At 39.9% G+C, this 115,343-nt stretch carries 101 protein-coding genes (2 of these 101 cut by a window edge); 58 read left to right on the top strand and 43 right to left on the bottom strand.

Annotated features, from left to right (window positions below; all coding sequences use genetic code 11):
• From MED121_RS06940 to MED121_RS06920, 5 genes are all read left to right on the top strand, one after another.
• On the top strand, positions 1 to 27 hold the 3' portion of the coding sequence (locus MED121_RS06940) for an ABC transporter permease subunit (RefSeq protein WP_009832937.1). 795 nt of this gene lie to the left of the window's left edge; the window shows 27 of its 822 coding nt (coding positions 796-822); the start codon falls outside the window, past its left edge; its stop codon occupies positions 25 to 27.
• A 65-nt stretch (positions 28 to 92) separates the two neighbouring features.
• Positions 93 to 827, top strand: coding sequence for a glutamine amidotransferase (locus MED121_RS06935; RefSeq protein WP_009832936.1), 735 nt, complete (start codon positions 93 to 95; stop codon positions 825 to 827).
• A 152-nt stretch (positions 828 to 979) separates the two neighbouring features.
• Positions 980 to 2,956 (top strand): methyl-accepting chemotaxis protein, encoded by a 1,977-nt coding sequence (locus tag MED121_RS06930; RefSeq protein ID WP_009832935.1) that lies wholly within the window; start codon positions 980 to 982, stop codon positions 2,954 to 2,956.
• A gap of 314 nt (positions 2,957 to 3,270) precedes the next feature.
• The gene (locus MED121_RS06925) at positions 3,271 to 4,311 is read left to right on the top strand and encodes an AraC family transcriptional regulator (protein ID WP_036178899.1); all 1,041 of its coding nucleotides are present in this window, start codon (positions 3,271 to 3,273) and stop codon (positions 4,309 to 4,311) included.
• Positions 4,312 to 4,615: 304 nt separating this feature from the next.
• Positions 4,616 to 6,418 (top strand): long-chain-acyl-CoA synthetase, encoded by a 1,803-nt coding sequence (locus MED121_RS06920; RefSeq protein ID WP_036178896.1) that lies wholly within the window; start codon positions 4,616 to 4,618, stop codon positions 6,416 to 6,418.
• A gap of 107 nt (positions 6,419 to 6,525) precedes the next feature.
• On the opposite strand, the gene MED121_RS06915 is transcribed toward MED121_RS06920, so the two are convergent.
• Positions 6,526 to 7,287, bottom strand: coding sequence for a sulfite exporter TauE/SafE family protein (locus MED121_RS06915; protein ID WP_009832932.1), 762 nt, complete (start codon positions 7,285 to 7,287; stop codon positions 6,526 to 6,528).
• A gap of 136 nt (positions 7,288 to 7,423) precedes the next feature.
• Entirely contained in the window at positions 7,424 to 8,014 is a 591-nt protein-coding gene (locus tag MED121_RS06910) for a DUF2796 domain-containing protein (RefSeq protein WP_009832931.1), read from the bottom strand.
• A gap of 528 nt (positions 8,015 to 8,542) precedes the next feature.
• On the opposite strand from MED121_RS06910, the gene MED121_RS06900 reads away from it, so the two are divergent.
• The 4 genes from MED121_RS06900 to MED121_RS06885 all read left to right on the top strand — a co-directional run bounded on the left by MED121_RS06900 (position 8,543) and on the right by MED121_RS06885 (position 12,154).
• Positions 8,543 to 9,280, top strand: a complete 738-nt coding sequence (locus MED121_RS06900; protein WP_009832929.1) for a transporter substrate-binding domain-containing protein — start codon at positions 8,543 to 8,545, stop codon at positions 9,278 to 9,280.
• A gap of 108 nt (positions 9,281 to 9,388) precedes the next feature.
• Positions 9,389 to 9,886 (top strand): GNAT family N-acetyltransferase, encoded by a 498-nt coding sequence (locus tag MED121_RS06895; RefSeq protein ID WP_009832928.1) that lies wholly within the window; start codon positions 9,389 to 9,391, stop codon positions 9,884 to 9,886.
• Positions 9,887 to 10,236: 350 nt separating this feature from the next.
• Entirely contained in the window at positions 10,237 to 10,809 is a 573-nt protein-coding gene (locus MED121_RS06890) for a phosphoribosyltransferase family protein (protein ID WP_009832926.1), read from the top strand.
• A 112-nt stretch (positions 10,810 to 10,921) separates the two neighbouring features.
• The gene (locus MED121_RS06885; RefSeq protein WP_009832925.1) at positions 10,922 to 12,154 is read left to right on the top strand and encodes an MFS transporter; all 1,233 of its coding nucleotides are present in this window, start codon (positions 10,922 to 10,924) and stop codon (positions 12,152 to 12,154) included.
• Positions 12,155 to 12,261: 107 nt separating this feature from the next.
• Here the strand turns inward: MED121_RS06885 and MED121_RS06880 are convergent, their stop codons facing one another.
• From MED121_RS06880 to MED121_RS06870, 4 genes are all read right to left on the bottom strand, one after another.
• Positions 12,262 to 13,896: a methyl-accepting chemotaxis protein gene (locus tag MED121_RS06880; protein ID WP_009832924.1), complete on the bottom strand. Its 1,635-nt coding sequence runs from the start codon at positions 13,894 to 13,896 to the stop codon at positions 12,262 to 12,264.
• Positions 13,897 to 14,046: 150 nt separating this feature from the next.
• Positions 14,047 to 14,265, bottom strand: a complete 219-nt coding sequence (locus MED121_RS24330) for a hypothetical protein (RefSeq protein ID WP_131470978.1) — start codon at positions 14,263 to 14,265, stop codon at positions 14,047 to 14,049.
• Between the two features lie 251 nt (positions 14,266 to 14,516).
• Positions 14,517 to 15,635: a polyamine ABC transporter substrate-binding protein gene (locus tag MED121_RS06875; protein WP_009832923.1), complete on the bottom strand. Its 1,119-nt coding sequence runs from the start codon at positions 15,633 to 15,635 to the stop codon at positions 14,517 to 14,519.
• Positions 15,636 to 15,718: 83 nt separating this feature from the next.
• Positions 15,719 to 17,062 (bottom strand): glutamine synthetase family protein, encoded by a 1,344-nt coding sequence (locus MED121_RS06870; RefSeq protein WP_009832922.1) that lies wholly within the window; start codon positions 17,060 to 17,062, stop codon positions 15,719 to 15,721.
• Positions 17,063 to 17,353: 291 nt separating this feature from the next.
• Here MED121_RS06870 and MED121_RS06865 point away from each other — a divergent pair, with 291 nt between their 5' ends.
• Both MED121_RS06865 and MED121_RS06860 read left to right on the top strand, forming a co-directional pair.
• The gene (locus MED121_RS06865; protein ID WP_009832921.1) at positions 17,354 to 18,637 is read left to right on the top strand and encodes an FAD-binding oxidoreductase; all 1,284 of its coding nucleotides are present in this window, start codon (positions 17,354 to 17,356) and stop codon (positions 18,635 to 18,637) included.
• 97 nt (positions 18,638 to 18,734) lie between these two features.
• Positions 18,735 to 19,394 carry a TetR/AcrR family transcriptional regulator gene (locus MED121_RS06860; RefSeq protein WP_009832920.1) on the top strand — a complete coding sequence of 220 codons (660 nt, stop codon included), beginning with the start codon at positions 18,735 to 18,737 and terminating at the stop codon, positions 19,392 to 19,394.
• Here MED121_RS06860 and MED121_RS06855 read toward each other — a convergent pair.
• Together MED121_RS06855 and MED121_RS06850 are read right to left on the bottom strand one after the other, a co-directional pair.
• A complete protein-coding gene (locus MED121_RS06855; protein ID WP_009832919.1) occupies positions 19,387 to 20,334 on the bottom strand; it encodes a DMT family transporter in 948 nt (315 codons plus the stop codon). The genes MED121_RS06860 and MED121_RS06855 overlap by 8 nt on opposite strands.
• A gap of 69 nt (positions 20,335 to 20,403) precedes the next feature.
• Positions 20,404 to 21,687, bottom strand: coding sequence for an FAD-binding oxidoreductase (locus tag MED121_RS06850; protein WP_009832918.1), 1,284 nt, complete (start codon positions 21,685 to 21,687; stop codon positions 20,404 to 20,406).
• A gap of 289 nt (positions 21,688 to 21,976) precedes the next feature.
• On the opposite strand from MED121_RS06850, the gene MED121_RS06845 reads away from it, so the two are divergent.
• Positions 21,977 to 22,291, top strand: coding sequence for a hypothetical protein (locus tag MED121_RS06845; protein ID WP_009832917.1), 315 nt, complete (start codon positions 21,977 to 21,979; stop codon positions 22,289 to 22,291).
• A gap of 283 nt (positions 22,292 to 22,574) precedes the next feature.
• Here MED121_RS06845 and MED121_RS06840 read toward each other — a convergent pair whose 3' ends face one another.
• Together MED121_RS06840 and MED121_RS06835 are read right to left on the bottom strand one after the other, a co-directional pair.
• A complete protein-coding gene (locus MED121_RS06840; protein ID WP_009832916.1) occupies positions 22,575 to 23,495 on the bottom strand; it encodes an alpha/beta fold hydrolase in 921 nt (306 codons plus the stop codon).
• Positions 23,496 to 23,661: 166 nt separating this feature from the next.
• On the bottom strand, positions 23,662 to 24,630 hold the full coding sequence (locus MED121_RS06835) for a dienelactone hydrolase (RefSeq protein WP_009832915.1): 969 nt from the start codon (positions 24,628 to 24,630) through the stop codon (positions 23,662 to 23,664).
• A gap of 238 nt (positions 24,631 to 24,868) precedes the next feature.
• Here MED121_RS06835 and MED121_RS06830 point away from each other — a divergent pair, with 238 nt between their 5' ends.
• Positions 24,869 to 25,765, top strand: a complete 897-nt coding sequence (locus tag MED121_RS06830; RefSeq protein WP_009832914.1) for a LysR family transcriptional regulator — start codon at positions 24,869 to 24,871, stop codon at positions 25,763 to 25,765.
• Between the two features lie 102 nt (positions 25,766 to 25,867).
• Here the strand turns inward: MED121_RS06830 and MED121_RS06825 are convergent, their stop codons facing one another.
• Positions 25,868 to 27,661 carry an ABC-F family ATP-binding cassette domain-containing protein gene (locus MED121_RS06825; RefSeq protein ID WP_009832913.1) on the bottom strand — a complete coding sequence of 598 codons (1,794 nt, stop codon included), beginning with the start codon at positions 27,659 to 27,661 and terminating at the stop codon, positions 25,868 to 25,870.
• 522 nt (positions 27,662 to 28,183) lie between these two features.
• Here MED121_RS06825 and MED121_RS06820 point away from each other — a divergent pair.
• Positions 28,184 to 29,053 carry a magnesium chelatase domain-containing protein gene (locus MED121_RS06820; RefSeq protein WP_009832912.1) on the top strand — a complete coding sequence of 290 codons (870 nt, stop codon included), beginning with the start codon at positions 28,184 to 28,186 and terminating at the stop codon, positions 29,051 to 29,053.
• Positions 29,054 to 29,211: 158 nt separating this feature from the next.
• Here MED121_RS06820 and MED121_RS06815 read toward each other — a convergent pair whose 3' ends face one another.
• Positions 29,212 to 29,610 carry a hypothetical protein gene (locus MED121_RS06815; protein ID WP_009832911.1) on the bottom strand — a complete coding sequence of 133 codons (399 nt, stop codon included), beginning with the start codon at positions 29,608 to 29,610 and terminating at the stop codon, positions 29,212 to 29,214.
• 354 nt (positions 29,611 to 29,964) lie between these two features.
• Between MED121_RS06815 and MED121_RS06810 the strand changes: the two genes are divergently transcribed.
• Entirely contained in the window at positions 29,965 to 30,273 is a 309-nt protein-coding gene (locus tag MED121_RS06810; protein ID WP_009832910.1) for an XRE family transcriptional regulator, read from the top strand.
• A gap of 115 nt (positions 30,274 to 30,388) precedes the next feature.
• Here the strand turns inward: MED121_RS06810 and MED121_RS06805 are convergent, their stop codons facing one another.
• The gene (locus MED121_RS06805) at positions 30,389 to 30,643 is read right to left on the bottom strand and encodes a plasmid stabilization protein (RefSeq protein WP_009832909.1); all 255 of its coding nucleotides are present in this window, start codon (positions 30,641 to 30,643) and stop codon (positions 30,389 to 30,391) included.
• Positions 30,644 to 31,031: 388 nt separating this feature from the next.
• Here MED121_RS06805 and tssI point away from each other — a divergent pair, with 388 nt between their 5' ends.
• From tssI to MED121_RS06790, 3 genes are read left to right on the top strand one after another with little or no spacing between them, the layout of a single operon-like run.
• Entirely contained in the window at positions 31,032 to 33,143 is a 2,112-nt protein-coding gene (tssI, locus tag MED121_RS06800; RefSeq protein ID WP_009832908.1) for a type VI secretion system tip protein VgrG, read from the top strand.
• Positions 33,122 to 33,739, top strand: a complete 618-nt coding sequence (locus MED121_RS06795) for a DUF4123 domain-containing protein (protein ID WP_036178889.1) — start codon at positions 33,122 to 33,124, stop codon at positions 33,737 to 33,739. Before tssI ends, MED121_RS06795 begins: the two co-directional genes overlap by 22 nt.
• Before the next feature lie 9 nt (positions 33,740 to 33,748).
• Positions 33,749 to 36,238: a LysM domain-containing protein gene (locus MED121_RS06790; protein WP_009832906.1), complete on the top strand. Its 2,490-nt coding sequence runs from the start codon at positions 33,749 to 33,751 to the stop codon at positions 36,236 to 36,238.
• Positions 36,239 to 36,308: 70 nt separating this feature from the next.
• On the opposite strand, the gene MED121_RS06785 is transcribed toward MED121_RS06790, so the two are convergent.
• From MED121_RS06785 to MED121_RS06775, 3 genes are all read right to left on the bottom strand, one after another.
• Positions 36,309 to 37,325, bottom strand: a complete 1,017-nt coding sequence (locus tag MED121_RS06785) for an SUMF1/EgtB/PvdO family nonheme iron enzyme (RefSeq protein WP_009832905.1) — start codon at positions 37,323 to 37,325, stop codon at positions 36,309 to 36,311.
• Between the two features lie 223 nt (positions 37,326 to 37,548).
• Positions 37,549 to 38,568, bottom strand: a complete 1,020-nt coding sequence (locus tag MED121_RS06780; protein ID WP_009832904.1) for an SUMF1/EgtB/PvdO family nonheme iron enzyme — start codon at positions 38,566 to 38,568, stop codon at positions 37,549 to 37,551.
• Between the two features lie 223 nt (positions 38,569 to 38,791).
• On the bottom strand, positions 38,792 to 39,808 hold the full coding sequence (locus MED121_RS06775; RefSeq protein WP_009832903.1) for an SUMF1/EgtB/PvdO family nonheme iron enzyme: 1,017 nt from the start codon (positions 39,806 to 39,808) through the stop codon (positions 38,792 to 38,794).
• Positions 39,809 to 40,142: 334 nt separating this feature from the next.
• Here MED121_RS06775 and MED121_RS24040 point away from each other — a divergent pair, with 334 nt between their 5' ends.
• Together MED121_RS24040 and MED121_RS06765 are read left to right on the top strand one after the other, a co-directional pair.
• Complete coding sequence (locus tag MED121_RS24040; protein WP_083789373.1) at positions 40,143 to 40,286, top strand: hypothetical protein; 144 nt, start codon at positions 40,143 to 40,145, stop codon at positions 40,284 to 40,286.
• A 229-nt stretch (positions 40,287 to 40,515) separates the two neighbouring features.
• On the top strand, positions 40,516 to 42,798 hold the full coding sequence (locus MED121_RS06765) for an ankyrin repeat domain-containing protein (protein ID WP_009832900.1): 2,283 nt from the start codon (positions 40,516 to 40,518) through the stop codon (positions 42,796 to 42,798).
• A 108-nt stretch (positions 42,799 to 42,906) separates the two neighbouring features.
• Here the strand turns inward: MED121_RS06765 and MED121_RS24390 are convergent, their stop codons facing one another.
• Both MED121_RS24390 and MED121_RS06760 read right to left on the bottom strand, forming a co-directional pair.
• On the bottom strand, positions 42,907 to 43,050 hold the full coding sequence (locus MED121_RS24390) for a hypothetical protein (protein WP_009832899.1): 144 nt from the start codon (positions 43,048 to 43,050) through the stop codon (positions 42,907 to 42,909).
• Positions 43,051 to 43,456: 406 nt separating this feature from the next.
• Positions 43,457 to 43,780: a helix-turn-helix transcriptional regulator gene (locus MED121_RS06760; protein WP_009832898.1), complete on the bottom strand. Its 324-nt coding sequence runs from the start codon at positions 43,778 to 43,780 to the stop codon at positions 43,457 to 43,459.
• Between the two features lie 135 nt (positions 43,781 to 43,915).
• On the opposite strand from MED121_RS06760, the gene MED121_RS06755 reads away from it, so the two are divergent.
• Together MED121_RS06755 and MED121_RS06750 are read left to right on the top strand one after the other, a co-directional pair.
• Complete coding sequence (locus MED121_RS06755; RefSeq protein ID WP_009832897.1) at positions 43,916 to 44,899, top strand: ATP-binding protein; 984 nt, start codon at positions 43,916 to 43,918, stop codon at positions 44,897 to 44,899.
• Positions 44,900 to 44,931: 32 nt separating this feature from the next.
• A complete protein-coding gene (locus tag MED121_RS06750) occupies positions 44,932 to 47,538 on the top strand; it encodes a S8 family peptidase (RefSeq protein WP_009832896.1) in 2,607 nt (868 codons plus the stop codon).
• 364 nt (positions 47,539 to 47,902) lie between these two features.
• Here MED121_RS06750 and MED121_RS06745 read toward each other — a convergent pair whose 3' ends face one another.
• The 4 genes from MED121_RS06745 to MED121_RS06730 are packed head-to-tail and all read right to left on the bottom strand — an operon-like array spanning position 47,903 to position 54,599.
• The gene (locus MED121_RS06745) at positions 47,903 to 49,111 is read right to left on the bottom strand and encodes a Wadjet anti-phage system protein JetD domain-containing protein (RefSeq protein ID WP_009832895.1); all 1,209 of its coding nucleotides are present in this window, start codon (positions 49,109 to 49,111) and stop codon (positions 47,903 to 47,905) included.
• Positions 49,108 to 52,491: an SbcC/MukB-like Walker B domain-containing protein gene (locus MED121_RS06740; RefSeq protein ID WP_009832894.1), complete on the bottom strand. Its 3,384-nt coding sequence runs from the start codon at positions 52,489 to 52,491 to the stop codon at positions 49,108 to 49,110. The genes MED121_RS06745 and MED121_RS06740 overlap by 4 nt, the downstream gene beginning before the upstream one ends.
• The gene (locus MED121_RS06735) at positions 52,488 to 53,147 is read right to left on the bottom strand and encodes a DUF4194 domain-containing protein (protein WP_009832893.1); all 660 of its coding nucleotides are present in this window, start codon (positions 53,145 to 53,147) and stop codon (positions 52,488 to 52,490) included. Before MED121_RS06735 ends, MED121_RS06740 begins: the two co-directional genes overlap by 4 nt.
• Before the next feature lie 3 nt (positions 53,148 to 53,150).
• Positions 53,151 to 54,599 carry a Wadjet anti-phage system protein JetA family protein gene (locus MED121_RS06730; protein ID WP_036178883.1) on the bottom strand — a complete coding sequence of 483 codons (1,449 nt, stop codon included), beginning with the start codon at positions 54,597 to 54,599 and terminating at the stop codon, positions 53,151 to 53,153.
• 195 nt (positions 54,600 to 54,794) lie between these two features.
• On the opposite strand from MED121_RS06730, the gene MED121_RS06725 reads away from it, so the two are divergent.
• The gene (locus tag MED121_RS06725; RefSeq protein ID WP_009832891.1) at positions 54,795 to 55,559 is read left to right on the top strand and encodes a WYL domain-containing protein; all 765 of its coding nucleotides are present in this window, start codon (positions 54,795 to 54,797) and stop codon (positions 55,557 to 55,559) included.
• Positions 55,560 to 55,858: 299 nt separating this feature from the next.
• On the opposite strand, the gene MED121_RS06720 is transcribed toward MED121_RS06725, so the two are convergent.
• The 5 genes from MED121_RS06720 to MED121_RS06700 form a co-directional block, all read right to left on the bottom strand.
• On the bottom strand, positions 55,859 to 57,679 hold the full coding sequence (locus tag MED121_RS06720) for a hypothetical protein (RefSeq protein WP_036178880.1): 1,821 nt from the start codon (positions 57,677 to 57,679) through the stop codon (positions 55,859 to 55,861).
• A 116-nt stretch (positions 57,680 to 57,795) separates the two neighbouring features.
• Positions 57,796 to 58,944 carry a TniQ family protein gene (locus MED121_RS06715; RefSeq protein ID WP_009832888.1) on the bottom strand — a complete coding sequence of 383 codons (1,149 nt, stop codon included), beginning with the start codon at positions 58,942 to 58,944 and terminating at the stop codon, positions 57,796 to 57,798.
• Positions 58,945 to 58,946: 2 nt separating this feature from the next.
• Complete coding sequence (locus MED121_RS06710; protein ID WP_009832887.1) at positions 58,947 to 59,840, bottom strand: TniB family NTP-binding protein; 894 nt, start codon at positions 59,838 to 59,840, stop codon at positions 58,947 to 58,949.
• 12 nt (positions 59,841 to 59,852) lie between these two features.
• Positions 59,853 to 61,739: a Mu transposase C-terminal domain-containing protein gene (locus MED121_RS06705; RefSeq protein ID WP_116371564.1), complete on the bottom strand. Its 1,887-nt coding sequence runs from the start codon at positions 61,737 to 61,739 to the stop codon at positions 59,853 to 59,855.
• Positions 61,739 to 62,395 (bottom strand): heteromeric transposase endonuclease subunit TnsA, encoded by a 657-nt coding sequence (locus MED121_RS06700; RefSeq protein WP_009832885.1) that lies wholly within the window; start codon positions 62,393 to 62,395, stop codon positions 61,739 to 61,741. The genes MED121_RS06705 and MED121_RS06700 overlap by 1 nt, the downstream gene beginning before the upstream one ends.
• 42 nt (positions 62,396 to 62,437) lie before the next feature.
• On the opposite strand from MED121_RS06700, the gene MED121_RS06695 reads away from it, so the two are divergent.
• On the top strand, positions 62,438 to 63,121 hold the full coding sequence (locus MED121_RS06695; protein ID WP_009832884.1) for an ATP-binding protein: 684 nt from the start codon (positions 62,438 to 62,440) through the stop codon (positions 63,119 to 63,121).
• Positions 63,122 to 63,193: 72 nt separating this feature from the next.
• On the opposite strand, the gene MED121_RS06690 is transcribed toward MED121_RS06695, so the two are convergent.
• The 3 genes from MED121_RS06690 to MED121_RS06680 all read right to left on the bottom strand — a co-directional run bounded on the left by MED121_RS06690 (position 63,194) and on the right by MED121_RS06680 (position 66,123).
• On the bottom strand, positions 63,194 to 64,159 hold the full coding sequence (locus MED121_RS06690; protein WP_009832883.1) for an ornithine cyclodeaminase: 966 nt from the start codon (positions 64,157 to 64,159) through the stop codon (positions 63,194 to 63,196).
• Positions 64,160 to 64,269: 110 nt separating this feature from the next.
• Complete coding sequence (locus tag MED121_RS06685) at positions 64,270 to 65,445, bottom strand: aminotransferase class I/II-fold pyridoxal phosphate-dependent enzyme (RefSeq protein ID WP_036178877.1); 1,176 nt, start codon at positions 65,443 to 65,445, stop codon at positions 64,270 to 64,272.
• A 60-nt stretch (positions 65,446 to 65,505) separates the two neighbouring features.
• The gene (locus MED121_RS06680; RefSeq protein WP_009832881.1) at positions 65,506 to 66,123 is read right to left on the bottom strand and encodes a PAS domain-containing protein; all 618 of its coding nucleotides are present in this window, start codon (positions 66,121 to 66,123) and stop codon (positions 65,506 to 65,508) included.
• Between the two features lie 281 nt (positions 66,124 to 66,404).
• On the opposite strand from MED121_RS06680, the gene MED121_RS06675 reads away from it, so the two are divergent.
• On the top strand, positions 66,405 to 66,827 hold the full coding sequence (locus tag MED121_RS06675; protein ID WP_009832880.1) for a MarR family winged helix-turn-helix transcriptional regulator: 423 nt from the start codon (positions 66,405 to 66,407) through the stop codon (positions 66,825 to 66,827).
• Positions 66,828 to 66,913: 86 nt separating this feature from the next.
• A complete protein-coding gene (locus MED121_RS06670; RefSeq protein WP_009832879.1) occupies positions 66,914 to 67,582 on the top strand; it encodes a glutathione S-transferase family protein in 669 nt (222 codons plus the stop codon).
• A gap of 74 nt (positions 67,583 to 67,656) precedes the next feature.
• On the opposite strand, the gene MED121_RS06665 is transcribed toward MED121_RS06670, so the two are convergent.
• Positions 67,657 to 68,433, bottom strand: a complete 777-nt coding sequence (locus MED121_RS06665) for an IclR family transcriptional regulator (protein WP_009832878.1) — start codon at positions 68,431 to 68,433, stop codon at positions 67,657 to 67,659.
• Positions 68,434 to 68,800: 367 nt separating this feature from the next.
• Here MED121_RS06665 and aldA point away from each other — a divergent pair, with 367 nt between their 5' ends.
• From aldA to MED121_RS06645, 4 genes are all read left to right on the top strand, one after another.
• The gene (aldA, locus tag MED121_RS06660) at positions 68,801 to 70,225 is read left to right on the top strand and encodes an aldehyde dehydrogenase (RefSeq protein WP_009832877.1); all 1,425 of its coding nucleotides are present in this window, start codon (positions 68,801 to 68,803) and stop codon (positions 70,223 to 70,225) included.
• A 62-nt stretch (positions 70,226 to 70,287) separates the two neighbouring features.
• Positions 70,288 to 70,449, top strand: coding sequence for a hypothetical protein (locus tag MED121_RS24385; protein WP_165474612.1), 162 nt, complete (start codon positions 70,288 to 70,290; stop codon positions 70,447 to 70,449).
• A gap of 15 nt (positions 70,450 to 70,464) precedes the next feature.
• The gene (locus MED121_RS06650) at positions 70,465 to 71,700 is read left to right on the top strand and encodes a mandelate racemase/muconate lactonizing enzyme family protein (RefSeq protein ID WP_009832875.1); all 1,236 of its coding nucleotides are present in this window, start codon (positions 70,465 to 70,467) and stop codon (positions 71,698 to 71,700) included.
• Complete coding sequence (locus MED121_RS06645; protein WP_207382777.1) at positions 71,676 to 73,352, top strand: GMC family oxidoreductase N-terminal domain-containing protein; 1,677 nt, start codon at positions 71,676 to 71,678, stop codon at positions 73,350 to 73,352. Before MED121_RS06650 ends, MED121_RS06645 begins: the two co-directional genes overlap by 25 nt.
• Before the next feature lie 159 nt (positions 73,353 to 73,511).
• Here MED121_RS06645 and MED121_RS06640 read toward each other — a convergent pair whose 3' ends face one another.
• Entirely contained in the window at positions 73,512 to 75,242 is a 1,731-nt protein-coding gene (locus tag MED121_RS06640; protein WP_036178874.1) for an EAL domain-containing protein, read from the bottom strand.
• 485 nt (positions 75,243 to 75,727) lie between these two features.
• Between MED121_RS06640 and rep the strand changes: the two genes are divergently transcribed.
• The gene (gene rep / locus MED121_RS06635) at positions 75,728 to 77,776 is read left to right on the top strand and encodes a DNA helicase Rep (RefSeq protein ID WP_009832870.1); all 2,049 of its coding nucleotides are present in this window, start codon (positions 75,728 to 75,730) and stop codon (positions 77,774 to 77,776) included.
• Positions 77,777 to 77,852: 76 nt separating this feature from the next.
• Here the strand turns inward: rep and MED121_RS06630 are convergent, their stop codons facing one another.
• A complete protein-coding gene (locus MED121_RS06630) occupies positions 77,853 to 78,464 on the bottom strand; it encodes an AAA family ATPase (RefSeq protein ID WP_009832869.1) in 612 nt (203 codons plus the stop codon).
• Between the two features lie 146 nt (positions 78,465 to 78,610).
• Here MED121_RS06630 and MED121_RS06625 point away from each other — a divergent pair, with 146 nt between their 5' ends.
• From MED121_RS06625 to gcvA, 5 genes are all read left to right on the top strand, one after another.
• Positions 78,611 to 79,189, top strand: coding sequence for a uridine kinase (locus tag MED121_RS06625; protein WP_131470977.1), 579 nt, complete (start codon positions 78,611 to 78,613; stop codon positions 79,187 to 79,189).
• 86 nt (positions 79,190 to 79,275) lie between these two features.
• Complete coding sequence (locus tag MED121_RS06620; RefSeq protein WP_009832866.1) at positions 79,276 to 79,608, top strand: DUF3392 domain-containing protein; 333 nt, start codon at positions 79,276 to 79,278, stop codon at positions 79,606 to 79,608.
• A 272-nt stretch (positions 79,609 to 79,880) separates the two neighbouring features.
• Entirely contained in the window at positions 79,881 to 81,254 is a 1,374-nt protein-coding gene (locus tag MED121_RS06615; protein WP_009832865.1) for a glyceraldehyde-3-phosphate dehydrogenase, read from the top strand.
• A gap of 216 nt (positions 81,255 to 81,470) precedes the next feature.
• On the top strand, positions 81,471 to 82,481 hold the full coding sequence (gene sbmA, locus MED121_RS06610) for a peptide antibiotic transporter SbmA (protein ID WP_009832864.1): 1,011 nt from the start codon (positions 81,471 to 81,473) through the stop codon (positions 82,479 to 82,481).
• Between the two features lie 458 nt (positions 82,482 to 82,939).
• Complete coding sequence (gcvA, locus tag MED121_RS06605; protein WP_009832863.1) at positions 82,940 to 83,884, top strand: transcriptional regulator GcvA; 945 nt, start codon at positions 82,940 to 82,942, stop codon at positions 83,882 to 83,884.
• Here the strand turns inward: gcvA and MED121_RS06600 are convergent.
• The 3 genes from MED121_RS06600 to MED121_RS06590 form a co-directional block, all read right to left on the bottom strand.
• The gene (locus MED121_RS06600; RefSeq protein ID WP_009832862.1) at positions 83,881 to 84,657 is read right to left on the bottom strand and encodes a TSUP family transporter; all 777 of its coding nucleotides are present in this window, start codon (positions 84,655 to 84,657) and stop codon (positions 83,881 to 83,883) included. The genes gcvA and MED121_RS06600 overlap by 4 nt on opposite strands.
• A gap of 161 nt (positions 84,658 to 84,818) precedes the next feature.
• A complete protein-coding gene (glpD, locus tag MED121_RS06595; RefSeq protein WP_009832861.1) occupies positions 84,819 to 86,318 on the bottom strand; it encodes a glycerol-3-phosphate dehydrogenase in 1,500 nt (499 codons plus the stop codon).
• A gap of 150 nt (positions 86,319 to 86,468) precedes the next feature.
• Positions 86,469 to 87,248, bottom strand: coding sequence for a DeoR/GlpR family transcriptional regulator (locus MED121_RS06590; protein ID WP_009832860.1), 780 nt, complete (start codon positions 87,246 to 87,248; stop codon positions 86,469 to 86,471).
• A gap of 147 nt (positions 87,249 to 87,395) precedes the next feature.
• Between MED121_RS06590 and glpK the strand changes: the two genes are divergently transcribed.
• Positions 87,396 to 88,880, top strand: a complete 1,485-nt coding sequence (glpK, locus tag MED121_RS06585; protein ID WP_009832859.1) for a glycerol kinase GlpK — start codon at positions 87,396 to 87,398, stop codon at positions 88,878 to 88,880.
• Positions 88,881 to 88,999: 119 nt separating this feature from the next.
• A complete protein-coding gene (locus tag MED121_RS06580) occupies positions 89,000 to 89,287 on the top strand; it encodes a hypothetical protein (protein ID WP_009832858.1) in 288 nt (95 codons plus the stop codon).
• 64 nt (positions 89,288 to 89,351) lie between these two features.
• Here the strand turns inward: MED121_RS06580 and MED121_RS06575 are convergent, their stop codons facing one another.
• The 3 genes from MED121_RS06575 to MED121_RS06565 form a co-directional block, all read right to left on the bottom strand.
• Entirely contained in the window at positions 89,352 to 89,867 is a 516-nt protein-coding gene (locus MED121_RS06575) for a DUF501 domain-containing protein (protein ID WP_009832857.1), read from the bottom strand.
• Between the two features lie 10 nt (positions 89,868 to 89,877).
• Positions 89,878 to 90,288 carry an energy transducer TonB gene (locus MED121_RS06570; protein WP_009832856.1) on the bottom strand — a complete coding sequence of 137 codons (411 nt, stop codon included), beginning with the start codon at positions 90,286 to 90,288 and terminating at the stop codon, positions 89,878 to 89,880.
• Positions 90,289 to 90,599: 311 nt separating this feature from the next.
• On the bottom strand, positions 90,600 to 92,012 hold the full coding sequence (locus MED121_RS06565; RefSeq protein ID WP_009832855.1) for a PLP-dependent aminotransferase family protein: 1,413 nt from the start codon (positions 92,010 to 92,012) through the stop codon (positions 90,600 to 90,602).
• A gap of 317 nt (positions 92,013 to 92,329) precedes the next feature.
• Between MED121_RS06565 and MED121_RS06560 the strand changes: the two genes are divergently transcribed.
• Complete coding sequence (locus MED121_RS06560) at positions 92,330 to 94,306, top strand: methyl-accepting chemotaxis protein (protein WP_009832854.1); 1,977 nt, start codon at positions 92,330 to 92,332, stop codon at positions 94,304 to 94,306.
• A 63-nt stretch (positions 94,307 to 94,369) separates the two neighbouring features.
• On the top strand, positions 94,370 to 94,849 hold the full coding sequence (locus tag MED121_RS06555) for a peroxiredoxin (RefSeq protein ID WP_009832853.1): 480 nt from the start codon (positions 94,370 to 94,372) through the stop codon (positions 94,847 to 94,849).
• Positions 94,850 to 94,943: 94 nt separating this feature from the next.
• On the opposite strand, the gene glnK is transcribed toward MED121_RS06555, so the two are convergent.
• The 4 genes from glnK to MED121_RS06535 form a co-directional block, all read right to left on the bottom strand.
• Positions 94,944 to 95,282, bottom strand: coding sequence for a P-II family nitrogen regulator (gene glnK, locus MED121_RS06550; RefSeq protein WP_009832852.1), 339 nt, complete (start codon positions 95,280 to 95,282; stop codon positions 94,944 to 94,946).
• A gap of 223 nt (positions 95,283 to 95,505) precedes the next feature.
• On the bottom strand, positions 95,506 to 96,609 hold the full coding sequence (gene hemE / locus MED121_RS06545; RefSeq protein WP_009832851.1) for a uroporphyrinogen decarboxylase: 1,104 nt from the start codon (positions 96,607 to 96,609) through the stop codon (positions 95,506 to 95,508).
• 240 nt (positions 96,610 to 96,849) lie between these two features.
• Positions 96,850 to 97,638, bottom strand: coding sequence for a DUF2927 domain-containing protein (locus MED121_RS06540; protein WP_009832850.1), 789 nt, complete (start codon positions 97,636 to 97,638; stop codon positions 96,850 to 96,852).
• Entirely contained in the window at positions 97,595 to 98,125 is a 531-nt protein-coding gene (locus MED121_RS06535; protein WP_036179553.1) for an NUDIX hydrolase, read from the bottom strand. The genes MED121_RS06540 and MED121_RS06535 overlap by 44 nt, the downstream gene beginning before the upstream one ends.
• Before the next feature lie 252 nt (positions 98,126 to 98,377).
• Between MED121_RS06535 and astE the strand changes: the two genes are divergently transcribed.
• The 18 genes from astE to gspL all read left to right on the top strand — a co-directional run.
• Positions 98,378 to 99,385, top strand: coding sequence for a succinylglutamate desuccinylase (gene astE, locus MED121_RS06530; RefSeq protein WP_036179550.1), 1,008 nt, complete (start codon positions 98,378 to 98,380; stop codon positions 99,383 to 99,385).
• Between the two features lie 101 nt (positions 99,386 to 99,486).
• Positions 99,487 to 100,401 carry a zinc ABC transporter substrate-binding protein ZnuA gene (znuA, locus tag MED121_RS06525; protein WP_009832847.1) on the top strand — a complete coding sequence of 305 codons (915 nt, stop codon included), beginning with the start codon at positions 99,487 to 99,489 and terminating at the stop codon, positions 100,399 to 100,401.
• Positions 100,402 to 100,655: 254 nt separating this feature from the next.
• The gene (locus MED121_RS06520; RefSeq protein ID WP_009832846.1) at positions 100,656 to 101,654 is read left to right on the top strand and encodes a KpsF/GutQ family sugar-phosphate isomerase; all 999 of its coding nucleotides are present in this window, start codon (positions 100,656 to 100,658) and stop codon (positions 101,652 to 101,654) included.
• A gap of 24 nt (positions 101,655 to 101,678) precedes the next feature.
• Entirely contained in the window at positions 101,679 to 102,539 is an 861-nt protein-coding gene (kdsA, locus tag MED121_RS06515) for a 3-deoxy-8-phosphooctulonate synthase (protein ID WP_036178873.1), read from the top strand.
• Positions 102,536 to 103,117: an HAD-IIIA family hydrolase gene (locus MED121_RS06510; protein WP_242603182.1), complete on the top strand. Its 582-nt coding sequence runs from the start codon at positions 102,536 to 102,538 to the stop codon at positions 103,115 to 103,117. Before kdsA ends, MED121_RS06510 begins: the two co-directional genes overlap by 4 nt.
• A gap of 32 nt (positions 103,118 to 103,149) precedes the next feature.
• Positions 103,150 to 103,944, top strand: a complete 795-nt coding sequence (kdsB, locus tag MED121_RS06505; protein WP_009832843.1) for a 3-deoxy-manno-octulosonate cytidylyltransferase — start codon at positions 103,150 to 103,152, stop codon at positions 103,942 to 103,944.
• Positions 103,945 to 103,971: 27 nt separating this feature from the next.
• Positions 103,972 to 104,703 carry a hypothetical protein gene (locus tag MED121_RS06500; protein WP_009832842.1) on the top strand — a complete coding sequence of 244 codons (732 nt, stop codon included), beginning with the start codon at positions 103,972 to 103,974 and terminating at the stop codon, positions 104,701 to 104,703.
• Positions 104,704 to 104,848: 145 nt separating this feature from the next.
• Positions 104,849 to 105,688 (top strand): type II secretion system protein N, encoded by an 840-nt coding sequence (locus MED121_RS06495; protein WP_009832841.1) that lies wholly within the window; start codon positions 104,849 to 104,851, stop codon positions 105,686 to 105,688.
• 18 nt (positions 105,689 to 105,706) lie between these two features.
• Complete coding sequence (gspD, locus tag MED121_RS06490; protein WP_009832840.1) at positions 105,707 to 107,557, top strand: type II secretion system secretin GspD; 1,851 nt, start codon at positions 105,707 to 105,709, stop codon at positions 107,555 to 107,557.
• Positions 107,558 to 107,636: 79 nt separating this feature from the next.
• The gene (gene traF, locus MED121_RS06485) at positions 107,637 to 108,938 is read left to right on the top strand and encodes a conjugal transfer protein TraF (protein WP_036178869.1); all 1,302 of its coding nucleotides are present in this window, start codon (positions 107,637 to 107,639) and stop codon (positions 108,936 to 108,938) included.
• Positions 108,939 to 109,120: 182 nt separating this feature from the next.
• Complete coding sequence (gene gspE / locus MED121_RS06480) at positions 109,121 to 110,575, top strand: type II secretion system ATPase GspE (protein ID WP_036178865.1); 1,455 nt, start codon at positions 109,121 to 109,123, stop codon at positions 110,573 to 110,575.
• 31 nt (positions 110,576 to 110,606) lie between these two features.
• Positions 110,607 to 111,809, top strand: coding sequence for a type II secretion system inner membrane protein GspF (gspF, locus tag MED121_RS06475; protein ID WP_009832837.1), 1,203 nt, complete (start codon positions 110,607 to 110,609; stop codon positions 111,807 to 111,809).
• Between the two features lie 78 nt (positions 111,810 to 111,887).
• Entirely contained in the window at positions 111,888 to 112,349 is a 462-nt protein-coding gene (gene gspG / locus MED121_RS06470; protein WP_009832836.1) for a type II secretion system major pseudopilin GspG, read from the top strand.
• Between the two features lie 37 nt (positions 112,350 to 112,386).
• Positions 112,387 to 112,926: a type II secretion system minor pseudopilin GspH gene (gene gspH / locus MED121_RS06465; protein ID WP_009832835.1), complete on the top strand. Its 540-nt coding sequence runs from the start codon at positions 112,387 to 112,389 to the stop codon at positions 112,924 to 112,926.
• Positions 112,901 to 113,299 (top strand): type II secretion system minor pseudopilin GspI, encoded by a 399-nt coding sequence (gspI, locus tag MED121_RS06460; RefSeq protein WP_009832834.1) that lies wholly within the window; start codon positions 112,901 to 112,903, stop codon positions 113,297 to 113,299. Before gspH ends, gspI begins: the two co-directional genes overlap by 26 nt.
• A gap of 29 nt (positions 113,300 to 113,328) precedes the next feature.
• Positions 113,329 to 113,988, top strand: a complete 660-nt coding sequence (gene gspJ, locus MED121_RS06455; protein ID WP_009832833.1) for a type II secretion system minor pseudopilin GspJ — start codon at positions 113,329 to 113,331, stop codon at positions 113,986 to 113,988.
• Positions 113,978 to 114,982 carry a type II secretion system minor pseudopilin GspK gene (gspK, locus tag MED121_RS06450; protein ID WP_009832832.1) on the top strand — a complete coding sequence of 335 codons (1,005 nt, stop codon included), beginning with the start codon at positions 113,978 to 113,980 and terminating at the stop codon, positions 114,980 to 114,982. Before gspJ ends, gspK begins: the two co-directional genes overlap by 11 nt.
• Before the next feature lie 52 nt (positions 114,983 to 115,034).
• Positions 115,035 to 115,343: the start of a type II secretion system protein GspL gene (gene gspL / locus MED121_RS06445; protein WP_009832831.1), read on the top strand. The gene runs 987 nt beyond the window's last position; 309 of the gene's 1,296 nt are visible here — the first part of the coding sequence; its start codon is at positions 115,035 to 115,037; its stop codon lies beyond the right edge, outside the window.

The raw sequence follows: 115,343 nt of genomic DNA, 5'->3' as shown, positions 1-115,343 counted from the left end.
TTAACCGTCAAACTAGATGATAAATAACATAGGGCTGCATAAAGCCCTATGTGAAAAGAAATGAAAATAGGTTTAAAACAGGTACTTCCCAAATGGTTAAGCAATTGAAAATCGGTATTTTGGCAACAGGCATCACACCGGATGAATTATTAGAAAAGCATGGCTCTTATGCCGACATGTTTGTGGCGTTATTTGATCAAGTGACAACAGACTTTGAGTATCAGGTATTTGATGTTCGTGAAGATCTCTTTCCGGATGATGCCATGCAATGTGATGCTTGGGTGATTACAGGCTCCAAGTTTAATGTTTATCAAAACACCCCATGGATGCTGCGCCTTAAGAGCTTGATTCTGGAGATCTCAGTAACGGGTCGCCCCATGGTAGGTATCTGTTTTGGTCATCAAATTATTGCTGATGCGTTTGGTGGTGTGGTTGATAAACACCCAGATGGTTGGGGTGTTGGTTTACATGCTTATCAACTGACTGCTGGGGCTGATTTTATTCAGGGTGCACCTGAATCTTTTGCCATTAGCGCTATGCATCAGGATCAAGTTTTAGCGTTGCCGAAAAATGCCAAGGTCTTTGCAGAATCTGAATTTTGCCCCTATGCGGGCTTAATCTATGATGATCAAATTTTAACCTTTCAAGCTCACCCTGAGTTTAACCTTGAGTATGAAGATGAGCTGATCGACTTAAGAAAAGGGGATGTCATTCCGCTAGATGTGTGTGAAGTAGGCTTAACTCAAGTGCGTGAAAAAGGGGCCGCAACGGACTCTGTGATGATAGCCCATTGGATGGCTGATTTTTTACGACTGCGAGTGGGTTGATCGTCTATATCTGGAGGCTAGATAGGAAATTGACCTATTTAGCCTGATTCTAAAAAAACGTCATAAATATTCTACTTAATTATTAATTAGGGCCTTTATCTCCTAGTTAGGGATACGGCTGCTTAAAATGTCTTCAAAAGCCGGAGTCACAGATGAAAATGAGTGTCAGTCAACGCATTATTATCACGATGGGAAGTATCCTATTCTTATTTCTCGTGACCTCGATTGTGTCATTTAAAAGTTTTAATCAAGTCAGTGAAACAATTGATGCTGTGGTGCATGACAGTTCCCCACGTATGTATATGAGCGCCAATTTAGAAACTAATTTGGCCCAAACTAAATACCTGTTATTAGCCTTCTTGCATCAAGATACAGCAATAGATGACACACTTAATGTGGGCCAGCAATTGCAAGAGCTAAACGATAAATTTACCTCTGATTTTGATAGCTTAGCCAGGCTAACGGATGGGGAACAAATCGATGAAATTAAAGCGCTAACCCATACTATGTTCCAACATGCTCAGAGCATGATCAATGAGCGTCAAAAATTTAATCAGGCTAAAGCCATTATGGCGGAACAGGATGAAGAGTTTCGCTACCTTGTAGATGAGCTACCTTTCACCATAGAGGACCTTCTGCATGAAGAATACCGCCTTAATTATTTACAGCTGCTAAAGCCGATACATAATGATATGGCATTTTTGATCAATAAAGTGATGGCAGTACTTGAGTCAGAACAGACCAATCACGAACTTATGGCTGAAGTGAAAAAATATGCCGAGCGCATTAATGCCAAAGTCCAAGAATTAAAAGTGTTAGATGCTGACGCTTATGAGTCCGTGATAGAGATTTGGCAACCGTTTGAAGCACAACTTTTTGAACCTAGTTTAACCCTAATATCGCAACTGAAAGCCCAGCAAGCCTTGGCAGAATCTAACCTTTTATTGGTTCAAATAGAGGGTTTGGTTGAGCAAAACAGTTTGAAAATAGCGGGTTTTTCTAATGCAGCGGCTAAGCATGCAGATACCTTAGCAAATGAGACAGAAGCCAGTGTTAGCCAAGGTAAACTGTTACTTATGCTTGGAGCCTTGTTGGCGGCGTTCTTATCCTTATTGCTAGGTTTTAGACTCGTTCGATATATACAAACTTCGCTTAAACGGGTTGTTTTGGGAATGTCTCATATGCGCGAAGGGGACCTAGTCAGCCAGGTTGAAGAAAAAGGCCATGATGAACTGACTCAACTGACTCAAAGTAGTAATGCCTTGTCCCGTGAATGGCGCAGTCTCGTTAAGCAGATTCTAGATACGGTTACCGCGGTTCATACCAGTGCCAATACCAGCCGTGATATTAGCCACACAAGTCTTAGTGGAGTAGAGCAACAAAGCATGCAAAGTGCGCGATTAGCCGCCACAGCAACACAAATGGAAGCCAGTGCATTGGATGTGGCCCAACATGCTCAAACCACCTTAGAAGAAGCGGAAAAGGCTCAATCGATTTTACAGACTAGCCATCAAAGTTTGCTGGAGAATAGTGAACAAATTCAGACGCTTGCCCATCAGGTGGACATGGCTATGGCAGAAGTTAACAGTCTAAAACACAATAGTGACGCTATTAGTAATATTATTCATGTGATTAAAGAAATAGCCGAGCAAACTAACTTGTTAGCCTTGAATGCCGCCATAGAAGCGGCACGAGCAGGGGAAAGTGGACGAGGTTTTTCTGTGGTTGCTGATGAGGTAAGGAGTCTCGCTAACCGTACACAGGGTTCGATTAGTGATATTGAAACTCGGGTGGCAAGTTTGCAAATAGGGGCAGAAAAAACGGCAAAAAGCATGGTGTTTTGTACTGAACAATCGCAATCTTGCAGTCAAAACCTTTCTCAGAATACACAACAGCTGGTGCAAGTTTTAGACTCGGTTAGTCAGATGCGAGACATGAATGCTCAGGTGGCCAATGCTACCGATGAGCAAAAACTCACGGTAGCAGACATTAGCCAAAGCCTTAGCCAGATTAATCACATCATGTTAGAAAGCAAAGAAGGCGCAGAACAAGCCAGCGCCCAAGGCGATGGCCTGTTAAGTTTGTCTGATGAATTATTAGCCTTGGTGAAACGTTTTAAGGTTGCTTAGTGTGGCTAAAAGCTTGAGTGTTAGTTGGGTTGATTGATTGTAGATAGGAGAGTATTTAAAACGCCTCAATCCTGAACTTATATTGAGTGGATATCGAGAATATAAGTGCTTGTTTTCTAATTGCAATCTTGGCGTTTTAACACCTGCTATAGTGTCAGTTAGGGTGTCGGTTTGCTTCTTCTCATATGTTTTGCAGTCATGACACTTTTTCTAGCCGTTAACATTCCTTGGTTTGTCAGGTATTTTTAATCCTCATATAACGGCATTGCTGGACAAGCTTCATAATGAATGCAAGTTTTGTCAGGGAGGATTTAGTGCAAGCGACCACATCATCTGCGGCTTTATTGGACCTTTATGAGGTGCTGAATAAAGAAGGTATTGTCTCATCTGATATTGAATCACTTTTGGGCTATAGCCGAGAGCAACTCAATGACGTTTCTTTGCGTGTGCCTGTGCAATTACAAGAAAGATTATGGGATTTGGCCATGACGGATGGGGTGAAGCCCAATATTGGCTTGATAGTTGGCTCTCAAATTAATACTAAGCTGGTGGGTGTCTTGTCCCAGCTATTAATACATTCTGCCAACTTAAGAGAGGCCCTGCACAACTTTGTTGATAACATCGCCCTGATGAATCAGTGTGAAAAGGTACAATTACAAACCTATAAATGGGGTTGTCGCCTTGTGTATAAAAACACTTACCCTAAAGGTATTAGGATTAGTGAAATAGAGCGTAGTTTGAGCGCTGCTATTACTTGGGCAAGCCGTTTGTCTGATACAAGAGTCTTGCCTGTAAGAGTGGGGTTTCCCTATGCAAAGCCTGATTATGTGATGCAATATCATGAGATTTTTGGTTCTCAAGTTAACTTTGATCAAGAGTTTGCCTTTATTGATATTGCCAATGACATGCTAGAGCGACCGATTAAAACCGCCAATGAATTTATTAAAGATGCTCTGCTTGGTTATATTGATAGGAACATGGATGAAGTGAATCAAACGGAATCCAGTTTACATAGCCAAGTAAAACACCTTATCGCTGAAGGTATTAAGACGGGCCGTTTTAACTCTCATGAGGTGGCTGTTAAGCTCAATATGAGCCGTCAAACCTTACATAGAAAACTGGCACAAGAAGACACAAATTTCAGCGCGATTTTAGCCGAGGTGAGAAAGGAAAAAGTGGTGCACTTTTTAATTTCGGACCAACATGTGTTCGATGAAATTAGTGAAGCTTTGGGTTTTAAGGAACCCAGTGCTTTTTATCGAGCCTTTAAATCTTGGTTTAATATGACCCCCAATAAGTACCGCCAATTGATGAAACAGCGTTCGCTAATTTCTTCTCTTTCTTTACGGGGTTAACTTTGCTGTTTTCCTCGTATTAGGTTTCCCCCTTAGTTCTACTTTCTCTTCTTTTTAAATTTAGTGCTTTCTTCAAGTTCATTATCCTGACGCTACTTGTTTTAGCGTTATTGTCGCTTTTTGTCTTTTTTATAAAGTGAGTGAGACAAATTGCCAGTATTTTGCAACATAATGACATAAGTCATATGGGGCAGTTTTTATACTCTAAGTAGCAGTAATTCCTGTTAAAGCGGACCTAATACTTGTCTGGGTTTAGCTAGAAAATAACAATAAAAAGTGCAAAAAAAACGCTTAGGAGTCAGTAATGAGTACACAAACACTGATCAGTAAAAGGAAGATGATAAGCAAAGTCCCAAGTATTCTGGCAGGCTTCCCTAGCTTGGTGAAAGGGTTAAAAATTGCCAACACTTCGGATAAGACTAAAAATGTGGGGTTAGGGCTTTGTATTGAAAAATGCGTTAATGAAAACCCAGAAGGCTTAGCCATTTTATATGAAGATAGGCAACTGACTTATTTTGAGTTTAATCGTTGGATTAATCAAATTGCTCATTTTTTTCTCGCTCAAGGAATTCAAAAGGGTGATTGTATTGCTGTGATGGTGGAAAACCGTCCTGAATTACTCGCGGTTGTAGGGGCTTGCGCTAAAATTGGCGCCATTGCCGCCATGGTAAATACGGCTCAAAAGGGCAAGGTACTGGCCTATAGTATTAACTTGGTTGAGCCAAAATTAACCGTAGTGGGAGAGGAATGTGTTGAGGCTTATCAAGCGATTAGAAAAGAGACTCAAATACCTGATAACCAACATTATTACCTAGCCGATAAAGATACTTTAAAGCAGCCTAGCGCTGCTCCTATTGGGTGGCAAAATCTTGCTGAAATGATCCTTGGGCAAAGTGCAGAAAGCCCTGTGAGTTGCCAATCTATTTACCCTGATGATCCTTGTTTTTATATCTATACCTCAGGTACGACAGGTATGCCTAAAGCGGTTGTTTTTAATCATGGGCGTTACATGAAAGCCTATGGCTCCTTTGGTTATGCTTCTGTGCGTCTTAAGGCTGAAGATCGCATGTATGTTCCTTTACCTTTTTACCATGCCACCGCCATGGCGATTTGTTGGGGGTCCGTTTTGGCAGGAAACGCTTGTCTTATCATGACTAAAAAATTCAGTGCCAGTGGCTTTTGGTCGGATGTGAAGGATTATAAAGCGACAGCTTTTGGCTATGTGGGTGAGTTATGCCGTTATTTAGTGGAGCAAGCCCCGCAAGCTGATGAAGCTGAAAATAGCATACGTATCATAGTGGGTAATGGCATGCGAGTTTCCATTTGGGATGAGTTTAAGCAGCGCTTTGATATCCCGAAAATCATGGAGTTCTATGCTTCAAGTGAAGGCAATATCGGCTTTACCAATGTGCTTAACTTTGATCGTACCGTTGGCTTTTCCCCCTATCCTTACGCCATTGTTGAATACGACAAAGAAACGGACACCGCCTTAACGGATGAAAATGGCAAGCTGCGTAAAGTGAAGCGAGGTGAAGTGGGTTTATTGATCGGAGAAATAACGGCCAAAAGCCCATTTCATGGTTACACAGATGCTGAGAAAAGCGAAAAATGCATTATGCGCAATGTCTTCAAGGAAGGCGATGCCTGGTTTAATACGGGTGACTTAATGCGTGATATTGGCTTTCGTCATGCGCAATTTGTGGACCGTACTGGGGATACTTTTCGCTGGAAAGGGGAAAATGTTTCAACTACCGAAGTAGAAATGCTCATTGATGGGGTCGACAACGTCAGTGAAACCGTTGTGTATGGGGTAGAGATACCGAATACCAATGGTCGTGCTGGTATGGCATCTATTCGCCTTGATTGTCAGTTAGAAGAGTTCGACTTTAATAAGATGTTGAATGAACTGAAAAAAGACATGCCAAATTATGCTATTCCTCTGTTCCTTCGCATTAGTAAAGGGGTGGAAATGACAGGCACCTTTAAACACAAAAAAGTCCCTCTTAAAGAGGATGGATTTTGTCTTAAAAGGGTTGAAGAGCCCCTATATGTTCGTTTACCTCAGGCGGATGAATATGTGCCTTTGACCCAAGAAATACAGACTTAAATAGAGCAAGGTGCCCATAGGTTCTAATCTCTTGGAAGTGGGTTAATCAAGGTGAGTTTTGCCATGATTAACCCCGCTTTAACCTGCCTATGGGCTTTCTTTGTATTTTATAGAGGTTGTAAAAAATAATATAAAGAGAAGCTTAGCCCTAGCATAATGATGAAATAACTCAGCAATTTCTGAGGGACTTTATGGGCATATTTCACCATTTGATAACCGCCAATGACTGAACCTAGCATTATGATTAACGCTTCTGGCCAGGCAATTAAGTCGCCGACTATGAAGATAGCCACACTGATCAAGGACATGAGTGTAATCATCAAGTTCTTAATGGCATTGGCTTGGTGGAAATCGCTATATCCCATAATGCGTAATAACGAAAACATGATAATGCCCATGCCAGCACCAAAAAAGCCGCCATAAATGGAAAATACATAGACCAGAAATTGCCCTGACTTGCCATTTTTTAATGCCAGATCCTGTCCGTTTTTCACAATAAACTGATGGATTTTATTGCCAAAGGCGTACAACAAAGTAGCGCTTAGCATTAGATAAGGAGTGAGCCGAACGAAAAAATCAGATGCACTGACTAATAAGAGTAACGAGCCTGTTATCGCACCCAATATACCGGCTAATAGAATGCTAAAAAGTGCAGACTTTATCTGTTTAAACTCTTTTCTATAAAAAGGGATTGCTGTCGCATAACCTGGCATAGTGGCGAGAAAGTTGCTGGCGTTCGCTATGTTTGCGGGTAAGCCTGTGCTAATTAATACAGGAAAGCTTAATAAGCTAGAGCCCCCTGAAATCGCATTAATGGCGCCACACACAAGGCCTGTAGTGAATAGATAGATTAAGGTTTCAAATGACACGTTATTGCTCTGAGGCAGAAAAATAATTTAGATTAGAGTGCCAAATTTAACGCTATTCTGAAAGGGAGTATTTCCATAGTCCGCCTATAGAAAATCTATAAAGAGGCAGGCAGACAACCTGCCTCTCAAGATGCTTCTATTTAATAAACAAGTGCGGGAGCATGACTTCACCACTGCTATCCAAGCTTTTTTCTAACTTAAAAACTTGCCTATTAAATGCCCTGACTTTAATTTTTTCTGTGTCAGGAAAAATATCAAACCAAGTCACCATGATTTTATCTAAGCGTCTTAACGCCTCACAATTATATGTATAAGTAATGATAAACTCAGAGTGTTCTTTATCTTGGCTTTTATTTTCTTTTGATACACGGCTGTAGGTTTGATGTGAAACCTCTTCTTGGTCGGAAGGTGTTGCGTTAACCAGTCTTTGGTTTTTTAAACTGCATTGGGCGGCATCGGGAAGTTTAAACAAGGTCTGTGATTGCCTAAATTTGTTTAAAGCATCCGATAAAGCCTGAATTTGTTTAATCGTGGTGGGGTTGCCTTCATATCCGACCACATTTTCACCTGGTGCTTTAATGCTGATATAAAGCTGACTGCGTTGCGTTTTAAGGCTGAAATCGACCACTCCGTGTTGGTGAAATGTCTGGTTTGTGTCTTGGGCATTGATTGATGTCATCGTAAAGGCAGTTACCGCCATGACTAAAGCCCGTTTTAATGTATTCATATAAAGCTTTCCTCAAAATTAAATGTGTAAATGATTTAGCTTGAGATGAGCGGAGGGGAGCGAGCCAGATATTCAGGTTTGATTCTAAACTTAATGTTATAAAGGAATGGGCCTATAAAAAATAAACCTATATTGACCAGGTTTAGCTCACCCTCTTGTGCAACAAAATCATCCTGTAGCTCGCTGAGCCATTCGTAGGTGTAAGTTTTAGAATGTGTTGCATTCTGGGTGTCAAAGTTATTGAAAACTAATGCGCAACTAGTACAGACGAACAGCAATATAATAAAGTGGTATAACCACTTAAAGTTTCGATAATTGCTGATCATAAATTCACCAGATTTGTTTGTTTGAGTTAGTTATAACAAAGTTCAGTTTTGCTGTGTACGACCAATTTGGGGAGTTTATGTGGAGATTAACGCGCTTTTAAAATCTATCCTAAGTCTGCGAAAACTGACATTCGGTTTATACTGTTAGATGCAAGTTTGCTAAATAATCTCTTTGCTTTTGGTACCCAGTTTGAAGATAAAAATGAAAAGAAGAGTCTTTATTTTAAAGGTGATAAGCGCTCTAACCATTGCTAGCCTGATGCACTTCAGTCATGCGGCTGATAATTTGCATGTGATTACCGAAAATTGGGTACCTTATAACTATGAGGTAGAGGGGGAAATTGTCGGTGACGCGACAGTTCATATTAAAAAGGTCTTAAAGCGATCAGGTGTTAACTATGATATGACGCTTTACCCTTGGTCACGAGCTTATAAAATAGCCTTAAACAAAAAGAATGTGCTTATTTATAGTTTGGTAAGAATGCCAGTTAGGGAAAAGCTCTTTGTCTGGTCACGACGCATTTTAGACACAGAATTTAGCTCTCTTTATCGACTCAGTGCACGTAATGACATTCAGGTTAATGAGTTGAGAGACATACAGAAGTATAAAATTGGTGTTATTCAGGACAGTATGAATTATCACTATTTAATGGGGTTAGAATTTAATACAGAGCTTCTACCTGTTAGTACTGATCAGAAATTAAATATTAATAACTTACTGCAAGGCCATATTGATATGTTTGCTGCCAGTGATAAAAGCTTTTCACAACTTAGAAAGCAAATGGGTCTATCAGATGCGGTATTTAAGCAAGTCATACCTATTTTTAAAATCGACCCTTATATGGCGTTTAGTAAGGGAACGTCTGCTGAGTTAATCCAAAAAATTAACCAAGCCTATGATGATTTGGTGGCAGAAGGTGAAATCCCTGAATTTCATTAAAGTCTCTTCTTTATTCTTCACCTAATTAAGCTGTTTATTACTTGCCCTGCTGTACTTTAAACCTCGCTCTCGTTAGTCTTTCTAGTAAAAATTGATAAGGATATTAATATGATACGTAATGCTAAGGTGGCAGATGCTAAGGCTATACTTTTGCTTACTAAGCAATTAGCTAAGGAGAGTCGTTTTATGCTCCATGAGCCTGGTGAGCAGGATTTATCCATGCAGCAGCAAGAAGCCATATTAGCTGACTTTACTGGGAGTAAATCTAAGGTTTTTTTGTTGCTTGAACTTGATCAAAAGATAGTGGGCTTTTGTGTTGGCATTGGCAGCAGTGCTAGAAGAAACCAGCATAACCTATATTGTGTCATGGGAATTCAAACAGCCTTCACAGGCAAAGGTCTTGGACGAGAGCTGCTAAACTCACTTGAGTTATGGGCTTCACAATATGGATTTACTCGATTAGAGCTGACAGTCATGGCCCATAATCATAAGGCAATAAAACTCTACCTTTCCCATGGTTTTGAACAAGAAGGCATCAAGCGTCAATCCCTTAAAATAGATGGCGAGTATGTGGATGAAATTTATATGAGTAAACTTTTAGTTTAATAACACATTGTTTAATAAAAGCAGCACCTATGCTTAATTGCTTTTTATCTCATATACTGACTGAGTTTTTACTCGGTGAAATTTTTTATCGCTTGATCCTAAATAGTCAGGTTTTAAGGCAAATAAACACTAAAAAATTCGCATTTACATTGGTTTTAGACGCTAATTCCTTTATCTTTGCGCCTTTAAAATTTTTAGCCTAGATAGCTTGTTTTTTGCACACTTAAAATAAAGTGTACGAAGCAGATCTTAAGCATTTTGCAATATTGAGTGCGAGTCGCTAAACCACTAAACTAGAAGTTGTTCTTCTCTCATCCAGAAGGCAGCGTATTTTATGAAAGGGTAATATCATGGATAAAGTATTTATCAGTGCTCAAAAATTATTAGAAGACTCGTTTGAGCTGGCTCTAAAAATTTACGACAGTGGCTTTCGTCCTGATTATATTGTTGGTGTTTGGCGTGGTGGTGCTCCTGTAGGTATCGCGGTGCAAGAGTTATTGCACGTGTTAGGAGTGGAGTCTGACCACATTGCGATTCGTACCTCTTCTTACGATGCGATTGGAGAGCGAAATAAGAATGTAAAAGTACATGGTCTCACTTACCTAATTAAGCGTTTAGAAGCAGAAGATAGTCTGCTAATTGTTGATGATGTACATGACAGCGGTTTAAGTATTCAACAAACCATTGTTGATATTCAAAAAGCCTGTAAAAAGAATACACCAGAGATTCGTATCGCCACCCCTTATTACAAGCCTAAGAACAACAAGTCTGGTCGTACCCCTGACTTTTATGTTTACGAAACGGATGAGTGGTTGGTTTTCCCCCATGAATTCGATGGTTTAAGCACGGATGAAATTCGTCAGCACAGACCTGAGTTAACGAAAATTGCTAATCGTATTGATGAAATTAAAGGCCAAGCTTAATCCCTAAGGCTTTTATTTTTGTACTAAAAAGCCCTGCTCGGTAGCAACGAGTGGGGCTTTTTTTGATACTATCGAATCGGATAATTTAAAATTTTCAAATGAAGGGATAAAAGTGAACGCTAAGGACTGCCTATTTTTTTCATCTTTATTCTTCTCTCGCCTCGCAGATCAGATCATTCTCTTCTTAGTGCCTTTAGTGATTTTTCAGATTACTGGAAGTGGTGCGCTTTCTGGTTTAGCTTTTTTTATCGAAACCTTACCGCGCTTCTTAGCTTTTCCTATTGCTGGCGTTCTCTGCGATATTCTTTTTCCTTATTCGATCATCTCTGTGAGCCAAAAAATTCGCAGTTTTGTGCTTCCTCTGGGTCTATTAGGTTTTTATTGGATAGAAAGCGTGTATTGGTTGATGGGGGTTGCGGCATTAGTTGGCGGTGCGACTAGCTTTGCCATGATGGCAAGGGAAATGGTTCTGGTACAAAATTTCAATCACATGCATTTTAATAAGGCCCTGTCTTATTCCAGTTTGGCAGATCAGCTAGGTATGGTGCTAGGGCCATTAGTGGCTAGTGTTTTACTCTTATATTTGAATTGGCAGCAAAGCCTCACGCTTTGTATTTTCTTATTCTTGTTATCCGATGTGAGTCTAGGCTATTGGTGGCGTGTCGGACAAAGCAATCAAAGTGTGAAGCCTCAGCCTTTGCCAGAAGCGCTGAAAACTTATTCTTTGTTAACTTGGTTTCAATTTTTTATTAGGCAAATTAATCAGGGAATAAAGCAAATTTTAGACTTGCCGCAATTGCTTCCTGTTATTCTCATCGCCTTTTGTATTAACCTGATTTTAGGGATGACTTTAGCAAGTATGGCGCCTATTTATACGGGGGTATTTGCCCAATCAGAGTCATCCTATGCGTTATTACAAACGTTAGCCGTGTTGTTAAGTATCTTAATTTTACTCCTGATCGCCCGTTTTTCATTTGACCTTTATTGGATGGGTTTTATCGCCTTTATTGCGATGATAATGGGGGCCTTTATTACGTCATTGAGCCAGCACCATTTGCTTTACCTGGTCGGTTTTTTAATGATTATTGGTTTTGATAAGATGTTTAGCGTTTTTTTACGTAGTTTGCGTAAGAAGCTGATCCCAATAAGCAATCTGGGTAAGAGTACGGGGTTGTTAGTGTTATTAAATAATATTGCCCAGCCTATTGCTGGCTTAATCGTCGCCTTGTTAGCAGGAGCCTATTTACTACAAGACTTACTCCTATACACTGCCGTTTCTGTCAGTATTTTAGGTGCTGTTTTAGGTATTTATTTAACCGTTAAGATACGAAATAAGCGTTATTGAGAAAGGTTGCTGGCAAATCATTTAAGGTGGAATAGGAGCTTCACGTTGGATCAAATTAAAGCCCTAACCTTTATTCATTTGTTAGGACTCTCCTAAGTATTTAAGATTTAGGTCTTAAACTTATTCACTTGCTCATTAAGTTCAGATGCTAACCCCATCAACTGATCACTGGCGCTTGATATCTTTTTCGCTCCTTCGGCTGAGTCTTGAGCTGAGCCACTGATCCTAAGGAGTGAAGCATTAATTTCTTCAGACACTGAGCACTGTTGTTCACTGGCAAACGCGATATGAGTATTCATATCAGTGCTTTTGCTAACTGAGTTAGTTATTCCTGTGAAGCTTTCGCTTGCCTCAGCGGCCTTAGTACCAACTAACTCAGCTTCTTGGCGACTACTTTCTGCTGCATCTACAGCAATGCGTGTACCATGTTGGAGTTTTTCAATGGTACTGCGAATTTCTGTGGTAGAGGTTTGAGTTCTTTGGGCTAAGGTTCTGACTTCGTCAGCAACAACAGCAAAGCCTCGACCTTGTTCACCTGCTCTAGCGGCTTCAATGGCGGCGTTAAGGGCTAATAAGTTAGTTTGCTCGGCAATGTCGTTGATCACATCGACAACCGAATCAATACTGACGCTATTTTCATCCACCGTTTTAATCTGATTAGACACATTAACCATGTTTTCTAATAAGGTATTGGTGGCTTGCACCGTATTCTTCATGACGCTATTTCCCTCAACTGCCTGCTCTTGCATACTCTTGGCATTTTGGTTTGCATCCTCTGCATGACTTGCAACATCTTGAGAAGTTGAGACCATTTCATTCATGGCGCTTGCTACTTGTTCGATTTCAACTCTTTGATTATTGATGTTTTTACTGGCGAGTTCACTGATGGCTGTCATTTGAGTCGCGGCACTAGAAACTTGCTGTATGGCTTGGCTAATCCCTAAAATCAATTTACGTTGTTGTTCTTGCATGCTGTTAAAGTTTTGCCCCATTTTAGCTAACTCATCTTTGCCAGAACTTTCGAGCTTGAGAGTCAGATCAGATTGGGTCGCTACTTTATACATAGCTTTATTAAGGGCTGTTAAAGGGACAAAAATAGATTTGAAGGTAGAAAAGCTGGTGAGTATTAAAATGCCTAATATTAGGGCAGAGAGAGACCACATGAGTAGTTTTTGATTTTGATAAACGGATTTGATCTCTTCTCTTTCTTGGCTGGCTACCCTAAGTTGTAGTGCCACCAACTCAGTTATTTTTTCACTAATTGGATCAATCGTGTCGTACAAGGGACCGTTGAATTGACCTAATTGATCTGTCACATTACTTTGCGTACTTGCTTTTAGCGTTTGCTCTAATTGATCTAAAGAGCGGTTCGCATCGATAAATAGCCGCTCTGCTTCTTGAGCCAGCTTAGCTTCTGTTTGAGTCAGATTGGTCGCGATATATTTTTGCCATTTATCCTTAATTTCTTGGCGTGCTTGCTGCACACCTTTGAGTGCTTCTTGGCTTGTCATAATGCCAACATTAGCTTTATTGACCGCATCAATGACAAAGACGGCATAATTATCCGCAATACTTTTTAAATCTTCTAAAGGCACGACTCTATCTTCATAGATTCTGCCAACCCCTTCGTCTGCTTGTTTTAAACCTGTTAAAGAAAAAAATATGAGAATGACGATGGCAACAAGAGGCAAAATTGAGCTGAGTATTAATTTAGCGCGAATGCTAAGCTGGTTGAGTAACATTAACTTCTCCGACAGTTTTTGTTATTTTATATCTTATTTTTAATTTATAACTAATTGTTTTATATGTACTTTTAGAAAAAATTAAATTAACTGAAATTTATTAGTTGTTGATCCTAATTGCTCGGTTACTGATAAGCTTGGTTAAATATATTAAATTAAACGTATATTCAGTTTTGCGCAGGGCGAATCATGTTTCTTTCGATGACGCAATTTACGCTGTCGTAAATCAAGGCGAATTTCTGCTTTGCTCCTGTTGGATAAAGGAAGAAAGTAACGACTTAGATGCAGTAAGACTTGCGGGTAAATGACGTAATAAATGGAGATCAAGGCTGCATGGTCAAAATAAGAGGGGGATGAATAGCGTTTCATATTACACCTTTAAGCCATACTCTTAAGCTCCTTTGGAAGAGTACTGGTGATTTTATTAGCACTTTTTTCCTTGTGTATTATGCCATTGTAGTCAGTTTGGACTCATTCAAGCCAGACTTATTAGACATTTTTGATATATCATATATTACTAAATTAGATATTACTTGTGGGTTTGACAAAAAAAGGCCTCCGAAGAGGCCCAATTAACATGCTTATTTATGTCTGGTTTTTAAACATTGAGCGCGAAAGAGTTAACGCCCTGTTTTCAAATCAGACCATAGACGGTTGCGTACCTTCGCAAGTTTAGAGGGGAGTTGAGAGCTCATATAGAGTTTTGCTCGGGTTGCATCATTTGGGTAAATGGCTGGGTCTTCCATGATCTCAGTATCTATCATATTGTTTGAGTCTGGATTCGGATTGGCGTACCAAACATAGTTAGTGATATTAGCAATGACCTCAGGGCGAAGAATATAGTTAATAAATTTATGGGCATTGTCTGGGTTTTTCGCATCTGCTGGAATCGCTAGCATATCGAACCAGATTTCACTGCCTTCTTTTGGAATGCTATAGACAACTTCAACCCCGTTATCAGCTTCTTCTGCACGAGCCGCTGCTTGAAATACGTCGCCAGAAAATCCAACCGCGACACAAGTATCGCCATTGGCTAAATCATTGACATATTGAGAGGAGTGGAATTGCTTGATGTAAGGCCTAGCGCCTTTAAGTGCCTTACCTGCTGGACTAGTGGGTTTGAAATCAGAGCGTTTACTCTTACCTATGTCTTGGCCTGTGTAATGAAGGGCAATGGTGACCATTTCGTCGGGAGAGTCCAAATAAGTGACCCCACAGTTCGCCAGCTTTTCCATATATTCAGGTTTGAAAATAAGGTCCCAGCTATCCACTGGTGCATCTTCACCGAGTGCTTTAGCAACCATTTCTGGATTATAGCCTATGCCCGTTGTGCCCCATAAATATGGTACGCCATACTTATTATCCGGGTCTTTTTTTTCTAAGGAGGACATTAGAAATGGGTCCAGATGATGCCAGTTTGTTAACTTGCTTCTATCTAAGGGTAGAAACACGCCTGCTTTAATTTGCAATTCCATAAAGTAAGAACTGGGTACAACAAGGTCATAACCCGAATTGCCCGCTAGTAGCTTTGCTTCTAATGTCTCATTGCTGTCATAGACATCGTAAGTCACCTTGATGCCGGTTTCTTTTTCAAAGTTGGCAATGGTGTCCTCGGCGATATAGTCAGACCAGTTATAAAGCTTGAGCTCCTCTTGGGCCTGTACTTGTGTTGCTAAGGTGCAAGCTAGGGTTAAGCTAGATAAACCTAGGGTAAAGCGGGATGTTAACTTGGTTTTCATCTGAATAGCCTCTTTTATCTGTGTTAGGGCCTGCTATCCCATAACATTGGTTGTTTTTGCTTTAAAGTTGAAAAATTAAAATCTTATACGTTGAGTAATAAAAACTCCCTTTCCCAAGAGCTGATAACCTTATGAAAAGTTTCAAACTCCGCACGTTTAACGCCGATATAGGCTTCAACAAATTGAGATCCCATAATATCGGTTAATTCAGGGCATTCCTCTAGGAGTCGTAAGCCTTCTTCTAATGAACGGGCAAGCTCAACCGTATCGCCTTCTTCAGCGGCGGCATCTGACGTGGGCTTGGTGGGTTTTAGCTGTCCTTTTAGTCCTAAATAACCACACGCTAAACTGGCTGCTATCGCTAAATAAGGGTTGCTATCAGCCCCAGGGAAGCGGTTTTCAATACGAGTGGCGGCTTTTGGTGCTGCCGGTGCTCTAAGACCCGTGGTGCGATTATCTATGCCCCATTTCATATTGATTGGGGCTGAGATTTCTGGGGCAAAGCGGCGATAGGAATTCACGTTTGGTGCAAAAAAGCTGATGGCGTGAGGCGTGAATTTTTGCAAACCACCAAGGTAGTGATAAAAGTGTTCGCTAAATTGCTCGGTGTCACTGGCAAAGATGTTTTCACCGGTTTTTACATCAATCAAACTTTGATGAATATGCATTGAACTGCCGGGTTCTTTTTGCATAGGCTTAGCCATAAATGTCGCGTAGATACCATGTTGCATGGCAGTTTCACGCAAGGTACGTTTGAATACAAATACCTGATCCGCAAGGTCCAGTGGATTGCCATGTAGGAAGTTAATTTCCATTTGCGCAGCACCGGTTTCATGGATGAGAGTATCCACATCAAGTCCTTGAGCTTCACAGTATTGGTAGAGGGTATCTATTACAGGATCAAATTCATTCACCGCGTCTATGCTATAGGACTGGCGTGCGGTTTCACGACGGCCTGAACGACCTATGGCTGGTTTTAATTCAGAGTCAGGGTCATTGTTTTTCTGAATAAGGTAGAACTCAACTTCAGGGGCAATAACGGGCTTTAGGCCTTCTTTTTCATAAAGTGCGAGCACTTTCTTAAGCACAGAGCGGCTGGCAAGCGGGTGCAGTTCACCTTCTACTGTATAGCAGTCATTGATGACTTGTGCCGTGGGTTCGTTCGCCCAAGGAACAAAACGTAGCGTATTCGCATCCGGTGTTAACACCATGTCTCTGTCACTGGGGTCGACAATATCATAGTGATTGTCTGCCCAATCCCCTGTGACGGTTTGAACCAGCAGGGTTTCGGGAATACGGCCACCTTTTTCATCTAGAAATTTTTTAGTGGGGTAAAACTTGCCGCGGGCGTTGCCTGTCATATCTGGCAGGGTGGACTCTACTTCTGTTATTGCATTGTCTGTGAGAAACCGCTTTATGGCTTCCATAAATCACCTTTTTGTATGGACTATGGTTCATAGTTTGGCAGACGAATATCGCTATGCCTAATATCAAATTGTAATCTTGAAGATGATGATAGAAAAATATTAAACCGAATCATCATTCGCTTTTAGATTATTTTAAAGAAATTATTAAAGCAATAGGAAATGAAGAATAAATACTAAAAAATGGTGCTTGTAAGTCTAATTAATCCGAATTAATATTCGGTTTGTTGTTTTTTTATATATTAACGCCATAAGCCAATAGTGAGTTATTTGTTTTATGCTTTGGAGTACTAAATGAGATTGACGGGTTACGACACTTCTTATTATCTGGACTCTGCGAATGCGAAAAAAGAGTTCGCGAGCCTTGAAGGTGATCATGTCTTTGATGTGTGTGTAATAGGCGGTGGCTTTACTGGCTTATCTGCCGCCCTGCATTTAGCGGAAAAAGGCTATAAGGTTGCCTTGTTAGAAGCAGAAAAAGTGGCTTGGGGAGCTTCAGGTCGAAATGGTGGTCAAGTTTGTCAGGGGCATAATATGTCTCATCAAGACATGATCGCCAAGGTTGGCAAGGAAAACGCCGACCTATTGTGGCAAATGTCATTGGATTCGGTGGATCTGGTAAAAGACCTGATTGAAAAGCATAAAATCCAATGCGATCTTAAACAAGGTGTCTTGCATGTGGCGAATAAAGCCAAACATTGCGATGAGCTAAAGCAGAGCGTGGATTACAAACAGAACAAGCTTAATTATCAAGATATTGAGTATCTAGATAAAGCGCAAGTATCCTCCATGTTAGGGTCCGATAAATATCATGGAGGGGAATATTGGAAACAAGGTGCGCACCTTCATCCGCTTAATTATGCTTTAGGCTTGGCACAAGCAGCAGATAAAGCGGGTGTCAGTATTTTTGAAGACAGTCGAGTGACAGATTATCAGACGGGATCGGAAGTCCAAGTGAACACAGAAAAAGGCTGTGTGAAAGCCAAGTTTATGCTGCTGGCCTGTAATGGTTACTTGGGGAATTTAGAACCAAGAATCGCGGGTAAAATTATGCCGATTAATAATTTTATCTTAGCCACAGAGCCCTTAACTGATGAGATGTGCGCCCGTATTAATCCGCAAGATGTGGCGGTAGCGGATTCAAAATTTGTGATCAATTACTTTAAGTTGTCTGCGGATAATAGGCTTTTATGGGGTGGTGGTGAGAACTACACGGCTAAATTTCCTTCAGATATAGGCCAGTTTGTGCGTAAGTATATGCTGGAATTTTATCCTGAACTGAGTCAAACCAAAATAGATTATGGTTGGGGAGGCACCTTAGCTATCACGTTAAATAGAATGCCATTTTTCCAACGTATTGAGTCGAATGTCTTGGTAGCACAAGGTTATTCAGGTCATGGTGTTGCCATGGCAACCCTAGGCGGCAAACTCATGGCCGAAGCGATTGATGGTCAAAGCCGTGGTTTTGATGTCTTCGCGCAAATGCCATCTCCAAGTTTTCCCGGAGGCACCTTATTACGTTGGCCTGGGCTTGTCGCAGGTATGCTCTATTACTCATTGAGAGATAGATTATTCTAGAAAAGCTAGGAGAGAGTTTAATCTCTCCTAGCCTGTTTGCTTTATAATGGCTTAGAATTGCACTAATCCAATATAAAGCGAAACCGGAACCTCTTTAATGCCGCAAGCGTCATCTAATCAAGCCTCAACTGAGAAAGTGAAAAAGCAAGATCTCACCCGCCGTTCTGCCCCTGTGCAGGGACGTTCGAAAGAACGTTCTAAAAAGATTATGGATGTGACGAGCGAGCTACTTGAGAGGGTAGGTTTGGATGACCTCACTACAGTATTGATTGCCAAAGAAGTCGGTATTTCGGTGGGTTCTTTATACCACTATTTTCCGAATAAGCATGCCATCTTGTATGCCATGGCCAGTGAGTGGCTAGAGGAAATAGAAAAGGTATTAACCAAGATCAGTGCTTGGGATATAGAAACCATCCTCCTTGATGATTTGCTTGAGCAAATATTAGCTCTCAACCTGAAAGCCTATAAAAAACAAAAAGCCATTTTAACCTTGGTACAGGCGATGTTTTCTGTCCCTGAGCTGCGTAGCTTAGATACAGAGCATGATGAGCTTGTCATCTCCCATATGGCAGCCTTATTTAAACGTATGGGCATCCACTCTCATATTAAAGAGAGAGAAAGGCTAGGACGCTTGTACCTTGAGACTAGCCATAGTGCATTCTTGGTGGTGGTTAACCAAAACCCAGAGCGCGCAAAACGTACTCTGGCGGATCTTAAACTTATGCTATTGGCCTTGTTGAAGCAGCACCTTAGTTAGGTTTCTGACCTCGAATACTTTTAAATAAGCTTTTATCTGTCAGATTGTGTCCTAATTCGGATACAAGTATCGCTACGAGAATAAGCAGGGCACCTAGGCTGCCTTTAACGCCTAAAACTTCCCCTAAAAAGACCCAAGCAGAGAGAAACGCAAAGACAGGTTCAGTGGCAAAAATTAAGGCGACTTTGGCAGGTTCCAAATGGCGCTGACAGGCTGACTGTGCCCAGTAAGCGTAAGCACTGCCAAGTAGGCCTGTGATTAGAATGCCACTGAGTACGATAGGGTCGAGCAAGATACTGATATCAAAGGAACTGCTCATGGCTTTTTGGCTGATTAGCTCGGGCGCTAGCGCTAAGGCAATCAGACTATAAATAGCGACCGCCGCCATTTGTATGATGCTTAAGCTGATAATGGGCAAGTTCACCACAAATTTGTCGGTGAGTAGAATATGAAAAGCAAAGGCACAAATGAGAACCAGACTGTCTCCTTGATTAAAACTGAGTTTATCCCCGATTGTCAGTAAATAAAGGCCGAATGTGGCGAAAATGACCCCAAGCCAAACATGCCAGCTGGCACTTTGCCTGAACACAAGAAAAGCCAGTACAGGGACAAGTGGCACGCTAAGGCCAGTAATAAAGCCCGCATTCGCCACACTGGTAAAACGCATTCCTTCTGTTTGCGCATAAAACCCAATAAAGAGCAGAAAGCCTAGACTAAAGCCTGCTAAGAAAAGACGCCCTAAAGCGTCTTTATCAATCATTTCTTTTTTAATGAAATAAAGTGGTAGTAGGGCAAGGCTTGCTAGGGCAAATCTCAAGGCATTGAATAGGTTGGTTGAGACCTTAGCCACGGCTAAATCCACTAGCACAAATTCGGCTCCCCAGATGAAGGCCACTGAAAAAAGAATAAAAAAGGCTGTGCGAGCGGATAACCCTGTCATAGAAAGGCCCTAATAAAAGGTTAGAGAAGGGTGAATCTGATGTTCACCCTATATAGATCACGCTTTAAATTAGACGCCGAGTTTATCTCTTAAGTTATAGTACCAAGCCCCCATGGCGGTATAAGGAATACGCAGTGCTTGCCCACCTGGGAAGGGATATTGTGGCAGACCTGCAAACACATCAAAGCGTTTAGCGTCGCCTTGGATCGCATCACAAATGACTTTACCAGCTAAGTGCGAGCAAGTGACGCCATGGCCACTATAGCCCTGAGCATAATAAATATTGCTGCCAATTCGGCCTAGCTGAGGCAGGCGCATTAGCGTTAGCAAGAAGTTACCTGTCCAAGCAAAGTCGACTCTGACGCCTTCAAGTTCTGGGAAGGTTTTGAGCATTTTAGGGGTAATAAGTGCTTCTATTTTATCGGGTTCACGGGCGCCATAAGTTACACCACCGCCATAAATAAGACGGCCATCACCCGAAAGACGGTAATAATCGAGTAGGTAGTTACAATCTTCTACACATTGGCCGTTTGGTAGTAGAGCATCTTGTTGGGCTTGGCTTAGTGGTTCTGTGGTGATGACTTGGGTACCACAAGGCATAGCTTTGGCTTGAAGTTTAGGTACTAGACCTTCTAAATAAGCATTACCTGCGACAATCACATAGTTTGCTGTGACACTGCCTTTTTCGGTACGTACGACCGCTCTTTCGCCTTCTTCTATGCCTATTACCTTTGAGTCTTCATAAATAATTCCCCCTAGGCCTTCAAAGGCTGCGGCTTCACCTAGTACCAAGTTTAGCGGGTGGAAGTGACCGCCTGACTTATCTAATAAAGCACCTGCGTATCTATCACTACCAATATAGTTTTGCACATCGGTTGCAGATAAAAGCTCAAGATCTTGATGACCATGGGATTCCCACAGTTTCTTTTTACCTTCAAGCTCACGCATCTGTTTTGGGTTACAAGCGGCAAAGATACCACCGTCTTTTAAGTCACAATTAATTTGGTAGTCTTTGACGAAACGGCGAATGACCTTGGCACCTTCAAAGGCCATCTTACCCATTTCTTGACCTGTATTTTGGCCATAATGTTTTTCGATAAAATCGACATCACGGCTATAACTATGAACTATTTGGCCACCGTTACGGCCCGACGCACCAAAACCAATGCGTGTTCCTTCTAGAACTGTGACACTAAAACCTTGTTCAGCTAAATGAAGGGCACTGGACATGCCTGTAAAACCTGCACCGATGACGCAGATATCGCTGCAGATGTCTGCTTCGAGGCTCGGGCGCTGTACTTTATCGTTCGCAGATGCGGCGTAATAAGATGTGGTATGTGAAGACTGTGACATAATCTTTCTCTTATTCTGTTACCCAATATAGGTCTGGATAAACATTATTGATCTCGACACTACCGAACTCTATGGGTATGTCTCTTTTTTAATAAGATACGTCTTGCACCTGTTCGTGGGATATACCCAGAAAGGTATATTTTAAGCAATAACATCATTTTAACCTGCCATCCAAGTAATTTATGGGTCGCGACAATTTGTCTCTGTTAGAGGACAAAAACAGCTTGTATCATGACTTTCTGCTATTAGTCGGCACACTAAAATTGGCCAAGGGTCGGAGGGTAAAAAAATGGAGCTCACAAGAAAAAAACCAAGGGACTTTGTTTATATTGATGAGCTAAGAGAAGCGGATGCAGATTGGCCAAATTACTTTTTGGGTAATAAGGTCTGGGTATTTTTTGACTCTTACGATGCTAAATTAGCCGGTGATGAACCTTATTCTCGGATTGTTGTTTGTTGTGATAATGAGACGGGCTGGACCTTGCATAAGGGCTGTACTGAATTGGATCAGGTTAGAGATGTTGCCAACAAGATTACGACACCTATTTCGCAGCAGCAGTTGATTGAGCTTGGCTTCACCAAATGGCATGGTTGGTACGAATAAGGGTGTGATATCTATGCACTAGTACTCTTCTATTACATGCTTTGTGCCTCAATATTTAATTCAGTGAGTCTGTTATCTGATTAAAACGTCCCTTGGCTAAAAGGCTTTTATACATGCGTTGGGTATATAAAAGCCTTTTAGCCTTGGATCAGTGGTTTAGATTAAAGCTTGGATTGAATGTTTGCTATCTCTGCACGCCATAGCTCTTGTCGCTTTAAGTCTTCTTCTAGTAGCGTTTCAAGCTCAATTAAGCACTATTGATATACACAATGATTTTCACAATTTATTTTTGATTAATTGTGCCGACACTTGGCGAGCCTTGATTAAATGCTTCCACGGCCTGATCCCATGCAGGTTGATTAATATTGAGAGCTGAATGCAAGTAAGCTGTTGTGAGCCTTTGCACTGCTAAGACTCTATCCGGGTCTTCATCTGTTGTATCTGTTACCCCATATCCTGTGATTCCTCCAAGGAGGTGCTCACCGCCATGTAAGGTTAGAAGGGCATTTGCCCCTGGGCTTAGTGTGTAAGGTTCGATAAACCAATCTGGACCACGACTACTAAGTGGAGAATCATCTTGATCACCAGCAACCACCATTGTGGGTGTTTTTAGCTCAGTAAAGCTAGGGCTCATAAAAGAAAAATGCTCTGCTGCAAAAGGTGAAAGAAACTCGCCACCTAACCCTGTTGCAGATAATAAAACACCAGCGCGAATACGTGAGTCTGATTTATCTAACCCTAAGTGACCGTCAGTCCCAATAACGCGAGCGCCGAGTAGCATTCCAACTGTCTGGGCACCGTATGAATGGCCAACTGCTGCAATCTTAGAATAATCTAAGCGACCTTTAAGAAATGGTACGCTGTTTTCAATTACTGATAAATTGTCGAGGATATTCGTCATATCAGCTAAGCGATGCTGCCATATATTTGGTGTTCTAGGATCTGTTGGTGAAAGTCCCAAGGTCTTAGAGTCTAAGAAAGTAGGCTGAATCACCACGAAGCCATTCTCTGTCCAATAATCAACAAGTGGTGTGTAGTCGCGCATGGACTTAGCAAATCCGTGTGCCAATAAAATAATTGGAAGATGATTACCTTGTGCAGGTGCGGAAATTTTTATTTGTAAATCTAACTGACGATAGTCTGCTGACAAAGTAATTGGACTATAACTAAAAGCGGCTTTAATTTCGGATGACTGAATTATCATTTTCTTTTCCTCGATAGCGTTGTTTGTGTTGATTCGCAAAAAGTTAGTGGTGGTTTGCCGTTGTCGATGAGCTCCTGTGTTTTATCTGATACATGGCCCCTTGAACTTGCTGAATAAGAGGGCTAGCTTGTCATTTTTTGTGTTTTACTAACCTTTTAAAATAAGTTCATTTGTCTGTTATATGACCGAGAGAACGTGCGGGCCCAGCCAACTGGTTACGTGCTTTTTCCCAAGTGAAATCATTCGAATCGAAGGCAGATTTTAAATATGCCCAAGTAAGTCTTTGAGTTGCGGCTAAGGTATCAGGTGACTCATCACTTGTTTCCTTTGCATCGTAACCAGCAATACCACCTAGGCCATGCTTAGCGCCGTGCAAAGTAAGAAGCAGATCAATGCCTGGCGCTTCTTTGAATGGGTCTGTATACCATTCAGGGCCTTTAATCGACATGAAGGTGTTATTGTCGGCATCTCCTACGACAGATAAGGCTTGCGTTTTTAGATACCTAAAATCTGGGTTTAACTCAGTAAAATTTGTTCGGGCAAACTCACTTAAACTGTCTCCACCTTTGCCAGGTGCAGCAAGTAATACTCCTACCTTAATGCGGGGTTCAAATGTGCTGACATCCCTATCCTTTATTCGTCGGCTGTCTGTTAGATGAGCACCTAATAACATGCCGACTGTTTGACCGCCCATAGAGTGGCCGACAGCAGCAATGTTCTGATGATTTATTCGACCTTTAAGTGCTGGTATTCCTGATTCAATATTTTCTAACTCATCTAAAATGAGTTTCATTTCATTTACGCGTTCTCGCCAAAATAATGGCGCATCACTTTTATTAGAATCAAATCCAGCCACTTTCGAATTGGCATGTGTCGGTTGGATGACGACAAAGCCATGTTCAGCATAGAAATTTACTAAGGGCCCGTAACCGTCTTTCGAAGGCAGATAGAGTGAGGGGCCGTCTCCATGTGAAAATAATACGACAGGTAGATTCTCTCCTTTTACCGGTGCAGTAATGCGCAGCTCAAGCGGGTGAGGTCTGCGACTAGATTCAATTAAAACTGGCGAAATTGAGATGGTTTGCTCTGCTTTTGAAACAGGTAAGTGCTGTGCAATATCAATTAAATTATTCATAGATGCTCTCCTCTATATCTCTGAAAATATGATAGAGGTGGGGTATTGATGGATAAATATGAAATTCATTAATGGCTTGTTCGTTATTTTGGAACAATCAGATTCGTCATGAATAAGAGATTGAAAAGAAAGGGATAATCGACTTAGTATGCTAATCTTTAATGATAAATTAAGGTGTTTTGTCTTTCGATGTTTGTTTAGTGCCGCATTAAAATCTTACTTTTAGGAGCCTAATATTATGGACAAAATGCAAACCTACCTAGTGTTTGCAACAGTGGCTGAGCAGCTTAGTTTTACTAAGGCTGCAGATATCTTAAATCTCCCACGAGCGACTGTATCTACTAGTATTCAAAGTCTTGAAGCAAGGTTAAGGGTACAACTTTTAAATCGGACTACTCGAAGGGTTTCATTAACGCTAGAAGGCCAAGTTTTTTTAGAGCGTTGTCAAACTGTGTTAACGGAAATCGATGATTTAGAAAAATCATTTCAACAATCGACAGGTAAATTAGATGGACGTATTAAAATAGACATGCCTGTCAATTTTGCTCGTGAAATAGTGCTCCCTCGTCTGTTTGAGTTTAATAATAAATTTCCCGAGATAGAGATAGACCTGAGTTCGCATGATACTTTTATCGATGTTGTAGGAGAGAGTGTCGATTTAGTTATTCGAAGAGGTGACTATTCGGATAGCAATTTTGTCGTACGCAAACTTATGAATGTTAGTATCGGCAATTATGCTAGCCCTGCTTATCTTAAAGAGAGAGGGGTGCCTAAAAATCTAGATGATTTGAAACATCACTCTTTAGTCACTTATTCACCTTCTTTAGGCAACAAAACAGGTAACTTTAATTATCTATATGATAGAGAAGTTAAAAAAGTATCAATGCGAACTAGTATTAATGTTAATAGCACAGTTTCTTATACTGATGCTTGTCTTGGAGGCCTTGGTATTGCGCAACTTCCTAAGGAAGCCGTCGGAAGTTATGTGCTTCAAGGTAAGCTGATTGAAGTGTTGCCGAACTATGCAATGCCTAAATCTCAGATTGATTTAATTCATTTGAAAAATAAAAAAGTTTCTCGTCGGGTGCTGGTGTTTATAGATTGGCTTCTTGCAATTACTTCAACGTTTAGATAATACATTTTTATTATTTGAGTGATTAAAACGCCCCTTGGCTAAAGGCTTTTATACATGCGTTGGGTATATAAAAGCCTTTTAGCCTTGGATCAGTGGTTTAGACTAAAGCTTGGATTGAATGTTTGCTATCTCTTCACGCCATAGCTCTTGTCGCTTAGGTTTTTGCCGCTTCTCTTTTCGCTTTAAATCCTCTTCTAGTAGCGTTTCAAGTTCAATTAAGCGTTCTAACATCTGTTCTTCATTTAACGCTCTATCTGAGTGTTCGTTTTGCGTTATAGCAAATTGCTCATGAGTCTCACTGAATTCCTGTGAGCTTGAGCTTATCATTCCTTGTTTTGCTATAGACTGATAGGCCTCTTCAGCGCTTATGTGCTCGATTAATACGCCATCTTGAATCAACCAAAAGCGATTGCAGGCCTGCTCAATCAAGCTGCGATCATGACTAACAAGAAGACTGGCACCGGTAAACTCATTCAGGGTGTTAATAAGCTCTTCTTTACCTTCCATATCTAGGTGGTTTGTTGGTTCATCTAGGAAAAGTAAGTGATACTTAGCCAGCGTTAACCCAATAAAGAGTAAGCGAGCTCGCTCACCACCACTTAATGAAGATACTTTTTGAGTGTGACGTGCATATTCAAAACCAGCACTAATGAGTGCGCGTTTACCCTGTTCATGACTAATGGAACCGAAATGGCTTAAGGCATCAATGAGTGAACTCTCGTCATCAAGCTGATTTTGGGATTGATCGTAATACCCTAAACGGCATCTATCATGGAAGGTGACGGCTGTTACTTCTTTTTCATCCCTTTTTCCTACTTTTTCTGTTGGTTCTGCTTTAGTGAGGGTGTGTGTCTGTGTCTTTTGCAGATAAAGTCGATGCAATAGGTTTAACAAGCTAGATTTGCCACAGCCATTACTGCCAAGTACCGCAATACGATCTCCGCTCTTGATTCTCACTTCTATCATTTGAAAGAGTACTAGCGCACTGTTTGGTGGGCAGAGTTTAAAGGGAGTGGTTTCGAATAAACGCTTGGCCGGTAAGTCTTCACCTTGTAGTTTTAAACACCAAGGTGTGCCGTCACTGAGTTCGGTTTGCTCTTCTTGAAGACGCTCTTTTCTGGCGTACATGGTTTTAGCTTTACGGGCGAGGTCTTCATTGTCATAAACTTTGCCCCAAGTGGCTAAGCGTTTAGCGCTTTTTTCAATACGATCGATTTCTTTTTGCTCACCTTGATGGCGTAACTTATCTTGTGCGTCTTTTTCCTCTAGTGCTGTTCTAGCTTGAGAGCAAGATAAAGCAAAATGATGCAGGGCTTGGTCACGCATAATCCAGGTAGTATTTGTAATCGCATCCAGTAAAACTTGATCATGGGAGACTAAAACAAAGGCGCCTTTCCAATTCTTTAAAAAGCTTTCGAGCCAAATTAAAGACGGCAGATCTAGATGGTTACTGGGTTCATCCAGTAAGAGTAAATCTGGCTCATTAATAATGGCACGGGCTAAAAGAAGTCGCATTTGCTGACCCCCGCTACAATGACTAACTAGCATTTGATATTCATGCTCAGCAAAGCCTAACTCGGATAGTATTAACTCTGCTCGCCAATACTCAGTCTCATCAAGAGTCTCGGCTAACGCATTAATTAGGCTGCTAGAGTCTAAGCTTGACGGAATATGTTGTTCTACATAACTCATCAAACAGTGATTTGCCTTAGCAATATTACCTTCACTGGCGTCATATTCGCCATTGAGTAATTTTAGTAGGGAGCTTTTACCGCAACCGTTATGGCCGATAAGACCAATTTTGTCGCCACTTTGAATTGTGAAATTTAGTGCTTTAAATAAAGGGGTGCTTGAATGTGCCAGTGTTAGGGATTGTGCTGTTAAAAAAGTGCTCATAATATTCTCAAGAATTTTTGGCGCAATAAGGCCGTTGTCAAAGCTGACAATAATTCTTCGAACAAGAGTGAAGGTGTTCGGGTGAGACTAAGGCCTGTTTTAGACAGTCTGTCGCTCAGTGGTAAAAATTTCGCTCAAGTCGAGATTATCGCAGCGCGATATCAAAAACGCTTGAGCGGATACGAATACCGAAAAGGCGTGGGTTGGTAACACACCACAAAGACATAGAATCCTCCTTAAATTAGTTATGTATTCAGCATTAGTTTTAATTCCATCGAGTATCCACTTTATCAGCATTGATTTTAATGTACAGAGACAAACGTCATAAAATAGCTTGATTAAAGGCTTCTAATTTGCCCATTACATAGGTTTTTAGTTGTAAATAATTCAGTGGAATCTAGTAGTTAGCTGCTATGCTTAAAGAAAGGCTTAATTCACAGGGAGTGGTTAAGTCTTTTTTGTAGGAGGCATCAAACCTCCTTTTTCCGTATTTTCTTCAGACTTTTTGATCAAGGAGTGATCATGAGTTTAGCGAGAGTTTATAGCCGCGCCCGTGTGGGTGTTGATGCCCCTCTAGTCATGGTAGAAACCCATATTTCAAATGGTCTTCCCGCTCTTAATATCGTTGGTCTTCCAGAAGCCGCTGTTAGAGAAGCCAAAGACAGAGTACGAAGTGCGATTATGATGAGCCAATTTGAGTTTCCTACACGGCGCATTACGATTAATTTAGCCCCAGCGGATTTACCCAAAGAAGGCGGTCGCTACGACCTCGCAATCGCGGTAAGCATTCTCTCTGCCTCAGGCCAATTGGGGGAGCTTGAGTTAGATGCTTTAGAGTTTGTTGGTGAGCTAGCCTTATCAGGAGACATTCGTGGTGTGCCAGGCTTATTGCCTTCTGCAATAGCGGCCAGTGAATCAGGTCGGCAATTGATTTTGCCTAAAGATAATCAAATGGAAGCTGCCTTGGTGGAATCTAATCACCTAGCGGCGGTGCACCTTACTCAAGTTACCAGCTTTTTAATGAAGCAGTCTTTTTTGAACCCTTGTATTGCTGAATCAATACAAAAAAGGGAAAAACAATATAAGGATATGGCCGATGTAAAGGGGCAATTTCAAGCAAGGCGTGCCTTAGAAGTCGCTGCTGCTGGTGGCCATAATCTTTTATTTATTGGTCCACCTGGTACAGGTAAAACCATGTTGGCGTCACGTTTACCAGGCATTATGCCGAGTATGACAGAGGCCGAATCCCTAGCGGTTGCCAGTGTGCAATCTGTGTCAGGGCGAAAAATGGGGGCTGACTGGTTCTGGCAAGAAAGACCTTTTCGCTCACCTCATCATTCAAGTTCTGCCGCCGCTTTAGTGGGCGGTGGTGTAAGGAACATTGTTGAATGATAATTCACATCGATAATTGATAATATAAGTTGATATTTGATATTAGAAAAAGTCTTGTTGAACTAGGATTTTATAATTATAAGTAGAACAATTCTTCTACTTCGTGTTGGGTTGATGAGCAAAAAAACTGGTAGGAGGTTCTGCCTATTGGAACATGTTTATATAGCTCTACTCTCTAAGTACTTGCGCACTGAATCAAACGTTAATATTGAAGGGCTTGTTATTAGTTTCTCTTTAATACTTTGGCCTTGAAAAATAGGATGGTTAACAGGTCTATTCCAAAAATCATGTTCGTGGCCTTTAGGGGATGATAAGGCAATGGCTTTGTGGATTCCTAATAATAAAGATAATCGATCAACTATATCAACCTTTAGTTCCACGCCACGCTCTTCAGAAGCTTTCTTTAGCCATGATTTATATGTGTTAGGTGAAACGCCCCCTAATAATGTGCTTATTTGGTGAAGTGATAAATCCCAGTGTTTTGGGTCCCTTTTCTCTTCAATCCACGTTAAAGCGACAGCATTAATGTGATCGACTGAATTGTGAGTTCTTCTCATAGCAACTTCCTATCAAGGTTAAACTAGATATAGTATAGCTGTTTAGATCGTTTTCTTAGAGGTTTTCATTGGGGTGATTGATGCTACCTTCTCTTTAGGTGGCTAAAACTTAGCCCCTTCAGTTGATAATTTAAGTTGATGTTTGATATTAGGAAAAGCATAAATGAACTAGAATTGTATTTATATAAATAGAAAGAATTTTTTAAGTTACGTGTGACATTATTGATTGGAGCGTTTAAGTCGATTTGTTTTTTCGCAAAAAAACTTTTTGACTTGGGTTCTTATGCAAGAAGTATCATCAGCCTTTCTGATTGGTTATTACCTAAGAGTTGTAAGGATTAGGAGTGAACTATCGTGCCGTCTTTTAAACTTGATAGCATTTTTAATGTCGTTACAAGCCATCCAGAAGAGTCGAATGAACTGCAACTTCGTGCTGATTTTATTATTGTAATCAGAGATATCATAATTGATAAAGGCTGGAAGCATGAAGATGTGGCCAAGAAGCTTTTGATTACTGAAATGAGAGCGAATGATTTACTTAATGGTCGAATCGAAACGATTTCTACCAGCTTGCTAATAACTTACTTATATCGGCTCGGTTTTCGTTTTAATCCCGTTTACGAAAATCATAAGCTATCCGTTTCTGTGCAAACTGTAACGTAAAAATATCACGATTAAACGTGTATATTGCGGAATGATTTCAGAGGCTTTTAAAGTTATGAATACCACCTCATTCTGCATACAAACTATAGGCTTCTATAGTCTAAGGTTTACTAAACTAAAGATCATTGATACTGATATCTATTTCTGCTGACTCTTTTCGTTTTTTGACTAATTGGGCTAACTCTAAATCATCTAATTTATCGACTAACATTTCGTAGTACTCTGCTGGAATACAGTAAAAAACAGGCTCATTTTTGTTAATAATAGCCAAAGGGAGCCCTCCTGCTACAGAAATGGCCAACATCGGATTTTGTTTGAACTCGCTGATATTTACTGAATAATCAGCGAGTATTGGACGAACAGTTTTCATAGTCTTCTCACTAACAATCTACTTAGTTTTTTAGCAGGCTAACCATGAGCCTATATGGAGCTAAAAAATCTGAATTCTGAGGTTATTCTAGGCGCTTTCAGTCGTTGTTGCACCTTACGATCGCATTGTCACTATTAAGACACCTTAGTTTATATTTTCATTTAATACTGATGTATTCCACTTCATATTGAGATTATCAATGCATGGGCTTAAACGCATCACTGCTTGCTTTTATGACGAACTTAGGCAAGTTATTACTCAGTGTTTAGCAATAACTTGCCTAAAAGAGAGCGTTAAGAAGTTAGAAGTTGAGTCATATGGGAAGTGTGATGTATTGGTTTAAATTTTGCTTGTGCTGGGTTGCTTTTAACAATATGGATATTACTAAATGGCACTTAATAGCGGACTGCAATTTACCCTCTCAGTAGAGGGTTTACCTGAGACAGTGTTTGTCGTCACACAATTTAAAGGACAAGAGTCCCTCTCACGCTTATTTCAGTTTGATGTGTCGCTGGCGAGTCGTGATGAAAAGATCACAGTAGACCAGGTGTTAGATAAAAATGTCAGTTTGAGTGTCTGGCAAGATGGCTTTATTACACAAAAATGGCAGGGTATTGCTCAAGCGTTTGAGCGTGGGGATACAGGGCTGCACCACAGTTTTTACCGCTTAGAAATGGTACCCGCGTTTAAACGCTCGACCTTAAGGCACAATAGCCGTATTTTTCAGCTTCAATCCGCGCCAGAAATTATTGCCCTCTTATTGGAAGAAATGGGGATTACAGAGTATGCCTTTTCAACGGCAAGGGTATGTGAACAAAGAGAATACTGTGTTCAATATCGTGAAACCGATTATGATTTTATCACTCGCCTTGCAGCTGAAGAAGGCCTGCTATTCTACTTTAGCCACCTGGATGATAAGCATACTTTAGTTTTCAGTGATGACAGTCAAAACCTGCCAATTTTACCTCTGCCTGCAAGTTATAATGCGTTAGGTGGAAGTAAAGCGAGCCAACCCTATGTGCGTACTTTTAAGCGTTATACCGAATCGGATGTATCCTCTGTGCAACTGAAGGACTATAGCTTTAAACGCCCTGAATACAGTTTTTTGCACGAAGCTATCGGTACTGAACTAGATGCTCAACACGCTACTTATGAATACTATGATTATCCTGGCCGTTATAAATCCGATGACAGTGGTAAAGCTTTTTCGCAGTACCGACTTGATGCCCTAAGAAAAGAGGCAATCACAGCCAAAGGTGAAAGTAACCTTGCTAGTTTAATGTCTGGCCATAAAGTTAGCTTACTTGAGCATCCGCAAGAAGAGTGTAATCAAGACTGGTTAATCGTCAGTATCGAGCACGCAGGTACTCAGCCCCAAGCCTTAGAAGAAATGGGCGGCGAAGGGGCAACCACCTATAACAACCAGTTTGATGTGATTCCAGGTGCTCGCCAATGGCGTCCAAATGTGAATAGCAAACCCTGTGTCGATGGCCCACAAATCGCAACGGTTGTTGGCCCTGCGGGCGAAGAAATTTATTGTGATGAGTTTGGCCGTATCAAGGTGCAATTTAGCTGGGATAGGCTCGGTTTAGCGGATGAGTTTTCTAGCTGTTGGATGCGGGTCTCTCAAGGTTGGGCAGGTGGCCAATATGGTATGCAAGCACTGCCTAGAGTCGGGCATGAAGTGATTGTTAGCTTTTTAGAAGGAGACCCTGATCAGCCCATAGTGACAGGGCGCACTTACAATGCTAATAACCAGCCCCCTTATGCCTTGCCAGAACATAAAAGTAAGACGGTGATTCGTACTCAATCTCACCAAGGGGAAGGCTTTAACGAGCTGAGCTTTGAGGACCAAGCAGAACAAGAAGAAATCTATCTTCATGCGCAAAAGGATTTAAACCTTAAAGTACAAAACGATAGAAGCGAAACCATTCAACATGATCTGACTCAAACCGTCGGCAATGACAGGTTCGAGCAAGTTGGCTTGAATGACAACCTCACAGTAGAAGGGAACCAAACTGAGACCATCACAGGGGATCATAGTCAGCAGACCGATGCCTCTTTACACATTAAAGTCACAGATAAACACCTTATCGAAACGGGGACAGACGTTACCTTAAAAGCGGGTACCAAGGTCGTCATCGAAGCGGGCGCAGAGATGTTATTAAGCGCGGGCGGCAGTACCGTCAAAATCGACGCCGCTGGGGTGAGCATGTCAGGTTCGGCCATTAACCTAAACTCAGGCGGCGGCGCTGGTAGTGGTGCTGCCTACGCTGGACAATTAGCCGAAATACCTAAGTTCTTAGAGCTAGCCGAAGTTATCGACCCAAGTATGATAGCCCTTGAAAAAGGCACGGCTGTAGCAGGGGAAGCCAATGTACAAGACGTGGCACTTGAAGCGGTAGAGGTTGAGTATCCTGAGCTAGTGCAAAGTGGCGCGTTAGTGACTGAACTCTGTAATTGTGGTGAGGGTGGTACATGTCCAATTCACACATCTTAGCGTCAATGCCATGGCAAAAAACAGAGTCAGTCAGTTTTAATAATGAGTTAAACCATTATGTCATTATCGATTCTTTATTGGTGCCAACAATAAAAGAATGGGCTTACCAAGATCAAACCTTACATGATGTTGAAATACAGCCTTTGTTTAAGGATACCTTGTTTAATAGCAATGCAGATCAAGGGCCGTTTTTTATGAATTTACACTCAGAAGGTACCCTCATTGGGCAATTAAATGATGTGCTAATGTCAACGCCAGCAGGTTGTATTATTTCTTCACGTGCTGGCTTTGAGGATCTATATCAGCATTGTCAAAATAAACTCATTGTCTCTTCGGGTGAGGAAGCTAATCAGGCACTTTTACGTTTTTATGACCCAAGAAACTTGGCCGTCTTTTTAGGTGCTTTAAGTGAGAGTGATCGAGCTTTATGGATGGGACATTTAGAGGAAATGCAATGGTTCGATCATGGATGGCATGGTTTGAAACAAGCGCCTTCAGATGACGTGGTTGATTATCACCTGACTTTGACACCAAGATTAAAAGAAACAATGCGAAATATACAAATAGCGTTACAAGACGCTCGTTTTCAAGGATGAAGCAGATACATGAGTCAATCGAATTATACCCGTGAATATGTTGTACAACCCGATGACCAGTTGATGGCGATTGCCTATCATCAAGATGTTGATTATTTTGAGCTATTAGCACTTAACCCTCAATACCATCTTAACCCTGATTTAATTCGCCCTGGTGAAATTGTTTTATTACCTGCCATACCAGAAGAAACAGAAGATGAGGAAGCAGAATCTTCAGTACCTAATGTGCGAAAAATGCCAGTGAGTCAAGAAGGCTGCATAGAGGGCGAACCCGCTTGTACAGTAAAGCCAATTCATGATGTGCTCTTTTTTACCCAAGAGAATGATAAGGATACTTACTACACTTTAGGTGAACTTGCTTGTGAAGAGCTCGAAACAGAAATTAGTTATGTTGAAGAGTTGATGCAAGACTATCGTGAGATAGTTGAATCCGTTCCAGATGAAGCCACGGCAGTTAAGCAAGATCTCATTGAGCACGTTAAAAAGAAAGAGATGTGGGTAAAAAAAGCCGACCAAGCGGGCTTAATTAAAGCGAATTCAAAACCTAAGACTAAAGAAGATAATTTACCGAGTCAGGACTTTATTAAAGCAAGTATTAAAGAGTTAGGTAGGCAAAGAGAGCTGATTTTTGAATATCACCCCTTTTTTTCGCAAGTATCTGAAGATGTACTAAAACGTAAAAAGTTAGAGCAAATAGACAGTGAACTTGCATTACTGAATAAACAGTTGCAAAAAGAACCTGCTTATCAAAAAAGTGATTATAAACCGGTCGATCAATCAAAAATGGGGCAAATTAAACAGAGGGAAGTGGCCCAACATGGACTTATAGAAATCCTTTCAATTAGCCGAAATCAATTGGTCTATATTAGACAAGAGTTTTTTGAGTTACATAGAGAAACCTATTTTGATCAAAGTAATATGGGTGAGGAGTTAAGAGAAGCGTTAGCCACTCGTGATACCACTGCAATTTTTAACGCGCTGAAAAATGAAATTACGCAAGGTATTTCTGAAGAGAAACAGCAATCAGCGGTAGGTAAAATTGAACTTAAATTAAAGGAATGGAAATTAGCCGACTCTTCTTTTTTTGAAAAGTGGAGTGCGTCTAAATCATTGAAAAATGCTGAAGGTGAGACAAAGTTTGCTATAAGCTCAGAAGCCCAACTACTCCGCTTTTCAGCTCAGGCTGCACTAAAATCTGATGTTGATTTATCTAAAGGTAAAATCGATTTAAATATTGGTGTTCAAGCTGATTTGGCATTAGCAGAGGGTAAGATAGAAGCGAAAGCTTATTTACCCTATGAAAAAGGCTATCCGATAGGCATTAGTTACCTTGATGCAAACCTAAATGTGGCGAAAGTGCCGTTGGGCTGCTTTAGATTGAATGCTGGTGTTAGTTTGCGTTGTTTTGTAGGTGCAAGTGCATCAGCAAGTGCAGGTGCCAGTATTTTATTGTCTCCCAGTATAGCGTTAGAAGTTGATGAAGACATTGGCTCAGTTGGCTTAAAAGGAGAAGCGTTTGCTGGCGCGCAAGCAGGTGGTGAGTTAACGGGGGCACTTGAATGGCAGTCTCCGCAAAATTTAGGTAAACCTGATTTTGAACAGCTATTAAAGTTTGCAACTGGTGGGGCAGTTTCCTTTGGTCTAGGTGCAGGTATTGATTTTAGAATTGAATTGTATGGAGTAACATTTTATTTTACCTGCTCTGCTCGATTAGTGTTTGGACCGGGTGCTTCTGGTAGCTTCGGAACGGAAGTAGATGGTGAAAAGTTGTGGGAATTAGCCAAAGTCATTTTTTGTGCTTTAGAGGTAGCAAATAATCGTAAGCTTAATAATGTTGATAGTAATGCTTTTACCTATTTTTATCGTGCGACGTATTTAGGGTTTTCTTTACCTGGTTTAGTCATTCAGTCAGCAATTATTGAGGGTAAAGCTTCAATCGAGAAGGAGTGGATAAAAAGAATTACTGCATTAGAGAAGAAGGAATATAAGATAGCTGAGGCTTATCAGGTTAGTAAATCTGTTCTTACTGAACAAACTATCTCCGGTATTCCTATGAGTCGATTACCTGTTGAGACTATCGCTATGATGTTAGATATTTTGGTTACTACATTTATATTTAGCTTTGACCTAGATGATTATAAGCAAGAAGAACAGCAACAAAAAGCAATTATGTTACTCCTTACTATAGGTGTGAAGACTTGGCGTAAGTTTGAAGAAGTACTTATTAGAATGAACTCCGAAGCAAAAAAAGGGGGAGATAAAGATTTATTTGATAATATGGCCAGGATTAATGCCATTTTAGATTGGGAGGAGCAGAAAGACTTTAATATTTGGGTACACAATCTTGCAGATGGTATCCCTAGCCAATCTAAACCTGTTCAAAAGGCTTTTAAGATAAAATCTTTAAATAATAAGCAAAAAATACAAAAGCGTAAGCTAATAAAAGAACAAGTTATTAAACTGAAGAATTATAAGCAGACTGATGAGTTATATGTGTAGATAAATAAGCTTTTATAGTGACTTAAGCCCAAATACAAAATTTGGGCTTAATTTTTGGTTCCCATCGTTTTTAAATGGGATCGATTAACTGGATAGCACATCGAAAGCCATATAAAGGGTAGTATTCCGGCTGATCCTCAAAGACTCCTCGATTAGTAACAAACCTTCTACTCCCTCCCACATCTCTATATATCTTTTTTGTACCCTCATCAGGTCCTTTTGGATTAAGCTCTGGAGATTGTTTATAGTATTCTTTTGAGAACCAGTCATTGACTAATTCAGAGGCATTCCCCGTCATATCATAAAGCCCTAATGGATTAGGTGGAAGCAAACCAACTTCTCTCACATCATTATCAAAATTTATTTCTTCTGCTTTATAATCAATATGATATCCATACTCATTTTCTAAACTTCCACCTTGATAGCGAATAAAGCCATCATTTGTTGCATAATAGATTTTCTGTCCGCGGTTGCGGGCCGCAAACTCCCATTGCGCTTCTGTAGGTAAATCAAAAGGTAAGTCAGTTAATTTAGCTACCCATAAACAATAGTTTTTAGCTTCTTGCCATTTTTGAATTGGAGTGGGACGATTGTCATAAGAATGATAAGAACTTGGATATTTGACGACTCTCATTTCGTAGTCTAATACGTTTAGATTATTAATGAGTCTAAATGCGTCAAATTCATAATAGGTCGTTTCATATCTGGATAGAGAGTAGCTTGACAGGGTTACTTTATGTAAATTGAGTGCGCCGGTTTTTCTAGCGTTAGCGCCTGACCAGCATTTAGCATCTGGGGTCCAGGTTAAATTGTCCAAACTTTTATAGATGCAGGGGGTTCTAAAATCACCCATCATAAAGCTGCCACCTTCGATAAAAACCATATCATCAATAGATTTCACAGCTACTTCTAGAATGTGTTGCTTAAGCTCTTTATCTGCATCAGGGTAGAAGCTTTCAATATTGGCTATTATCTCAGCAATTTTCTCATCGGAGACATGCTCGCTTTTAACTTGCAAGGCGTTGCCACCACAGGCTGTTAGTAATGGAAATACAATGGATAACGTCGCTAACTTTGTTTTTAACACTTTTTCCTCCTTGAATCATTTGTCTGTTTCGGGAGTGCTTAACTCTAGCTATGAGGCAAGTATAAAGGCGATTTTAGGGATGAAGAAGTATTAAAGATGTTTTGTTAGAAAATTTACATAAAAGGTTTAAATAGCTGTTTTCTGGGCAATTTATTGCCTAACTATACAGAGAAAGTGTTTCAAATTAACTAACTTAGTTTTCAACTTTATAGCAGTGTGGGCACTACCACGCTGCTGATGTTTGTTGGAGAACACAACGAAAGCCATATGACGGGTGGTGCTCTGGCTGATCTTCAAAGTCTCCTCGAGTAGTAACAAATCGCTTCCCCCCCTGTATATCTCTAAAAACTTTTTTTATGCCTATATCAGGTCCTTGTGGGTTGAACTCTGGAGATTGCTTATAGTAATCTTTTGAGAACCAATCGTTGACTAACTCCGAGGCATTGCCTGTCATATCATAAAGCCCTAATGGGCTAGGTGGAAGCAAACCTACTTTTCTCACATCATTATCATAATTTATTTCTTCTGCTTTATAGTCAATAGGATAACCATTTTCGTTTTCTAGACTTCCATCCTGATAGCGAATGAAGCCATCATTTGTAGCATAATAGATATTCTGTCCACGGTTGCGGGCAGCGTATTCCCATTGTGCTTCAGTTGGGAGATCAAAAGGTAAATCAGTTAACTCAGCTACCCATAAACAATAGTTTTTAGCTTCTTGCCATTTTTGAATTGGAGTGGGGTCATTGTCATAAGAATGATAAGAACTTGGATATTTGACGACTCTTCTTTCGTAGTCTAAAACGTTTAGATTATTAATGAGCCTAAATGCGTCAAATTCAAAATAGGTTGTTTCATACATGGACAGGGAGTAGCTTGAAAGAGTTACTTTATGTAGGTTAAGCGCTCCTGTTTTTCTATAAGAATAGCTTGAAGGGCATTTAGCATCAGGTGTCCAAATTATTTTATCTAAGTCTCTGGTATTACAGGGTGCTCTAAAATCCCCCATCATAAAGCTGCCACCTTCAATAAAAACCATATCATCAATAGATTTCACAGCTACTTCTAGAATGTGTTGCTTAAGCTCTTTATCTGCATCAGGGTAGAAGCTTTCAATATTGGCTATTATCTCAGCAATTTTCTCATCGGAGACATGCTCGCTTTTAACTTGCAAGGCGTTGCCACCACAAGCTGTGAGTAATGGGAATATTACGAATAATGTCGCTAACTTTGTCTTTAACACTTTTTCTTCCTTGAATCATTTGTCTGTTTCGAGAGTGCTTCACTCTAGTTATGAGGCAAGTATAAAGGCGATTTTATGGGTGAAGAAGTATTAAAAATGTTTTGTTAGAAAATTTACATAAAAGGTTTAAATAGCTGTTTTCTGGGCAATTTATTGCCTAACTATATAGAGAAGGCGTTACAAATAAACTAACTTAGTTTTAAATTTTATATCTATGTGGGCACTACCAAGCTGCTACTGTTTGTTGAAGGCCACAACGAAAACCATAAATCGAGTAATATTCTGCATTATCTTCAAAAACGCCTCGACTTGTAACAAATCTTCTATCACCTGTCACATCTCTATATACCTTTTTAATGCCTTTATCAGGCCCTTTTGGATTAAGCTCTGGAGATTGCTTATAGTAATCTTTTGAGAACCAATCATTGACTAATTCAGAGGCATTGCCTGTCATATCATAAAGCCCTAAAGGGTTAGGTGGAAGCAAACCAACTTCTCTCACATCATTATCAAAATTTATTTCTTCTGCTTTATAATCAATATAATACCCATACTCATTTTCTAAACCTCCACCCTGATAGCGAATAAAGCCATCATTTGTTGCATAATAGATTTTCTGTCCGCGGTTGCGGGCAGCGAACTCCCATTGGGCTTCTGTAGGTAAATCAAAAGGTAAATCAGTTAATTTTGCTACCCATAAACAATAGTTTTTAGCTTCTTGCCATTTTTGAATTGGAGTGGGTTTATTCATAATCGCTTCAACTATGACTGGATATTCAATTCTTTCTTCTGCTCTTAGTACAGGTAGCTTATTCGCTAGCCTAAAAGCATCAAACTGATAGTAGGTTGTTTCATACTTGGACAAGGAGTAACTTGAAAGAGTGACTTTATGGAGGTTAAGTGCACCTGTTTTTCTAGCGTTACCGCCTGACCAGCATTTAGCATCTGGGGTCCAGGTTAAATTGTCCAAACTTTTATAGATGCAGGGGGTTCTAAAATCACCCATCATAAAGCTGCCACCTTCGATAAAAACCATATCATCAATAGATTTCACAGCTACTTCTAGAATGTGTTGCTTAAGCTCTTTATCTGCCTCGGGATAGAGACTTTCAATATGGGCTATTATCTCAGCAATTTTCTCATCGGAGACATGCTCGCTTTTAACTTGCAAGGCGTTGCCACCACAAGCTGTGAGTAATGGGAATATTACGAATAATGTCGCTAACTTTGTCTTTAACACTTTTTCTTCCTTGAATCATTTGTCTGTTTCGGGAGTGCTTCACTCTAGTTATGAGGCAAGTATAAAGGCGATTTTATGGGTGAAGAAGTATTAAAGGCGTTTTGTTAGAAAATTTACATAAAAGGTTTAAACAGTTATTTTATGGGCAATTTATTGCCTGATTTCAACAGTTTATTTCGTTGTTGTTTAAGTGTTTTATCATGCTATTTATCTCAAAAAATAGTACTAAATAGTGTTGCTGCTAGCTTTATAAAAAAGTCTCCACTTACCCTTGTGAGTTCCTTCCAGCCAATTGCTACCTTAATGATGTTCAATTAACTAAGGAGCAATCAATATGTCTAATACTAAATCGAAATCTATGACGAAATCTGATGCATCTCGCATTCAAAGTGCAGAAGCCAAAGCAAATAATGGAGAGGTTGCAAAAGGTAGTTTTGCTGCAAGAGCGCAATCTGCTGCTGCAAAATTAAATAAATAGGCTTAGGGAAAGGTGGGCGTTAGCCCACCTACTGCAGCATGAAAAAATACAGTAGCAATAAAGACATTCATAAATTAGTGTGTTGTCTTATTAGAGATAAGTGGCGCTTTAAACGTCTTAAAAAGCATGGTTCTGTTTGCTCACCTAAAGGTAAACAACTTACTGTTCCTGGTAGCCCAAGTGACCGACGTGCATACATGAATTTTTATAAGGATATTCAAAGATTATCATGACTAAAGAAACGATCATTACTCCATACTATTCTTTTCAACACATACTTAGAGAGTTTGCAAAAGGACTGGGGACCAAAAAGTTAGCAGGAAAAAAAATAGATGACGCCTGCAAAAAAACTGAAATTAGCCCTTTCCATTTAGACACTTTAAAAAAAGAGCTGATTCATGAGCCTTTGACTAAATATGTCAATATTCACTTTGCTGATCATATCTTAAAGCAATTCGAATTTATCTGTGAATGTTATCTGAATCTCTACAAAGCAATACCATTAGATGGCGCTAATGCAGATGAATCTAAAAAGATTCTTGATAAATACTTTTTTACATTTGCAGTCGTTGAGCTATGTACAGAATCGATAGATGGGATGGGGCTATCAGCAAGAGAAATTGCTAACTCAGATAAAACCTTAATGACTTTAGTACTAGAGCAGTTTGAGAAAAGTAGTGAGTGGCAAGAGTTCTATCAAAAAAGTTCTGATAGTCAAAAAGAGCGAATACGAGCTTGGACTTCACAATCTGCTGCAGAGTTACCCGAGATATCTAGTATTGCCGCTTTCGGTGAAAAATCGGAACTGGGAAATAGTTGGGGAACATATAAAGCTCGTCTTATCACAGCTAGGCTTTGGGATTACTTTTTTGATCGTAGTGGTTATACGGACTTAAATTTAGTTAAACAACTTTTGGCTAACGAATGCTTAGAGGAGCTTGCTAAATGCCTTATTGAGAGCCTTACTAAAGGTGCGGTAAGGTTCGAACCAACGGCTGAACTAGCTTTACGTGCATCAAATTTACTCGCGCTACGTAAAGTTAAGTCTAAGCACGCTAAGCAACAAAGCTTAGGGTTGCTAAACGAGTTAAAAGATAAATTATCCACCATAGATACACGAAAGGAAACAACCTATTACTATCATTGGATGATGGCTCGTTACCAGCTACATTCTGGTAATTTAGAAGATGCTATAGATGAATATACTTTAGCGTTTGAACAGGTGATTTATCGCCAAGGTGAGAATGCTGAACGCATCATTAGAGAGGCGCTTATAGCAGCGTGTCGATCCCCTAAACCTAAGAAAAGCTTTATCAATCGGCTTAGAAGAATGGCTGTTTTAATGAAGATTGATTTTATGCCTTCTGGAGTTGATAAAAATGAGTTTAAAGCAAAGCCTGAAGAAATAGAAAGCTGGGAGATTGCTGCGTATAGCGCATACTTTGATTCTTTTTTTTCTAAGGACTCTTTTTTCCCTGATGCTACTTATCCTAGTGAGCCTCATAAAAGTTCTGGTCCGTGGATTGTTGTTGAAGATAGCTATCGTTTAGACCTAGTGAAGCCAGATAAAATGTTCTCAGTAGGGTTAATTGATGGTATGTCTAAGAAAATGCCTCAACTAACATATTTTTCGATGATGGATGAAGATGATGCGGTTGCTCAATTATTAGACGCCGGCGCAAATGTTAATAAATTATCTTCAAGTAATGAGTCTGCTATTTTACTGGCTGTGCAGTCATTGCAAGTTAACCTTCTACCTCTTAATTCGATGAAAGATCAGAGTTTTAAACTGATAAGCGAAAAAACACATAATAAAAGTGTTCTGGATACAGTAACAAATAAGAGGAAACTTTCGCCTCTAGGTTGTGCTGTTCAAACTGGACGAATAGATATTGTTGAAAAACTGATCGATATGGGGGCTACTGTAGATAGAAGGCATGATGTTGGCAATGAAACACCTCTTTTTACGGTTATTGCCCTTATATCACAACATTTAAAAAGACCTCAAAATCAGGCGTTTAATGAATGGATGAAATACTCCGAGATCGGTTTGCAAACTGCTAGGGCATACTCTGCAGGTCTGCTACCCCATGACCTCAAACAACTAGGCGAAAATATTTCAAACCAACAACAAGATGAAATGCTTAAACAAATGCAAGCCCACTGTACTAGCTTAATAAAGGGTAATGTTTGTAAATATTCAACCGCTGATAATTTAAGAGAAATTGCTAAGCTGTTAATCAGTCGTGGCGCATCTCCAATAGCAAAGCATAATACCGGAATGCTTGGTTATACGCCTCTGATGTTAGCTATTGAGCTTAATGAGGCGGAGCTTGTAAAGTTTATGCTTGATTCTAAAAAGAGCGAGATTGATTTAAGGGACACTTGTGTTGATTCTAGAAATCAGCAGAGGATAGGCATGTTAAGGTTGATGCACTTTTGGCAATCGAGGGACGTTTATAATGTTTTTACCAAGCGATTTGGTAAAGATTTTTTTAACATTATGCCCTGAAATATTGATCAAAAATCAAATATTCTGAATTTTAGTACAAAGAATGCGACTTCTTAAAGAAAGTCGCATTCTTTGGTGTTTGCTGCTAGCTACTAACACCTATTCAAGTTACTCCTGAAAAGCTTTGATAAGCTCTTCTTGAAGCAGTTCAATCCTTAATGCAATATCATGCTGCTGATAATCGGGAAGACTCGATAAGTCCTCCAAGGTAATTGCTTTTAGGTTGACTAATAAAAAGTAAATCTGATCCATCTAAACACTCCTTGTTGATGGTGGGCTACCTATTCCTTAGGTATTTAAAACTTAGCTCCTTATATTGATAATCTAAAGAAAAATGTAGAGGTATTTACAAAATTATAATGTATCTGTCAAATATAAAGGCAATTGTAGGTGTGAAGAAGCATTAAGGAGGTTTTGTTAAAAAATTTAAATGGCTGTCTTTTGGTCAATTTATTGCCTGATTTCATAGAGTAGGTGTTACAAATTAACTAACTTAGTTTGCAATTTTATATAGGTAAGCGTTACCAAGTTTGAATTGATCATGATATAGGGCTTCATAAGCAATGACATTGGTTTCGTTTCTTGGCTTGGTGCATGAGAAGGTCTCGCTTTCGGCTTTATTTTTAGTTGAGGTAGTGTGTATAAAACTCCTTATACTTTATAAAACGTCATTATCTAAATCCTTATTTGAACTGTAAGCTTTTATTAAGTCTATTAGTGCCTTCCGTATTTCCTTATGTTTTTCTCCTTTCAATCGAGATGTTTCTTTAAGAAGTAATATTAGACTATCATCGTCATTTTCAAGCTGAGATAGAATATTCATACAATGAATATATGTTTTTGCACTCAAATTACTTTCACCGGAAATGTATTTAGATATTTGTGCTTGGCTTTTTCCTAATTTTTTGGAAAAATCCTTTTGACTTAAAGTGGATTTTTTAAGTGCAAGCTTTACTACATCTGATTCGCTTAGTAAATTCATAAATATTTCTATAAACTTGAAAAATGGAAATTATTCACCAAATGAATTAAAATGGCTAGTGTTTATGAAACTTAAATTCTTCCTTAATATTCGTGCAGTTTGCTATACTGCGAATATTGTTATTCGAGGTGTATTGTGGCTAGAGCAGATTTGGTTGTAAGTTTGGTTGAAACAGGCATAAACGGTGATTTGTCGCGTTTCAAGAAGACTGCGGAAGCAATTGCTGCAGAGGCAACTGCTCGGCATCATCATCATCTTGCCGATAAATTAAAGAGCATCCTTGTAAATAGCAGTTCAACAACAACTGATAATCAAGCAAGACGCTTTACGAATAATCCCGATCTTCAAAATGCTTTTTATGAAACAAAAGCTCAAAAAACTTTATCTGATTTGACATTATCAGATAGTGTTCTTTCTGTTTTTTATGAGGTTATAGAAGAGCATTCTCGAAAAGATTTGCTTCGATCATACAATTTAGAACCTCGACACAAAATTCTAATGAGTGGGCCTCCTGGGAATGGCAAAACAACAATAGCTGAAGCGTTAGCAAATCATTTAATGGTGCCTTTTTTTACTGTTAAGTACGAAGGTATTATCAATCGTTTTTTGGGTGAAACCGCTCAGCAAATGGATAAACTATTTGAGCATGTAAGTACTCAACGATGTGTTTTATTTTTTGATGAGTTTGATGCAATAGGTAAAGAGCGTGAAGATGCAAATGATAATGGTGAAATAAAACGTGTTGTTAGTTCGTTACTCAAGCAAATAGATCTTTTACCAAATCACGTTGTCGTCGTTGGTGCAACAAATCATGAATCTATGTTAGATAAAGCCATTTGGCGTCGATTTCAAGTGCAAGTGAATATTCCATCGCCTACTCAAAAGATGGCATCAAAATGGTTTGAAGAGTTTGAGGAAAGAGTCGGACATTCTTTAGGCTTATCACCAATGACGCTAGCTAAAAAATTAGTGGGCCTTAGTTTTGCTGAATTAGAACAGTTTGCTTTGGATGTACAAAGAAAATATGTACTAGGACTCCCCGATAGTGAATCAAATATTAAGAAAATCACTTCACAATGCCTTAGTCAGTGGTCAAACCGATATAGGGTAGAAGAATAAGAGAGTAACTCACTTAAAAGGATTTTGTTTAAATGGAAAGAAAACCAATTCTCACCTTCAGAAAGCCAAATACAGATAGAAAAAGAGATAAGCTGTCCCCACCCAGAGTGCAAAAATGTGCTCCTTCTGAAGATAAACAAAAAGCAAGAATTTTTTCAAAAATTGAAACACTAGAAATAAAATTTGCTGAAAATATTAAGTTATCAGATTCTCCAGAAGGCATGCTTCCTGAAAAGGTTTTAGTGTTGGAAGTAGCTGGAGATATTCAAAATCTGGCATTGGCTCTTGCTAAAGTCGAAGGGTTTGAATTTATTGCAAGCGAACTTCTTGATAGTAGCTATCAAGATGAGAATTTTTACCTTAAACAAGGCGAGTCATTAAAGCCTACCAGCAAAAATGCCTACCTGACCATGAGTAGTCAAGCAGGGCTACTTCATTTAAAAGCAATATGGAATCAGTACCTTAAAACTGGAGATATTAAAAAAGGGCTCACGCCACTGAGGGAGGCTTTTCTTCATTTAATTGATATCCGTATTTGGGGAACAAAAGATCGACTTGAAAGTACGCATTTGTTGGAAGATTGGGCGTATAAATTAGAAGATGTTGAGCATGGTTATGATGATCTAATTCCATTTGAAATTGAGCTTTGGTATCGCGAAAATAGCCAGCTTAGAATTAATGCGGAACACCGAATAAAAAAGCTAATACAATTGAATGGCGGTGAAGTATCTAGCTGCTTTGCTCATGCTGGAATTGGTTATCACGCAATACTTGGAAAGTTGCCTGTTAGTGGCGTTCAGGAGATTATCAAATCAAGCGGTAAATCAGTTGAGCTCATGCGATGCGACGATGTTATGTTCTTTAGACCTTTAGGGCAATGCTTAGTTCCTAAGGTAATCGACTCTGATAGTCAGATGAACTTTGAGTCAAATACGAGTAATGACGACGTCTCTGAGCATTTGCAGCCGATAGTTGCATTATTTGACGGCTTACCTTTGTCAAATCATGAAGCTCTTAAAAATCGTTTAATAATTGATGATCCAGATGATTTTGAAGCGTTATATTCGTCTCCAATGGAACAGGTACATGGTACCTCAATGGCGTCACTTATTATTCATGGTGACTTAAATAAAAAAGATGAACCTTCTTTAGATAGACCATTATATGTACGTCCTATTTTAGCACCTGGTTCTCCTCATTTTGATGGGATGAAAAGTGAGAAAGTCCCTGATAACTATTTGCCAATAGATCTAATGCATCGTGCCGTTATTAGAATGAAAGTTGGTGATGAAGGTGCTCAACCAACAGCCCCTGATGTATTGGTTATTAATTTATCCGTAGGGGATCCATATAGGCGTTTTGATATACAAATGAGCCCATGGGCACGAATGCTTGATTGGCTTTCTTACAAATATGATGTGTTGTTTGTCGTTAGTGCTGGAAATATGGCTCAAAGTATTTGTTTAGAAGGTATTAAGGAGAGGGACTTTCAATCATTGCAATTATTTAATATGGAAGAGCATTTTATTAAAGCAATTGCTAAACAGAAATACGAACGTCGTATGATGTCTCCAGCTGAGTCTATCAATGCATTGACCATAAAAGCAGAACATAGTGATGACTTTGTTGGCAAGCTCCCTCCTAATCAGATTGATATATTGGAAACAAAGAAAATATTTAGCCCTATTAACCCTATATCATTAGGTAAGAAAAACTCAATTAAGCCTGAATTGATGATGCCTGGAGGCAGGCTTACTTATCGTAATAAGAGCTATTTAGCTGAACAGGATATTGTGCTCGAACCTGTTGTAAGTACGCGCTTTGGGCCAGGGCAAAAAACAGCGCTACCTTCTTCAGTTTTGGGCTCTGTTAACTCATACGGATATACTGCCGGAACAAGTAATGCAGCTGCATTGGCAACACGTCGTATTGCTTTTTTATATGAGACACTTAAAGGGATAAAAGATTTAGGCGATTCTGAAGCTTTATCTCATGCTCCAGATGCATTAATACTGAAAGCACTTCTCGCTCATGGTGCTGAATACTCTAGGTCACTTACAGATGTTATTTCTAAATATCTGAAAGACAAATCTAATAGTAATATATTTAAATCTGAACTGAATCAATTTATTGGTTTTGGTAATGTTAATGAACAAAGAATTCATGCCTGCCAGAATAATCAAGCAACACTGATCTATACAGGAGTAATTAAGAATGATGCTGGGCATGAATATAAGATGCCTTTGCCCAAAAGTTTAGCGTCTCAAACGTCTGAGCGACGTCTCATTGTGACTATTGCATGGTTCTCTCCTGTGAATCATGGTCATCAAGATTACAGGGGGGCTCAATTATGGGCTACATCATCAAAAGAAGATATCAATGCTCAGAGTAGTGATTATTACCATCATTACTTAAAGAATGGCACACTTTATCATGATGTTCGTAAAGGTGATAAAGCGTCAGTTTTTACTGAAGGAGATCAACTTACTATTCAAGTTCACTGTATGGGGAGAGCAGGGATTTCAAATATAGAAATCCCTTATGCTTTGGTTGTCACTCTTGATACACCTGGTGAAAATATACCAATCTACGAAGAAGTTAAGCAAGGGCTTTCTATTGCTGCAGAGCAAACAGCTTAATTTTCTATAAAAATGGAGCTTTTTAAAACAAACAGTATTCTTTAGTGTTTATTACCCGTAATTAATCCATTATTAAAGCTCTCAAGAGGAGTTGTAGTAAGCTTTTCTTGAAGTTTTGATTTCCCTAATGAAGCATTATGTTGTTGGTGATTAGGAAGGTTTGATAAGTCCTCCAAAGTAATTGCTTTTAGGTTTACTAATAAAGTAAGTTTGATCCATCATACCAATTGTAGTGAAATTAGCTAACTACCAATACAGCATTTTAAACATCTGAATGTGATTTTTTTGGAATCCGAAAATATTAGGTAAGATGAAATTGATTTATTACATTATTCTAATGCTTTATTAGCATAAAAAATCACTTTTACTGTTTTCCTTTCCACATCTCTTGCTCATATTTTTTTCCGACAGAAGTTATTCTTTGAATTAATTTCGCTATGCTAGGATTGGAAAGTGTTTCAAGCTGTGTTTTTTCAGACTCGTTTAAATCTTTTAAGTGCTGAGAGCTTGGATAATCATCTGGTGACATCCGGTGCGGTTTAACCTCTCTTTCTATCGATTTATTTAGTATGTTCCAGATCCTAAAGCCACCAAGATCGATATCTCCCCAGTGAAGGAAGTTAGTTTCAGATTCTAACGTATTAGAAACCTTTTGGAAAAGTTCAATAAATTTAGGGGTCGGAATGCCAGAAGTATAAAGTACTATTTCTGTTGGTTGTTTTTCCTCTTTAACGTAGCGCATAAAGGAAGCCTGATTTTCTATGGTTATAACACTAGTTATAGCTATTTGAGTTGATACTAGCAGCTCTTCAGTTGGGAACAATCCTACTGCCGGAGGAAAACTGGCATCGAGAATACTTCCATGTTGCGTAAAGTTAAGACTTCCTGAAAGAAGGATAGGTTGCTCTATGGGAGTAATTCCAAAGAATCGAAAGACTTCATCAATACCAAAACCTTCGAGTTCTGAATATTGTGATTTGAGAAGGTTAGCAATAAGGGCTTTATAAGAACTGAGCTTCTTGGAATCTTTAAACGCCTTAATGGAGAAATGACGGTAGTCGATGGCCTCTTTTTTCTGATACAGCGACAATGCTATATGTGCGCCCTGAAAACCCTTAGCTAGAGTCTCATATTGATCAACCGTGCATTTATGAAAAGATTTATGTTCCAACCAATTCGCCCTAATAGCATCTCTCAACATGGAATAAAGCGGAATATCTAGCACCTTGTAGTCCAAATATTGTAAGGCGATACTCAGTTTTTTCAGTATAGGGGTGTGCTTAATTAACTCACAAAGCCTTTCGTAATCTTGCAAATAGATACGCTTCAAAGATATATTTTCAGTATGCCAAGAGGCTTTTAGAATACCTTCTTTTTCATACTTTTGGATCAGAATGTTTATGTACTTCACAATGCCTAGTGGCTGACTTTTAGCATAAGGCTTGAACACTGATTCACGCGTACCTATGTCTGCCTGCTTATTTGAACCAGATCCCAGTAATTGCTCTTGCTTGAGTAACAGTTTAGTCAAGATTTCGATTAAAATCTGTTCGCTTTTTGCAGGGTCATTCATACAAGAACCTCGCTTGGTATTGCTTGTACTGGATTGAAGATTTCCCAACCTCTTTCCGTTAAAATCTCAATATCTAGACTGGCGGTGGCCTTATCTTTAGACAAGATGTGCTTGGACACATAGATCACACTGTTGACTGCTGGTTTGAATACGTATTCTTGCTGTGCTGGGGTTGCCACAATAACCTGTAACCCAGTATCGCCCATAAAATCCATCGCGTTCTTGAGGTTTTCTTCATCCAACTTGTCAAATGCTTCATCCAATAAAGCAAGTCCAGCACTTCTACCTGGATTGCTCAATGTTCCCCATGCGGTCGCTAATGATGAGGCAATGGCAACATAGAAGGGCGACTGCTTTTCACCACCAGAACCTGTTCCCATTTGGTCGCTGACGTAATAACGCTCTTGAGTCACATCCGATGTTACTTCAACGTCATACACAAAATATTTTCTGTAATCCCGAATATTCAATGTATCGTCCTTATCACTGGAAATAAGTAATTCAATTTGCGCTTCTACTTCCGGTGGCATGGAATCAAACAAATCATCAGTATTTGTGGTCAAGTCAGTCTTCTCAATATAATTAATCAGGTCCCTAAATTCTGATTTTGGTTTTTTTATGAACTTATAACGTTCTGAATGAAAAAGTCTTTGTGAGAGTGCCTTATTTAAATCTCTGAACTGACGATTCTGCATTTTAAAGACTTCCCTTAATCGGTTAGTCACATCGGTTCTAAAGGATTCATTCAGTTCTTTACTGGCTCTTTCAGCTGCTTCTTTATATTTGACGATATTCATCTCGACAATCTTGGTGATGCACTCATGAACGTATTGAGTCACAGGCTCCAAGGTCTCATTATTTAGTGGGAAGTACGCCTCAGGGTTAAAACTTTCATTCGTTTCAGCAATATCTTTCATTGTGAACTCATTTCGGTTCAATGCATTGTAAAACTGCTTACTGAGACTTTCATGCTTGCCCTTGACTATATCTGCATCTTCATCCTCAGACTTGATCTGAAGTTCGTCATTATATTGAACATCAAAATAGACAGAGGCTTCAATTTTGCCCTGTTCTTCATATTTTACTTCAACTTTTTTATTAAGAGCCAAAAGGTACGTTTTTGTATCTTTAATCTGGGCTCTCATGCCCCCTTTTTCATCCAGAAGCTTTTCTAGCTCTTTTGTTCGCAGAGGCAGAAGCTTCTTTTCAATTTTATCGCGCTCCTGAATCAGGCTGTCAATATGAGTTAAATCAATCCCTTTCAGGATTTCTTCATTCTTTTCTTTCAGCTTTTCTTGTTGTGTGATCGCTAAGTTTCGTGCTTGGAATGATTGACGCTCAGTATCTCTCTGGACCATTTTTAAATGCGCGAGTGAATCAGAAACGTCTTTGAGTTTTGACCTAGTTGGCGTAATCTGGTCGTCTTTTTCAGTCGATAAATCACGACGCTTATTGCGCCACGTCTCAAGGTTATGACTCTGATCTTTCATCATTTTTAGATGAGAGATCAATTTAAGACGAGAAATTCCGACTGAATTTGTAACCATTCCATCTTTAGATAAGGCGAATCTCGAGCGTCTAAGTTCTGAGTCTGAATCTACCAACTCAAGTCTGCCTAGCAATTTGTACAAAAAGCCCAAAGCATATTGGTTGTTTGACTCTAAAAGAGTGGCTGCAGAGTTTGGAGCCAAAGCGATTGAATCGTACCAATTCACGCAAAGGGAGGCTTTAACAATGACGCGCTTATAAATCTGGTGGGTGTTCTTCAATCTTCGATACAAGCGAATCGCTTCAACTTCTTGGTCTTCCGGTACAATCAAGGCTTCCACGTTATTCGCCAAAAATGCCTCGATTGCAGGTTGCCAAGTGGCATCTGAGATTTCTACAACATTACATACAGGGGTTGCCTGAATACCATGTTCTACTAAGTATTGAATCAAGAATTCCGTCTCAGGGGTTAAAAGACGCTTACCGGAGGAAACGCGATTAATGTTTTCAGTTAGCGTTGTAACCTGTTCTTCAATTTGGACTTCCCGTGCTATCAAAGGCTTTTGTTTGAGATCAATCAAATCCTCAATCGCATCAATCTGTCCAATCAAGGCTTCAGAAAGATCGTCGAACGATTCAAAATCAAAAGACATGTTAGCTGTCTGTTCAAGCATAGGACGCATTTTTGACGTCAAAAGATTTATTGACTCTTCATGCAAAACCGAAACATCTTGCTTACAGAACTGTCGGTAATGTGCAATGTCACTAAGCATGTCCCTTTGAATTGAATTAATTTTATCCACAATTTTTTCGATTTCTTTAGTAAGATTGTCTCTGCGTCGCTGCTCATCATCATTACTAATCTGGATTGACAGTTCGCTCTGCTTATTACGTAACGTTGCAATAGTCTTTTTCAGTTGACGTTCGGCTTTACGGTTGTCCCATCGTTTCTGAATATATTGTGCTAAACCTTGTTTTCGAACATATTGATCTTCTTGAATGCCTTCGAGCTGTTTCTCCAAAGCAATCCACGAAAGTGAGTGCATTTTTTTTCGTTGTGTAATAGCACGGTTCAAAGTGGCATTCAGTTCATCCAATATCTCCTTTTGTTGACTTAATTCATTGATTTTAGTAGTAAGGTTTTGATAGTGATTCTTGGTTCGAATTAAATCATCAACTTTGATATCGCGGGGTTCCAGAACGAAGCTCTCGACAAACTGCGATACTTCGGTGATCTCTTTTTTCAATGAGATAGATTTGGAAAGTGAGCCACGCAAGATCTCGGGATCTATCCAGTCATGGTGTGCAGTTGGACCAATGAGCTTAACCATTGCCTCCATAAAGTCTTTTGACTTGTCTGCATAGTAGGGAGTAATCCCTTGTAGCGATAGAGATTTTTTTAAATTTATCGCTGTTAGAGATTCAAAAGATCCATCATCATGTATAGTAATAAAGTCCTTGGCCTCTAAGGCACGATTACCTTGATATATCCCTCTAATTTTAAAGTTTGGCGCAGGATCATCTTCATAAGCCTCAATCCCCACAAAAAGTGAAACATGACTGCCATTATTTGGGTGCTCAAATACTAAACCCAGATAGGTAATACTCTCATCACGCTTTCTATAAGTAGAGGAGGATTCATCATCTTTGTTGCCCGGTTTGTAATAACCTAGGCAGTAAGTCCGGATGCTTCGATTGGTTTTGGCAACAGAGGCACTTGCATTTAGGTGGATAGATTTCTGGTTCCCACCAAACAGGACAGTCTGGATTGCATCAATAATGGTGGATTTACCCGATCCGTTCTCACCGATTAAGGCGACATTGCCGTGAATGGGAACTGTGATTGGGTCGAACAAGTACCAATTAACAAGAATAACACTTTTTAATTTCATACTTCTTCCTCCATGGTATAGGAAGATATTTTAATCTGACTGGTATCATCATCTGAAGAAGCAGAGTTTGCTCTATTAGCGATTTCCTGATTAAGTCTTAGTGCAACCTCCGGAGTCATTATGACTTCGATTGTCGGGAAAATGGTAATTATCGGAAGCAGGGTTTCTTCATCAACCTCACTGCTAAGCGAAAGGATTCGCTTCTGTTTAAACAGCTTTAAATATTCCATAAAGCGTGACTTACTATCAACCAAGTCATTACGTTCAGTATATTGCTTATACTGCGTCACTAAGTGACTCCCCGAGATACTGATTGAGCCATCTTCATTAGAACGGGATTCTTTCTCTTGATGGTATATAACCCTTAAAGTTACCAGAATAGCTGTGTCAATCATCGTTAGACGATTAAAGTCATCCGACGAAGTACTGTTGATTCCAATATAACCATAATCATTATTCTGGATAAGAAATTTTCCAAACAGTTCAAAACCACTTCTAAAGAGGTCGAAATGCTCGCTGATGAATGCATAGTGCTTACGGTCTTTTGAACGTTTTCTGAAGACAAACTGGTGATTTTGTAGGTAGTTGAACGTCTCGATAATTTGTGACTCTTCAACCGCTGTATTATTAATTAGATTCCTTACCTCATTGAACATGGCTTAACTCCCAAACATTTTTACGATATTAAATGGCTGGCAGAAGGTGTGCTCATGCTCAATAAGATCATCACCTGCCAGGATAAAATTGTATTGTGTGAGCGTGTCTGAATAATTACGGTGAAGTTTTTCATCTTCTATGCCCAGTCGCCGACAGACGGTAAATGCCACAAAATCTTCAATGGTGGAGACCGGAATGTTGATTGAGTTAATTTGGCCGAGCTCTCCATGCTGGTTGAATAACGCATCTAGCCATTTTGTAAGCTTCTCTTGATTAATGGTACGCCTTTCAAGTGCAAGACGTTTTTCTTCCTTCTGTCTTATTACTTCTTCAGGGATTAGTGTCTTTATTGTGTTTTTGCGCTGGGTAATCTGTTTGCGTTGTTTCGGGACTCTTGCCACAAGTTCCAGTGAAAAAAATGGATAAACAGGTAATGGGTTACTGATTGTGCCTTTTACTCCGGTCTCTTTAATAGTTTTTAATAAGGACTCAAAATCATTGATGGCACTTGATGGGGTTCGCGAGTGATATTTAATGGACTCATTCACCTGTCGCCCTAGTCGAGCATGACTGGCATCGATTTTCTCGATTAAATATTCGGTATTCTCAAAGATGTTACGAATCAAACGAACCTTGTTTTTTAAGCTTTCTAGAGCCTTTTCATAGGGAAGGTCTTGAGCTGTTTTTAATCTATTGTGTTCTTGGATGGAATTTACTACTTGCTCGGTTGTATCTACTTCATACTCAATCGAGTACAGCATGTCCAATATCTCACTTTTAAAACGAAATGGATGATGCTGACCTTTAATCAAGTTGTAATCGGAGAAAGAGGAATTCTTAATAAACTCTTCAAAGAACAAAGTCATTTTTTCATCCAGTTTGGTAAAGCGACGAAAGTCCTGAGAGATATCTGTCAAGTGCAAAGCCAAATTCTTCATTGTCTTGCTTAATGACTGAGTGTCTTGAACCACTTGGTCTAGCATTTGAGAAATATCGGTTGCAGAGGTTCGTTTTCTTGGTGAGATGATTGATTCTAGATTGTTACGGATTGATAACACTCCTCCACCAATTTCTCCGGATGAATAAAGTTGAATGTTTTCTATGAAGTCTACTAACATAGAAACTTTCGATGACATATAAATATCCTGTTTAATGCCGTCTTTGCGAATATTTAGCCAACCTGTTTCAAGTAATCGGTTATATACATAAATCGCACGGGATTTGATGCAACCACCTTCACCTTCACCTTCAGTGTTCCAGTTTTCTTCATGAAGTGCTTCTTCAATAAATGCCTTGATTCGTGGTATTGGAATGCTGGTGTCAATAAACTCTGCTGATTCACTGAAAAATTTTGAATGCATACTAACTATGAGATCTAAATAAGCTGTTCTATTTTCTCCAGCCAAGGGGAAAAATATATTGTCAGGATACAGGTTGAAGAAATGGCTCATTATTTTCCTTATACATAAAATGATGTACGCATTATATCTATTGAAAATCAATAGGTATTTAAAATCAATAGGTATTGAAAATCAATAGGTATTGAAAATCAATAGGTATTGAAAGTCAATAGGTATTGAAAGGCAATAGGTTTATGGGTTTTTATGTTTTATAATAGCTGTATATGAATAAGGGCGCAGAACAAGATGAATAACAAGGATTACATTGAATTTACCTTGCATAAGGCTTTCTTTGAAGGTCGTGTTACACGCAAAGATCTAATAGAACGGTTTGGCATAAAAGAATCTAAGGCCACGAAAATTTTTGCTCTCATCTCAAAGGAGCTGCCAAGGCATATCCATTATCATCCTCGTAGTCGAGGATATGTGCCAAGTGAAGACTACCGGATTAAAAGTACATATCGTTTTGTCGATTATCTACAGATTGTTGGTCGTCCAGGCTTTATCCATCATCTGGAAACGGTAAATTCCGGTGTGGATATGGATAAGTTTCGCTCTATCCAAGAAGCCATTAAACATGGATTTGCTGTTGAGTTCGATTATTCATCATTAAATACGCCTGAACCAACTAAGCGAATAGTCTATCCGCATAGCTTGATTAGCTCTGGTTATCGTTGGCATGTCAGAGGGTGGGAAAAAGGGTCTGGGTTGTTTAAGGATTTCAACTTACCAAGAATGCAGGGAAATAGTTTATTAGTGAGTGAGAATGATACTACTAGTCATATCGATAATGACCTTGATTGGAATGAGTACAAAACCTTCTTTTTGATTCCAAATCCAAGTTTGAGTCTTGAGCAAAGGCGTATCATTGAAATTGACTACCAAATGAGCAACGGTGTTCTGGCTGTATCATGCAGGAAGGCATTGTTTCTCTATACCTTGCACACATATTTAGTAACAGACCAAAGTGAATTTCCAAATATACATCAACATTTAGCCCTTAGAGAATAGATCAGACCATTGAGTAGTGGAGTTTCAATTAAGAAACGCTACGTTATTTTTAAGTTTTTACTGTGAAAAATTTTTAATCATAATTTCCTTCAAAATATTAGGCACAATAAAGGTACTGACTCCCAGTTTTTAATCCTTTCAACTTCATTTCTGCAAGGTATATGAACTTTTCTTGGTTTGGACTTCCTAGAGTTTGCTAGACAGCATTGGATTCTAAGAAAAACATTTCTCAGTATTTAACAGGTGGCATGCCACTTGTATGCAATTCATGTCATATAAATTGTATGGATAAGATAATTTTAACTAGTAACGTTCCGAGCCAATATTGACCTAAGGTTACTGGTTAAATTATTAGCCCACAATGATAATTCTGTCTCTGATAGTGAGTCTGAAGTTGATAGAAAGTCAGGGTGAATAATGGGTCTATGCTTATAATTTTCAAAATATTTATCTGCTGTAATTTTAGCTGATGAGCTCCTCCATTTATGGTCAGGCATTGGCCAACGATTTTGCCTTGCTGTTATTTCTAAAAAGGTCTCGAAATCTCCTTCAGGCATATATTTAAGGTCATTTGTATAAATACAGAAGGTGCTTCGACCAGTTTCTGATCCTTTTAGTTCCATTTCTGCAAGGTATATAAAAGAGCTTTGGTTTACAATAATTTCTACCCAAACTATTTGCCTTAGCCGTTTAACTCCTTCATTAATATCATCAACTAAATGCCAAGAATATCTTCTATTCCTGTTCTCAAGGAAAGTAGTAACAATTTCACCATCTTGTTCTAATATTGAATTTGCAGCTGATCTAGTTACAACCTCCCAGTTTCTATGGATATTTTTAGCTCTAAGATGAGATATTACTTTTATGAAGTCAGATAGTTTCCGATCGACATGGTTTACGTGTGATTCGAAATCGCTTTTGCGAAGTATACGATCATCAGATCCATCAGAAACCATATCTTCGTATGAATAGAAATTAGAATCTGCAGTAGAATCACCTACATATAAAGGATCATTTGTTTCATTTGTTAAATAGTGCTTAAAATCCATGTCATTCATTGCTGAAAAACGATTACTGGGGTTTAGTATCACAACATTGTCAGGAAGAGTATTGGAAGGCTCATCTGTTTCTGATAAATTATATTCATCGTCAAACGGGCTCTTAATTAAATCATTTGCGTCTCCAGCTTCTAGTGTCCATGCTTGAGGGTTTTTAGAATATGGATCAGCAAGAATTTTTGTCTCAAAATCAACTTTTTTATCGCAATGGATTATGTTCGCAGCAAAAATAGCCCATATGACTTTATCTTCGGACTCATATTTAAAGCGCTTACCAGCGATTGTTAAGGTAGTTATACCTTTAAATGGGAAAGTGGCTTTTAGAGCAAATGGCTGTAGCATTTTTTCATCTTTCACTGAATTATTCGCCGTTGCAATAGTTTGTATATATCTTGATGGCATCAATAGCCAATCTTTCCCTTGTTCATCCCAATTCCCTCTATAAGCAATAAACTGCTCCAGCCTGTTTAATGGTTTTTTTACTCTTATGTATGGATCTTCCCAAGAAAAATAGTTTTGGGTATTGTTTGTTAATACTTTATTAATAAAACGATCACTAACACCGATATAGAAACGATATAGCTCACTGCATGGAAGCACTAAAAACTTTGTTAGTGGATCATCGAGGACTGGCACAATTGCATAAAATGATTCGCTTTTAATTCGCCTAACTTTTTTGGAACTAAGATCAATGGCCATTGAAGGAAGTATTGAAGGGAAAAAAGTGCTATCAATAGATATTTTTTCGTTGGGTTTGATGATTTTAATCTTTGAGGTATCGATAGTAAACTTTGTTTCAAAAGGTGAAAGCCTGTTAATTCTTTTACCATCTTCCCAGCAAGAACCAATCAAAAATTCAGATATTCTATTAAGCGGTTCCACAATCCATATGTGTTTTTCAGAAAGTTGTCCCAGCTTAAGTGGGGAGTGTACACCTTCACTTTTTACCTTAGACAAAGAGATAAAAACACTCGGGATATATTTTTCACTTGGCTTTATAGAGCTTATGCCGTTAACGCGCCAAATACCTTCCTTGCTTTTCAGTTTTTTTGATTCAAACAACGTACTTCCTCACACAAAGCTATTATCAATTAGCTATGTTTATGAAGATTGTGATTACTTGTCAATAACAATAATGCTTTTGATTGAAAATTTTATCTATTGAAGCAATAACTTAGTTACCTGAGAGTTTTTAATTTATCTCGACAGGTCCCTTTATTCATATTAGCAAAAAGAGCGATAGTCTTTGTTGTAGGAACAATTGAATGTGTCATCAAATAGTTTTCGATATTCAATAGTTCATCGTCAGTTGCTGAGTATATCGTTTTATCAAGATGCCTATGGATAACAGTGTTTAGCCAAAATGGAGGAGATTCTGAAAGGTCTTTAAAGGCTGATTTTGAATAGATGGTACCACCGGCTAGTTGAAGAAGCCTATCGGGCCACTTGTCTAAAATCCAAAAGATAGCTAATAGAATTTTAAACCTTTCCTCTATCGGGCGTTGATCAAAGCTTACGTGTGTGCCTGTGCTTGAATGAATGTCTATTCCAGTAAACTTCAGGATGTTAGCTCTAACACCGCTATTAAAGTAATGTTTTCTTAGTATTGAGCTGATTAAAACCCATAAACCATTAAATTCTTGCAATTCCATTGGTTGTTTTAGAAGGGGGATACAAGGTTGGTTTAAAGTGAAGGCTTTCAAAAATGATAAATATGCACCGGTTAGCTCTATATATTCAGAAGGTATTTCTGAGCTACAGTTAGTCCATAGAGGGAGCGTACATGAACCACATAACCCAAGGTCATTGGAGGGAGTTTCGAACTGTGTTTTTCCAATTCCAAGTCGTTGATAATCAATTGGTCTTTCACAATGAGGACAACAGTCTCTTAGTAAGCAAAGGTGTTTCTCGCACATCACTACAAAAGACAGTCTCCAAATGCGCTTATAGTATTTAACTGGGGTTTCAGCGAAGCATTGTGGGCAGTAAACGACACCTTTATTTTTTCTAGTCCTATGGTAAATACCTAAAGGCAATATCCACCGTGAAGCGCTATTAATAATTATTTTCTCAGTAATGCGGCCTTCGAAGCCTGTTAGCATTAACTTTTTAATTTTGTCAGAAGTAAGCCCTGTACTTTGTTCTAAACTATCAACTAAGTTTGGCACAAAAAATTTGTCGATATCCCTAATGAAAATGGAAGAATCTAATCCAAGACAACTTTTATAAAGTGCGTGGGTATAAAGACCATTTTCTAATGCTATGCGAGTGACCCAAGATGACAACAGTTCGTTTTCAAATGGTTTAGGATGCATAGGTAAAAGCATAGCTAAATATTCCGGCTGGCTTCTCGTGATCGGTCGCTTGGTGGTGTATAACCACAGCTTGATATGATGTCAGTAGTGATTTTTTCCTCTCCAGAATTTAAAGCAAACGAGGCAGCTTGATTTAAAAGTAAAGAAAGTTCACCAATACTTCCTTCTGATGTCGCATAAATTTTTCTACCAAGTAATCCTGAGTGTAAATTCGAAGGCTCTTTTAAAGGCAGTACTGCCTCGAATGTTCTTAATAATTGCCTATAATCTTGATCAAACTTCCATTTTGGTAAAAGAATTGGCTGGAAGCGATTTTGTATTTGAGGGTCAATACTTATTGCTCTTAATATATCCTCAGTTCCGCATGCTATAAAAGATATTCTTAATTCGTTTCCTAAGTTTTTAATAGCGTTTAGAAAGTGTTGCCTTTTGAGTGTCGATCCAGCTAAAGAATTATGTAATTCATCAATACAAAGTACTTTTACTCCAATATCTTTGAGCACTTGGATTGTTCTTGTTCTTTTTGCAGAAGTAGAGGCTGAAGGAACCCGTTCGTATATAGAAGATAAAATAGTTGCATACAAGTCTGCTTCATTAGGGGATGGCGGAGCCTGAATATACATGACAGGTGCGATGATTCTTCCACCTTCAGCATTAGGGTCCGGTAAGTGAGACTGGCAAAACCTTTGGACTAAATCTGTTTTACCATTATTTGTTCTACCCACAAGCATTAAATTTGGCATCCTAGCGACTCTAGGGTGACGGAGTAGGTCTTCAAATTTTTGTAATATTTGATGCGCCTTGGGGTAACCAATCCACCTTGGAGAAGAAATTTCTGTTAACCGCTCTTCAGTAGACAGGCTCATTTTCTCAGCACAACGAGGATGTAAATGCGGAAATTCCTTCATTGTTTACTCCTATTAATAAAGTTCGACATCATTGAAAGGCTCTATATCGTCAAGAAGTTCATCTGCAGTCTCATTCGGCAATACTTCAGCTTTGTGAGAGGTGGTTTCATGCTCTACTTCCCAGTTTTTACGTCTTTCAGCCATTCTTCGTTTTCGTTTTTCTGTCGCTCGTTGTTGTTTTGATAAACGTGTTTTTTCAATGGCTTGAGCCTCGATTTCTCTCATTTTTTTGATGCCTCTGAAGATAACTTCTTCATCAATAACGTAAGCATCATTCTCTTCAATGAGTCGTTTTTTTACAGCCTTTAGTTCCCATAAACTGATAGTGGGCCGAGAGGTATTCAGATATGGAATTGGAATATATCTACTTGTATCTGGGTCAAAGAAATAAATGGTGCTAATATCTCTAGGATCTCTAGCGAAAATGAATTTTTTCGACTTTGTTGGATTCTCATCATCGGCAGTTCCAATCCACTTCCTTAGTGCATCTGAGTAGTAATGCACATAATCAATTTCGACACCTTGTCGTTGAATTGTTCTTTCAATGTACGGTGTAAAATCTAGTCGTAATGTCTCTTCATCTTCTATCGGTGCTGGTAAACCAATGCCAGGCTTATCTTTATCTCCAAAAATGCACTCCATATAAAGCTTGATAGGTGGAATTTTATTGATTCCTCTATGTGGTCTATGGTGGTAGCAGTACACAAGAAATATGGTAAACCAAAGCTCTAGTTCTGAAAGTGTCATGACCGCTTTACCTTCAGAGTTGTAATTTAATTTTTCTTTTACATTAGAAAATGTTGTTCCAGGGAGAGTATGTGTCTCTTGCATAAATGTACGAAACGCTCTCTCGACATGAGGTCCATAGTTTGGCTGACCTTTAGGCCTAAACTCTAAGATTATTCCATGTTGTTGGCAGGCGCGTTTTAGCATATTCCCATGAAATTCTTTTGCGTTATCTACGTGTATTTTTTGCATTTTCCCATAAATAGGCCATTCAACTTCAATATCTCGTTTAGCAAGCCAGTTTTCTTTAGGCAGTATTGCATTAGCTATACATAAGCCAGCAGAAGATGACCCTGGGGGATCAAGGGTCATTTTAAATCCACTAATCATCTTAGTAGCGACATCGATTGAAATGGTTAAATAGGGTCTACCAATAGGTAACCTATGGAGTTCGTCTACGATAATTAAATCTACTGGAGTGTGGTCAATTTGCACAACGGCGTTAGGGTAATCTGCACCTGGAAACTTACCAGGAGTAGGCGTGTGCTTTTGCTTCGATATCTTTGCCCCTAATCGTTTTTTTAAAACCTCTTTATCTTCAAGTTTTTGAACTCGAGCATATACCGTATTTTGATGAGGAACAGGAAGGTCAAGATTCTTACATTCAGCTTTAATTAAATTGAACACTTTTGTGATAGATTTCCTTTCTTCTTGAAGGTATTCCTCTTGTATCAATGTTCCTATTAATTCTTCAACTTCCTTATCTAGCTTGGTTTCTCCGCTATCTGTTCTTTTTTGACGAAGCAAAGAAGAAACCAGACCAGTTTCCTCAAATTGCTTAATCCAACGGTATATTGTTGCAACTCCCTTACTGTGTTTCTTAGCAACCTGCTGAACTTGTTCTGCACTTCTATGGTGAATAGATAGAAGAGGCTTAATTATTTCAAACCGTTCTAGTGCTTTATTCCATTCTTTATCTTCTGCGACTAAATGAGCGCTTCTAGGCTTATTTATGTCGGACGGTAAGCGTAAAGATATCTCTCTTAGATGAACAATATCGGTTTTCCCTGATTCAACAGAACGTACAATCAGCTCTTGAAAACCTTTGAACTCAAGGACTATTGCAGCACTTCCTTTCCAATAGATTAATTGACCTGGTTGAATAGTTTTCATCATATCTCCTTAACCCAAATTCTATTGCTCATAGTGAGTGGTTGATCTAGGTCACAATCAATTCTTTGGTTCGCAATGAGGGTCCAAATGATCGGAATCATTTTTGCTCTGTTATAAGGAGAGCTGCATAGCGCTGTTAGTAGCAAGTCTGGATCAGCTTCCTGTAAATCTCTCAATAATGAAAGGATATGTGTTTCCATCTCCTTTTCGATAACTGTGTGCTTGTATGGCCACAAGAACTTAGCATTATCTAGGTATGGTGTTCTAACATCTGTTTCTGTAAATACTTTGAAAGACCATCCGCGAGATATTGCAAATTTTTTTGCAGCTCTGAATTTAGGAAGAAGCTCTCTCCACGACTTTTTAAAGTCTTCTCTATATTTTATTTCATATAAAATAGGTCTTATATGGCAGTCTTCTTTGAAAAAAAGTAGGCCATCTGGTGTATAAGATCTTGGCTTTTGACTGTGGTTTTCATAATGGATAGTAATAGGCTGTGGAGTGATTTTTTTAAAATTAGGCTCAAAACGGAGTCTTTCCATAAAGTCACGTTCAAGCGTTGATTCATAAGAGCCAATATCTGGGACAACACCGGAAACACTTCTATTCGTTATCCCTATCTTTCTAGCTTCTGATGAATGAAAAGGCTTACTCATTATTAAATACCTATAGAATTTAGTTTATATTATCACTTAACTATGTTTCTTACAGGTGGCTCTGTCCCTAAGCCAGGTGAAATCTCTTTAGCCCATTGTGGCGTGCTTTTTCTGGATGAATTGCCTGAGTTCGACCGTAAAGTCTTAGAGGTATTAAGAGAGCCTTTAGAAAATGGTGAGATACATTTATCTCGAGCTCGCGGACAAGTCTGTTATCCCGCACGTTTTCAATTGGTCGCTGCTATGAATGCGAGCAATGAAGCTTATCAAGGGGATGATTATTATGGCTCAATGGCCAGCCAAGGTTATTTACGTAAACTCTCAGCGCCATTCTTAGATAGGATCGATCTACATGTAGAAGTGCCACCTTTGCCTTCCAATGTCTTGGTAAATGCTGGTGAAACGGGGGAAAGCAGCGCTTCCATTCGAGAACGGGTCGAGCAGGCTGTTACAAGACAAAGAGCACGCCAAGGCTGCTTAAATGCTCAACTAAATGGCCGTGAATTAGAAGCAATTTGTGCTTTAAATGAAAGTGATAAAGCTTTTATGCAAGGGGCTTTAGACAAGCTGGGTTTATCCGCAAGGGCCTATCATAGAGTGCTAAAAGTGGCTCTTACTCTCTCTGATTTAAGCCAAGCTGATCTGGTAGAGCGTCGACACCTAATGGAATCTCTCGCCTATCGTAAAATGGAGCAGAAGCTTGCGAAAGCGATAGGGCAGGGGTGAGGTTATCTTTAGATTAAATGCCAACTTAGGGAGTTAAGTTGGCTAATGCTCTTTATTCATTATGGGAAAGTATTATAAAGCGAGTTGATCAACCACCACGCTTGCTACCGCAAGATCTTGAGCACCAATGCCTGTGAGATCTACGACACTGATATTGGCTTTAGCAAAATCTATGTCGTTTCTCTTGCCTGCAAGTAAATGCCCTAGCTCAACATCACTGTCTTCAGCAATAATACCAGCGCGTACCGCATTCCCAAAATCACCATGATGTAGGCATTGTTCGTGGTTATCTGTGACCAGAATATCGGCGTTAGCCAGCACATCTGGCGCGATTTCAGATTTCCCCGGGCTATCAGCCCCAACCGCCACAATATGAAGTTCTTTAGGAAGATCTTCAACTTGAACCAGTGCAGTACTTGAAGGTGTGGCAGTGACTAGTATTTGGCTTGTATGACACACCTCTCGTACACTTTGCAAAACTTCGACTATGAGCCCTGATTCTGCTTCGAGCCTTTGTTTGAAGGATTTGCTTTCTTCTAAGTTTCGAGCATAGATAGCCACTTTTTTGATGCCGAGCTTTTGACTAATCATCTGGGCTTGAAGATAAGCTTGAGTGCCAGCACCGACTAAACCTAAACAAGCATCTTCGCATACAGGTTTTAAAGAAGCGGCTAAGGCGCCTGCTGCCGCTGTGCGAACCTGAGTTAACCAGCCTTCATCTTGGAGTAATGCTACGGGTACGCCTGTTTGTGCAGACATTACAAGCACTAAACCATTGTTAGCAGCTAGGCCTTTTGCCGTATTCTGATAAAAACCAGAGGCCACCTTGATGACAAAATAAGGCTGCTCGCTATGTTGAGCAGCCTTAACATGACAGTCACCAAAAAAAGCACCATTGGATTCTTTAAATAGAATTTGCATTGGTTCAGGTTGTTCAATTAAGCCCTTTGAATAATCAATAAAGATCTCTTTTACGGCATCTATTGCCGCTGTAAAAGATAAAGCTGGGCGAATATCTGCTAACGGAATAACGTGCATCTTAGACTCCTTAGACTCCTTATAATCCTGAATCTCGGTGTTACAGGTTGAGGGTTACAGGTTGAGGGTTACAGGTTGAGGGTTACAGGTTGAGGGTTACAGATTGAAGGTTACAGATCAGAGAAGTTAGCTTCAAAGTGCTGGCGCATGGCTTTGAGGCCTTCAGTGAATACCTTATCTCTGCCAAAACCAAGTCGGAATCTGTCTTTAGATACCTCATTCAAGTCAGAGGCATAAATGGAGGCGGGCAATAATAAGATGCCGCTCTCTTCAAGGAGTGATTTACAAAAGTCTTCCACATTGCCAGGGCCAATATAGCGAGGGAAGGCAACACAACCCCCTAAAGGACGTTGCCAATCAATGATGCCCGGGTAGTCCGCAAAAAGTTGTTCTAACTCTGCCACATTACGCTGCATCAAGTTAAGGTTGCGAGCTAAAATCGCGTCTTTGTTTTTTAAGGCAATGATGGCCAGTTGTTCAGAAGGCGCTGAGTTACAAATAGACAAGAAGTGTTTATAACGTTCTACTTTTAGTAGTACCTCTTTATCTTGTGAAGCGATCCAACCAATTCTAAGACCGGGTAACCCATAGGCTTTAGACATGACATTAAGGGAAATGCCTTTTTCATAGAGATCTGCTATTTGTGGCATTTGATCATCTGAATTGAGCTCGACCCCACGGTAAACTTCGTCACTGAAAAGGTAGATATCATTTTCTCGGCATAAAGTGATGATGTCTTCGAGCTCTTTTACGCTCAATACATGCCCCGTGGGGTTATGGGGAAAGTTGATTGATAATAGCTTGGTATTAGGGCGTATAGCGGCTCTAATCCCTTCAATATCCAGTTTCCAACCGCCTTTACTCTGGCCAGTGTTATCTTCGATGAGAGGGACACCTGTTACCTCGCAAATGGCTAAAGGGATAGTCTCAGCGCTTTGGTAATTTGGAGTAGGCACTATGACGTGGTCTTTTTCTGTGAGTAAGCATCTTGCTAGGGCATAAATACCTTCGCCTGCACCTGCTAGGCAAAGAATATTGTCTTTTTGCATGGTTTGATAAGTGCCTGCGATGAGTTCGCGTAATTCAGGCGCGCCCCATGTTTCCGTATAACCTAATGTGAGATTGTTATACTTCTCTCTGTCTTCCTCATTTGCCATGGCCAATAGTTGGCTCAATGTCAGGGTTTCTAAATCTGAGGCTGTCATATGGTGTTTGGCTTTAAATTCCCACTTGGAAAAAAAGACTTCTAAAGAAAAATCACGCATAGGTTTTGGGGACGTCATCATTATCAAACTCTCCGTTTAAGCTAAATGTTGAATAGCGTATTTGTTGCATTAATTGAACGATCAGTGCTGTCGAACATCTCGTAAAAGGGTGTATAAGCTGGCTCTTGAGATACCAAAAGCCTTGGCAACATAGTCGCTAGAACCTCTTACTTGAAAAATCTGATTGGCTTCTAGGGCCGTAACTATCTTGAGCTTGTCTGCTTTGCTTGTTGCATGCATTGCCATCCCAAGTTCGGCCAAGGTTTTAGCTATGATTTGGTTTGCATTTTCGCGCCAATCTGAGCCCATAAGGGCTGGGCTTTGTTGCTTTGATTCAAAATCGATTAGCGATGCCAGTAGCTTGGCAGATTGTGCTAGCAAACCGGTTTTCATATTGATGCAAAGTAGGTGGGTTGCGACGCCTTTATCATCTCTTAATACGCTGGTAATCGATTTTGTGCTTTCACCTTCTGGGGTGGATTTCGAATAGGGCCCAATAATGGCCTTGTTATCAATTTCTGTGGTGAGCTCATCTTCATCAATCAGTGAGTCATCACCCACTTTTCGGTTGGAATAAGGGTTCTCGATATGAGCAATTTTGCCTGAGCCTAAATCGTGTATGACGACCTCAAGTTGATTGGGCAATAAGAGTGAAATGGCTTTACATAACACTCTGTAATTTTGAAGAGAATCAGACATCTTAGCTTCCAATATATTAAGCAATAGATAAATTATTTTTTACAATTTATCTATAATTGGACTGTTTGTCTAATTATATTTTTATTAAATCAAACTGATTAGCTGCCAACCTCCAAAGATAATCAACAAAAATCCCGCGATCTGACTGACTTTTAGCATTCACTCTGGGCTAATTTTATTGTAGTGGTTTAATGATTCTAGACTGCAACTTAGGAGGTAAAATCTCCACCATAAATGAAGATAAATTTGCAGTTTAATGCGTATGCATGTATTTTTAAGTAATGAAAAATAAAATTGAACCTTGCTTAGCTTTATCTATTCGCCGTGCTGACCGTATTATCAGCCAAGCCTATAACGACCGTTTGTCTGTTTTAGGTATTCGTTCAACTCAGTTTTCTGTGTTGAGAGTGATAGATGTGATGCAAAAAGCCAGTGCTAAAGACTTACAACAACACCTTTCCATGGAACAACCTACCGTTTCTCGGGCATTAAAACCCTTGATTAGAGATGGCTATATTCTGGTGAGTGAAGGCAAAAACAAGAAGGAAAAGTGGCTGATGCTCACACCAGAAGGTAAGTCGTTATTTGATCAGTGTATGATTCCTTGGCGACAAGCACAGGATGATTTAGCCGCTCATTTAGGGCCTGAAACAAGCCAGCTATTGCATGAGTTAAGTAACAAAATCGTATCTTTTAAAAGCTGATTGCTAAGTTTTTATGAAGATGAACTATCACTCAAATAAATAAGTAAATTCATGCATACGCATTTATTTTTTAATCGAGGTGAATAATGCAGTTATACACTTATCCTGTTACGACAAATGCGCTGAAGGTGGCTTTATTAGAGGCTTATATCAAGCCTTTTCTCGATTTAGGCATAGAGCAAAGGCTAATTCAGTTACAAAAAAGAGAGCAGAGTCAGGCGGATTTTTTAGCGATTAATCCTAAGAGGAAAATTCCCGTTTTAGTGAATGCTGCACGTGGAGAAACAGTGACAGAATCCAATGCCATCTTGCTGTATTTACTTGGTCTTCCTCAAGTTCAGGCAGTGCCTGAATTAGCCAAATTAAGTCAAGGATCTGCTGTTATGTCTTGGTTGTTTTGGCAGGCAAGTGATACGGGTATCGATAGGGCGGGTTATCACTTTAATCGTGTTCTCTTACCTCATTGGGGTGTTCACAGAGCCCATGAACCCGATGAAGAGCAGCTAGGTAAGTTTTCTAAAAGTTGTCAAGTGCTAGAGCAGGCACTCGCCCAAAATACTTATTTATGTGGTGATGACGTGAGTGTGGCTGATATCTCAGTCGCCGCACTTTTCATGTTCCATCAAGAAGCTGGCATGCCACTAGATAATTACCCACATTTAGTGGCTTGGCTAACACGTTTAGAAGCAAGAAGCTGGTGGCGTTTAGCTAAGGATGAGGCGGTCGATTTTATCGGTGATTTGACGCACCGATAGGGATATTGAGCAATGAGTAATGGCTTTTAGTTGTTACTCATTTTATTTATAAAATTATGGGGCAATCGTCACATCTAGCCAATTCTTGAGGATAACTGACGTGCCGCCTGTATGAGTTTTTTTGCATTATCTCTGGCTTCTTGCTGGTCCAGATAATCACCACTAATACTGGCACTGATGGCGGCAACTGGCTCATTTCGTAAGTTTAAAATTGGTGCTGAAATACAGCTGACACCGGCTTCTATTTCCCCGTGAGTGACGGCATAACCTAAGCGTTTCGCTCTATCTAATTCTTCTTGAACTGTCTGCCACTCTTGTTTGATTTGTGGGTTAACCTTTTTCTCTGAGGCTAGGTAAGTTTGCTGAAACTCAGTGCTGCGCATAGAGAGGATCGCTTTCCCTGATGCGGATTGATAAAGGGGCATGGTTTGGCCAATAAAGATATTAAACGCACAGTTTAATGAGGTTTCTAACTTAGACACCACCACTATGGTATTGCCCACTGGCACGCTTAAAAAGATGGTTTTATGGATCTCGTTTTTAAGGATTTCTGCAATAGGATAAAAGAAGGGGATGATGCTCTGCTTGTTGTAAATGGTAGAGGCAATTTGAAAGATCTTTGCACCTATGCAGTAAGACTTTTTACGACTTGGGTCATGGGCCACCATTTGGTGTTCTAACAGGGTATTAATAATGCGATGGCCACTGGCAGAAGGGATGCCGGTTTGTTCACAGATTTCAGACAATGTCATAGGATAATTAGCGCTGGCAAGAAGGTCCATAATAAGTACTGAACTATCTACTGCTGGGGCTTTCGACTTCTCTTTCTCTGACTTTTCTCTTTCTGGCATAGCTTGATCCTAAAAGTGATGTGACTCATAGATTTAAAATTCTATATATGGAAAAACTTGCGTAAAACGCTCTGAATTAATCCCACTTTTTTAAACCTGATTCCCTAAGGGAAAATAAAATGAAAAAAATACAATTTTTTGATTTTAAGCTAACCATAGACGATAGCTGGCTTGCGTTGCTTTTTTCTCTTTAAGAGTGAACTCAGTGGCTGATTATTGAAAAATTGAGCTAAGCTTAAAGACCCGAATTATAAGGCTTTCAGGATATTATTTCATATATAGAATTAAAATTTCTCATATGGAATGTTTTTTGACTCAAGCAGGTGGGAGGTTTTAGCATGGTCATATTCAGTAAAAGGGTGAACCCATGAGAAGCGATCAAAATTTTATCAATAATGCATTTGTTCCATCTATCACAAGCAAGGCTATGCCTGTTTATAGCCCAGTAAATGAAGCACAAGTTGCTCAGGTTGCACTAGCCAGTGCCGAAGATGCGCTGGGTGCTGTTGATATCGCTGCCAAAGCCCAGAAAGGCTGGCGTCAACTGACCAGCATTGAGCGTGCTGGTTTCCTTCATAAATTGGCAGATGCTTTGTTGGCCCGTAAAGACGCTATTGGTCAAGCGTTGGCATTAGAATCAGGTAAAAGCCTTGAAGATGCGACTAACGAAGCGGTTTACGCGGCAGATATTACCCGTTATCACGCTGAATGGGCGCGTCGTATTGAAGGTGAAATTATTCCAAGTGATTCACCATCAGAAAACCTCTTACTGCAAAGAGAGCCGATTGGTGTGGTGGCTTGCCTAATCCCTTTTAACTATCCGGTTTACACCCTGTTGCGCAAAATTGCCCCGGCTTTAATTACTGGTAACAGTGTGGTGGTACGCCCAAGTAACAATACCCCAAGTTCAGCGTTTGAAATTGCGAAAGCGGTACAAGATTCAGGTATTCCAGCAGGTGTAGTGAATATTCTAACTATGGATCACGCCACTGCTGAGAGCGTATGTACTCACCCTAAAGTTGGCATGATTACCCTTACTGGTAGCGTCGGCGCTGGCCGTAAAGTGTTGGAGTATTCTCAAGTGAATATTGCCAAATCTTCTTTAGAATTAGGCGGTAAATCACCTGCCATTGTTGAAGCAGATGCAGACCTTGAAAAAGCGGCCCGTGAGATAGTGGCATCTAAAACGACTAACTGTGGTCAGCTTTGTACTGCGATCGAAAGGGTTTATGTACATGAAGTCATTTATGATGAGTTTGTTGCCTTACTAAAAGGGCAGATGAGCGAACGTCAGTTTGGTGATCGCGCACAAGATGCCAGCTTTATGGGGCCGCTCATTAATGAGAATGCGCGTTTAAACATTCATCAAATGGTTGAAAGGGCCATTGATGATGGCGCGTCTCTAGAGGTTGGTGGCTATATCCCAGAAGGTAAAGGTCACTTCTATCCTCCTACTTTATTGACTAACTGCCGCCAAGATATGGAAATCGTGCAAGAAGAGATCTTTGGCCCAGTTTTACCTGTCCTTAAATATACCGATGCGGATCAAGCTTTAGAGCTGGCGAATGATCACCAGTTTGGTTTGGCATCGGTTATCTACACAGAAAATTATCGTACCGCCATGAAGGTAGCCAACAATATTGAAGCGGGTGAGATTTATATTAATCGTACACCTGCTGATCCTTACCAAGGCTTTCATGCTGGCTGGAAACGTTCTGGCCTAGGTGGGGATGATGGTAAGCACGGTATGTTGGAATATACACAAACCCGTTTAGTGGTACTCAACTACTAGGGCTTAACCCTTAGTGTCATTAAGTGATGCCTGTGCTTTGCATGGGGTCACTTTTTATTTGCATGCCAGATATCTTTCTACCTCAAATCAACGGCTATTTTGCTGCTCGCTATGAAGGCATTAGCGTCTATAACCTGTATTTTGGCTATATTGCAGTAATCAGTGCTTTAGGCACGCTAGCAGCACTTAAACTTAAATCAATGACAGCTATCTATGACAGCTAAGAAGAAGTCTTAACCATGAAAGTAACCCATTGTGATACTCATATTGTTGCCACGCCAGCCCCTCATGTAGGGGGGATGTATTGGATTTTTGTTAGCCTGAAAACAGATGCTGGCATCGACGGGGTTGGTGAAGTCTACGCCGCTACCTTTCACCCAGAGGTGATGGTGAAAGCCATAGAAGACGTCTTTGAGCGCTTTTTAAAAGGGCAGGATCCGCATCATATCGAACGTTTTTTTAGGGAAGCTTATTCAAGCGGTTTTACCCAAAGACCTGACTTAACCATGATGGGGATTGTCAGTGGTTTGGAGATGGCCTGCTGGGATATTATCGGTAAGGCAGCGAGTAAGCCTGTGTACGAGCTGATAGGAGGCAAGGTGAATGACAAACTACGCTCATACACTTACCTCTATCCTAAGGATAAAAACGGTGACTATAACTACGACAATGTAGAGCTGGCTGTTGAATGTGCTTTAGCTGAAAAAGAGCGTGGTTTCACTGCTTTAAAATTTGATCCAGCAGGCCCTTATAGTGCTTACTCTGGGCATATGATTTCCCTTGAAGCTATGGAAAAGTCCGCCACTTTTTGTCGTCGTATTCGTGAAGCTGTGGGTAATAGCTGTGATTTACTCTTTGGTACACACGGGCAGATGGTGCCAGCTTCAGCGGTGCGTTTGGCTAAGCATTTGGAACCTTTTGACCCTATGTGGTTTGAAGAGCCAGTACCGCCAGGTCAAAGTGAAGCGATGGCAAGAGTCGCTGCTAAAACCAGTATTCCAGTGGCGACAGGTGAAAGGCTAACTACTAAGTATGAATTCCATGATGTTCTAAAACACAATGCGGCTTCGATTTTGCAAATGAATCTAGGCCGAGTGGGCGGCATTTTAGAGGGTAAGAAAATTGCCGGAATGGCCGAAGCCTATTATGCCCAAATCGCACCTCACCTTTATAACGGCCCTGTCGGTGCGGCTGCCAGCATTCAATTAGCAGCGACCCTGCCAAACTTCTTGATCCAAGAAAGTATAGGTACTTGGGATGGTTTTCATGCTGAGGTGCTAGAAGAAAAAATTAATTGGCAGGATGGCTATATTATTCCTTCTGATAAGCCTGGTTTAGGGGTTGAGCTTAATATGGAGGCAGTAAAAGCTTGCTCTCCTTATCGTGGTAAAACCTTGCATCTTTCCATGGACCCAAGACCTTATGATGTGAAACGAGAATCAGGAACCGAGTGGAAACATATTCCGGAGAAGTGATGATGGAATTTGATTTTATTATTGTGGGCGCTGGGTCTGCTGGCTGTATTGTGGCAGACAGGTTGAGCGAATCTGGTCGCTATTCTGTGTTGTTGATCGAAGCAGGGGGCAGAGATGTCTCTCCTTGGATCAAGCTGCCTGTGGGTTTTGGTAAAACTTACTACAACCCAAAATACAATTATATGTATTACAGCGAAGCCGAAAAGGAAATGGCTGGACGTAAATTGTATGCCCCAAGAGGTAAGGTGCAAGGTGGCTCAGGTTCGATCAATGCCATGATTTATGTGCGTGGCCAAGCCTCTGACTTTGATGATTGGGCGAATGCGGGTAATCAAGGTTGGTCTTATCAAGATGTATTGCCTTACTTTAAAAAGCTAGAACAGCACCCGCTTGGTGAGACTCCATATCATTCTGATCAAGGCAAGATAGGTATCTTGCCAATGAAAGATGGGGCTCACCCTATTTGCCAAGACTATCTAGCGGCGGCGAAAGAGCTGGGTTACCCCTTAAATGATGATTTTAATGGGGCTGAATTCGAAGGGGCTGGAGTGTATGAGACCAATATTAAAAATGGTCAAAGATCCTCCAGTAATATTGCTTATTTAAAGCCAGCCTTGAAGCGAGCTAATCTAACACTTTGGCGCGTTAGCCAAGTTGAAAAAATAGTGCTAAATGAAAAGACAGCGCTAAATGAAAAGGCAGCGCTAGATGAGGCTAATCGTGCAACAGGTGTACTGGTACGTCATGAAGGCAAGCTAGTTGAGGTTAAGGCTCACAAAGAAGTGATACTGTGTGCGGGGGCTGTTGATTCACCTAAGCTTCTGCAATTATCTGGTATTGGCGATAAAGACGAACTTGAAGCCAAGCAAGTGACCCCTTTACATCATTTGCCTGGGGTAGGGAAGAACTTACAGGATCATTTATGTGTGAGTTATTACTATCGCGCTAAAGTAAAAACCTTAAACGACGTGTTCTTATCGTATGCTTCTCAGATTAAAGCAGGGCTTGAATATGTGATTAATCGCACGGGTCCTTTATCTATGAGTGTGAATCAGGCAGGTGGCTTTTTTAAAGGCAATGAGCAAGAAACCGAGCCTAATATTCAGCTTTACTTTAACCCTATGTCTTATCAGATTCCGGTGGATCCTAATGCCAGCTTAGAGCCCGAGCCTTATTCTGGTTTCTTACTGGCATTTAATGCTTGTCGTCCTACCAGCACAGGTACTATCGTGCTTGCTTCTAATGATCCTCTGGATGCGGCTTTGATCAAGCCAAATTACTTATCGACCCAAAAAGATAAGGATGAGGTGATTCAAGGAAGTCGCTTGATTCGTAAAATGATGCAGGCCAAAGCTTTGCAGAAGATTACCGAAGAAGAGGTGATTCCGACCTTATCCCAAGTAAATGATGATGAGAGTATGTTGCAGTACTTTCGTGAGAAAGGTGGATCTATCTATCACTTATGTGGTTCTTGCAAAATGGGGCCAAACCCAGCTGATGCGGTAGTTGATGATAGGCTGAGAGTTCATGGTATCAGCGCATTGAGAGTCATAGATGCCTCTATTTTTCCTAATATCACCTCGGGCAACATCAACGCCCCTGTGATGATGGTAGCTGAAAAAGGCGCGCATTTAATCCTGAGTGAACTTTAAATATATTAAGGTTGTCTTAAAAAGATTATCTCAAAAAACTCTCTTAAAAAGTGCTAAAAACGTGCTAAAAAGTTCCCTAAAAGCTCAGAAGTATCGAGCAGTGCGTGTTATGAAAGACGTTAGTGATTTTGACGTTTTCTAGTTACTTACTGAAGTTACTTACTGAAGTTGCTTAAGTGATTCACAATAGCCTTCCAGTAAGTGCTGTGGCAATGCTGGGCTGTAGTAATATCCTTGAATTTTATTACAACCTAGTGCGACTACATGCTGGTGGTGCATATTACTTTCTACACCTTCGGCTATCACGTCCATATTACAAGCATCTGCAATGGTAATAATGGCTTTGACGAGCGCTTCTGTTTTTTTACATTGACCTAATTGCTGGGTAAAACTTTGATCGATTTTTATGACATCAAAAGGCAATTTTTGTAAGTAATTTAAGGATGAGTAGCCTGTCCCAAAATCATCTAACGCCAACCGAATACCCATGTCTTTTATGGTTTGAATACTATGAATAATACTTTCAAAATTACCTAATATCGCTGTCTCTGTAATTTCAAATACTAACCTCTCAAGTGGGAAATGATAGTTAAGAAGAATGGCTTTTAAACGCTCTAAAAAGAGAGGGTGATTAAGTTGTTTGGCTGATAAATTGACAGAAATAGTAAAGTGACAATTTGGGTTTCTTGCATGCCAAAAAGCGAGTTGCTCACAACTTTGTATAAGAACCTGTTCACCTATAATATGAATTAATTGATTTTGCTCCGCTAGAGGAATAAATATAGCGGGTGATACCTGTTTTCCATATTCTGATTCTGGCCATCTTGCGAGGGCTTCAAAGCCTATAAAATCACCTTGTATAACATTGTATTGGGGTTGGTAATGAACAATAAGATCTTGGTTTTCTAGAATTTGTCTGAGAGTTTGTTTGATTTTTGCCTCTTCCGATTTTTTATGGGCCATTTCAGGTGCAAATATCTTGTAACCATTTTTCCCTGCTAATTTTGCTTCGCTAAGTGCAATATCTGCAAACCGTAACAAGGTAGATTTATCTGCCTTGCTAATATCGCTATCAGCAATGCCTATGCTGGTTTCAATATAAATTTCGTTATCAAAGATTGAGAATGGAAGGGCAATAAACTGGATTAACTCTTGGGCGAGCAATTGCGCTTCATTATGAGTAAACTTTGAGCTTAACAAGGCAAATTCATCACCGCCAAATCGCGCAATTAAGCTGTCTTTAGGTAATATTTTTTGTAGGCGTTCTGCAACGCTGATAAGGACTTGATCTCCTATGTTGTGGCCTAACGTGTCATTGATCTCTTTAAAACCATCTAATCCAAGCATAAATAAATAGAGGGGATGCTTGTCTTTTTTGTTGCTTTCTAACGCTTGGGTTAAGGCTTGGTTGAAATAGGTTCTGTTAGGCAATTTAGTCATCGAATCAAAATTGGCTAAATACTTAAGTTCGGTTTCAAAGGCCTGCCTTTGGCTGATATCTTGAAATAAGATGAGACGTTCTGTAGGGCTTGTCATCGCAAGATTAGAGCAAGTAATTTCTACCGTAAATTGTGGTGCCAAGATGGGTGAAGCGTATGCTTTTTCTTGATAACCATTATCCATGTTAGGGCTTTGATCTAAAGCCGCTTCAATGCGAGATAATATTGAATAATGGGTGGCTTGAGTACTGTCTTCAAAGCGAAACCATTGGTCAATATGACTATCAATTAAAATTTCAGGTACAGATTTAAGCAATTGATAAGCTGTCATATTGGCATAGGTAATATGCCCTTTATGGTTGAGCTTAATGAGCCCCTGTCCTATGGATTCCATGATATTTTCTGTCCCTGTATTAATTGCATTATGCTTCGAAATAGGAATCTCTCTCACATGATTTGCCTTTTTTATGGTTAGTTATAAAGCTAGATCAATGCTTTTGTTACGTATGTGTATGACTTGTTATTAATTTGTATTAAAGCGTTTAATTAAATCCAGAGATGGCTGAATTGTTAATGCTTGTTAATGACGTTGCGAACAAGTCCTCCTGCCTCTGAGTGTGGATAAAGCATTTAGATTGATGGCGAGGCGCGCAACTTAAAAGTGATTCTATTGATAAGCACCACAACATAAAGATAAGGTTTCTAGGCCACGCCCTTCGGGTTGTTGAATAATACCTATTCGGCATTTTTACCCATATACCTTTAAAGAGAAAACTGAGAAGAGGTGACTTAATCGCAGTTTCCTTAACCTATTGATTGAAAATTAGGTAACTGAATAAGTTAAGCCTCCCTTTGTGCATTTTGTATAAATGAGTAGTTGCCAAAGCACCTCTCATGTAAAATTGATTTATTGCCCCCTTTGTTTGAGTTATTTCCATGTCAAAAGCCCCGCCAACAATTCGTCAGAGAATGAGTAAGCTTAATGATCGCCAGTTGGATGCGGTCAAACGTATTGATGGTCCCTTATTGGTATTGGCTGGTGCTGGTAGTGGTAAAACCAGTGTAATTACCACGAAAATAGCCTACTTGATTCAAGAATGTGGCTATAAGGCGACAAATATTGTTGCTGTGACCTTTACCAATAAAGCGGCCCGTGAGATGAAAGAGCGGGTTGTCAGTATGCTAAGTAAAGATGAAAGCCGAGGCTTGAAAATTTCCACTTTTCATAACTTAGGCTTAACGATTTTACGTAAAGAGTATGCGAAAGCAGGTCTTAAACAAGGCTTTACCTTATTTGATTCACAAGATTCTCTGACTCTGATTAAAGAAATATTAGATAAAGAGTTTAATGAACAAACTGACGAAGCTAATTTTTGTCAGATGACAATCTCAAATTGGAAAAATGACCTAACACCTCCAAATGAAGCAGTAGTAAATGCGGACACAGATGAAATGCTATTGGCCGCACATGTGTACGGTCAATATCAGCGTTATTTAAGAGCTTACAATGCGGTTGATTTTGATGACCTAATATTATTGCCAGTGAGCCTTTTAAGTGGCTTTGACGATTTAAGAGAGCGTTGGCAGCGTAAGGTTAGATATTTGCTGGTGGATGAGTGCCAGGATACAAACAACAGTCAGTATGAGTTGATACGTATTCTAGCCGGGGCGCGTAAATGCTTTACCCTAGTAGGTGATGATGACCAATCTATTTATGCTTGGCGTGGTGCAAGGCCTGAAAATTTAGAACGCTTAAATAGTGACTACAAAGGTCTTAAATTGGTTAAGTTGGAGCAAAATTATCGCTCTACCAAAAATATTTTAAAGGCCGCAAACACTCTGATTGCGAATAATCCACACGTTTATGATAAGTCTCTTTGGAGTGATCTTGGTGTCGGTGATCCTATTCGTATTATGGTAACGCGAAATGAAGAGTCCGAGTCAGATCGTATTGCGGCAGAAATACAATCGCGCCATTTAAGACATGACATTCCCTATAAAGATTTTGCCATTCTTTATAGAGGTAACCATCAGGCACGCTTAATAGAAATCAAACTTCAGGCTTATCGTATTCCTTATAAAATGAATGGTGGCACTTCATTTTTTGCGCGCGCTGAAATTAAGGATTTGATGAGCTATTTACGCTTATTGGTTAACCCTGAAGATGACAATGCCTTTTTACGTATTATCAATTTGCCTAAAAGAGAAATTGGACCCGCAACTTTAGAAAAAGTGGGGAATTTAGCGACTGAGCATAAAGTAAGCTTGTTTGCGGCATGTGAATTAGCTGAATTAGATGAAAGGGTAACGGGGCGAGCTTTAAAGAGCTTACGTGAGTTTGAGTCTTGGATTCGTGCTTTAAGGCGACGTTTGTCCGGCGCTTCACCTGTGCCTGTGATAGAGCAGATGATTCATGATATGAATTATTATGGTTGGTTGCAGGAGCAATCAAGTTCACCAAAAGCGGCTGAACGTCGTATTGAAAATGTACGTTTTTTACTCGAATCTATTCAGCGTATGATGGAAAGCGCCTGGGAAGAAGACCCCAATGCAGAATTAGATCAAGCGATTAGTAAATTACTCTTGATTGATATGCTTGAGCGTCAAGAAGAAGAGGAAGATGAGGACAAGGTGCAGCTACTTACCTTGCATGCATCTAAAGGACTTGAGTATCCACATGTATTTTTGATTGGTTGTGAAGAGGAGCTATTGCCTCATCGAAATAGCATAGAAAATGATGATATTGAGGAAGAAAGGCGGTTAGCTTATGTGGGGATTACACGGGCTAAACGTACTTTATGTATTACTCTGGCATCAAAAAGACGTCAGTATGGCGAAGAAGTTGACTGTATGCCGAGCCGCTTCTTAGATGAGTTGCCTGATGATGTAGTGCAATGGGAAGGACGAGGGGATGAATCTGAGAAGGTTAAAAAAGAACAGGGCAAAGCTTCTTTGTCTGCTTTAAAGGCCATGCTAAATAACTAAATAGTAACACTAGAGTAGATGAAAACAGTCACAAAAAGCCGTGTAAGAATTTACACGGCTTTTTGTTAGCTATTTATTAGATAGCGCCTTTTTCTTTCAAAAGGTAATCAATGTGATTACGGAAAAGGTTGGCAGCGTTAGTAAAACTATTATTATTAGGAATAATAAAGTCTGACTTATTGCGAATATCTAATGTTTTTAATGCAGCTTGTCTTACGTGGCGCATGTAGCGACTTGTCACTTCATTAACGTTACGTCCACGCTCAGAGATATCTCGTTTTAGTCGACGAACGACTGCAATATCAAGGTCAGTATCGACGAACAAAAGGTAGTCAACGGCATCACGAATACCTGGGTCTTGAAACATCATATGGCCTTCAACTAAGACAACATGGGTTGGCTCAAGATTGCGATACCCAACACGACTATGTTTAGAATGATCGTATATAGGGATTTCGTTTGGTTGTTGGCGATTCTTACAATTATGGATGGCTAAGGTTAGGCTTTCTGTGTCTAACGAACTTAAGTCATCAAAATTATAAACATCAGGGTCGATGCTACCGCAGCCGTTATAAAAGTTATCTTGGCAAAGTACGGTGATTTTATCTTCATGACCTTCCGCTAAAAGCGAGCAAAGGCGACTTTTACCACTACCAGATACACCAGTTACGCCAATAACAAGCGCCATTTATTACCTCATTTTACAGTTGTTTACGGGATTGAGCTCCAGTGTTGGAACGCATTATTGTAATATAACAGAAGCAAGGTCAAAATTCCTTGCTACTCTTATAGACAGGGTTATCTTTTTTATAATTTTTTTGCGGTTGAAATCTCATGAACACTTCTCTGTTTTCTCGCCTTTTATGCGGCATTAGCATGGCGAGTATCGTGGTTTTTCCTATTTCATTAAGCGCTCAGGAAGAAGTTGAATTAGGCACAAAACCGGAGCCGGTTTATGCTAAGTCAGCGGAGCTTTTTGGCTTATTGATTAATGATTTAAGCCAAGAAGAGTTTGAAAGGCATCTTAAAAATATGGGCATGTCCCCTTATCCTAGTTATCAAGCTGATACAGCAAACTATAGTTTGGGTGAGAAAGGCATCTTAGGCATCAGACAAATATCGGTTCAATATAATAACTACAATTTTGTAAAACGCATTGAATTGCATGGTGTTGTAGAAAATGTACGTAAAAGAAGCTCTCTAGGAAATTTATTATCAAAAAAATACGGCCCACCAATGGCTGGCTTTGTGAGAGAAGGTTTTGGTCGTGCGCAATGGCGATTTGAAGATGGCACCTTGGTGGAGCTGCATAATACGACTTATGATGTAACTGTCTCTTACCGTGATCTTATTCCTAAACGTAAGAGCGTTTCAGGTGAGATTAATGTACAGGCATTAAAGGACAGTCTGTAATTAAGCTGCTTTTTCGCCTAGTTTACGAAGATATTAAATGAGCTTAAAATTAAAAACTCATTAACGTTTCGAGTTAAATTTTTTACATGGATTTAATCTTATCTCTTAACCGTGAACTAACCTTGTTCATGGGTTCTTATATTTCTGATATTTCTCTTGCGCTTGTCGCAACCTGTTTGGTTGTTTACGGTGATCAGTTAAATAAAGTGATCAAGCGTCTTGTTCATCATTGGCATTTTCTTGCTCGTGTTCTTGCTTTTATCTTTATGTGTACTTTTGGTTATGGATTATTAACCGTTTGGCTACAGCCTTGGCTTGAAACAGGGCTAAGGCATATTCCGGGTTTATATTTACCCAGTTTTGTGATCGCAATATTCTGTTTTTTAGGTGTAATGGCAGAGCGAAAACGTCATTTATAAAAAAATATGAAAAAAAGTATGAAAGTTAATGCCTTTTTACGTGATCAAATAACTACATAAATTGAGTTAAATTCAGAATAACCCCTAAATTATTTGTTTAGTGTTGTAAACTTTCAAAACTGTCTACTTTTTTTCCGTTATTTCATAACGAAAACCCTTCTTAAGGCCCGTTTTTAGGGCGTTTCGTAGCCTTCTTACAATTTGTAATGAAACGTTTTGCCAGCTAATATTCGCGCAAATATCGCTTTAAGTTACTGCTTTCGGAGAAACTAATGACAAACGCTTGGTTAACATCTCTTTCACTGGTTGAATCTATGATTCCCGCTCTAGGCCAATTGGGTCGCGAACAAAACGTTAAAGTTCAACTAGCAGGTAAGACCCTTCTAGCTGACTCTGTGACAAGCCTGATGACAGTGTTTGATGATTATCCAGAGATAGACCTAGCGAAAATTGTAAGCATTCTTAACAACCTAAAGGAAAGCGACGCTTCTAATACTGTTGTTGACCTAGAAGCTTTGCTTGCTGAAAGTGAACTCGATGCAATTTTGCAAACCAGTGTTGATAGCGGCGAGCAAACGCCTGTTGTACTTTACGGGTTTGGTCGTATTGGTCGTTTACTGGCTCGTCGTATGTGTAGCATAGGCCACATAACACCAAGTATGAAACTAGCTGCGATTGTTGTACGTAAAGCTGGCGATAAGGATCTTAAGAAGCGTGCAAGCTTACTTAAGTTTGATTCAGTACATGGTACTTATGATGGTCTAGTTAAAGTTGATGCTGATCAGCAGTCATTGATTATTAATGGCCAACCAGTAAAAATAATTTATGCTTCGCATCCAAGTGAAGTTGACTATCAAGCACAGGGTATTGAAGGTGCCTTATTAGTTGATAATACAGGTATCTGGCGTGATCATGATGGCTTGAGCGTCCATTTGCAGCGTCCTGGTATTGAGCGAGTTGTTTTGACTGCACCAGGTAAGCAAATGAAAAATATTGTCTTTGGTGTTAACGATTCTGATATAGATAGCCAAGATCAAATTCTCTCTGCCGCTTCTTGTACCACAAATGCAATTACACCAATCTTATCTGTTTTAGAAAACAAATATGGTGTTGAGTCTGGTCACGTAGAAACTGTTCACGCTTACACAAACGATCAAAACCTGATTGATAATGTGCACAAAGGTGACCGTCGCGGACGTGCTGCTGCAATGAACATGGTTATTACAGAAACCGGCGCAGCTAAAGCGGTTTCTAAAGCGATTCCAGCGTTAGAAGGTAAATTGAGTGGTAGTGCAATTCGTGTACCTGTTATCAATGTATCTATTGCGGTATTAAGCCTGAATTTAAAAGCAGAAACATCGGTTGAAGAAATCAATGCCTTGTTAAAAGAGGCATCTGTATCTGCTGAGCTAACAGGTCAAATTGCCTATAGCGATGCGCCGGATGCGGTATCTTCTGACTTCATTGGTTGTGAAAATGCGGGCATCTTGGACTCTCAATCCACTAAAGTTCGTGGCAAACAAGCTACCTTGTATGTTTGGTATGACAATGAATACGGTTACAGCTGTCAAGTTGTTCGCTTAATGGAGCGCTTGTCTCAAGTTGCTATGCAGGTTAAGCAGGAAGAGCAAAACCAAGCAGCTTAATACTTATTATAAAGTATTGAATAAAACGGCAACCATAGGTTGCCGTTTTTTTTGGTCTAAAAGAAAGTCTAAATGGAACCTTTTTAGTGACTTGCTAGTCTTTAGCTGAACTAATTGATTTTATTAAGGTGTTAAGGTTGACGAGACGGCTGTAAATAAGGTGTATTAGAGTTAACAAGTGGCTTGTTGCCATCATAATGAATAGGTAAGTTGATAATGTTTAAGTCTTTTTTTCTCAATAAGAAGTGGCTGCTTTGGTCTTTATTTGGCTCGATTTTAATTTTGGGTGTGACCTGGTACAAGGTGCAGCTGGATGTGCAAATTAATGAATGGTTTGGTGATTTTTATAACACCTTACAAATGGCTTTAGCTGAGCCTAATAGTGTCTCCTTAGAAGAGTTTATAAGTAAGTGTTTTACCTTTGCAAAAATTGCAGGTTTGTATGTCTTTATTGCTGTGATGCTGGGTTTTTTTGTCAGGCATTATATCTTTCGCTGGCGTACGGCAATGAACGAATATTATATGAGCCACTGGCCAAAACTACGCCATGTTGAAGGTGCGGCTCAGCGTGTGCAAGAAGATACCATGCGTTTTGCCAGTATTATGGAAGGGCTGGGCGTTGCCTTTATTCGTTCTATTATGACGCTAGTCGCGTTTTTACCTTTGCTGTGGGTGTTAAGTGAAAATGTGACCGAACTACCTTACTTTGGCCCCGTAGACCATTCATTGGTTTATATTGCCATTTTATCTGCGCTATTTGGAACTGTGCTTTTAGCTGCCGTTGGTGTGAAACTGCCTGGGTTGGAGTTTAAAAACCAAAAAGTTGAAGCCGCTTATCGTAAAGAGTTGGTAATAGGGGAGGATCATGATGAAAGAGCTGATCCTCCAACGGTAAAAGAGCTTTTTACCCATGTTCGTAAGAATTATTTTAACCTATATTTACACTATATGTATTTTGATGTGGCTAAGTGGTCTTATTTGCAGTTTACCGTTTTGATTCCCTATATTGCAATGGCGCCAACTATTGTTGCTGGTGCTATTACCTTAGGCCTATTGCAACAAATTTCTCGAGCATTTGGACAAGTGGAAAACTCATTCCAATTCTTGGTGAATTCTTGGAGCACCATTGTTGAGCTGATGTCAATTTACAAGCGCTTGAAGGCTTTTGAATCTATTATTCATGACGATAAAGGTAGTGATGGGGCTGCTTCGCTTGCTTCAGATTAAAAAACAAAAAAAATCGGGCAAATAAACATTTGCCCGATAATACAAAAGTAACTAGCAGTTGCCTGGTAAAAATGCGTGTGGGTAGCATTTTTACCTGCCAAACTATGACTGTGGGGGCATAATTTGGCTAGATAAAAACAGTTAGGGCTGTTTTTATCAATCTCAGTATGACCGAGAAGATGAGGGTATTTTAGGTATTTTAAGGTGAACTTCAAACGATATAATTTTATAGTTAGAATTAGCTGAACTAATCCAAAAGATCTAGATATTAGATTCTGTTTCTGTTTTTCTTTATGTTGTGAATTACTTTTATTGAAGTTAAAAATACTACTAAATCATGACTTTATGGTATCTAAAACTGACCCTTCTTTAACTATTGATGCATATCGCTAGGGTTTTATGCTTAATTAGAAGTATTTTGGCGTAGAATATCTAATATAAACCTAAGGACGAACCCTATGATGCGTCAGCTTCCATTAGCGACTCTCTTTACATTTGAAGTGGCTGCAAGGCATTTAAATTTCACTAAAACGGCTGATGAGTTGCATATTACTCAAGGTGCCGTTAGCCAACAAATACGTCAACTTGAAGAAAAAATAGGTTTTAAGCTATTTGAACGTTACCACAGGCGGTTAACTTTAACAGCGGAAGGGGCAAGACTTGCTCTGCAACTTAATCATAATTTTACCGAAATTGACTCTTTGATTAACGAGTTAAAAGAAGACAAGCAGTCTAATATTTTGACCCTATCTGTGATGCCTTCTTTTGCAAGTAAATGGCTTATTCCAAGACTAGGAGATCTACAAAGTGCATACCCCGATATGCAGCTTAGGATTCAAGCAAATGATAAAGAGGTGAACTTTAGACGGGATAAGGTGGATGTAGCGATAGTGCATAGTCACCTTTATAAGGGCAATGATTTTCAGGTTCCCTTGATTAAAGATAAGGTTTTTCCTGTCTGTAGCCCTGAGTTTGCAAAGCAACATAATTTATTAGAGCCTCAACAACTTGTGGGCTTACCCTTATTAAATGATGACTCCGAAAGTCGCTTTAGTACTCCCTATGTCGAGTGGGAAAACTGGTTGCAAAAAGCGAACGTGAAAGGGGTTAAACCTTCACGGGCCATTAGCTTTAACCGAGGTGATTTAGCCATACAGGCTGCGGTAGCTGGCCAAGGTATTGCTTTAGGGCGAACACCCTTAGTGATGGATGATATCCAAAGTGGCCAATTAATTAAGCCTTTTTCCGTTGAGCTTGATGAAGGGCTTAGTTATTTGTTTGTTTGCCCCCAAGCCCAGAGTTTGCGACGAGAAGTGAAAGATCTGTTGCAATGGTTGTTACAAAGCTGTTTTGACTATGAGCCAGAATCCACCCTTACGTCTCCGAGTAGCTTAATCGATTAAAACCAATTGCTATGAATGAGTTTTACTGACATGAGTAAGCACATAATAATCACCATTGGGCGAATCAGAAGGTTGCCTTTGGTGACAACTAATCGTGATCCAATTTGTGCCCCCAACCATTGTCCTGCTGCCATACAAAGCCCTAATCCCCAAAGTACATGACCTGTGAATGAGAAAATGAACAGAGAGGCTAGGTTACTGGTTGCGTTTAGTACCTTAGTGTTTGCTGTTGCTGAAATAAGGTTCATTCCTGTGAGACAGAGGTAAGCAGTGGTGAAAAATGCGCCCGTTCCTGGGCCGATTAAGCCATCATAAAAACCAAATGATGTACCAATAATTAAAGCGAAAGCAAAGCTAGAAAATTGAACTTTACTGCTAATAAGAGGCTGTAGTTTATTTAGGAATAAAAAGAAAATAGCCACTAAAATCAAAATAATTGGAACGGCTTTGAGTAGTAAACTGCTATCAAGATAAGCGACTAGAATTGTACCTAATACACTGCCAATTGCTGTTGTGATAATGGCTGGTAAGAGTGCCTTAAGGTCAACTTTACGGCGCTTAATAAAATGATATGAGGCAGAAACAGTGCCTGCGCAACCTTGTAACTTATTTGTGGCAAGCGCTTGTGCGGGTTCAATACCTGAGAACAAAAGTACAGGAACCGTAACCAATCCACCTCCGCCTGCAATTGAGTCTATGATACCTGCAAGAAATGCAACAAAGGTTAATATCAGAATGGTGCTGAGGCTAAAATCGAAAAAAATAAGGTCCATTTAATGAGTCTTCCAAGAGGGTCAAACAAAGCCTTGGTAAGATAGCATGCTTTAGTTAACATTTATTAAAGAAGCATAAAAAAAAGCCGCAACTTTCAAGAGAAAGTGCGGCAAAATGAACACTAGGTTCATAGAGAATGATCGAGTGAGTTCTATTAAAACTAAGCGGCTGCTAAGCCTTGATCTGCAAGGTATTGGTCGAGTTTTTTGATCATATCATCGTTAAACTCTAACCCCAGTTTAGTACGACGCCATAGAATGTCTTGACTTGAATAAGCCCATTCACTTTTAACTAAGTAGTCGATTTCCACTTGATATAAATCGTTGGAAAAATTTTGTCCTAATGCTTCAATTGAATTGGCACCTTTTAAGAAGTTCTCGCATAAAGTGCCGTAGGAGTTAGCATATCGATAAGCAAGTTTCTTGCTTAAAAAGCGGTATTTATTTTGTAGTGATTCGGCATAGCCTTGAAGGCTGCTATTCAAATCGCCACCAGGTAAGCTGCTTAAATGAGTCCACTCTTCACCCATATTTGGGTAGTAACGCTTAAGATCATTCATACATGAAAGCGCTAATTGACGGTATGTTGTGATCTTGCCGCCAAACACACTTAATAAAGGTGCTTGTCCCGCTTCGTCTTCCACATGCAAAGTATAATCACGAGTCACTGCTGATGGATCACTAGATTCATCTTCTAAAAGTGGTCTAACACCAGAGTAGGACCAAATGATGTCTTTATTGTTAAGCTGCTTTTTAAAGTGTTGGTTGGCAACGGATAAAATATAGTCAGTTTCATCTTGAGAGATGCTAACTTCAGATGGATCGCCCGTATACTCTTCATCTGTTGTGCCGACTAAGGTGTAATCGTTACGATAAGGAATAGCAAAAACGATGCGCTGATCTTCGTTTTGCATAATAAAGGCATTATCTTGTTCGTATAGCTTAGGTACTACAATGTGGCTGCCTTTTATCATACGAATGCTATAAGGTGCTTTTCTTTCTACCTTAGTTTCGATAAATGATGATACCCAAGGTCCCGCTGCATTAACTAAGCCTTTGGCGGTCACGGTTTCAGTTTCATTTGATCCTGATTTTTGTAGCGTGATTTCCCATACACCATTTTTGCGTTTAGCACTGACACATTTACGTCTGTCATAAATGGTTGCGCCATTATTTTGAGCGCTTAAGGCGTTGATGATTACTAATCTAGCGTCGTCGACCCAGCAGTCTGCATATTCAAAACCTTTTGTTATCTCACTTTTTAGTGGGCTAGCACTATCGTACTTTACGCCATGTGAGCCGCTTAAGGCTTCTCTTTTACCAAGATGATCATAAAGAAAAAGCCCAATTCGAATTAACCAAGCGGGTCTTAAATGAGGGCGGTGCGGCATTTGAAAGCGCAGTGGTGTCACTATATGAGGTGCGACTTTAAGCAAAACTTCTCTTTCGTTTAAGGCTTTTTTAACCAGGCCAAATTCGTAATGTTCTAAATATCGAAGACCGCCATGGATGAGCTTACTGCTGTTTGAAGAAGTTGCACTGGCTAAATCATTCATTTCGCACAAAGCGACAGAAAGACCGCGACCCGCTGCATCTGCTGCGATTCCCGTACCATTAATACCGCCACCAACAATAAAAAGATCGAAATTCGTTTCTGACATTGCTTAGTCCCATGTATCAATATTAGTGAATTTGGTCAGTTTAGAATAATAATGTTCAAAAACGAACATTTAATGATTGAAGACTAAACCAACCTCGCATAATTCGCAAGGTTGGTTTAATAAAAAGAAGAAATTGTTAGTTTTTGGTGACTACTTTGATGTTTTTGGCTGGCAGAGAGTGAGAGAGACGTCATGCTCTAATAATATGTTCTGGATAGCTTCTGGCGGTTTAACATCTGTAAATAAAGTATCGACTTGGCTGATGCTACCGAGTCTTACCATAGCGTTACGGCCAAATTTAGCGTTATCAGCAGCAAGAAAAACGGTACGAGAGTTATTAATAATGCTTTGAGCGACGCGTACTTCCTGATAGTCATAATCTAGTAGCGAGCCATCTTGAGGATCGACACCACTTATCCCTATGATTCCGAAATCAACGCGAAATTGATTGATAAAGTCTAAGGTTGCTTCACCAATTACCCCTCTATCTCTGGGGCGAACAGTGCCGCCCGCAATAATGACGGTGAAATCTTCTTTGCTGCTTAAGATACTTGCAACATTTAAGTTGTTAGTGATTACTTGCAAACCTGTATGGTTAAGTAATGCCTTAGCCACTGTTTCTGTTGTTGTACCAATATTAATAAAAAGGGAGGCGTGATCAGGAATTTCAGAGGCAATCTTCTGAGCGATGGCCTGCTTAGCATCTAATTGTAATATCTGGCGTGTGGCATAAGCTACATTGGTTGTGCTTGAATCTATGCTGGCACCACCATGGTGACGACGAATTTTATCTGCATCCGCTAGGGTGTTGATGTCACGTCGTATCGTTTGAGGCGTTACGTTAAAGTGTGCGGAAAGCTCATCGATTGTGACATAACCACGCTCTTTGACGAAAAGTGTGATTTTTTCATGTCGAGTTTGTTGACCCATTCTGTCAAAGACTCCTAATTTTATGACTTGCCAATGAAGGCAGTTGTGGTTTTAATATAAAGGATTCAAAGACGAACATTTTATGTTCGAAATATAATAAACATTTTCATATTTAAATTAATATGTATTTGCCCATAGAGACTCACCATGACTAATTATATTCTAGCAATTGATCAGGGAACCACTAGCAGTAGGGCCATAGTGTTCGATGCAAAAGGTAAACGTATTGGGCAAGCTCAACAAGAGTTTAACCAGATATTTCCGCATGACGGCTGGGTTGAACATAATCCTGAAGAGATTTGGCAATCAAGTTTAGATGTTTGTCGAACTGTGCTTAAGGATACAGGGTTAACTGCTCAAGATATAGCCGCTATCGGAATAACTAATCAGCGTGAAACCACCGTTCTATGGGATAAGAATACAGGTAAGCCTGTTTATAACGCTATCGTTTGGCAAGATAGAAGAACAAGCGAATATTGTCAGTCACTTGCTGATGCGAATTGGCAAGAGAAGGTGCAAGAAAAGACAGGCTTGTTAATAGATCCATACTTCTCTGCAACTAAAATAAAGTGGATTTTAGATAATATTGAAGGCGTAAAAGAGCAGGCAGCAGCGGGCAATATTGTCTTTGGTACGATTGACTCCTTTTTGCTTTGGCACCTGACTTCAGGTAAGTCTCATAAAACGGATGCAACCAATGCGGCAAGAACGATGGCCTTTAATATCCATACTCAGGAATGGGATGCTGAGTTAATTGAATTAATGGGTATTGGTGATGTGCTGTTCCCAGAGGTAATGGATTGCAGTGCTGATTTTGGCGAAACCAGTGTCGATTTATTTGGTGGCGCTATTCCTATTACAGGTATGGCTGGAGATCAACAGGCGGCCTTAATTGGTCAAGCATGCTTTGAAAAAGGCATGGTCAAAAGCACCTATGGAACTGGCTGCTTTATGATCTTAAATACAGGTGATGAAGCACTTAAATCTGAACATAAAATGTTGACGACAGTAGGGTATCGACTGGACGGCAAAGTAACTTATGCACTTGAAGGGAGTATCTTCATTGCAGGTGCTGCGATTCAATGGTTGCGAGATGGTCTGAAGCTATTTAGTGATGCGAAAGAAACTAAAACATTGGCAGAGCAGGCAAGAAATCAAGATTCTGTTTATTTAGTGCCTGCATTTACCGGGTTAGGTGCACCTTATTGGGATCCGGATGCTCGTGGTGCTATGTTGGGGCTTACTCGAGATACCAGTGTTGCAGATATCGTCAGTGCAGGTCTTCGCTCCGTTTGTTATCAAACAAAAGATTTGGTCAATGCGATGGAGAAAGATGGTGCTATTTTCAACTCTTTAAGGGTGGATGGAGGTATGGTCGTCAATGATTTGGTGGTTCAATTTCTTGCCGATATTTTAGGTGTCAAAGTTGAAAGGCCAAAAGTGACGGAAACAACCGCACTTGGCGCTGCATTTTTGGCAGGTCTAAAAGTGGGTGTTTATGCATCTTTAGACGAAATTACTGAACTTTGGTGGTCAGATAAGGCTTTTACTTGTGAGATGCCTACAGCACAACAAGAATCTCTCTATCAAGGTTGGGTAGATGCTGTTGCAAGAGTGAAAACTAAAGATTAAAAAAATTACGTTTTTATACAGCATTTAGCTTGTCTCAAATCATACTTCTAGCTAACGTTAGTCCATGGCGGTCTTTTTAAATAAAGGCCAACCTTGCTTTTAATTGGTGAGAGATAAATATGGCGAACAAATTTGAGCCAGTTCAGGCAGATGATTTTATGAAGTTTGGCGGTGAGCGCCCAAGTTATTTATTAATTGAAGATGAGCTCATGGCAATGGGTGGACTTGGGGTTACAGGGAATCAGTTTAAAAAAGAAGTACTTAAGGCTGCTGGATGGACTGGCGGCGCTTTAACAACTTATGCACAAAGACCCGCTGTAGCGGCTGCGTCTTTTAATAGAATTAGGGAAGCTTTGGAGAATGGTGTCGCTGATGGCGTAGCCCTTAAAGCTTCTTTAGAAGGCTAAATTCAGCTCAATAAATGAGATGAAAATTAAAACCATCATTGTTTAATGATGGTTTTTTTGTGTCTTATTTTTCTGCGTCAGCAATGGCTTTAATACCATATTCTTTATCTAAAATACGACCGATCACATTGTCGCCAACTAGGTGATGTGCATATTGCATATGTAGGCAACGTACCTGATCCCAGCTTTTTATTCCGCCAATACCTAAGCTCTCGAAGAGGTGAGTAAAACCTTTTTCTTCAATGATTGTTTTGTGCTCATCCGTCATACCTTCCCAACGACGTGCTATATAGTCGCGGTGAGATTGGTGATGGGCTTCTCTTAGCTCTGGGTCATCTTTAATGCGCTGTTCTAATTCTTTCACAACACCTTGGCTTTCGATGCGAGCCAAAGCCTTGTCTATGGCTTTACTTGATAGCCAAAAAAGCGTTGGAAAAGGTTGATTAAATACCCAGCTTTGCATTTGAAGAGATTGAGGTATTCCTGCTGGAGAGTAGTGTGCAATTTTTGCGATACCATTGGGTGTGCGGCCAATTTGATCTGTGATAATGGCAATATCTTTTTCGCTAAGTTGGGTCATAAAGTGTTGATTAGGCTATAAATGCGGGGAAAGATGCTGCAAATTTTTGAATCCATTCGGCTGCGGCATCGTTAAAATTTAATCGGCGTCCTTGTTGCTTTGCTTGTCGTCGATAATGCTCAATATGGGAAAGTTGTTCAACCATGCGAACGCAATAACAATCATCCTTACAAGGGAACTCTATTGCAATTCTAAACTCACCTACTTCTTTTTCACACCAAACAATACGCCCGATAACGCAAAAGTTAGGATCAATTTCAGCGAGTTTTAATTGCACACATTGGCCTGGGTTATAAGCTTGAGGAGTCAAGCATATAATCCCGGCAAACCCATCTCTTTCCAATAAATTCTGTTGGAATGATTGGGTGCTCACTTCTTCTATATGAAGAGGTATGTCTTTAGGATGTGCTACAAATTCCATAAGGACGTGCCAAAAGTTACTCAGATATATAAGTTATCGACCAAAATACAAAAGTATTAAAAAAGAATGGGAATTGTACGCTTTTCACGCTATCTGTACAGAGCAAAATACGTATATTCTTCAGTATTGAACCCATTCTTTCCTTATACAACGCCTTTTAAAAATACTTTCTGCCAATAAGTGATTGCTTCACCTTATTAATTTTCAGTATAGGGCGTTAAAATTGTACTTGTATAGAAAATAAGCAGTATGCGTGCCATCTATTGATAAAATGATTTCGATTCAGTTTTTTTGTGGTGGCAAAGAGTGATTTAAAGAGTGAGTTTTTTTGCCATATTTCCCACTAGTTTGAGTGCGCCTTCGATCCGGCTATCCCAACTGATTGCATAGTTAATGCGTAAATGATGGCTAAAACTATGGGTTAGGCTAAATGCCAGGCCCGGAATTGTGCCAATTCCATGCTCTAATGCAGCCTTATGTAGGGTTAATGCATTTACCTCAGGAGGTAATGTTATCCAAAGCAAGAATCCTCCTTGAGGGTCTGAAGTATAAGTGCCTGAAGGGAAAAACTGGGTAATTGCTTGCTGGCAGCGGCGTAAATTTTCCTCGTAGGTGTGCCTTGTTTTCCGCAAGTGTCTATCGTAAGCCCCATTCTCAAGGAAGTTTGCAATAGCCTTTTGAGTCAGTGTTGGTATGGCGAGGGATTCAACATAAGCATGCTGTTCTATTCGCTGTTGATATTTGCCGCCTATAATCCAACCTATGCGAAAGCCTGGAGCGATGCTTTTTGAAAAAGAACTACAATAAATAACATCTGCTTGTGGGTCTTCAGCTTTAATTGCTTTCTCCCTCGTTTCGCAGTAACTCAGTTCACCATAGACATCATCTTCAATAATAGTGGTGCTATATTGTTGGCATAAGTTAAGTAGCTTAGTTTTTGCCTCTTGCTTTAATGTTGCACCGGTTGGATTTTGGTTAGAAGGCGTAATGACACAGGCTGTTACTCTCCATTGGGCAAGTACTTGTGACATGGCATCAAGGTCGATACCTGAACTAGGGTCACAAGGTATCTCAATGGCTTTTAGCTTTAATTCATCAATGGCTTGTAATAGGCCATGATAAGTCGGTGTCTCAATAATGATGGTATCACCAGGTTCTGTGATTGTCCTTAGAGCCAGGATCATTGCATTTTGACAGCCCAGTGTGATGGTAATGTCGTCCGGCTGGATATTACAGCCTGCATCAAGCATTCTGATTGCAATTTGACGTCTTAAATTGAGTGAACCTGGGGTGAACTCATAAGCTGCGCAAATTTCAGGCTCTAATCGCATTAAGCGCCCAACAGATTTTTGTAACTGCCTAATAGGCAGAAACTGAGTGTGTGGGATGGCAGCCCCAAATTGAATGATATCGGGTCTTTGAGAGGCGTGTAATAAGGAACGTATTAGTTCTGGAACTGACTCTTGTGCATGACTTGGCTCAAATTGGGGTAAAGCTTGCGGTTGAGGTAAGTTGTCTTGAACAAAGTAACCTTTTTGCGGCCTCGCTTTTACAACTCCCCTATCTTCGAGCAGGCTATAAGCTTGTAAAACTGTCGCTACACTCACGCTCATTTGTTTACTAGACTTACGTACAGACGGAATTTTTGTACCAGGTAAAAACACACCTTCTTGAATTTGTGATTCTACTTGGTCAGCAATTTTCTCGTAGAGAGGTTGATCCATAAATAAGTCTAAAAAGGGTCACAGGAATAGGAATGACAAATTTAACAGAAGAGCGACAGTAAGCAAAATAAAACTAAATTAATCCTGACTGCATGGTTAGTTTGTTATGCAAAAGTGTTAGGCTTGAAATAAAAATGGCTGGTTAAAAGCCAACCGCTTTTATCTTTTGTAAATATTTGATGATTTATGTGCATATTTAATTGATTAATATTCAGTAATTTGTGATAAGTCATTAATAAGAAAATAAGTTTAATGCAGCTATAAAAATCATGAGCTTGTGACGAATGTCATGTATTTTGAATAAATTGGGGTGAGTAATGTCTTTATCTGTGATACAGAGAATTCTTTTAGGTTTTACCATTTTGTTGGTGCTACTGGTTATTGTGGCTGCAACAGGGTTCACAGGCATTAAAAAAGTTGAACAGGGTTTAAATAAGGTCACTGGAGAAGTAGCTAGTGTGGTGGCCTCTAGTAATAAAATTAATGAAATTTTATTAACTTCAAATGCGACTCTATTACAGCATTTGATCACTTACCCTGATGACGAGCTAAGTAAATTAGAAATTGCATTGGAAGCTCAGCAAGCAGAATTTGCAGAGGTTGCGAATTCATTAGAAGGACTGATACAAAATGATGCTGTGATGACGGCATCTTTAAATGAGATAAAAACTAAAACAGCTAACTTCTACCAAATCTCAAAAGAGGCGACGACTAACCATAGGCAAGAAATCGCAAATCGAGATCAAGTTTTTGTGCAAAAATTTGATTTAAAAGATTCGGTATTATTTGCTGTAGAAGATTTGGCTGTACTAGAAGAATCTGGGCATAAAACAGATGTTAAGTTTGCTGCTGCTTATATTCTTGGTCAAATTGAAAGTATTCAATACACAGTAAATGATTATTTTGATCAGACTAACCAAGCGTCTTTAGATGACTTAATTAAGTCAATGAACTCTAATTTGCAAGGGGCTAAAGATAAATTAGCCAACCTTGAAGATGAAAATATTGAAATTCTAATGGAAGAAATTGAAGGTCATATTTTATCTGAAGAAGGGGTTGTTAAGGCTTACTATAATTATTTGTTATTACAAGAAGAAGCAAAAAGCTTGGCGTCTCAGCTTTCTAACACTATGAGTTCCATTAACCTGTCGACTGCAGCGCTTTTAGATGAAGCCTCTCAGGCTCGTCAAAGTGCTTTGGAAGTGGCAAAGTCGGCAGTCAATTGGTCGGTTACGAGTGCGATACTGGTTATTGTTGTCTCTGTCATCATTGCTATTTTAGTGGCTACTTGGGTGAGCAGAAGTATTAGAAAACCTCTTTCTATTGTTATGGGGGTGCTGGGTAAGATTGCAGAAGGTGATTTTACCCTAAGGGCGCAAATTATTAGCAAGGATGAATTTGGTGAGCTATCTCGTTGGGTTAATGATTTAGCCAGCAAATTAGAGTCTGTTATTCGCGAAATCCGCCAAGCGTCGGTTCAGGTTGCAAGCTCTGCTCAAACCGGCGTGGTTACCGCTGAACAATCTAAAGAACTAATGAGCTCTCAAAATGATATGACAACTTCTGTCGCTTCGGCTATGACAGAAATGGCGGCAACGGTTCATCAGGTTGCAAACAGTGCTGAAACGACTCTTGAGCAAGTGCAAACGGTGGATGTTAAAGCGACAGAGAACCGCACTCAGATGGATGCAAATATTCAGACTATTCAAACCCTAGCCGGCGAAATTGAAAGCTCGTCAAAGGTGGTTAACGAACTCAATGTTTACTCTCAAGATATTGGTAAAATACTTGAAGTTATTCAGGATATTGCTGAGCAAACAAATTTGTTAGCACTAAACGCTGCGATAGAGGCGGCTAGAGCGGGTGAACAAGGTCGTGGTTTTGCGGTTGTGGCTGATGAAGTAAGAACCTTAGCAACACGAACCCATAGTTCTACAGAAGAGATTCAAAAAGTGATTAGTCGATTGCAGCAAGGGGTAAAAGAAACCGTCTCTAGCATGACACAAAGTCAAAATAGTGCTCAACAAAGCGTCGATAAGGCTAAAGAAGTTGGCCAATCCTTGCAGGAGATGCAAGAGTTTGTCACAGGTATTCGCGACTTAAGTACGCAAATCGCAACGGCTGCTGAACAGCAGTCTGCTGTGGCTCAAGAGATTAGTGAGAGTGTTCATGATATTGCTAAAATGTCAGATGAAGCCTCTAATGCCGCTGATTCAACCGCTCAGAACAGTGAAGGTTTGGCCTCTTTAGCTAAGGAACAAAACAGTCTCTTGAGCCAATTTAAAGTCTCATAGGAAAATATTGTTGTTCTGCTCTTGTGAATTTTATTATAAGTTTTTGATTTAGGAGAAGGTTTAGTGTCAATTCAAGTCGGTGATACCCTGCCAGCAGCCCAGTTTCAAGTAATGGGTGAAGATGGTCCAAAAACTATCCAGGTGGCTGAGTTTTTTAGTAATAAAAAAGTTGTAATGTTTGCACTTCCTGGTGCTTTTACACCAACTTGTAGTGCTAGCCATGTACCTGGCTTTGTTGTGAGCTTTGATGAATTAAAAGAAAAGGGTGTTGATGAGGTAGTTTGCCTTTCTGTTAATGATGCCTTTGTTATGCATGCATGGGGAGAGGCTCAAAATGCAGAAAATTTAGTTATGGCTGCAGATGGTATGGCTGAATTTACTTTGGCGATGGGGCTTGAGTTGGATTTATCATCAGCTAAGTTTGGTATGCGTAGTAGTCGTTATGCCATGCTTGTGGATAATGGCGTTGTAACTCAGTTATGGCGAGAAGAGCCGGGTGAGTTTAAAGTGAGCTCTGCTGAGCATGTTCTGAGTCAGCTATAAGTAACCATTGTTAAATGAAGCTGGCTTTTTAATATAAAAAAACCTCAAACTTGAAGAAGTTTGAGGTTTTTTTATATTTACAACAGGGCTGAAATTAAATTGCGTCTTCGCCTGTTTCGCCAGTACGGATACGAATAATTTGCTCTAGTGATGTGACAAAAATTTTGCCATCACCAATTTTTCCTGTGTTAGCGCTTTGTTGAATGACTTCGATAGCGCGATCTGTTTGATCATCTTCAACCGCAAGCTCAAGTTTCACTTTGGGTAGAAAGTCCACAACATATTCTGCGCCACGATATAGTTCGGTATGGCCACGCTGACGGCCAAAGCCTTTTACTTCCGTTACTGTAATGCCATTGATGCCAATTTCAGACAATGCTTCACGCACTTCATCTAATTTAAATGGTTTAACAATCGCGGTAACAAGCTTCATAAACGTTTCTCCATAAAGGCCAAAATTAAATCTTTAATAAAAATACCACTCTCTTCCTAATGTCGCTAGGGAGAGGGGGAAAGTAGAGACAAATAAAGAGGGATTATCTGTTCAAAGAATAAGAAAGTCTGTTTTGAAGAGGAATGTGCTGGACTGACGCCTTGGCATTGTTAGGCATCAGTCCAGTCAGATTAGGTGATTACTTTGACTGAGTTTGTGATTTTTAATCTAGATTATTTAATTTATCCAGTTGATCGGATGCTTCTTGGTGATATTGTGCTCCCAGCTCATGTACTGCATCGATAAGGTATTTTGGTTGTTCCGGATCAACAAATTGGTGAATACCATGACCTAAATTAAATACGTGACCTGAACCGTTGCCGAAGCCAGCGAGTACTTCTCCAACTTGATCTCGAATAACGTCTTTATCTGCATAAAGCACACATGGATCGATATTACCTTGAAGTGCGACTTTGTTGCCCACACGAGCGCGCGCTTCAGCCATGTCTGTTGTCCAATCGAGGCCCAGTGCGTCTGTACCACTTGCAGCCATATTTTCTAACCACTGACCACCGTTTTTAGTAAACATAATGACGGGGATCTTTTTTCCATCATGTACACGAATTAAACCGTCAATGATTTGTTTCATGTACATCAAAGAGAACTCTTGGTATTTAGGACCACTTAAAACACCGCCCCAAGTGTCAAAGATTTGCACGGCTTGTGCGCCTGCTTTAATTTGACCGTTAAGGTAATCTGTCACTGAAATCGCTAGTTTGCGAAGTAACTCATGCAGGATTTCTGGTGATTTGTACATCATACCTTTGATGTGACGAAAATCTTTGCTTGAACCACCTTCGACCATATAAGTCGCCAATGTCCAAGGACTGCCTGAGAAGCCAATAAGAGGTACACGACCGCCAAGGGCGTTACGTATAGTTGTCACTGCCTTCATCACATAATCAAGATCATTTACCTTGGCAATTGGCAATGCATCAACATCAGCTTCAGTACGAATGACTTTTTTGAACTTTGGGCCTTCGCCTGTTTCAAAATAAAGACCTTGGCCCATAGCATCAGGGATGGTCAAAATGTCGGAGAAAAGAATCGCAGCGTCAAGCTCATATCTTTCTAGCGGTTGCAAAGTCACTTCACAGGCAAACTCATCGTTTTTACATAGGCTCAAAAAATCACCCGCATGGGCGCGGCTAGCACGATATTCAGGAAGATAGCGTCCTGCTTGGCGCATCATCCATACTGGTGTGGTATCAACGGGCTGCTTTAATAGGGCGCGAATAAAACGATCATTTTTGAGTTCAGGGAACATTCAGTGACTCCGAGGTGAAAATTTTTAAGCATTTTACCTAACTTGACGATAAAAGCGGAATCTATAAATGATTTTTATGACTTTAAATTGAAAAAGGCGTGTTTTGAGTCAGTATTTTGTCTTTAAATTGAGGCTTAATTCTTGTTTTGCTGATCTCAATTACCTTTTTGCTCTGCCAGAGTTGTCTTGAAACTTGAAGTTTTGCTGACTTTTTGCGTTTTATTAGACTTAAATGTCATATTAATCACCTAGATAAGATTTTAAGCTTTGTTGGTTCACTCTATATAAAGCACCTTCTAGATCGCCAGTTTTATCCAGGTCTGCAATCGCTAAATCAAGTTTGCCTAGCACTGCTTGATGGGACATACCTGCTTGCAACTGATCTGAGTAAAGTAGTTTTAATAGTATGTAATCCAAAGGGCTTAAATAGGCATCGATACTGTTGTCGTTAAATATTGAGGGAAACACCTTATCTGAATCATTCGGCAAGCCTAAGAGTTGAGTGATTTCTTCTACGATACAGTCAAGAAAGCGGGCCTTTTGTCTTGCATAATCCACTGGGATAATAATTGTGCCTGAGAATATCTCTCCTCGGCCATTATAGCTAAAGGTGCCAATACAAATGGCTTCCTTTAATGCCACTTCGTACTTCTTTGGGTCGCCAATATACTCTGCTACTGTCTCTCTCATGTGTTTATATCGGGTAAACACAATAGAAATATTGGCTTCACTTCTGGGCACATCAAATGTGATTGGATGACCTGTAATGCTTGCAAGGTGTTGGGTGTGAGTGGAAAGCAACTCTTTTTGCAGTGCTTGATTTCCAGCATTGCTTTCTAGATGAATTTTGATCTCATGACGCCAGCGTATTAACTTTCCTGCTAGTTGTTTTTCATATTCTCTGCCCAGAGCAATGTCTAAAAAGCTTGATTTTATATAGTCGTGATCTAGCCACCTTGCTTGTGATTGAGCTGAGATAGTCTGGCTAATCAGGGTCAGTAGGGCGCAGAATAAGGCGTTTTTCAACATAATGATGTAAGGCGTCCAAAGTATCAGGGGTGAAGTTTAACCCCTTTTTGTTGTTTAATATATCGTCAATACTTAAGTGATCAATGGCGGCGACCTCTTCTTCTTGCATCTTTATCTCACCATCTAAATTGGCATCATAAGTACAGCTAAACACCTTACCCCAAATGCGATAGCTTTCTCCTTCTGTGTAAAAGAGTCCATGATTGGTTAAGGTTAAATCTAAGCCAAGCTCTTCCTTTAATTCTCTTTGTGCGGATATCGCATAGCTTTCGCCATGAGCAACCACACCACCCGTTGCAATGCCATAATAACCAGGGCAAAACTGCTTATTTAAGGTGCGTTTTTGAATGAGAAGTTTATCGTCAGGCAAAAAAATAAAAATATAAGTTGCCCTATGAAAATCGATGCCAAATCGCATTTCGCTTCGTTTTACGCTGCCTATTAAGTTGTTATTTTTATCAATTAAACTGATGACTTCTTCACTCATAATAGGGCTCTTGCTTTGAAATAAGGGGTTTAATTTAGGCATAATTTCTTATATGAATGAGTTGCTTGTAAATGCGTTGCAGAGAAAAAGTTTTGAAAGGAAGGTAAAGTTTCTAATTAGCGACATTTATTTTGGTATAGCGTTAGTCTTGTGTCGCTTTTACGGTTTTTGCTTGAAGTCTTTTCTCATGCCCATATCTTATGTAGCAAGATAGTTTTAGTAGCCAATAAAGTTAAACCAGAGGATTTACTTTTGATTAAGCAACATGATTTTTTAGCATTTAGTTTAGCTAACCCTGTTAACGCACAAGCACATATGCAAACTTATAATGGTTTCGAAGCTGCTTTATTAGATACAGGGGTGTTAAAAATTGAGCCTAAACAAGAGGCCAGTGTTAGCTTGGTTTTAAGTGCTGGTATTCATGGAAATGAAACAGCACCTATGGAATTAGTAAATCAAATTCTTAAAGATATTCTTGATCAGGCTTTGGTGTGTTCGGTGCGTTTGTTGATAATTTTTGGTAATTTACCTGCTGCTAATGTGGGGCAAAGGTTTACAGAAATAAATATGAATCGTCTCTTCTCTGGTGCTTGGAAAAAAGAGCAAGGTTTTGAGGCTGAACGAGCAGGATATATAGAGCAGTCTATAGCGGACTTTTTTGAGTCTGGCCCAGCAGACGCACTAAGGCTACATTATGATCTTCATACAGCCATTCGTGGATCAAAATACCCCAAGTTTGCTGTTTACCCTTTTTTACATGATGAGGCCTATAGTGCAGAACAATTAGGCTTTTTAGAGGCCTCAGGTATACAAGCTATTTTATTATCACATCAAAGTACTACCACACTTTCTTATTTTTCTTCAAATCAGCATCAGGCTCAATCATTTACTGTTGAGCTTGGTCAGGTGGCAGGCTTTGGTGAGAATGATTTAACTAAATTGACGGCAATTGATCGTACTTTAAGGCACTTGATTTCAGCTGCGGATTTGCCTAAGCAAGAAGCTAAACAAATTAAGATTTTCCAAGTAATCGATATGCTTAAAAAAGATTCAGAAGACTACCAATTAAATATCGATGATAGTTTTGAAAACTTTACTGGGTTTGAGGCTGGTTTTACCTTGAGTCAATCGAGTGTATCCAATTATGTGGTGCAAGAGTCAGGTGATGCTTTAGTCTTTCCGAATATCAAGCTACCTGTTGGTCAAAGAGCCGGTTTAATGGTTAGAGAAGTGGCCCTGAAAGAACTGAATCAAGTTTAGTTAATCTGGTTTTTAAGGCAATTTATCACTTTTTAAATATACAGAATTTAGGATAAATGTTACGCTCTTGTTATGTTATAACGTTTTTTTGAGAGTGATAAATGAAAGTGTTTTTGGGGTATGTGCTTGCTAGTATGATCTTTTTGAGTGGTCACTTGCAAGCAAGTGATTCTTTGGTTGTTACCACAAGTATTAAGCCTGTTTCTATGATTGTTAAAGCGATCGCAGGCGATAAGGTGAAAATTGAGCAAGTTGTATCCAATTCAGCCTCTCCCCATGATTTTGCATTACGTCCATCGGATATTAAGAAGCTTTATAAAGCGGATCTTATTGTCTGGGTGGGTGAGTCACTTGAACCCTTCCTAGAAAAGCCTATTGCCAATAGCAAGGTTGCAAATTCTGCCATTGAATGGATGTTATTGGTAGAGGGTCATGATTCTGAACAAGGCCTTAATAATCATGTTGAGGTAAAACACCATGATCATGGTGATGGTCATCATCATGCAGGCATGGACCCTCACCTTTGGTTGGATGTTGAATATGCTCAGATATTAGCGGCTTCTATTACCGCTAAATTAGCTCATTTGAGGCCCAGTTTAGCGGCTTATTTTGCTAATAATTTAACCCAATTTGAGCAAGCGCTAACACGCATAGATGCCCAGAACAAAGACACGTTAACAAGTCTTTCTCAAGCCAATTATGTGGTTTTTCATGATGCTTATGGCTATTTTGAAAGGCATTATAATTTACAGCATGTTGCCAATATCAGCCTTAGCCCTGAGCGTAAACCTGGCGCTAAAAAAGTGGTCGCCCTAAGAAAGTTAATGGAATCAAAAAAGGTTGATTGCATTTTTAGTGAAGTGCAGTTTAATCCGGCTATAGTCGACGTTTTGATTGAAGGTACACAAGTAAAAGCGATTGAACTAGACCCCTTAGGTGCAGGCATCCCGTTAACCAAAAATGCGTATCCAGAATTTTTAGAGAAAATGAGCCAACAATTTTCTCAGTGTGGTTAGGCTGGTTTAATATTTTTTAAATGATGGCAGCTTTATTTGGGCTTTAATAGGTCTAGGTCGACGTTGCATAATCCTCCGTTTTTTATCGAGTGGATTTAAAGTCTAGAGCACTCATATCTTATTTTGCGCAAAGCTTATTGTCTTAAGGTTAATTGTCTCAAGGTCAATTGTCTCAAGGTCTATGCAATAAGACTTCTATCTTGGTTTGGCTTTTTGAGTATAATACTGGTCTTTCTAATTTGTAGAGATCAGACATGGCTGATACTAAGGCAATGACACCCTCTGTTGGGCTGTCCTTTAACAAGACCGACAGTGAGTTGCTGGGTAGTGCTCAACACACCCTAACAACACAAGCGAATGCTCTTGCAAAACTAGCAGATTCCATTACTCAAGAATTTGCAGATGCCATTAAACTCATCATGAAAACGCAAGGCCGTACCATTATTTGTGGTATGGGAAAATCCGGGCTAATTGGGGCAAAAATTGCAGCAACGCTAGCTTCCACGGGGACGCCAAGCTTTTTTCTTCATCCAGGTGAAGCTTTCCATGGTGACCTTGGTATGGTCGAACCTCAAGACACTCTTATTTTGATTAGTTATTCAGGTGAAACTGAAGAACTTATTCGCTTACTTCCTTCTCTAAAAAGCTTTGGTAATGCCTGTATTGCCATGGTAGGTAATAGCCAATCTACCCTAGCTAAGCATTGTGATTGTGTGCTGGATATTTCAGTCGATAGGGAAACTTGCCCTAATAATCTTGCTCCAACAACATCCACAACGATGACAACCGCTATGGGTGATGCCCTTGCTGTTGCATTAATGGAATGTCGTGATTTTAAACCTCAAGATTTTGCACGTTTTCACCCTGGCGGTAGCTTAGGGCGTAAGTTGCTGACTAGAGTGAAAGACCTGATGCACAAGGATAATCTGCCAGAGTGCCATCCAGATACCCCACTTAAAGAAGCCATTGCAGTTATGACTGCCGGTCGCATGGGAATGGTACTTGTTAAGCAAGGTGACGACCTGTTGGGCATTTTTACTGATGGTGACTTAAGGCGAGCTATGTTAGCCGATGCAGCTTCTATGATGGATAAGACACTGTCAAAAGTGATGACGGCAAGTCCTAAAACCATCCACCAAGATACCTTGATAGTTAACGCAGAAGAGCAAATGTTACAGGATAAAATTACCCTGTTAATTGCTGTCGATGACGATAATAAAGTGGTTGGATTGTTAGAAATCTACGACCGCTAAATTTAGATTTAAATGGATATAAAGATGACTGAAAAAAGTAAAATCATTGAAATAAATCAAGATGTAAAAGTTGCGAATCACCTGCCATTTGTTCTTTTTAGTGGTGTTAATGTTCTAGAGTCTCGCGACCTTGCGATGAGTGTGGCTGAAGAGCATGTCAAAGTTTGCCAAGCATTAAATATTCCTTATGTGTTTAAGGGGTCGTTTGATAAGGCTAATCGCTCTTCGATTAACTCTTTTCGTGGACCTGGAATGGAAGAAGGGCTTCGCATTCTTGAAGATGTTAAAGCCAGCTTTAATGTGCCTGTCATTACTGATGTTCATGAAGTTGCCCAGTGTGCTCCTGTTGCTGAGGTTGCTGATGTTATTCAATTACCTGCTTTTTTATCTCGTCAAACGGACTTGGTTGTGGCGATGGCGCAAACAGATGCCGTGATCAATATTAAAAAAGCACAATTTTTAGCACCCCATGAAATGCAGCATATTTTGACCAAGTGTGAAGAGGCTGGTAATGATCGTCTTATGTTGTGTGAGCGAGGAACCATGATGGGTTATAACAATCTGGTTGTGGATATGCTGGGCTTTGGCTTGATGAAAAAATTTGATTACCCTGTCATGTTTGATGTAACTCATGCTCTTCAAAAACCTGGTGGTCGCGCAGAATCTGCCGATGGTCGCCGTGCTCAAGTAGCAGAACTGGCTCGCTCTGGTATGGCTTTAGGTTTATCCAGTTTATTTTTAGAAACCCATCCGAACCCTAATCAAGCAAAATGCGATGGCCCTTGTGCCTTGCCGCTTGATAAATTAAAGCCGTTTTTACATCAACTTAAGCAAATTGATGAACTGGTAAAAGGATTTGATGTTTTGGATACGAGTGCATCATGATGGATACAGGCTTCCTTTCATCTTATCAAGACTTAAGTGAAGACTTTATTGCTAAGTTGAAGGCGCTTGAGTTGGTGGTATTGGACGTCGATGGTGTTTTAACTGATGGTGGTCTTTTGTATGGTGAGCATGGAGAGGCTCTAAAACGTTTTAATGTAAAAGATGGTGTGGCATTAAAACTACTTCCTAAGTGGGGGGTTGAGGTTGCTGTCATTACGGCAAAAGATTCAGCACCTCTTAGAAAGCGCATGAAGGATTTGTCAGTGACCCATTTTTACCCTGGTTGTCATAATAAAAAAGAGGCTTTTCAAGATGTGTTAAAGCGCCTTGGAAAAAAGGCAGATCAGACCGCTTATATCGGGGATGATGTGATTGATTTGCAAGTGATGCCTGAGGTATTGCTTGCTTTATGTCCCGCCGATGCCCATGTACTTGTTAAGCGTCATTGTCATCGAGTCTTATTGACTAAGGCGGGAGAGGGTGTGGCTCGTGAGGTCAGTGATTTGATTTTGGCTGCTAGGATGCCTTTAGAAACCGCCTATGCGCTTGCCCAGAAACCTGCCTTTGAGAAACAATAAATCAATGGCTATTACAAAATTGAAATGAATTTATGTCACAAAATACTGTAGTAACAGCTCAAAATTTACCTGAGTTTTATATTGTCATTCCGGCGCGTTATGCATCGCAACGCTTCCCTAAAAAGCTTTTGGCTCCTTTGGCGGGTAAACCCGTGTTGCAATGGGTGTATGAGCTCGCGCTAAGTGCTCAGGCAAAGGATGTGGTTGTAGCTACTGATCATGAAGAGATTTTCTCCTTAGCTTCTAGTTTTGGCGCGCAAGTCGTCATGACTCGAGACGATCACGAAAATGGTACTGAGCGATTGGCAGAGGTCGCTCAAAAAATGGGCTGGTCTGATGATGAAATAGTGGTAAATGTGCAAGGCGATGAGCCGCTTTTACCCATTGAAATTATTCATTTAGCAGTGTCGGCTTTAGCCAATGATAACCAAGCTGACATGGCGACAATGGCGTGTCGTATTTACCAAAGAGGGGACATATTTAACCCTAATGTCGTCAAGTTAGTAACAGACAAAAAAGATCATGCCCTTTATTTTAGTCGTGCCCCGATTCCATGGGATAGAGATGGCTTTAGCCAAGAGCAGGAGCTAGCTCCTGAAATGGCGGTTTATCGTCATATTGGCATGTATGTCTATCGCGCTAGTTTATTAAACCAATATTCTAAGATGCCTATTTCACCATTAGAAAAATGGGAGAAGTTAGAGCAATTAAGGCTTTTACATCATGGAGTTAAGATTAAAGTTGCCTATGCTGACGGAATGCCACCACATGGTGTGGATACTCAAGAAGATTTAGAAAAGTTAAATCAGTTGATGGGCAAGGTTTAACTTGGTCATAAGGGAAGGAGAATTTCAATGAAGGTGAAAATCTTTCTTAGTGTTTGGTTTGTTCTTCTGGGTTTAATTGCCGGCACTTTTTTATCTCCTCTTCATTTGTGGAAAAATAGCGTCAATCAAATTTTATCGAATGAAGGGATTCAGCTTGAAAGGTTAGAGGGATGTATTTGGCAAGGTGTTTTAATATTGTCTGGTCAGCAATTCAAAGGGCCAATGCAATTACAATGGCAAATGGCAGAAATACTTTCCCCAATCGACTTCCAGCTTATGCATAATGACATTAATGCAAGAGGAAGTGTAAAGTTTGATCTAGATGAAATGACCCTTTGGTTGGATTATATGAGCTTATCTAGTGGACTTTTGAACTCATTTTTAGAGCCTTACAAAGCAAAAGTAAGCGAGAGTAATTTAGTTCTGGATAAATTATATGGAAAATGGCCCTATGTAGAGTCAATGCCGAATAAATTAAGAGGCAATGGCTATTGGGATGGTGGTAATCTTGATTATGTCGCAGCTAATCGACGAGACTCTGTGTTTTTAGATAAGGTACTGTTTGAATTAGTAAATATTAATCAGGTTAATCATTTAAAGTTAATGTCTTTAACGGGTGAGTCATATTTAAACGCCAGTATTAATAAGCAAGGTGAGGCGGAGTTATCTGTTATGCCTGCTTCATTGGATTTGATCGGGCAGTCCTGGTCTGGCGATAAAGATGCTCCTGTCTTTGTTATGACGGATGCAATTTTTTAAAATGTTGAAGATTGATGAGACTTAACTTCATTAATAAAGAGCCTTATGTATGATGAAGGCTATAAGAATAATTAAAAGAGAAGAATGATGTCGAACATAAGCCTGATATATAGATTTATGGCACCTAAGGATAAGGTGTAATGTTATGGCTATTCCAAGAGTAGGTGCAATATTCCGTTTTATATGCCTGTTTGCTTTTGTGAGTTTGTCCGCGTTTTCTGCTGCTCGTGTTTTTTGGTCTTTTTCGCCTATGCCAGCCCAAACATTAGCCCCTATTGATTTTAATGCATCACAAAAAACTCGTCCTCAATTAACTTTACCCTCTTCTTCCTTGTTTGGTTTTGTCGCTAAAGTTGAGCAAGAAATAAAAGAGCCAACTAAGAAAACCACTCTAAAGTTGACTTTAAAAGGTGTTATGCCTGCCATTGTTATGCAAGATTCAATGGCCATTATTAGTTCAAAAAGTAAAAAAGACGAAGTTTACCGTATTGATGATCAAATAATTCGAGGCGTTCTTCTCAAAGAGGTTTATCAAGACCATGTTATTTTAGAGCGCTCAGGTAAGTCCGAGTCCTTATACTTTGGCGAAACAAAATTAACTACCTTGATTGAAAATAGTGACGATCTGGAGGTGGCTGAGATAAAAAAGACTCGTCCTGATTTATCCCGTAACAAAGCTGCTGATACGCTTACGCCACAAGAAATTTTGAGCACCTATGAGGCTCTTTTCAAAGAGGATCCAGATGCCTTACTCGCCTCCACAGGGCTTAAATCTACAGGTAATGCATACGAGGTACTTGCTTCAAGCTCACTTATTGCAATGGGGTTAAAAGCTGGAGATAAAATTGTCGCTGTAAATGGTCAGAGTGTCGGGAATGTTGAAAATGATGCCGGCCTAGGTGAACTTGTACGTGAACAAAGTGTTGCTAATTTCCAGATCCAGCGGGGAAGTCGGACCTTCTCAGTTTCTTATCCGATTAAATAAAATTATAAAGGACCATAGATGTATTTTGTTGTAAGACGCCAATTGCTTAAGCTTATCGTTTCACTTTGTATGTTAATTCCGCTATTGGCGATCGGGAAAACTTGGCAGGTGAACTTGCAACAGGCTGATATTAGTATTTTTATTCGTCAAGTTGCAGAAATGACTGATAGAAGCTTTATCGTTGATCCAAGAGTAAAAGGGAAGGTGACGGTAATCTCTAATGCAAGTTTAGATGAAGATGCTGTTTTTAGACTTTTTCTTTCAGTTTTAACGGTACATGGATACGCTGTTTTAGAGTCACCGGAAGGCTTTAAGATCTTACCGCAAAATATTGCTAAGCAAGGCGGTCTGAACTTTGACCCTTCAGGCGGTGCGCCTGGGGAGCTTATGGTGACTCGCGTATTGGCGATTAAAAACGCCGTGGCAGCAGAGCTAGTCCCAATTTTAAGGCCTTTGATTCCTCAATATGGCCATTTAGCAGCCGTGCCCACCATGAATGCACTCATTATCAGTGATCATGCGGATAATATTAGAAGTTTAGAAGATCTAGTGGAGCGCCTTGATAGTACGATTGAAGGGGAAATGGCTGTTATTCCACTTAAGCATGCTTGGGCTGGGGATGTGATCACTTTGCTTCAAGAGCTCACGACTACAACAACAGGTAAAGGGGCTAGATCCAGCGATGTGACTACCATAGTTGCGGATGAAAGAACGAATCGATTAATCCTTAAAGGTAAGCCTGGTGAGCTAAATCAAATAAAAGATTTAATTATTAAGCTTGATATCCCTGCTGAAAAAACCAGTCGACTGCAATACATCCCTTTACAGTATGCTGATGCAACAAAGGTGGCGGATTTATTAAAAGGTGTCGTGGGTGATATTGAGAAGAAAGAAGGTAACGCGCCAACTCTTGAAACTAATATTCAAGCTGATGAAGATTTAAATGCACTACTGGTGAATTCAGAGCCTGGGGTTATGTCTGAAATTTATTCCGTGTTAAAGCAAATTGATGTACCGCGAGCACAGGTATTAATTGAAGCTGTGATTGTTGAAATTACAGTGACTGATGAGGAAGAGCTAGGAGTACAGTGGTTAATCGGAGGAAGTGATGAAATTATTTCTGGTACAAACTTTACATCAGCGGGAAGTAGTGCGAACACCATTGCTTCTTCTATAAACTCAAGTACGGCAAATACTTTAGCGACAGGTGGTACTGCAATTCTAGGTGACACTAATTTTGGAGCCATTATTCAAGCCCTGCAAAGTAAAACAAACTCCAATCTTTTATCCACACCCAAAATTCTCACCTTGGATAATCAAGAGGCGCGTATTCTTGTGGGCGAGACTCGCCCTTTTCAAACCGGTGAATATTCTGAAGACAGTGATAGTACTTTTGTTACCACATCACGAGAAGATGTTGGTTTAACGCTTAAGGTAACGCCCCATATTAACTCAGGTAATGAAGTTAAGATGGAAGTGTTTCAGACAGTTGAATCTGCTTCAGATGAAGCGAGTGATTTAGGCACGATAACAACAGTTCGAGAGGTCGAAACCGTTGTCATTGCTGGTGATAGGCAAACCATAGTGTTAGGTGGTTTGATCCAAGATAACATCACAGAGTCAAAACAAAAAGTGCCTTTTTTAGGGGACCTTCCTTTTGTTGGTGGCTTATTTAGAAGTAGCTCTTTTTCTATCGATAAAAAGAACTTGTTAGTCTTTATACGACCAACCATTATTCGCGGTAAAGCGAAAGCTGATCAGATTACTAATACTCAATATCAAGGCTTTAGAGCGGTAGAAATTCAAATGAGTGCACCAAGAGATGGTGGTCTTGAGGGCTTGTTTGAACCTGAGTTATCTGATGAGTAGAATACAACGAACAGGGATATGAGTTCTCAATGAAAGTAGTGCTCATTTAAATCGTATTAGAATGAGTGGGGGCTAAATAGTGCGAGAAGCCTTTTTTCTCTTTTGTCTGTGTTTTGCATCAGTCAGTATGTCTGGGCAGCTTATTTACCAACCTATGGGGAGTGCTACGACCATAGGTAGCGCAACAAACATAAGATCATTGTCTACTGGGTTAGTGAATCCTGCCAGTGCCTTCTTAATGTTTGATGATAAAGTGTTTAAGGATGATCCGGATGGTCATTTTCGATTTGGTATTTTTGGCCCTATTTCAGTAGGTTATGAAACAGGGGATTTGGATTCTTTATCGGATGAGCTGGATGGACTTGAATCCGTACTAGATGATACCGACCTGACTTATGCAGAGGCGTTAGCGGCACAGAGTCAATACAATGCATTTCTAGCAAATGCAGGCGAAGAAGGCTTTGTGAAAGCCTCTGTCGCTAGCTATGTACCGGCATTTCCAATTATCTATCGTCATCCTCAATGGGGAGCCTTTAGTTTTGACCTGATTTTAGCTGGTGAAGCCAAAATGCAGGTACTAGATGATGAAATTGATATCATTGTTAGCGGCAGTGATGTGGATTTAGAAACGGATTCATCTGTTTATTCCCGGGCGGCTTTAGCTTCTGTTTTCGGTTTAGGTTATAGCAATCAAGTATGGCGAAACCAATTTGGAAGCTTGATTTTAGGATCAAAACTTAATCTGACTAGAATGAAGCTTTCAAGGCGTTTCAGTACGATTGAAAACTTAGATCAAGATGATGATTTTGAAGAGAGTGACTCTTTTGAGAATAATTATAGTCTTGATTTTGGCATGATTTGGTTAATGAAAAATACCATGTTTGGTGTCAGGGCTACCAATATTAATGAGCCGACTTATCACTATGATGCAATCGGTGACGATTGTACGAATAAAACGGGTACCGCTTTAATTAATTGTAATGCGGTAGCCACTTTTATTAGCTCTGGTGATTTGACGGATAGTGGCGAATATGTGGTTAAAAGACAGTTCAGTGTAGAAGCGTCATCTTTTTTAGGGGAAGGTGAATGGAGTGTTCAGTCTAGTTTAGATTTAAATGGGGTTGAGGATGCTGTTGATGATAAGTACCAATGGTTTTCAATGTCAGCCAGCCATTTTGATAAGAGTAACTGGCTGCCTGGCCTAAGAGCGGGATACAGTAAAAACCTATCCGGTACAAAATTGGATTATTTAAGTTTTGGCGTGACTTTTTTGCAGCGTGTGACCTTTGACGTGAGCTGGGCATTAGACTCGGTTGAGGTTGATGGTAAAAATATGCCTAGATCTATGTTTGCAAGTTTAGGTTTAGAAACAGCATTCTAGTTAATGATTGTCACTGAAATTGGTCTAAAAGTGGTTTTATAGTTTGTTTTTGTGAGACCCCTCAATTTATATTGCTTTAGCAAAGCTTTTTATTAAGCATCTGCTTGAGGGATTATTTAGTTTGATGTAATTCTAGCCCTTGCTCGCTTAAGACTTAGGCTATTAATTTATAAGGAAATGTTTTGTCGTCATTGCCCTATTCATTTGTTAAACAATCAGGTGTACTGCTTAAGCAAGAAGCGGAAGAGTGGATTGTCGTGCATAAAAAAGAGGCAAGTATTCAAGCCATTTCTGAAGCCTTAAGGATAGCCCCTAAATACCCAGACCTAGAATGTTTATCTGACTCTGATTTTGATGAAACAGTGGTTCGTTTCTATCAACAGGAGGGTGGCCAATCTCTCGCTATGGCTCAAGGGATTGGGGATGATATGGATCTTGCCAGCGTGGCAGAAGCTTTGCCAGAAAGTGAAGATTTGCTTGAGCGTGAAGGCGATGCTCCCATTATCCGCTTGATTAATGCCATTATGAGTGAGGCTGTTAAAGAAGAAGCATCAGATGTGCATATTGAAACATTTGAAAGACGCTTAGTTGTTCGTTTTCGAGTAGACGGCATTTTACGTGAGGTGATTGAGCCAAGACGAGCATTAGCGCCCATGTTGGTTTCACGTATCAAAGTTATGGCGAAATTGGATATTGCTGAAAAGCGTGTCCCTCAAGACGGCCGTATCGTACTGAGAATATCAGGTCAAGAAGTGGATGTGCGAGTATCAACATTACCCTCTTCTCATGGCGAGCGAATAGTAATGCGTTTGCTTAATAAGCAAGCCGGACGCTTAGATCTAACACACTTAGGGATGAATGAGTCTGATCGTGAAAGATTGCGTGACGTTATTAGCCATCCACATGGCATCCTTTTAGTTACAGGTCCAACAGGTTCTGGTAAAACGACTTCTCTTTATGCCTCTCTTGGTTATCTCAACAATGGACGCCGTAATATTATGACGGTAGAGGACCCGGTTGAGTATCATTTAGAAGGGATAGGTCAAACTCAGGTAAATAGTAAAGCGGATATGACTTTTGCGAGAGGCTTGAGAGCAATACTACGTCAAGACCCTGATGTAGTTATGATAGGTGAGATTCGAGATAAAGAAACGGCTGAAATTGCTGTACAAGCATCGTTAACAGGCCATCTCGTGCTATCTACTTTACACACAAATAGTGCTGTTGGTGCGATTACTCGATTAGAGGATATGGGGGTTGAGCCCTTCTTACTATCCTCTTCTATTGTGGGGGTGCTATCTCAGCGTTTGGTTCGTAAATTATGTGATACTTGTAAGCAGCCAATACAAGCCGATGAGGCAAGCCAAGCATTATTAGGTGTAGATTCAGACGTGACTATTTACCAGGCGAAAGGTTGTGATGCTTGCTTCGATCAAGGTTATCGAGGGCGAGTGGGTTTATATGAGCTCATTCTTATTGATGAAGGTGTTAAAACATTAATTCATAGCCAAGTAGGTGAACAGGCTATGGAACAACATGTTCGAAAATCAACGCCTAGCTTAAGACAAGATGGCATGTCTAAAGTGCTTGCCGGTCAGACAACCATTGAAGAAGTGTTGAGAGTCTCCCATGGATAATCATGTTTGTTTTTGTGGTGGGAGTATTTAAATGGCCGCATTTGAATTTCTTGCGTTAGATGCCAAAGGTAAAAAGAAAAAGGGTGTGATTGAGGCGGATAATGAGCGCCAAGTTCGACAAATTTTAAGGGAGCAAGGAAAGGTTCTATTAGAGCTCAGTCAAGCTAAAGAGAAAAGCGCGACAAGCCTTTTTTCCCCCGGTATTAATATCAAAGAAAGATCCCTAATGACGCGTCAATTAGCAACCTTAATTGATGCAGGCCTTCCTATCGAAGAAGCATTAACGGGGGGTGCTCAACAAGCCACAAAGAATAAAATTCGCAGTATGCTACTTTCCATTCGATCTAAAGTGATGGAAGGACATAGTTTAGCTGAAGCTTTAGCGAGTTACCCTAAAGCCTTTCCAATTTTATTTCGAGCCAGTGTTGAGGCCGGGGAACAATCTGGGCACCTACATGCTGTATTAATGCAGCTTGCAGACTTTACCGAAAGGCAGAAACAGAACGCGCAAAAGATCCAAATGGCGATGATGTATCCTGCCATTTTGACCTTGGTTGCCATAGGTATAGTCAGTTTTTTATTAGGCAGTGTTATGCCTGATATTGTTCAGGTATTTGATACCCAAGGTGCTGAATTACCTGGCATTACCCAGTTTATGTTGAGCCTGAGTAACCTCATAACAGGTTATGGTGCTCGCTTTGTTCTGGTGCTAGGTCTTTTTTTGATATTTTATCTTTGGTTAGTGGCTAAACCTGGCCCTAAAAAAATTAAAGATAAATGGGTGTTAAAACTACCTGCTATCAGCAGCTTGATCAAAGTCTCTCAAATAACACGCTATATCAGTACCTTAGCCATGCTTTCAAGTAGCGGTGTCCCCTTGGTAGAAGGGATGAGTATCGCTTCTCAAGTGGTTGATAATCTTGCCATGCAGGAGCGATTAAAGGAGTGTCAGCAAAAAGTGAAAGAGGGTGGTAGTTTAGGAATGGCATTTGAAGCCACGAAATTGTTCCCTCCTATGATGCTGCAGCTAATTCAAAGTGGTGAACGTAGTGGGGAGCTTGATCAGATGCTGGCAAGAGCAGCTCGTCAGCAAGAAGATGATACAAATGCTTGGATTGGCACTTTAGTTTCCTTGTTTGAACCCTTGATGCTTTTGGTTATGGGAGGCGCTGTTATGATGATAGTGATGGCAATTCTGCTCCCTATAATGAATATGAATCAACTACTTAACTAAATATGATTTAAGTAATATTAGCCATTTAAGGCTAATAAGAATATAAAAGATAGATAGACTTTTTTGATAGGAAGGCAGATGAAATTAATGAATAATACACACAAAAAACCAAATACTAAAGCGAATAAAAAGGGGTTTACCCTGCTTGAATTGATGGTCGTTCTGGTTATCTTAGGCGCCTTAATTGGTATGGTTGCGCCTAATATTCTAGGTCGTTCCGATGATGCCAAGGTTTCTGTAGCCAAAACACAAATTCGAAACCTTATGTCTGCGTTGGATTTGTATAAGTTAGATAATGGTAATTATCCTTCAACCTCTCAAGGTCTAGAGGCATTAGTTAGTGAACCATCTGGCTTCCCTGAAGCAAAAAATTGGAAATCTGGTGGTTATGTTAAAAAGTTGCCCCTTGATCCATGGGGTAATGACTTTGTTTACATCAGTCCTGGTGCTACTGGTGATTATGACCTTATTGCATTAGGTTCAGATGGGCGTGAGGGCGGTGAAGAAAACGCTGCTGATGTGAGTCAAGGTGACCTCTAATTAGATTTATCAGCTAATGCCTTTTAGTAGCCACAAGATGAGGCTAAAGCCAAAGCCCGCTTTATCTTATGCTCAACAGCAGGGTTTTACCTTGCTGGAGCTAATGGTTGTCCTTGTCATTATAGGTAGTCTGCTTGGTATGGTTACTGTCACCTATCAAGTGGATGATGATGAAGAGGTATTGGTCCAAACTCGCCAGTCCTTAAGATTATTTTTACAGCATAAAATCGATCAGTCTTGGTTAGATGGAGACACTTTAGGTGCTCAAGTGACAGCTCAAGAAATCAGTATTAAGCTGTTTGATCTGGAAACCGAAACCTGGGAAGACACCCAAGTGACTTGGACTCCAGATGAGGACGAGGTGGAGATCATTCTTGCCAGTATCGATTCAGATGAAGACGAAGAAAGTCAGGTTGAGCAAAGTGATTTAGTTAAAGAGGTGGATATTGCGTTTGTGGCCAGTGGTGAATATACCCCGTTTGAAATAGAAGTGAATTTGACTAATGGAAGTGATTTGAAATTAGGCTATTGGCTGACAGGGGATGGTGTCAATGCACTTAAACTTAGCGAGAACTAAAGCAGGTTTTACCTTAATGGAGGTATTGGTAGCGTTAGTGATATTAGCTTTTGTGAGTTTAGTGTTAGTGCAGGTTACAAGCCAATCAACGAGCCAAGCGGATTATTTGAAACGCAAAATGGTGGCTGTGTGGATTGCGCAAGATAGGCTCACTTATTTAAAGCTACAGTCTATTAGTGGGCAAGAGTTGGAGCTAGGTGATCAGGAAGTTGAGCAAGCTAACCTGAGTTGGTCCAGTGAAGCCTTAGTTACGCAAACAGCCAATGGTGTGGTGACCATTGAAGTGGCTGTTTTTCAACCGCCAGAAGCGGATACTTCGTTATATCGCTTGAAAGGGTTTGTCGCCGTTTCTACTGAGGATGCAGGTAAGTGATCCAGGCTAGCCATAAACAATGTCAGAGAATGATACTAAGGAGAGGAGGCGTAAAAAAACGTTCTGCTTTTACCTTAGTTGAGATGTTGGTTGTGGTGGGGATTTTGGGCTTTATTGGCTTAGCTAGTTTTGATATGGCAAGCATGGGTGTCAGAGTGAAACGTGCTTTGATTGACCAAGAAGCCGTTATGTTTGACAGTATCCGTTTATGGCAATGGATAGAAAGGGATATGGAACAGCTGGTTGATCGAACTGTCCGCGATGAATTGGGTGAGCTTGAGTTTTCACTTGAGCTAGAAGACGGCGAACTGAATTTTACTAAATCAGGCTGGATCAACCCACTCGGTGAGAATCGTTCAGAGCTGCAGAGAGTTCGTTATGAATATGATGAAGAAGCGTTGCTTTTAACTCGTACATTTTGGCGAGTATTGGACAAAGAGCAAGATGTTGAAGAAGTGGTTCAAGAGTTTGAAAACGTATCAAGCTTTAGTATCAGTATCTTAGATTCAAATGTTCAATGGGCTGATAGCTGGCCTCCAGTCAGTGATGGTACTTTGCCTGGTGAGGAAGAAAGTAAAATTGACATGCCTTGGGTGGTAAAAATTGAAATGGCAACGAAAGGACTAGGGCCAATTAACCGCATGTTCGCGGTACCAAGTTATCCATTTGATGCTGACGATGATGAATAAGAACAAGTTAGTGTTTGTGCCAAAGGTTCTCAATAGACGTAAAAGAAGTCGTGGTGTCGCTTTGATCATGGCACTTATGGTGTTTGCTCTCATTGCGGCAATTTCCGCGAGTATTATGTCTCAATTAGCGCGAGAGCGCTCTTTATTGGATCAATTGCAAACAACGGCAGCGTTAAAGCAGCAACTATTAGGTGGAGAGTCTTGGGCTAGATATGCTTTTGCAAATCTAGATGAGTCTGAGTTACCTACTTTAGATGAATCCCGTTGGATTTTATTAGATCAAGACTTCGCTTTAGATAATGATGAAGATTCTATGCGTGTTGTCATGATAGATAGGCAAGGTTGTTATAATGTCAATCGCTTAGCAGATGAGGCGCTTGGAGTAGCCGCTTTGGCAGAAGTTAAGCGTTTGTTTTCTAATATCAGCTTAGATGAATCCTTAGCTGAAGCGCTCAAGGATTGGCTTGATAATGATCAAAATATTACGGGCAGTGATGGACATGAAGATGAGTACTATTTAGGTCTTAGCCCTGCTTATCGAACAGCAGATAGTCAACTGGTTAGTGAAACAGAATTTGAACTGCTGCAATGGGATAATGATGTAAAAGAAGCAGCTATTCCTTGGTTATGTTTATGGCCTGAAAACCTAGGTGTCAATGTAAATCGAATGAGTGATGAAATCATCGATAGTATGATTGACAATATAACCAGCGAACATAAACAGGCTGTACTTGCTCAAATGGAAAGTAGTGGTTTTGAGTCTGTTGATGACTTTTTAGGTAACAGTCATCTATCTGGTTACAGTTTGGATAAAGATGATTGGCGTGTTGATATCGTGTTAGTCGACATTTTTGTTGATGTGACCTTATCTGGTCGCTCTATGTCATTACATAGCAAACTGTATCAATCAAAGGATGGCCCTGTCATAAGTTATTACCGCGCTTATGGTCCAAATAAAAAATTGCAGGCAATGTTTGGGGTTGAATTCCAATAACACCTAGGGATGGATCCTTAGTTTTAATAATAATTAGCAAGTGGATAATAGAATGAATCGCCTTTTTATTAGAACATATGAATCCCAGATAGAGGGAGAAGATCAGACGGCTTTTGCTCTTGCTGATGAGTTTGAATGGATGCTCTTATCGCCGACTTCAGATGTGCTTCATTCAGGTAAAGGAAAAAGTGCAGACCAACTACAAACCTATTTAAAAGAACAGAACCTTGTTTATGGTGATCTTGTCTTTTTGCCGCCTGAGCACAGAGTGCAGGTTCGTCGTATCACATTGGCTCAAGGTCAGCATAGACATGCAGATCAAGTTATTCCTTTTTTATTAGAAGAGAGCTTAGGACAATCA

Origin of the sequence: Marinomonas sp. MED121 (assembly GCF_000153025.1) — a bacterium.
Lineage (GTDB): Bacteria > Pseudomonadota > Gammaproteobacteria > Pseudomonadales > Marinomonadaceae > Marinomonas.
Note: the sequence above shows the minus strand (reverse complement) of the source record. Positions and strands in the feature narration are given on the sequence as shown.

What these genes read in the sequence shown, in the direction of transcription:
- MED121_RS06935 (WP_009832936.1), top strand. Translation starts at nt 93, where the DNA reads ATGGTTAAGCAATTGAAAATCGGTATTTTGGCAACAGGCATCACACCG.
- MED121_RS06930 (WP_009832935.1), top strand. Translation starts at nt 980, where the DNA reads ATGAAAATGAGTGTCAGTCAACGCATTATTATCACGATGGGAAGTATC.
- MED121_RS06920 (WP_036178896.1), top strand. Translation starts at nt 4,616, where the DNA reads ATGAGTACACAAACACTGATCAGTAAAAGGAAGATGATAAGCAAAGTC.
- MED121_RS06910 (WP_009832931.1), bottom strand. Translation starts at nt 8,014, where the DNA reads ATGAATACATTAAAACGGGCTTTAGTCATGGCGGTAACTGCCTTTACG.
- MED121_RS06900 (WP_009832929.1), top strand. Translation starts at nt 8,543, where the DNA reads ATGAAAAGAAGAGTCTTTATTTTAAAGGTGATAAGCGCTCTAACCATT.
- MED121_RS06895 (WP_009832928.1), top strand. Translation starts at nt 9,389, where the DNA reads ATGATACGTAATGCTAAGGTGGCAGATGCTAAGGCTATACTTTTGCTT.
- MED121_RS06890 (WP_009832926.1), top strand. Translation starts at nt 10,237, where the DNA reads ATGGATAAAGTATTTATCAGTGCTCAAAAATTATTAGAAGACTCGTTT.
- MED121_RS06880 (WP_009832924.1), bottom strand. Translation starts at nt 13,896, where the DNA reads ATGTTACTCAACCAGCTTAGCATTCGCGCTAAATTAATACTCAGCTCA.
- MED121_RS24330 (WP_131470978.1), bottom strand. Translation starts at nt 14,265, where the DNA reads ATGAAACGCTATTCATCCCCCTCTTATTTTGACCATGCAGCCTTGATC.
- MED121_RS06875 (WP_009832923.1), bottom strand. Translation starts at nt 15,635, where the DNA reads ATGAAAACCAAGTTAACATCCCGCTTTACCCTAGGTTTATCTAGCTTA.
- MED121_RS06870 (WP_009832922.1), bottom strand. Translation starts at nt 17,062, where the DNA reads ATGGAAGCCATAAAGCGGTTTCTCACAGACAATGCAATAACAGAAGTA.
- MED121_RS06865 (WP_009832921.1), top strand. Translation starts at nt 17,354, where the DNA reads ATGAGATTGACGGGTTACGACACTTCTTATTATCTGGACTCTGCGAAT.
- MED121_RS06860 (WP_009832920.1), top strand. Translation starts at nt 18,735, where the DNA reads ATGCCGCAAGCGTCATCTAATCAAGCCTCAACTGAGAAAGTGAAAAAG.
- MED121_RS06855 (WP_009832919.1), bottom strand. Translation starts at nt 20,334, where the DNA reads ATGACAGGGTTATCCGCTCGCACAGCCTTTTTTATTCTTTTTTCAGTG.
- MED121_RS06850 (WP_009832918.1), bottom strand. Translation starts at nt 21,687, where the DNA reads ATGTCACAGTCTTCACATACCACATCTTATTACGCCGCATCTGCGAAC.
- MED121_RS06845 (WP_009832917.1), top strand. Translation starts at nt 21,977, where the DNA reads ATGGAGCTCACAAGAAAAAAACCAAGGGACTTTGTTTATATTGATGAG.
- MED121_RS06840 (WP_009832916.1), bottom strand. Translation starts at nt 23,495, where the DNA reads ATGATAATTCAGTCATCCGAAATTAAAGCCGCTTTTAGTTATAGTCCA.
- MED121_RS06835 (WP_009832915.1), bottom strand. Translation starts at nt 24,630, where the DNA reads ATGAATAATTTAATTGATATTGCACAGCACTTACCTGTTTCAAAAGCA.
- MED121_RS06830 (WP_009832914.1), top strand. Translation starts at nt 24,869, where the DNA reads ATGGACAAAATGCAAACCTACCTAGTGTTTGCAACAGTGGCTGAGCAG.
- MED121_RS06825 (WP_009832913.1), bottom strand. Translation starts at nt 27,661, where the DNA reads ATGAGCACTTTTTTAACAGCACAATCCCTAACACTGGCACATTCAAGC.
- MED121_RS06820 (WP_009832912.1), top strand. Translation starts at nt 28,184, where the DNA reads ATGAGTTTAGCGAGAGTTTATAGCCGCGCCCGTGTGGGTGTTGATGCC.
- MED121_RS06815 (WP_009832911.1), bottom strand. Translation starts at nt 29,610, where the DNA reads ATGAGAAGAACTCACAATTCAGTCGATCACATTAATGCTGTCGCTTTA.
- MED121_RS06805 (WP_009832909.1), bottom strand. Translation starts at nt 30,643, where the DNA reads ATGAAAACTGTTCGTCCAATACTCGCTGATTATTCAGTAAATATCAGC.
- tssI (WP_009832908.1), top strand. Translation starts at nt 31,032, where the DNA reads ATGGCACTTAATAGCGGACTGCAATTTACCCTCTCAGTAGAGGGTTTA.
- MED121_RS06795 (WP_036178889.1), top strand. Translation starts at nt 33,122, where the DNA reads ATGTCCAATTCACACATCTTAGCGTCAATGCCATGGCAAAAAACAGAG.
- MED121_RS06790 (WP_009832906.1), top strand. Translation starts at nt 33,749, where the DNA reads ATGAGTCAATCGAATTATACCCGTGAATATGTTGTACAACCCGATGAC.
- MED121_RS24040 (WP_083789373.1), top strand. Translation starts at nt 40,143, where the DNA reads ATGTCTAATACTAAATCGAAATCTATGACGAAATCTGATGCATCTCGC.
- MED121_RS06765 (WP_009832900.1), top strand. Translation starts at nt 40,516, where the DNA reads ATGACTAAAGAAACGATCATTACTCCATACTATTCTTTTCAACACATA.
- MED121_RS24390 (WP_009832899.1), bottom strand. Translation starts at nt 43,050, where the DNA reads ATGGATCAGATTTACTTTTTATTAGTCAACCTAAAAGCAATTACCTTG.
- MED121_RS06760 (WP_009832898.1), bottom strand. Translation starts at nt 43,780, where the DNA reads ATGAATTTACTAAGCGAATCAGATGTAGTAAAGCTTGCACTTAAAAAA.
- MED121_RS06750 (WP_009832896.1), top strand. Translation starts at nt 44,932, where the DNA reads ATGGAAAGAAAACCAATTCTCACCTTCAGAAAGCCAAATACAGATAGA.
- MED121_RS06745 (WP_009832895.1), bottom strand. Translation starts at nt 49,111, where the DNA reads ATGAATGACCCTGCAAAAAGCGAACAGATTTTAATCGAAATCTTGACT.
- MED121_RS06740 (WP_009832894.1), bottom strand. Translation starts at nt 52,491, where the DNA reads ATGAAATTAAAAAGTGTTATTCTTGTTAATTGGTACTTGTTCGACCCA.
- MED121_RS06735 (WP_009832893.1), bottom strand. Translation starts at nt 53,147, where the DNA reads ATGTTCAATGAGGTAAGGAATCTAATTAATAATACAGCGGTTGAAGAG.
- MED121_RS06730 (WP_036178883.1), bottom strand. Translation starts at nt 54,599, where the DNA reads ATGAGCCATTTCTTCAACCTGTATCCTGACAATATATTTTTCCCCTTG.
- MED121_RS06725 (WP_009832891.1), top strand. Translation starts at nt 54,795, where the DNA reads ATGAATAACAAGGATTACATTGAATTTACCTTGCATAAGGCTTTCTTT.
- MED121_RS06715 (WP_009832888.1), bottom strand. Translation starts at nt 58,944, where the DNA reads ATGCTTTTACCTATGCATCCTAAACCATTTGAAAACGAACTGTTGTCA.
- MED121_RS06710 (WP_009832887.1), bottom strand. Translation starts at nt 59,840, where the DNA reads ATGAAGGAATTTCCGCATTTACATCCTCGTTGTGCTGAGAAAATGAGC.
- MED121_RS06705 (WP_116371564.1), bottom strand. Translation starts at nt 61,739, where the DNA reads ATGAAAACTATTCAACCAGGTCAATTAATCTATTGGAAAGGAAGTGCT.
- MED121_RS06700 (WP_009832885.1), bottom strand. Translation starts at nt 62,395, where the DNA reads ATGAGTAAGCCTTTTCATTCATCAGAAGCTAGAAAGATAGGGATAACG.
- MED121_RS06695 (WP_009832884.1), top strand. Translation starts at nt 62,438, where the DNA reads ATGTTTCTTACAGGTGGCTCTGTCCCTAAGCCAGGTGAAATCTCTTTA.
- MED121_RS06690 (WP_009832883.1), bottom strand. Translation starts at nt 64,159, where the DNA reads ATGCACGTTATTCCGTTAGCAGATATTCGCCCAGCTTTATCTTTTACA.
- MED121_RS06685 (WP_036178877.1), bottom strand. Translation starts at nt 65,445, where the DNA reads ATGATGACGTCCCCAAAACCTATGCGTGATTTTTCTTTAGAAGTCTTT.
- MED121_RS06680 (WP_009832881.1), bottom strand. Translation starts at nt 66,123, where the DNA reads ATGTCTGATTCTCTTCAAAATTACAGAGTGTTATGTAAAGCCATTTCA.
- MED121_RS06675 (WP_009832880.1), top strand. Translation starts at nt 66,405, where the DNA reads ATGAAAAATAAAATTGAACCTTGCTTAGCTTTATCTATTCGCCGTGCT.
- MED121_RS06670 (WP_009832879.1), top strand. Translation starts at nt 66,914, where the DNA reads ATGCAGTTATACACTTATCCTGTTACGACAAATGCGCTGAAGGTGGCT.
- MED121_RS06665 (WP_009832878.1), bottom strand. Translation starts at nt 68,433, where the DNA reads ATGCCAGAAAGAGAAAAGTCAGAGAAAGAGAAGTCGAAAGCCCCAGCA.
- aldA (WP_009832877.1), top strand. Translation starts at nt 68,801, where the DNA reads ATGAGAAGCGATCAAAATTTTATCAATAATGCATTTGTTCCATCTATC.
- MED121_RS24385 (WP_165474612.1), top strand. Translation starts at nt 70,288, where the DNA reads ATGCCAGATATCTTTCTACCTCAAATCAACGGCTATTTTGCTGCTCGC.
- MED121_RS06650 (WP_009832875.1), top strand. Translation starts at nt 70,465, where the DNA reads ATGAAAGTAACCCATTGTGATACTCATATTGTTGCCACGCCAGCCCCT.
- rep (WP_009832870.1), top strand. Translation starts at nt 75,728, where the DNA reads ATGTCAAAAGCCCCGCCAACAATTCGTCAGAGAATGAGTAAGCTTAAT.
- MED121_RS06630 (WP_009832869.1), bottom strand. Translation starts at nt 78,464, where the DNA reads ATGGCGCTTGTTATTGGCGTAACTGGTGTATCTGGTAGTGGTAAAAGT.
- MED121_RS06625 (WP_131470977.1), top strand. Translation starts at nt 78,611, where the DNA reads ATGAACACTTCTCTGTTTTCTCGCCTTTTATGCGGCATTAGCATGGCG.
- MED121_RS06620 (WP_009832866.1), top strand. Translation starts at nt 79,276, where the DNA reads ATGGATTTAATCTTATCTCTTAACCGTGAACTAACCTTGTTCATGGGT.
- MED121_RS06615 (WP_009832865.1), top strand. Translation starts at nt 79,881, where the DNA reads ATGACAAACGCTTGGTTAACATCTCTTTCACTGGTTGAATCTATGATT.
- sbmA (WP_009832864.1), top strand. Translation starts at nt 81,471, where the DNA reads ATGTTTAAGTCTTTTTTTCTCAATAAGAAGTGGCTGCTTTGGTCTTTA.
- gcvA (WP_009832863.1), top strand. Translation starts at nt 82,940, where the DNA reads ATGATGCGTCAGCTTCCATTAGCGACTCTCTTTACATTTGAAGTGGCT.
- MED121_RS06600 (WP_009832862.1), bottom strand. Translation starts at nt 84,657, where the DNA reads ATGGACCTTATTTTTTTCGATTTTAGCCTCAGCACCATTCTGATATTA.
- glpD (WP_009832861.1), bottom strand. Translation starts at nt 86,318, where the DNA reads ATGTCAGAAACGAATTTCGATCTTTTTATTGTTGGTGGCGGTATTAAT.
- MED121_RS06590 (WP_009832860.1), bottom strand. Translation starts at nt 87,248, where the DNA reads ATGGGTCAACAAACTCGACATGAAAAAATCACACTTTTCGTCAAAGAG.
- glpK (WP_009832859.1), top strand. Translation starts at nt 87,396, where the DNA reads ATGACTAATTATATTCTAGCAATTGATCAGGGAACCACTAGCAGTAGG.
- MED121_RS06580 (WP_009832858.1), top strand. Translation starts at nt 89,000, where the DNA reads ATGGCGAACAAATTTGAGCCAGTTCAGGCAGATGATTTTATGAAGTTT.
- MED121_RS06575 (WP_009832857.1), bottom strand. Translation starts at nt 89,867, where the DNA reads ATGACCCAACTTAGCGAAAAAGATATTGCCATTATCACAGATCAAATT.
- MED121_RS06570 (WP_009832856.1), bottom strand. Translation starts at nt 90,288, where the DNA reads ATGGAATTTGTAGCACATCCTAAAGACATACCTCTTCATATAGAAGAA.
- MED121_RS06565 (WP_009832855.1), bottom strand. Translation starts at nt 92,012, where the DNA reads ATGGATCAACCTCTCTACGAGAAAATTGCTGACCAAGTAGAATCACAA.
- MED121_RS06560 (WP_009832854.1), top strand. Translation starts at nt 92,330, where the DNA reads ATGTCTTTATCTGTGATACAGAGAATTCTTTTAGGTTTTACCATTTTG.
- glnK (WP_009832852.1), bottom strand. Translation starts at nt 95,282, where the DNA reads ATGAAGCTTGTTACCGCGATTGTTAAACCATTTAAATTAGATGAAGTG.
- hemE (WP_009832851.1), bottom strand. Translation starts at nt 96,609, where the DNA reads ATGTTCCCTGAACTCAAAAATGATCGTTTTATTCGCGCCCTATTAAAG.
- MED121_RS06540 (WP_009832850.1), bottom strand. Translation starts at nt 97,638, where the DNA reads ATGTTGAAAAACGCCTTATTCTGCGCCCTACTGACCCTGATTAGCCAG.
- MED121_RS06535 (WP_036179553.1), bottom strand. Translation starts at nt 98,125, where the DNA reads ATGAGTGAAGAAGTCATCAGTTTAATTGATAAAAATAACAACTTAATA.
- znuA (WP_009832847.1), top strand. Translation starts at nt 99,487, where the DNA reads ATGAAAGTGTTTTTGGGGTATGTGCTTGCTAGTATGATCTTTTTGAGT.
- MED121_RS06520 (WP_009832846.1), top strand. Translation starts at nt 100,656, where the DNA reads ATGGCTGATACTAAGGCAATGACACCCTCTGTTGGGCTGTCCTTTAAC.
- kdsA (WP_036178873.1), top strand. Translation starts at nt 101,679, where the DNA reads ATGACTGAAAAAAGTAAAATCATTGAAATAAATCAAGATGTAAAAGTT.
- MED121_RS06510 (WP_242603182.1), top strand. Translation starts at nt 102,536, where the DNA reads ATGATGGATACAGGCTTCCTTTCATCTTATCAAGACTTAAGTGAAGAC.
- kdsB (WP_009832843.1), top strand. Translation starts at nt 103,150, where the DNA reads ATGTCACAAAATACTGTAGTAACAGCTCAAAATTTACCTGAGTTTTAT.
- MED121_RS06500 (WP_009832842.1), top strand. Translation starts at nt 103,972, where the DNA reads ATGAAGGTGAAAATCTTTCTTAGTGTTTGGTTTGTTCTTCTGGGTTTA.
- MED121_RS06495 (WP_009832841.1), top strand. Translation starts at nt 104,849, where the DNA reads ATGGCTATTCCAAGAGTAGGTGCAATATTCCGTTTTATATGCCTGTTT.
- gspD (WP_009832840.1), top strand. Translation starts at nt 105,707, where the DNA reads ATGTATTTTGTTGTAAGACGCCAATTGCTTAAGCTTATCGTTTCACTT.
- gspF (WP_009832837.1), top strand. Translation starts at nt 110,607, where the DNA reads ATGGCCGCATTTGAATTTCTTGCGTTAGATGCCAAAGGTAAAAAGAAA.
- gspG (WP_009832836.1), top strand. Translation starts at nt 111,888, where the DNA reads ATGAAATTAATGAATAATACACACAAAAAACCAAATACTAAAGCGAAT.
- gspH (WP_009832835.1), top strand. Translation starts at nt 112,387, where the DNA reads ATGAGGCTAAAGCCAAAGCCCGCTTTATCTTATGCTCAACAGCAGGGT.
- gspI (WP_009832834.1), top strand. Translation starts at nt 112,901, where the DNA reads ATGCACTTAAACTTAGCGAGAACTAAAGCAGGTTTTACCTTAATGGAG.
- gspJ (WP_009832833.1), top strand. Translation starts at nt 113,329, where the DNA reads ATGATACTAAGGAGAGGAGGCGTAAAAAAACGTTCTGCTTTTACCTTA.
- gspK (WP_009832832.1), top strand. Translation starts at nt 113,978, where the DNA reads ATGATGAATAAGAACAAGTTAGTGTTTGTGCCAAAGGTTCTCAATAGA.